Below are 80,887 nucleotides of genomic sequence, written 5' to 3'. Positions count from 1 at the left end.
GCTTACCGCTGCTCCGTTTGCGGGTGCAAATATAGATACCTTTTTCTTTACAACAATGACTTTTTTTATCTTTTTTTAAAACTATTTTTTAACCCGCTATAATCTAACTCTTTATATCTGAAAGTTTTTTCTAACCAATCAAAACAATACCTACTCTTGTGCTCTAAACACCCGCTTTAAATACTATCATTAACACAGAAGTGACTTATATATACTATATATATATGGTAGCAAATTGCGTTAGAATTCAATGAAAACAGCCTGTATTCTTCATTTTCCTTATACAAAATAGGTACCTTTCTATTAATATTCAAGCAAAGTTTTTTGACATAAACTATGATTCCTTTTCATTTGTGATACTAAGAGTCCCATTTTTGAAATCCTATTTATTTATTCAGTTAAGTATTTTCCTGAAATCATCATCAATACATATTGGGTTTCCTCAATTCCTATTGATAGCCTTTAGAGTAGTAGTATAATATCTCCTATGTATGTACGATAAATAAATATATTGTTTTTTTACTTGGCCTAAACAACATCACTAAGAAAATGGCGATACCCTTTCAACTAACTCTGTAAGCTCATTTTATAGTTTATAAGTAAAAATTATTTTTTCCTTTTGAAAAGCAGCAGCCTTCTTTCAATTTGTATTTTTAAGCTTATTTCTCTAGTTTTTATCTTTTATCATTTGCCCCATGAGATAAAAACTACTCTCAGCTTCTAAACTAGAATACTGACAAGTCTTTTTCTATATTCTCTTGAATTTAAAATAATGGAACTTATTTTAGACGGGACAGTATTTAGAATTTGGTTTCTTAACTTTTCGTCTTTAAGTTCTCTTTCTAATCACTTAATCTTTTGGGCAGGTGTTTCTTTTGATTTTGGCATGGTATGGATTGATGGTTTATTCCAGTCTAAGTTACCATGTTTTCGTAACCAAACCAAAACTGTACTCCTACCTTGAATACCATAAGATTTCTGAGCTTGTTTATACGTTAGCTCTCCTTTTTATACTTGAGATACAACTGCTAATTTAAAGCCTAAAGTGTAATCTCGCTGTGTTCGCTTTTCTCTTGATTCTTCTGATAAAGTCATAAATAAGTCTAATTTGTGTCAACTTATTTTAGGACGGGACAGTAGCATAAAAAAAGCCTTCCAATATTGGAAGGCTTTTTTTATGCTTTGTTTTTTATTTTAAGATGGTTCTTCCCCATCTAATAATGGTATATTTTGTGGTACGAAATCTTTCCCGTGCACGTATTCACCAATTTCATTTGTTTTACTGTAATCGTAAGCCCATCTGTGAACCTCCGGAATTGCTCCTGGCCAGTTTCCGTGAATGTGCTCAACTGGGGTAGTCCACTCTAGTGTATTTGCATTCCATGGGTTTTGTGAAGCTTTTTGACCTCTATACATAGAGATAAAGAAGTTTGCAATAAAGATTAACTGAGCTGCTCCTCCAATGATTGCCATGATAGTCATGAACACGTTAATATCTGCTAAGTCATCAAACATTGGGAAGTTTGTGTTGGTATAGTAACGGCGTGGTAAACCAGCTAATCCGATAAAGTGCATTGGAAAGAATACTCCGTAAGCACTGATAATTGTTAACCAGAAATGCCAGTATCCTAATGTTTTGTTCATCATTCTACCATACATTTTTGGGAACCAGTGATACACACCAGCAAACATTCCTAATAAGGCAGATACTCCCATTACTAAGTGGAAGTGTGCCACTACGAAATATGTATCGTGTACATTAATATCTAAAGCTGAATCTCCTAATACTAATCCTGTTAAACCTCCTGTTACGAACGTAGAAACTAATCCGATTGAGAACATCATTGCTGGGTTTAACTGTAAGTTACCTTTCCATAAGGTAGTTACGTAGTTAAACGCTTTTACCGCCGAAGGAATTGCAATTAATACTGTTGTAAAAGTAAATACAGAACCTAAGAATGGGTTCATTCCTGATACGAACATGTGGTGACCCCATACAATCGTAGATAAGAATGCAATTGCCATGATAGATCCAACCATTGCACGATATCCGAAAATTGGCTTACGCGCATTTGTTGAAATTACTTCTGAACTAATTCCTAATGCAGGTAATAAAATAATATATACTTCTGGGTGACCTAAGAACCAGAATAAGTGTTCAAATAATACTGGTGATCCTCCTTGGTAGTGCAATACTTCACCAGAAATAAAGATGTCTGATAAATAGAATGAAGTACCAAAGCTTCTATCGAAGATTAATAACAATGCTGCTGATAATAATACTGGGAATGAGATTACACCGATAATTGCTGTAATAAAGAATGCCCACATAGTTAAAGGCAATCTTGTCATTTTCATTCCTTTTGTACGTAAGTTTAATACAGTAACAATATAGTTTAACGACCCAATTAATGATGAAGCAATAAATATTGCCATAGACACTAACCATAAGGTCATACCTGTACCTGAACCTGGAATTGCTTGTGGTAAGGCAGATAATGGAGGATAAATTGTCCATCCTGCTGATGCTGGTCCCGCTTCTACGAATAATGAGATAATCATTATTACTGATGATAGGAAGAATAACCAGTATGATACCATGTTTAAGAATCCAGAAGCCATATCACGAGCTCCAATTTGTAACGGAATTAATAGGTTAGAGAATGTACCACTTAAACCTGCCGTTAATACAAAGAATACCATGATTGTACCGTGAATTGTAACTAAGGCTAAGTACATATCTGGGTTCATAATTCCATCTGTTTGATGGCTTCCTAAGAATGCTTCAACAATTGAAAAAGATGTATCTGGCCATGCAATTTGTAAACGAAATAACATAGACATGAAACCTCCTATGATACCCATAAATATACCTGTAACAAGGAACTGCTTTGAGATCATTTTATGATCTTGGCTAAAGATGTATTTAGTTACAAATGTTTCTTTGTGATGATGATCTGACATAATCTATATATACTTTAAAAAAATATCTTATTTAATAACTTGAGCTAATGTTTTTTGTTCTGATAACCACTTGTCGTATTCATTTTGATCAACTACAGTGATTTTCATTTGCATATTGTAGTGAGATGCTCCACAAATTTTATTACATAATAATAAGTAATCAAATTCATATGGGTCTTCTCCTTTTGCTCTTCTAATCTTGTTAATTCCTTCTACTTTTGCTTTTACTTCTTCATTGTCACGCATTTCAGCAGTCGTGTATTTTGGCGTAAATGCAAATTGAGTAACCATACCTGGAACACAGTTCATTTGAGCTCTAAAGTGTGGCATATAAGCAGAGTGCAATACATCTTGTGAACGGAATTTGAATAATACTTTCTTTCCTTTTGGTAAGTATAATTCTGTTACTTGCTTATCATCTTGTGCACTTGGGTCTGACATATCAACCCCCATAGTGTTGATACCTTTAATAAAGTTTACATTCCCTAAACCTAATTGGTTGTCTTCCCCTGCATAACGTGCATCCCAACGGAATTGTTGAGAGTATACTTCAATTACGATAGGGTTTTCATCGTCGCCAACATACATAATGTTGTTCCAAGCCCATAAACCGTATCCAATTAATAATACAATTGTTACCGCTGGAATTGTCGTCCAAATTAATTCTAATTTATGGCTATCCGCATAAAATAATGCTTTGTTGTTTTTATTTCCTCTGTACTTGTAAGTAAAGAAGAAAATTAAAAACTGCATTCCAAACTGAACGATTCCTATTAACCAAAAAGTAATGTTGAAAAGGTTATCATCATGCTCTCCTTCAAAAGAAGCAGCTTCTGGTAACATGATTACATTCATGGCAATTAAGCAGTAAATCATCATTGCATAAAGGAATGCTAAGAAACCTAAAGCGTATTTACCTTGTTTTTCGTTGTCTTTATCTGTAGCAATTACAGAACGGAAATTCATTATACGAGTAATTTGCCAAAAACTTACTCCAATTGCAACTGCTATGAAAATATAAAATAAAGCGAGCATATTATCTAAACTATTTGTTTATTAATTCTTTTTATTAATGATGATTACTATCTTCTCCTCTGTGTTCGATATTATAGTAATGATAGGTTTCACTCTCGTGTAAATACGGGTTACCTTTTGGTACTGGATTTGCTTTTGCAAACGCACTGAAAGTAGCGAAGATAAATAATCCTGTAAAGAATAATAGTCCACTAATTTCACCTACTCCGAATCCCCATTGACCACCAACTGTTCCTGGCATAACCATTACAAACAAATCGATATAGTGACCAGCTAAAATTACTACACCTCCTAAGATTACAAACCAAGGCATGCTCTTAAAGTCACTGTTTATTAACAATAACACAGGGAAGATAAAGTTCATTCCAACCATTGCTAAAAATGGCACTTTATATTCGTTAAAACGCAATAAGAAATACGTAGTTTCTTCTGGCATATCTGCATACCATATTAACATGAACTGAGCAAACCATAAATACGTCCAGAATACAGAGAAACCAAACATAAATTTCGCTAAGTCGTGAATATGACTATCATTTACCAATGGTAAAACTCCTTTTGAACGTAGGTAAATAGTTACCATTGCGATTACTGTTAGTGCTGATACTAAGAAAGTAGCTAATACGTACCACCCAAATAATGTAGAGAACCAGTGTGGATCTATCGTCATGATCCAGTCCCAAGACATCATACTTTCAGTAATCATAAAGAAGAATAAGAAAATTACAGAAATATTATAGTTCTTCTTGTGTAATTTTAAATCTCCATTATCTTGTTTAATAGAGTTTCTTCTAATAATAAAAGTATAAGCATTCCATACTACTAAATAGAAAATACTTCTGATTAACCAACCTGGAGTATTTAAATACCATTTTTTACCATCTATGATGGAATCGTAGTTTGGACTCGTTGGATCAGTTACTCCCTCTCCCATCCAAGTAAATAGGTGATTCATGTGCATTGCTGTTACTATTAAGAATACCAACATAGCAAGACTTACATAGTGTAAGTTTGTTGTGATGGCCTCCATAACTCTAAATAACACAACAGACCATCCAGACTGTGCCACTCTTTGAGAAGCATAAAATGCTAGTACTAATAAGGTGATCCCTAAAGAGAATAATAAAGCAACATATAAGGCAGACCAAGGTCTATTTTGCATTTGATGCAAAGCGTGTTCTGCATGAGCAGCTCCATGATCTTCACCGTGAGCAGCTACTTCAGCGTGCGCTTCAGTTGTAGTTTCTGTATGAGCTTTATCCGCTACGTGTACAGCTGAACTATCTTGCGCTTGTGTGTTTTCTGTAGCTTCTTTTGAGTGTTCTTGCTCAGCATTGTGTGCTACTTCTTCAGTATGTGCAGCAGTACTATCTGCAACATGCGCTTCAGTTGTTGTATCTTCTTTGTGATTTTCAACTTCAACATGCTTTTCAACTTTAGCTTCACCTGCATGCTCCTCCTCAGTATGAGTTGTTGCTGCCTCATGACCACCTCCATGGTGTGCATCTTGTTTTGCTAAAATTTCCTTTGCTTCTTCTAATGTTTTAGGTGCTGAAAAGAAACTATAACCTGTTCCTAAAAGTCCTACAGCCATTAAAACAATAGCAAGCATTTTTAATTTTCCTGAAAACTGGTACATATCTTAACTATCTATTATAGACTTATTTTAATTCGCTTCTTAATTTTTCTACGTATTGTACAACTTGCCAACGCTCGTTGTACCTTAACTGTGATGCATGAGATCCCATTAAGTTTTTACCATACATAATTACATGATAAATATTTCCTGGAGTTAACTCTCTATCTGCGTAATTTGGGATACCGTTGAATTTATCTCTTTGAGATAATACTCCGTTACCATCACCTTTTGTTCCGTGACAAGAAGCACAGTAAATTCCGTATAGCTCTTTACCTTTTTCTAAGTTTGCCTCAGTTGTTGGTAGTGGATTTTTTAATTCAGCTTTTGCTTTTTCATACCCTTCATTAGTATCGGGAATGTCATAAGCTACTACACCGTTTCTATTTACAGTACCTGCAACAGGTAACTTGTTAACCATGTTTCCGTTTAAACCATCTGCACCATTTACATCATATGGTACAGAGACATACATATCGGGCATGTATTGTACTTGTGGTTTGCGTTTATCGTTACAAGAACTTAAGCTTGTTGCTACTACAGCTAAAGCGATAATTATTTTAAAACTCTTCATATCTCTTTATTAGTGCGTTTCTACTACGTTAATTTCTACAGCTCCTGTTGTTTCTAACAATGACACTAACTCTTCTTCATTTCCTTCAACAGGAATTTCCATTAAAAAGTGATCATCTGTAGTTCTTGGATCAGGATTTTCAGCTTCTTTAAATGGCCAAATCTTACTTCTCATGTAAAAAGTAATTACCATTAAGTGTGCTGCAAAAAACACTGTTAATTCGAATAAAATCGGAACGAAAGCTGGCATATTAGTAGCCCATGAAAAGTTTGGCTTTCCTCCAATATCTTGAGGCCAATCAGCAATCATAGTATACCATGTTAACCAAACTGCTACTGATAAACCTGTAATACCGTATAAAAAAGCAGTAATTGCTAAACGTGTTGGTGCTAAGCCCATTGCTTTGTCTAACCCATGAACTGGGAAAGGACAAAATACTTCTTCAATATGATGATTTTCTGCTTTTACTTTCTTAACGGCATCCATTAAGATATCATCATCATTATATAATGCGTGAATTACTTTATTAGTGCTCATTGTTCTCTTCTCTTGATTTTTTAAAATTCTCACCTGATGATTTCAAAATAGTCTTAATCTCTGCTGTAGGGATTACTGGGAAAGTTCTTGCATATAATAAGAATAATACAAAGAAGAATCCGATAGTTCCTATAAAGATACCTACGTCTACAAACGTTGGTTCAAAACGCCACCATGTAGATGGTAACTGTCCTTTACTTAATACAATTGCAATGATATCAAAACGCTCAAACCACATACCAATATTAATTACTATCGAGATTATAAAAGACCAGATAAAACTTCTTCTAATCTTTTTGATCCATAATAACTGTGGTGTGAAAATGTTACAAATTAATAACGACCAGAATGCCCATCCATAAGCTCCTGCTTCTGCACCGAATGATAAGTATGTGTAGTTTTCGTAAGGAGAACCTGTATACCATGCGATGAAAAATTCTGTTGCATACGCTACAGCTACGATACCTCCTGTTAAGATGATTACGATGTTCATATACTCAACGTGTAAACGTGTAATATATGCTTCCATATTTGTAACCTTACGCATGATACCTAATAAGGTTTGTACCATGGCAAATCCTGAGAAAATTGCTCCTGCTACGAAATAAGGAGGGAAAATTGTTGAGTGCCATCCTGGGTTGATAGAAGTTGCGAAGTCCATCGATACAATTGTGTGTACAGAAAGTACTAATGGTGTTGCTAAACCTGCTAACACTAACGACACTTCTTCAAAACGTTGCCAGTCTTTTGCTCTACCTGACCATCCGAAAGATAATAATGCATAAATTTTCTTTTGGAAAGGTTTAACAGCTCTATCACGAATCGTTGCAAAATCAGGTAATAAACCAGTCCACCAGAAAACTAATGATACCGATAAATAGGTAGAAATTGCGAATACATCCCATAATAACGGAGAGTTAAAGTTAACCCATAATGATCCGAATTGGTTAGGAATTGGTAATACCCAGTATCCGTTCCATGGACGTCCCATGTGGATAATTGGGAATAATCCTGCTTGGAATACCGCAAAGATTGTCATCGCTTCTGCAGAACGGTTAATTGCCATTCTCCATTTTTGACGGAATAATAATAGTACAGCAGAAATAAGTGTACCAGCGTGACCGATACCTACCCACCATACGAAGTTGGTAATATCCCATGCCCAACCGATGTTTTTACTTAATCCCCAAACACCAATACCTGTTCCTACGGTGTAGAAGATACATCCAAATCCCCATAACATTGCTGCTAAAGAGATATAGAATGCTATATACCAATTTTTGTTTGCTTTCCCTTCAATAGGTCTAGCAATATCTTCAGTAATATCATGGTAACTCTTGTTACCAAGTATTAAAGGTTCTCTATAAGATGATTCGTAATGAGACGACATAAATCTATATACTTATTAATTTTACTATTAAGCTTCGTTTGTATTTCTTACTTTCACTTGATACACTACGTTTGGTTTTGTACCAATATAATCTAACACGTGGAAAGCTCTTTTATCTTCTTTTAACGCTGTAACTGTATCTTCTGAGTTGTTTATATCTCCAAATACCATAGCTCCAGTTGAACAAGCAGATGAACATGCTGTTTCAAACTCATCTTTATTAACAGCTCTACCTTCTTTCTTAGCTTTTAAGATAGTAGCTTGCGTCATTTGGATACACATAGAACATTTTTCCATAACTCCACGAGAACGAACAACTACATCTGGATTTAACACCATTTTTCCGTATTCATTGTTCATATTGAAGTCAAACTCATTGTTTTCAGCATAGTTAAACCAGTTGAAACGACGAACTCTATATGGACAGTTGTTTGCACAGTAACGAGTACCTACACAACGGTTATATGCCATTTGGTTTTGACCTTGACGACCGTGTGATGTTGCTGCTACCGGACATACTGTTTCACATGGTGCGTGATTACAGTGCTGACACATCATAGGTTGGAAAGCAACCTGTGGGTTTTCAGCAGGATTTTCTAAAGCATCAAATAAATCTCCTTTGCTTAACTCTAATACTTTTTCAGTATAACGTCTTTCAACTTCTTGGTTAGCTATGTTTGGATTTTGAGCTTTAAACTCTTCCATCGTCATTTTAGCATCGTGTTGCTTATCTTCTACAGTAGAAGAGTAGTAACGGTCAATACGTAACCAAGCCATATCTCTACCAACTCTCATTTCGTCTTTACCAACAACTGGAACGTTGTTTTCTGCGTGACATGCAATAACACATGCTCCACAACCTGTACAAGATGTTAAATCGATAGATAAGTTAAAGTGGTGTCCTAAACTTCTATCATGCTCATCCCATAAGTCGATTTTACTTCCTTCAACTTCTTGATGATCATAAGAAACCATAAATGGTTTATTCCAAGTATGCTTAGGATCTAATTTTTTATCGTTTACTTCTTTTAATGAAGCTTCTCTCAAAATATCGTGACGACCAGCTAGAGTACTTTGTACTTGCATACAAGCAAACTTGTGCCATCCTGAAGCTTTTTCTATAGAAACATTGTATTGTACATTGTTTCCGTTTTGGTAGAAAGGATAGGCATTAATACCTACTTGCATTTCTGACTTTAACCCTTGAGTTCTACCATACCCTAATGCTAAACCAACTGACCCTTTTGCTTGACCTGGTTGGATGATTACTGGAATTTTGTTTATTGTAACTCCATTAACTGTTACATTCGCATAATTACCATCAATAGCACCGTTATCTTTTACCGGGTTTTCAAAACCTAATTCTTTCGCATCTGCCATAGAAACGGTTAAGTAGTTATCCCAAGAAGCACGTGTAATTGGATCTGGTAATTCTTGTAACCATGGGTTGTTTGCTTGTTTACCGTCTCCTAAAGCTGTTGATGAATATAAGTTTAATTCGAATCCTGAAGCATTGTTAGCGTTTCTTACTAATTGTACTGCTGCTGCATTTACATCTGCTGTAGATTCAAAAGCCATTTCTTCTTCTACAGTAACATTTTCAGCTTTAAAGAATCCATCATGTAAAGCTTGATTCCATGAAGCTCCTCCTAATACATTAGTACTCCAAAACTCTTTTAAAGTGTCATAGTAGTTTACTGTACTTCCAGACCACTTTAATAACACATCTTGAACCTGACGTGTATTAAATAATGGTTGTATAGTTGGTTGCATTAAACTATAAACACCTTGTTTTGCCATAACATCTCCCCAACTTTCTAAGTTATGAGGTGCTGGCAATGTATATTGTGTAGCATTAGCTGTAGCATCATCTTGAGTAGATAAAGCAACAGATAACTTTAAGTTTTTAATTCCTTCTGCTAAATCAGCTGCATTTGACAATGAGTATAAAGGATTTACATTATAAGTAATTAAACCTTTTACTTTTCCTCCTTTAACGTCTGCTACTAATTGAGCCACTTGAGTATCGTTACCTTGGCGTTTTAAGTTCACTGCCTTCGTATCGATTACTTCACTATTTAACGCGTTGTTAATTGCTAAGGCAATTAATTGAGCATTTTTATCATTTAAACCAGTAACAACAACTCCTTTTGAACCTGCTTTTTTAAGGTCTTTAGCTAATTGCTTTACCTCTGCATCAAAAGCTGTTGCTTTTGAAGGAAGATTACTTCCTGTTACTTCGTTGTATAAGTTTATTAAAGCGAAAACCTGTTCAGAAGGCTTAGCAACTATTCTTTTATCAGCATTTGCTCCTGCTAAAGACATGTTACTTTCTATTTGAACATGGTAAGACATTTTACCAGTTTCTACTCTACGACCATCTGCATACGATTTTTCATATCCACCTTGCCAATCTCCTAAGAAATCTGCTCCAATAGATGCGATTACTGCTGCCTTGCTAAAATCGTAATCTGGTAATGCTCTTTTACCATACATAGCTTCAAAAGCATCTGCAGCTGCACTTTCAGAAATCGCATCATACACTACATGCTTAACATTTGGATAAGCTGTAATAAAATCTGCAATTACTTTTTCAGTAGAAGGACTCGCTAAAGTTCCTGTTAATAACACTACTGGTTCATTAGCATCTTTTAATTCGTTTAATTTTGCTATAATTTCTTTATCTGCATATTCCCAAGAAATTTGAGTTCCTCCTTCTCTAGGTTCTTTTAAACGTAATTTCTCATCGTATAATGATAAAACTGATGCTTGAGTACGTGCGCTAGTAACTCCTCCTGCCTCTTTATTTGGCATGATTTGAATTGGACGCCCTTCGCGTGTTTTTACTAATACGTTTGCAAAATCAAAACCATCTGCAATTGTAGTTGCGTACCAATCAGCAACACCTACTACGATATCATTAGGTTGCACTACATAAGGAATTGATTTTCTTACTGGACCTTCACAAGCTGCTAAAGAAGCTGCTGCTGTGGTAAATCCAACATATTTCAAGAAATCTCTACGTGAAGTTGATGATGTTTCTAAGGTTTCTTTGTCGCCTAAAAATTCATCTGTAGGAATATCTTGTACAAACTCATTATTACGTAGCGTTTCAACAATAGAACTACCTTTTAGTTCTTCAACACTTTGCCAGTATTTTTTGTTTGAAGCCATTTATATATGTGTTTTTCTACTTTCTAAATTGATTAATAGTGGCACTTACCACACTCTTTTCCTCCTAATTGCGCAATAGTAACTTGCTCAACACCGTACTTTTTAGCTAACTCTTCATGAATTTTAGCATAGTACTCATTACCTTTTAAGTCAACCTTAGTCGCCTTATGACAATCGATACACCAACCCATTGTTAATGGTGAGTATTGATATACTTCCTCCATTTCTTCAACAGGTCCATGACATTTTTGACAAGCTACACCTCCAACTGTTACGTGTTGTGAGTGGTTAAAATATGCAAAATCTGGTAAGTTATGAACTCTAACCCATTTAACTGGCTTAGTATTTCCTGTGTACTCTAATTTATCTGCATCCCAACCTGCTGCTTCATAAATCTTAGCGATTTCTTTATCTAAATCTGCTTTTACTAGTGTATGATCGTCCATTACCACTTTAGTATCATCCGCAACTTCTGAAATATTCTTATGACAGTTCATACAAACATTCACTGAAGGAATTCCAGATGTTTTGCTGTGCTTAGCAGACGAGTGACAGTATTGACAGTCAATCTTATTATCTCCTGCGTGAATTTTATGTGAAAAGGCAATTGGTTGAATTGGTTGATAATTTGTATCAACACCAACTTTAAACAAGGTACCAAACAAGAAATAAGCAGCTACTAAAGCTCCGAAAATTACGGTTAACACTTTTAAGAAAGTATTCTGTTTAATTCCTTGCCATAACTCAGCAGTTTGCCCCATTAAACCTGGAGTTTTTGGAGCACCTTTTAACTCACTAATAGTTTTTAATAAACTACCAATAATTAAAAACGCTACAACAATTGCCGCAGCTAATATATAAATCAACCACTTAGGTGCCTGATCTCCCTGAGGCTGACCAGCAACTTCAGCTCCTGCAGCAGCAGCTGTCTTCATTTCACCAACAGTTGTATAATAAAGAATATCATCAATGTTTTGATCTGTTAACTGCGGAAAAGCAGTCATGTTAGAACCGTTATACTCTTCAAAAATAGCAATTGCATCTTTGTCTCCAGATGCTCTAAGCTCAGCATTGTTCTTAATCCATGCCTTTAACCATTCGTTAGTTCTTTTTTCTTCTACTCCAGCTAACGCAGGACCTACAAGTTTTTTATCTAACTTGTGACAAGAAGCACAAAGAGATTTAAATAATTTCTTTCCTTCTTTTTGACGCGCTTCGTCAATATCTTGTGAAAACGCGGAAGAACTTACTAAGAAAACTAAAAAGAAAGCTAAACTCCTTACTAGAGTTTTGGTTAATCTACTGTGATGATTCACACTTTTCATACTATAAAATATAAGTTTTGTATCTATTTTGGTACAATTTTTTCTGTTACACTATTAAAAAACAGCACACAGAAAGTTGCACAAAAGTACTACTTCTGTCTAAATTGTGAAATGTTAAGAGAATCCTAATCTATAATTTATAACAATTCTAAATAAACCACATTAACAATGTATTAACTAACAAGTCGTTACTTTTGTAAAAAGATTCAACAAAATGAAAAAATACAGCATCTTAATCACCTTTTTATTCATTATTACGGGTAGTGTTTTTAACGTAAAAGCGCAGGACAAACTTACTGATAACAAAGACATTATTTCGTTGATAGAAAAAAAACGTACCTATAACAAAAATAACGGAAGTGGATATAGAATCCAACTATATAACGGACTAGAAAAACGGGCTAGAAGCTTGCGTAATAGATTTAAAATTGAGTACCCTGATGTTTTTACTAAACTAACTTACAAAGCTCCAGAGTGGAAAATACAAGTAGGTAATTATAAAACACGCTTACATGCTGACAGAGCTCTGAATGAAATCCGTGAAAAATTCTCTGGTGCCATTGTGGTTCCTATGTAAATCAATAAACAGGTGTAAAAAAAAGAGTGATGGTATACCATCACTCTTTTTTTTACAGAACTTATTAATTATTAATAAGCTCTTTTATCATTTCCTTCATAGAAATTAATAAATGCCTGATTTACTACTCTATGTCCTCCATCAGTTGGGTAATTACCTGTAAAATACCAATCTCCTAAATTATCTGGACACGCTTTGTGCAACCCACTTACTGGCTGGAAAATCACCTCTACGTCAGCTTTTATTTCGGCAGTTTTTAGCATTTGCGCAATCTTTGCAGAAACTTCTTCATCTGTAAATGGCGCATAAATTTCTTTAACGTAGTTTACCACGTCTTTATCCTCACTACCTTCTTGTTGTTTACACTTTTGATACACTTCATCAACAATATGATATTGATTGGTTTCTTGTAACAACTCTAAAGCAGCTTTAAATGCTATGAAATCGTTAATCTTAGCCATGTCAATACCATAACAATCTGGATAGCGTATTTGAGGCGCAGAAGAAACCACTACTATCTTCTTAGGGTTCAATCGATCTAAGATCTTAATAATACTTTTCTTCAAGGTAGTACCTCTTACGATACTATCATCAATAATAACCAAATTATCTGTTGGCTTTACCACCCCGTAAGTTACATCATAAACATGTGCTACTAAATCGTCGCGACTACTATCATCAGTAATAAACGTACGTAGCTTTGCATCTTTAATTGCTATTTTTTCAAAACGTGGTCTTTTAGAAAGAATTTCAATTACTCTTTCTTTTGAAAGCTTTCCTTCACCTGCTAAGATTGCCTCTGTTTTTTGTTGGTTCAATACATCTTCAGCAGCCTCCATCATTCCGAAAAACGATGTTTCCGCAGTATTAGGAATATAAGAAAACACTGAGTTTTCTATATCTTTATTAATAGATTTTAAAACCTCAGGAAACACGTACTTTCCTAGGTTTTTACGCTCTTCGTAAATTGAGGCATCGCTTCCTCTTGAAAAATAAATACGCTCAAAAGAACATGCTTTTTTGGGTCTCTCTTCTAAAACCGGAGCCATAGTTGTTTGACCATCTTTCTTAATAATCAACGCATGACCTCTATCGATTTCTTTAATTGCATCAATCGGCACATTGAATACTGTTTGAATCACTGGTCGTTCTGAAGCAACCACTACTACTTCGTCGTCTTCATAAAAGAATGCTGGACGAATTGCAGAAGGATCACGTAATACAAAAGCATCTCCATGCCCTAATAGTCCCGCCATTGCGTAACCACCATCCCAGTTTTTAGCTGAACGTTGTAAAATTCGTTGAATATCTAGATTTTCTTCGATATAAGGCGAAGCATCTTTTTTATTAAACCCTTCTTCCTTAGCTTTTAAGTACAAATCAGAAACTTCTGATTCTAAAAAATGACCAATTTTTTCCATTACAGTCACCGTATCGGTAAACTCTTTTGGGTGCTGCCCTAAGTCAATTAAATCTTTTAATAATTGCTTGGAATTTGTCATGTTAAAGTTCCCGGCAACAATTAAACTCTGGTGTTTCCAGTTACTTTGACGCAAGAAAGGATGCACACTCTCTATAGAGTTTTTACCAAAAGTTCCATAACGAACATGCCCTAAAAACAAATTACCGATGTACGGTACATTTTCCTCTTGCCATTTTACATCATCAACCTTCTCTGGATGTTCTTCAAAAACTCCGTTAATTCTTTGGTTAATTTTACCGAAGATATCTTGAATTGGCTGTGATTGATTGGAACGAATTCTACTGATATATCTTGTTCCAGGCTCTACATTAAATTTGATACTTGCTAATCCAGCACCATCTTGTCCTCTGTTGTGCTGTTTTTCCATTAGCAAATACATTTTATTCACACCATAAAACGCAGTACCATATTTGTCTTTATAGTATTGTAATGGTTTTTTTAAACGAACCATTGCAATTCCGCATTCATGTTTAATAGCGTCACTCATGTAATTTCAAGTATTTAGTTGTGTTGTGGTTTTGTGTGTTGTATAAAAAAATCCGCAGCAAAAAGCGCGGATTGATAGTTTATGATAATGCTATATCAAATTGGGTTAATTCTTTAAAGGCATTTAAACGTGCTTGTACCTCTTCGTTAGTTAACGTTTCCATACGTTGTGTTCCGAATTTCTCAACACAGAACGATGCTAAGTTAGATCCGTAAATAATTGCACTCTTCATATTTTCAAATGAAATATCTGCTGTTTTCGCTAAATATCCACAAAAACCTCCAGCGAAAGTATCTCCTGCTCCTGTAGGATCAAATACTTCTGCTAATGGCAATGCTGGCGCAAAGAACATATTCCCTTCATTGAATAATAAAGCTCCGTGCTCTCCTTTTTTAATGACCACATATTTTGGTCCCATTTCATGAATTTTCTTTGCTGCATTTACCAAAGAGTACTCTCCACTTAATTGGCGAGCTTCTTCATCGTTAATTGTAATAACATCTACACGCTTTAAAACTTCATGTAAATCATTCAGTGCTATATCCATCCAAAAGTTCATAGTATCTAATACTACTAACTTCGGTCTCTCATTCATTTGATCTAAAACCGACGCTTGGGTTAATGGATGTAAATTACCTAACATTACAATTGGCGCATCTTTAAACGATTCTGGAACCACTGGCTGAAAGTGCTCTAATACGTTTAACTCTGTTACTAAAGTATCACGAGAATTCATATCGTTATGGTATTTTCCACTCCAAAAGAATGTTTTTCCTTCTTTTACGATCTCCACTCCGTCGGTATTAATCCCTTTTTCGTTCATCATATCTAAATATGATTGTGGAAAATCTCCACCTACTACAGAAACTACTCCTGTTTCTACTCTAAATTGTGAAGCTGCCAATCCAACAAAAGTTCCTGATCCTCCTAAGATTTTATCAGTTTTTCCAAATGGTGTTTCTATAGCGTCAAATGCTACGGTTCCTACTGCTAATAATTTACTCATAACTCTACTTAATATCTCTTCAACAGAAGAAATGTATTTATTTCATTAAGCCTCTATAAACTACTAAGACTTAAAATTTTACTAATTCTACTCATTAAGGCTTAAACTCTCATGTCAACTGCCTTTTTTATCGTAATTTTGCGTCTTTAATTAAAAACGGTCTTTTTGACTTTGCAAAAATAGTTTTAAAAAATGACTATCAAAGAAATACAAGAAGAAATTATTGACGAGTTTTCGATGTTTGACGACTGGATGGAGCGTTATGAGTACATTATTGAGCTAGGTAAATCGCTACCGTTAATAGACGAAGCATACAAATTAGATGAAAACCTAATTAAAGGATGTCAATCGAAAGTATGGTTGCATTCTGAGTTAAAAGGTGACACAATTGAGTTTACTGCCGATAGTGATGCCATATTAACAAAAGGAATTGTGGCTTTATTATTGAGGGTGTTTTCTGACCAAACACCTAAGGCTATTTTAGACGCCGATACTGACTTTATTGATGAGATTGGTTTAAAAGAACATTTAAGCCCTACGCGTGCTAATGGATTAGTATCGATGGTAAAACAAATAAAAATGTATGCGATTGCGCAACAAAGCAAATTAGCAACTTAAAAGAAGTTTAGAATTATGACTGAAGATAAATTAGAAGAATTAGGAGATAAAATAGTTCGTGTATTAAAAACAATTTTCGACCCTGAAATACCTGTTGATATATATGAGCTAGGTTTAATTTATGATGTTTTTATATCAGAAGAGAATGATGCTAAAATATTAATGACATTAACTTCTCCTAACTGTCCTGTTGCTGAAACATTACCTGTTGAAGTAGAAGAAAAGGTAAAAACTTTGAAAGAAATCAATAACTGTGAGGTTGAGATTACTTTTGATCCTACTTGGACTCAAGATATGATGAGTGAAGAAGCTAAATTAGAATTAGGAATGCTATAAGGCTTTTAATGTAACTATTAAAAACACAAGGCGTACAACTTTAAACTTTTCAACTAAATATGGCAGAAGAAATTATAAATAGAGTTGCTAATAGCAAACTTACTACGATAGATTTAGAAGATTTTTACCCTAAAGGCAAGCGTGTAGTGTTTGATATTAAAAATTGGTTGTTTGAAGAATTGATTCTTCGTGAAAAAGATTTTAGAGAATCTGTAAAAAATCATGACTGGACTCAATACCAAGGCAACTATATTTCCTTAACTTGTTCTTCTGATGCGATTATTCCTTCTTGGGCCTATCTTTTATTGACTACTGAACTTACTCCTTTTGCCAAAAAAGTGGTAGTTGGCGACTTAACATTATTAGAAACTGTAATATATCAAGAGATAATTCACAAGCTAGACACTTCTGAGTATAAAGACAAACCTGTAATAATTAAAGGCTGTGCAAACAAGCCTATACCTCCATCAGCATATACTTTATTAATTGAAAAAATCAACCCTGTAGCAAAAACCATCATGTTTGGTGAAGCTTGTTCAACAGTACCGCTTTATAAGAGAAAAAGATAATTAAACTCATAGAACTCCTCAATTTAATTACCAATGAAAAAACTGTTCTTAATCTTATTTTCTTGTTGCTCTTTTTCTATAGTTTCTCAAGAAACTAAAAAAGATAGTATATCTACTCTAGGTTTAACTAATTCACCATTAGATACCGGTTTTGCTTCTTTTATAGTAAACTATCGGGTGTTTGCTGAACCTTTAGTAAAGAAAAACCCACCAAAAAAATGGACTGTTGTTGGAAAGTATACTTTTCTTTTCAATCAATCGTCTTTTTCTAATTGGGCTGCAGGGGGAAATAACACCGTTGCTGGAAACATGACACTTGGTTATGATTTTAACTACAAGAGAAAAAAATGGAACTGGGATAATAAAGTTATTTCTGCTTATGGTTTAAGCTATGTAGATGGTCAAGGAGTCAGAAAAACAGAAGATCAGTTTGAATACAACTCTTTATTAGGATTAAGGACTTCTAAACTTTGGTTTTTTTCTTTTTTTAGTAACTTTAAAACACAATACACCAAAGGTTATGACTACAAACAAGAGCCCAAAGTAGCGGTTTCAGACTTCTTTTCTCCAGCATACTGGAGTTTTGGTCCTGGTATGCTATGGAAGCGGAATGATGATGCTCGAATAAACATTGCACCTGCAACAGCTCGTTACACATTTGTTTCCAATCAATTTTCTGGTAAATACGGTGTAGATGAAGGCAAGAATACCAATTTCAGTTTAGGTTTCAATTTATCTGCTTATTTTAAAAGTAAAATAATGGAAGATGTAACTATGGAGAGTATCGTAGCGGTGTATTCAGATTATTTGAACAAACCTCAAAATATTGATATTGATTATCAGTTAAACATCTTTGTTAAAATTAATAAAAACCTATCTACTAATCTTGGTTTGCATGCCATTATAGACGACGATGCTTCTAGTAGAATCCAATTTAAAGAAGTGTTTGGTCTTGGTTTAAATTATATTTTTCATAAGACGTGACTTTTGGCGTAATGTTATTGTCTAACCCCTAGGTTAAGCGTACATTCGCGCCCTCAAAAATTAATTTAAAACTATTAAAATGAAAAAATTATTAGCTATTGCTGTTTTGTTTGGAGCACTAACAGTTAACGCTCAAGAAGAAAAAAAAGAAGAACCTAAAGAGGGATGGAAAAGAAGCGGTAACATCTCTTTTCTATTCAATCAATCCGCTTTTAATAATTGGTTAGCTGGAGGTACTAATAACATTTCTGGTACTATTGGGTTAAACTATGATTTTAACTATACTAAAGGTGATTGGACTTGGGATAATAAACTCATTGCTTCTTACGGTTTAACAAAATTAAAAGGGGAAGCAATGCAAAAAACGGATGACCGTTTAGAATTAAGCTCTTTAGCGGGTAAAAAAGCTAGTGGATATTGGTATTACTCTGCTTTTTTCAATTTTAAAACTCAGATGTCTTCTACTTATGTTTCTGGTGAGCAAACATCTCATTTCTTTTCACCAGCTTATTTCCAATTCGGACCAGGTATGTTATGGAAAAAGGATGACAATTTAAAAGTAAACATTGCTCCTGCAACTTCTAAGTTAATTTATGTACATAAGCACTTGACTGACTTGGGACCTGCTTTTGGAGTAGCTCAAAACGAAACAACCCGTTATGAACTAGGTGCTGCGGTTAACGCTTATTACAAATTAGAGGTTATGAAAAATGTATCTGTTGAAAACATCTTAAACTTATACAGTAACTACCTTGAAGATTTTCAAAATGTGGACATTGACTATACCGTTAACGTGGTAATGAAAGTTAACAAATATTTATCTGCGAATCTTTCTATGCAAGCAATTTATGACGACAATGCCTTTACAGGTTTTCAAACTAGGGAGGTATTTGGTTTAGGAGTAAATTACGGTTTCTAGAAAAAAAATTAAACATAACAGTTAAACCTCAGGAACATGTTCTTGAGGTTTTCTTTTTTACGTATTTTAGCCCCAAAAACCTAACAAATGACTTTATTAATTGTTTATGCCACTTTATCTATATTTTTCTCTTTCTTATGCTCTATATTAGAAGCTGTTCTACTAAGTGTTACCCCTACTTTTGTAAATGTTAAAAAGAAAGAAGAAAAAGCTTACGCAAATGATCTTGAAGCCTTAAAAAAAGATGTAGACAAACCTCTTATTGCCATCTTAACGGTAAATACAATTGCTCATACCGTGGGAGCTATCTTAGTTGGTGCTCAAGCAAAGAAAATATTTAGTGATGAAGGAAACGGCGTTTTTATAGTTTCTGCTATAATGACTATTTTGATTTTAGTCGCATCTGAAATTATTCCTAAAACTATTGGTGCAACTTACTGGAAATCTTTGGCTGGCTTTACAACTAAAGCCTTAAATATATTGATTTTCTTTTGTAAATACACCGGTATTATATGGGTACTACAACTATTTACAAAGCTATTTGGCAAAGGAGCTCATGGAGAAAGTGTTTTAAGTAGAGAAGACTTTTCTGCTATGACAGATATTGCTGAGCAAGAAGGTGTTTTTCATGAAAGTGAAGGTAAGGTAATTAGAAACATGCTAAACTTTAAAGAAGTTCAGGCGAAACACATTATGACCCCTCGTACGGTACTGACTACTGCTGATGAAAACCAAAGCATTGAATCTTTTTTTAATGAAAACAGGCCTTTGCGTTTTTCTAGAATACCTGTATATGCTGAAAACCCAGATAATATAACTGGATATGTTTTAAAGGATCAACTATTACTTTCTTTGGTTGATAACAAAGGAAACGAACCTTTAAAAACAATTAAACGTGAAATTATAATAGCCAGTAGAGAATTATCTATTCCTAATTTATTTGAAAAACTAATTGAACAACGAGAACACTTAGCTTTAGTTGTAGATGAATACGGAGCTGTTAGTGGTTTAGTTACTCAAGAAGATGTTATAGAAACGCTTTTAGGCTATGAAATAATGGACGAAAGTGATAATGTAGCAAATCTACAGAGCCTAGCTAGAAAAAGCTGGGAACAACGTGCAAAACGATTAGGAATCATTAACGATTCTGAAAATGAATAGCAAATCTTACGAACTTGTAAAATAAAAAAGCGAGGTGAAAATAATTCACCTCGCTTTTTTATTTTACTGTAAGCTGTGTTTCTAGTCATTAATTGTCCAAGAAACATAGTACATAGAACCAATTAATCCTGACCCAGGTGCTACCATATACTCATTCCCTGTTAGGTTAGTTCCTCCTACTTTAAATCTTGATTTAATAGCAGGTACTCTATAGTTTATTTGCGCATCTAATACCGTTCTTGCATCTACTGTATCATCTAAGAAGCTTGACTGCCAATAAAACTCATCTTGCCATCTTAAGTTCACGTTAAATCCGAAGTTTTTAAATAAGTTAGGATTTCCAAACATTACTTTTACTTGATGCTCTGGAGTATTAAATCCTGCTTTAAAAGTTGGATCTTCACTTTGGTCAAAAATTAATTTTGAATATGTGTAGTTAGCTCCTAAGTTAAACGTCTTGAATACCTTTGTATTCAATCCTACACCTACACCATACGAGTCTACATTCGCAGCTGTATTTGTATTAAGAACAAACGATGTATAATCCCCATTATTAATTGCTGCATCTGCTTGTGCATCTGGTGTTCCATCAGCTTCTAAAGCTCCATAATTCGCTACAATAGCATCTTTGAACGCTACAAAATCATTATACTGGTTGTAGTAACCATTGATGTCTAATTCTAATATATTTCTACTATTTAAGTCGATGATACTTCTATATCCAACTTCGTAAGAAGTAACCTTTTCTGGTTTTATAGGATTCACATCTAATTTTACTCTATTATCTCTTCCAACTAAAGCATTTCCAAAAGCTTGTCTACCAGTAATTACACTAGTAGAACCATCTTGATTAACTACTGTAGTAGAGAAACGATCTAAGTTTTCTTGTGAGGTTCCTAAAATATACTTGCTAGGTCCTGAACGCAACCCAAAGTATTGTTCTAAAGTACTAGGGTTTCTAAATCCTGTTTGATAAGATGCTCTTAAAATATGATTTTTTGATTCTCCTAAAGAATAGTTTAACGCTACCCTTGGTGAGAAGTTCCCTTCAAAGTTTTTAGACTTATCATAACGAACAGATCCTGTAAATTTTAATCTATCATCTAAAAACTTCTTTTGAATTTGAGAATAAACCCCTACCATGTCAAATTCAATACTGCTATTTTCATCAGTAAATAAGGTTCCGTTTGAATTGATATCAAATTTACGATAAGAACCTCCTATCTGAATCTCTCCCCAACGAATGATATCTTTAAAGTTATAATTAGCATCAAAATGATAAAAAGAAGTTTCGTCTTTTATACCTGCTCCTCCTTTGTTTATTGGAGTATTAATTACCTCTTCTAAGGCTGTTTTAAATTCAGCCGATCCTGGTGTGTATCTGTTTCTATTGGCAAATCTTCTTGCATCTGCATCGTTAAGAGGTGTGAACCCAGGAACTGTTAAGGCTCCACTATATATGCCTGCATATTCTTGATACCAATTTTGAGTTGGATTATACTTTTCATTCAATGCAATGGCTGCAAATCGTAAATCGTGACTTTTTCCAGAATCATTACCAGTATAATAACCTCTTACAAAGAAGTTTTTCCCTATAAGTTCTAGTTTATACTGCTCAATAAAGTATCCTTTTTGAGAGAATCTATTGGTTCCTTGATAGGTATTATCTCCACGAGAAAAACGAGAATTTAATACGATTTCTAATGCGTCATTGGCCCATGGTCTGATATGTATAGATCCATCAAATTTTAGGTTATATCCATTATAATCTGTTAGGTCTGATTCATTATACCCTGTTCTACTAACATCTAAAGAAGGCAGTGCTGGATTTAAATCATTTAGGTTAAAACTAAAATCATCTCCATATACATTTACACCATCATAGTCTGTATTGGTATTTCGATCTCCATCAGTTGCAGTTCCACCAATACCTGTCGTATTTCTAGTATCATCGGCATGCCATTCTTCAGCAGAGAAATAAGTAAAATTAGCTTTAGCAGCTACATAATCATTAAACTTATATGCCTATGCCATACGAACCCCTACATCATAAAAAGGATTGTTACCTGCTGCTTTTTGAGACATGCTTCCTGTTTTTATATAGGTACTAATACCGGCATCGTCAAAAGGATTTCTACTTCTCATTAACAAAATACCGTTAAAGGCATTTGCTCCATATAAGGCAGAAGAAGCTCCTGGAAGAATTTCAACATTTTTCACATCTAAATCGGAAAGCCCCATAATATTCCCTGCTGAGAAGTTTAGTGCAGGAATTGATGTTTCTACTCCATCTACTAATTGTACAAATCGAGTATTGTCGAAAGTAGAAAAACCACGAGAGTTTACAGATTTAAATCCGTAATTTGCTTCACGTGATTCGATTCCTTTTAAGTTGACTAATCCGTCATAAAACGAAACAGAAGTATTTCTTTTTATATCAACAATCCCCATTCTTTCAATAGTTACAGGAGATTCAATAACTCGTTCAGGTGATCTAGATGCTGAAATTACAACTTCGTCTAGTGCTACACTTTCTTTTAAGATCACATTCACTTCTTGGTCTTGTGAAATAAGCTCTAGTACTTCTGTCTTGTATCCAAAAGCAGAAACTTGTATTGTTATGGGGTAAGTTGACGTAACTTGTAGTGTAAATTTTCCTTCAAAGTCGGAAACTGCTCTAGCCTCACCTGAAAGAATTACTGCATTTGGAAAGGGCTCCAAGTATTCGTCGTAAATTTTTCCATTTACTGTAGTTTGCGCATACATAGCCATACTACACACTACCAAAACTAGGAATAGTAGTTTTTTAAACATAATGTTTATTTTAATTGATTTGTATTAAGTTATTTTGAATTATTTACTCATCAAGAGCAAACATAATAGGGAATCCGTATTTTACAGAGGTTTCATCTCCTGACTTTTTTGCAGGTATAAACTGAGGTAACTGAGAAACTACTCGAACGGCTTCGTTGTTTAGCAATTCTCCGTTTTTAGGACCTAAAGTTTTGATATTCTTAACTTGGCCGTTTTTGTCTATGATAAAACGCACCCAAACTTCTCCTTGAATAGATTCTTTGACAGCCTGACTTGGATATCGGAAATGCTTTTGTATATGTTTTACCATTTCTACGTTAAAACAATCTAACCGCTCGTTTTTCTTTGCTTTTTTACACGCGGCAAACAAAGGAATCTTATCAACTGTAGTAAACTTCTCAGCTTTTCTTACTTCTTCTGCTGATAATTTACTTGTGATATTTTCAAGATTGTTTTTAAAAGTTAACGACTCGTTTAATGCTGTTTGAGGAGTGGTATTTTCTATTGCCGCAGTTCCTGCTCCTGATAGACCAGCAGCACTAGAAACAGCTTTCTTTTTTGAAATTTCTCTCTTTTTTAAATACCTTCTGTTAGCCGATACTTTTACAGAGATTTGTCGTGTCCCTTTATTTTTCTTATCTTTTGGAGCAATCGTACATTTTGTTATACTATTTAAGTCTACTAAAGACGCTTCAGGGGTTTCACATACTTCACGTTGTGACACAACATTAGTAGCATAAAAACAAACTAATGTAATAGCTAAAATAATTTTTCTCATACCTAAGGGGTTTAACATTTTTCCAATCAACTAATTATCGTTTATTATTTGTGAAAAACATGGCGCACAAAGGTATTCTTTTTTTTACAGAAAATAAATTATTTTAACACTCTAATATTCAGAGCTATTCAAACTAAAGTTCATAGGAAAACTATACGTTACACTTGTATTTTTCCCTTGTTGTTTTCCTGGGCTAAAATTAGGTAATAATAATACGATTCTTTTTGCTTCCTTTTTTAAAATCTCATGTACATTTTGCCCTGCTGTTTTGATATCTGTTACTTTACCTGTTTCGTCGATTACAAAGTTCACCAACACTTCTCCTTCTATACCCTTATCTAAGGCTTCATCAGGATATACCAGTGTATTTACTATATGTTTTTGCATTTCGTAATTAAAGCAGTCTACGCTATCCTTTGACGGATTATTACATGATAAAAACATAGGAATCTCATCGACAACATCAAAAGAAATTGCTTTTTTCTTCATCCTTTTTGTCAGTGGACTAATATCATACAAACGACATGTAGCTAAGTCATTTGTTATTGTCAGCTTTTCTTTTCTTGCTTCTATTCCTGTAGCCAAACTAATAACTTTTTCAAAGTAAATTCGTTTTCTTAAATGTCTTCTAGCAGAAATTGTAGTTATTGCAGCTGGTGTTTCTTCTATAAGCTTTTTTTCTTTTTTTTCTACTAAACACTTATCTACTACGTTTACATCTACTGAATGAAGATTTTCAGATGTACACTTCTCTTGTGCTACGGCAAATTGCAAGCCACAACACAGTAGTATGAGGGGAATTATATTTTTCATCATGATCTATTCAGATTAACACATGGTAACTCAAAAAAGAGCGGACATTTCATCTGGTCTTAAATTTTACACTTAAAACTTTGTGAATACTTGGTAAGTTAGCTGGTTAAATAAGGTTACACTATCGTTGTTTGACTTAAGCTTTCTTATAAACTGACTGATCTGGATAAAATCGTTTAAATTTTGTTGGTGAAGTTTTATTATTTTTCATTTTCAGGGGGATAAAATGGTTAAAAATATTAATTTACAATGCTTTACAAAACATAGCAAAAACTATGTTAGCGATTATAAATATAACAAAAAAGAACTTAACGTTGCAATTCTTTAAGTTCTTTTTTAGTTACGATTGTGTTTTGTTAGTGTAAAAAACTAATACTCTTGATACAAGAAATCGTTGTACGGAAAACGTTGAATGTGTATTTTTTTTACTTCTTCATACACCTTGTCTTTAAAATTTTCTAGGTTGTCTTTATTCAAGGCAGAAATAAAAATGCTCTCTGTTTCTAGATCATTCATCCAGGTTCTTTTCCAATCCTCTAATGTATAATGCTCTTTCGTTTTTTCTGTTACTAAATCGTCTTCATTAATAGTTTCATGCGTATACGCATCTATTTTGTTAAACACCATAACCGTGGGTTTATCTTTACTATCTATTTCATCTAAAATTTTATTTACAGAAGCTATATGATCTTCAAAATTTGGATGTGAAATATCTACGACATGTAATAACAAATCTGCTTCACGAACTTCATCTAAAGTAGATTTAAAAGACTCTACTAATTGAGTTGGTAATTTTCTAATAAACCCAACAGTATCTGTCATTAAAAAAGGAATATTTTTTATAACTACTTTTCTAACTGTAGTATCTAGTGTTGCAAATAATTTATTTTCAGCAAATACCTCACTTTTACTAACTACATTCATTAGCGTAGATTTCCCAACATTGGTGTATCCAACTAAGGCAACACGTACCATTTTTCCACGATTTTTTCGCTGTATGGACATTTGCTTGTCAATAGTTAGCAGTTTCTTTTTTAGCAGTGAAATTTTATCTCGAATAATACGACGGTCGGTTTCTATTTCTGTTTCACCAGGACCACGCATCCCAATTCCTCCTTTTTGCTTATCGAGGTGGGTCCACATTCTGGTTAATCGAGGTAATAAATATTGGTATTGTGCTAGTTCAACTTGTGCTTTTGCTGAGCTTGTTTGCGCTCTACTTGCAAAAATATCAAGTATTAAATTGGTTCTATCTAAAATTTTACACTCTAAAAAACGTTCAACATTTCTAAGTTGCGCTGGCGATAGCTCGTCATCAAAAATGGCTGTTCCTATATCATTGGAATCTATATAGGCTTTTACATCTTCCAATTTACCTGTTCCAATAAACGTTTTTGGATGTGGTTTATCCAACTTTTGAACAAATCGTTTAACAGCAACTCCTCCTGCTGTAAGCGTTAAAAACTCTAATTCATCAAGGTATTCTTCTGATTTCTTTTCGTCTTGATTTTGGGTTATAATACCTATTAAAACCGCTTTTTCTGATATGGCTTCTCTTGTTTCAATCATACATTACAAAAGTACAAATTTATCGATGTAAACTAGTTAACTTATTTAATTGAGAATCTATTATTTTAAGGGATTAAATATCGTTTAATATTCATTGTTATCGATGCTATTTTACCTACCGAAAAACAGCACCCAAACAGGCAACAAGTTACCTTAAGACTTATAATAGTTTTTTTACAGTCATTTTTAATTGTGGCAACACCTCTTTTTCAAACCACGGATTTTTCGTTAACCAAAATCGATTTCTTGGTGATGGGTGTGGTAATACAAAATACTTAGGCAAATACACTTCAAAAGCATTTACAGTTTCGGTAAGTGTTCGTTTTGCTTTCTTTTTTAAATAATAGTTTTGAGCGTACATTCCTATTAAAATAATCAGTTTAACTTCTGAAATTTCTTTTAACAAAGGTTGATGCCATTCTGGAGCACACTCTTTTCTTGGTGGCAAATCTCCTGTTTTTCCTTTTCCTGGATAACAAAACCCCATAGGAATTATTCCAAAATTGTTTGTGTTGTAAAATTGCTCATCGGTAACACCCAACCATTTCCTAAGTTGTTTTCCACTAGCATCATTCCATGGAATTCCAGACTGGTGGACTTTGGTTCCGGGGGCTTGACCTACAATAATAATTTTTGACTTGCTATTAGCTAAAACTACGGGGTTAGGCTCTATATGTTTCTCACATATTTTACATTCTTTTATTTTCCTTAGAAGACTCTCCACCCTGTAAAGTTAATATTTATGTATAAAAAAACACTCGATTACATTGTAAAACGAGTGTTTGTTAGTCTTAATTATATAGCTCTTAATTGTTAATTGCATAGCTAGCGCCATTGCCTAAGTCAGATAAGATTGCCATAATTGTTTTCATTAGTTTTTTCACTTTTTTGGTTAGTAGTTGTCTTTTCATTTTTTTAGATATTTTATTAATTTCCCTGTGGTAAAATTAACATGCAACTACTTGATATTTAATAGGGTTTTTGCCCTTTTCAATCTATTAAAACCCTCTTTTTCAATGAGTGAAAAAGGGTAATTATCTAAAAATTAGTGTTTTGATTTTTATGAGATTCTTACAAAATCATCAAAAGCAACATAATAGGGTTCGTTTTTAAAAACAGGTAAATCTACACTTTCTGCATTTGCTATTCCTATACCTGCATACCAAACTTTGGCATTTTGTTTTTCTGCGTGTCTTTTAAAAGTTTCCATCCACAATACATCATACTCTTGGGGCGATTGGAGATTGTTCGTGGTTTTTACCAATACAAAAATTGTTGGTTCTCCTTTTTTATACAATACGAACTGAGGGTGTCTTTTTAATTCACTATTTACAGCAATAAATTCATAGCCCATTTCTTGTAGTTTTTTTCCTACAATATTCATTCCTAAATTATGAAGTTCTTGTTCTGTAAGTGCTTGCATTACTTTCGTTTCTTATTGCGTTTGTTATAGTTTTTATCTCCTCTTGTTTTTGGTTTTTTATATTTCTTAGCAATTTCTCTTCGATAAGAACCTCCTTGATTTGTTTTCTTATTTTTCTCTTTTTTCTCGTGAAAGGCAGATCCAGGAATGTATTCTTGAGAAGTTCTGTTCTTATTTATTTCTCGTTCTTCTTTTGGGCGCTCTTCTTCTGTTAGCTCTTTTGAGATTTCAACTTGTGCTGGAATTTCTAACTCTGGAATCTTATAATCCATCAACTCCTCAATTCTTTCTTTAGCTTCCTGTTCCTTTTCTGTAGCAAATAAAATTGCTTTTCCTTCATGCTCTGCACGACCTGTACGACCTATTCTGTGCATGTAATTTTCAGGGAAATGTGGTGTGTTAAAATTAATTACATGTGTAATCTCTTCTAAGTCCAATCCACGTGCAATTACATCCGTAGCAATTAAAATTCGTTTTTCTCCTTTATTGAATTGTTCTATGGAGCGCAAACGATAGTTCTGGGTTTTATTTGAATGAATTACACAGGCTTGCGACGGGTATTCTTCTGCAACACAATCGAACAATCGGTCTGCATTTCGTTTATTAGGGGCAAATACCAACACTTTACTAAATTCTGATTTATCAAATAACAAATGGTTTAGTAAATTGACTTTGGTATAAAAATTTGGAACCTTATAGCTTGTTTGCTGAATGTTGTCTAACGGCGTTCCACTAACTGCAATTGCTATTTTATGTGGAGCAATGAAAAAATCGTCAATTAAAGCTTCTACGTCTTCTGTCATCGTTGCAGAAAACATAATATTTTGACGTCGCTGTGGTAGCAAATCAAAAATGTTTAACAACTGAAAACGGAAGCCTAGGTCAAGCATTACATCTACTTCATCAATGACTAGTTTCTGAATAGATTTTAACTTCAGTACATTACTTAAAGCTAAATCGTACAAACGTCCGGGAGTAGCAACTATAATATCAGCCCCTTGCATTACTGCTTCTTTATGACGGTTTAAATTAACCCCACCATATACTCCTACAGTTCGTATTGTAATGTATTTGGTTAGTTTTTCTATTTCTTCTACCACCTGGACTACTAATTCTCTTGTAGGCACTAATATCATTACTCTTGGGTGCTGTTGCTTTGAGAATTTTAAATCGCGGAGTATTGGCAATAAATACCCAAAGGTTTTCCCTGTACCGGTTTGTGCAATTCCCACTACATCTTTTCCTGAGCGAATTACAGGAAAGGCTTGTTCTTGAATGGGTGTTGGGTTTACAAAACCTAATTCTTCAATAGAATTTCTTAGTGGGTTTGATAAGTCTAAATCTTGAAAAGTAGTCATTAACAATAATTTGCTGCAAAGGTACAACCAATATTTTGTATATTTAAGGGGAGTAAATCCTTTTTGATTATGGAAATACCGAAACGATTAGAACAAGCACTTATAAAGCTTTACAATGCTTTTCACAACGATGAATTGAATCCTGAATGTTGTTCAGCATGTGCCGTTGGAAACATCTTAGACAATCAGGATAGCTGGAAATATCTAACAAACGGTCACGGTTCATTGCAACTTAGCTATATAGGTAGGGTTCATCAAAATTTAGGCAGAAAATTTAACGGTTATAGTCCGCTTGAGTTATTACAAATAGAAAACGTATTTTTAAAAGCGTGTGGCTTTACAGTTCCTTTATGTCATTACAATCCAAAACCTCACCACCCTAATGATAAAGAAAATTTGTTTAATGGTTTGTATGCAGTAGTTGCGCATTTATGTAAACTAGAAAGTATAGCCAACGTTATGGATTATGCTAAAGTTTTTGAATACGAAAAAGACACCCCTGTTTATAAGTTTGATGTAATTTATGAATAAAGCTATTTAGCCAAAAACACTGTTTTACATTCATAACACTTAAACTTTCTCTTATTAAAGAATACTACCTTTTGAAATAAGCTTCTTCTTTTTCTTTTAACAAAGTTAGATTTACAATTTGGACAGTTCATAGGTTAGTTTGGTTTTATACTATGTTGTAAATAGTAGCATTACAAAGTAAGCCTATTAAGTTTAACTAAAAGTTAAAAGTTTATAAACAGCTAAAAATTAATTATGGATGGTGATATTTTAAGTATAAAAAAAACCGATACAAGTTTGTATCGGTTTTTATATATGTAAAAAATACAATATGTCTATCCTCCAAAGTCATCAAAACGAATGTTTTCATCTGGAATACCAAAGTCTTCACCCATTTTTTGTACTGCCTTGTTCATTAGTGGTGGTCCACAGAAGTATAACTCAATATCTTCAGGTGCATCGTGCTTACTTAAGTAATTATCGATAACACAATTGTGAACAAACCCTACGAAACCATCTCCTTCAGCATCAATACTATCTTTCACTTTCCAGTTATCTTCTGGTAAAGGCTCAGATAAAGCAATATGGAACTTAAAGTTAGGAAACTCTTTTTCTAATGCCCAGAAATGCTCTAAGTAGAACAACTCACGTTTAGAACGACCTCCGTACCAGTAAGAAACTTTTCTTCCTGTTTTTAAGGTTTTAAATAAATGGTATAAATGAGAACGCATTGGTGCCATTCCTGCTCCACCTCCTACATATAACATTTCTGCATCAGACTCATTGATAAAGAATTCACCATAAGGTCCAGAAATCGTTACTTTATCTCCTACTTTTCTTGAGAATACGTATGAAGATGCAATACCTGGATTTACATCCATCCACCCACCTTTAGCTCTATCAAATGGTGGAGTAGCAATACGAACGTTTAGCATAACTTCACGTCCTTCTGCAGGGTAAGAAGCCATAGAGTATGCTCTTTCTACAGTTTCTTCATTCTTCATTACTAATGGCCATAACTTAAACTTATCCCATTCCATTTGGAACTTGTCTGGAGTTTCGTGCTCCTCTGGGTGTGCGGTAATGTCCATATCAGAAAACTTAACTTCACATGGTGGTATTTCAATTTGAATATATCCTCCTGCTTTATAGTTCATATCTTCTGGAATCTCAACTACAAATTCTTTAATAAAAGATGCTACGTTGTAGTTACGTACAACTACTGCTTCCCATTTCTTTATTCCGAAGATTTCTTCTGGAATAGAAATGTCCATGTCTTGTTTTACTTTTACCTGACATGCTAAACGAATACCATGTTGTAGTTCTTTACGTGTAAAGTGAGGTGTTTCTGTTGGCAAAGCTTCCCCCCCACCAGAGTTAACGTGACACTCACATTGTACACAAGAACCACCACCACCACAAGCTGATGGTAAGAAGATTTTTTCATTACCTAAGGTAGATAACAACGTTCCTCCTGATGGTACTTCTATTGTTTTTTCACCATTGATTGTAATTTTTACAGGTCCAGATGGTGCTAATTTTTGTTTTACAAATAATAATAAGGCTACTAAAACTAAGATTACCGCTAAAAACGCTAATACTGTAATAGCAACTGTTCCTCCTGTGCTTACTTCTAAAAATACCATTATTCTGTAATTTCTTTAGTGTTATTAGCTAATTCTTCTGCTTTTTCTTCAGTCTTTTCTACTACCTTTTCTTCAACTTCTTTCTTTTCAACCTTAACTTCAGCAGTTTCTTCCTTTTTACCTGCATCATCACCTCCAGTTAACATTCCACCGAAACTCATAAATCCGATAGCCATTAATCCGGTAATAATGAATGTAATTCCTAATCCTCTTAATGCTGGTGGCACAGAAGAGTATCTGATTTTTTCACGAATAGCAGCAATTGCTAAAATTGCTAAAAACCATCCGATTCCTGAACCAATACCGTAGGTAAATGACAAGCCTAATGTTGGGATTTCACGAGATTGCATGAATAACGACCCTCCTAAAATTGCGCAGTTTACGGCAATTAATGGTAAGAAAATACCTAAAGAGTTATAGAGGGCTGGTGCAAATTTTTCAACAATAATTTCTACCAATTGTACCATGGTTGCAATGGTTGCAATAAACATGATAAACGATAAGAAACTTAAGTCATAATCTACATACTCTTCTCCTAACCATTTTAAAGCTCCAGGCTGTAATAAGTATTGATCTAACAACCAGTTTACTGGTACTGTTACCGCTAATACAAAGATTACGGCAGCTCCTAAACCTACGGCTGTTGATACTTTTTTAGATACTGCTAAGTATGAACACATTCCTAAGAAGGTAGCAAATACCATGTTATCTATAAATATCGATTTGAAAAATAATTCTATATGTTCCATATTTTTATAGTATTTAGTATTGAGTAGTTAGTATTGAGTTTATTGATAGCATCTCAATTCTCATATCTAACGTCTCATTACTATTTTAATCTTCTACTAATGCTTTATTTCTTGTACGTTGTACCCAAATAATAATACCTACAACAATTAATGCCATTGGTGATAATAACATAAATCCGTTGTTTTCGTATCCTAAAGCATACAATCCTGTTTTCTCGATAGGATCCCCTAATACTTTAAATCCTAATAAAGTACCTGAACCAAATAACTCTCTAAAGAAACCTACAATAATTAAGATTACTGCATATCCTAAAGCATTTCCTATTCCATCTAAAAACGACCTCCATGGTCCGTTACCTAACGCAAATGCTTCAAAACGTCCCATGATAATACAGTTGGTAATAATTAACCCAATAAATACCGATAGGGTTTTACTTAAATCGTACGCAAATGCTTTTAATACTTGGTCTACAATAATTACCAATGTAGCTACGACGATTAACTGTACAATAATTCTAATTTTTGATGGAATAATATTTCTCATTAACGAGATTACTACGTTCCCTACTCCTAATACAAATAATACTGATATAGACATTACAATAGAAGCTTTTAACTCTGCTGTAATTGCTAATGCAGAACAAATACCTAATACCTGAATTGTAATTGGGTTATTATCTGCTAATGGATCAGTAATTAATGCTGCGTCTTTTTTTGATAAAAGTCCCATAATTATTTTAATGTTTTAAAGTAAGGCACGTATAATGCTAATTCTGATTTAAGCATTGCAGCTACCCCGTCGCCAGTAATAGTTGCTCCTGCAATTGCATCTACCTCGTTATCATTTTTATCTTCATTTTTTGGATCATTGTTAGATTTAGAAACTGCAATTCCTTTAAAAGAACCGTTGTTCATTAAATCTTCTCCAATAAAATCGTCCATAAAGTAACGTTGCTTAATGTTAGCTCCTAAACCTGGTGTTTCTCCTTTGTGATCGAAGAAAACTCCTTGAACTACCATATTTTTATCCATTGCAACATACCCCCAAATAGCATCCCAAAGACCTTTACCTCTAATAGGGGCGATATAGAACGTTTTGCCATCCTTTTCACCTACAAATAAGGGTAACTTTCTTGTTTTACCTTCTTTAGCTGCTGTTTGTTGTTTTTTTACATCAATTAAATACGCTTTAGCATCTTCAGAAACGTTATCTCCTTCAATTACTAATTGTTTTTTAATGTATTTAGCAAACTCTTCTGCTACTTTATCTTTTGAAACAAACGCTACACTTGTTTCATCATTTTCGTTAACACCCATGGCATACAAAATGTTTTGCTGCTTCTCGATACGTTTATTAGCATCGATTGTTGGGCGAAGTGATGACGCTGTAAAAGCTAACAACGCACCTACTACTAACACCATTCCTATGGCGAAAAGTACCGTATATAAATTACTATCTGTCTTCTTACTCATAATTAGGCAGTTTTAGCTTTTAAACGTTTTAATCTTCTCTTAACATTACCTTGAACTACGTAATGGTCAATTGTTGGAGCAAACACGTTCATTAATAAAATTGCTAACATTACTCCTTCTGGATATGCTGGGTTGAATACACGAATCATAATTGAAATAAACCCAATTAAGAATCCATAAATCCATTTTCCTTTGTTTGTTTGCGATGCTGTTACTGGGTCAGTTGCCATATATACCGCACCAAATGCAAAACCTCCAATTAGTAAATGCTTCCAGAAATCTAAGCTCATTAATCCGTAAAACTTGCTTGTTTCACCAATCCATCCCATATCAACTACTTGGTTGAAGATGAATCCCATTGCTAAAGCTCCGATAACTGCAGATAACATAATTCTCCAGCTTCCAATCTTTGTAAAGATTAAAAACAACGCTCCTACTAAAATTAACAATGTTGACGTTTCTCCTACCGAACCAGGGATAAACCCGAAGAACATATCAGAAACTGAATAGTTTAATGGTTGTGACTGTGCTAAACTTCCTAAGATTGTTTCTCCTGAAATAGCATCAGCTGTTCCTGCAGCTTCTACAGCTCCTTGAACCCATACTTTATCTCCAGACATCCATGTTGGATATGCGAAGAATAAGAATGCACGAATGGTTAAAGCTGGGTTTAAGATATTCATCCCAGTTCCTCCAAACACTTCTTTACCAATTACAACACCAAATGCTACCGCTACTGCTAACATCCATAATGGTAAATCTACAGGTACGATTAACGGAACTAACATTCCTGTTACTAAGTACCCTTCTTCTATCTCATGTCCTTTGATGATGCAAAAAATAAATTCTATTGCCAAACCAACAACATACGATACAATTACTAATGGTAATATTTTAACTAAACCGATTAGTAAGTTATCCATATTCCAAAATTCTCCAGAAAAGAAACCAGTTGCGTTTGAAACGGCTTCTATTTGAAGATTATGCTGATATCCTGCATTAAACATACCGAATATTAAACATGGAACTAATGCCATGATTACGGTATTCATCGTACGTTTAAGATCATCTGCCGACTTAATGTGAGTTCCTCCATGAGTCGTCTCATTCGGCATATATAAGAATGTATGAAAACCATTAAATAGCGGAGCTATTTTAGTTCCTTCATACTTCTTTTTTAAATTATGTAAGTTTTGTTTTAAGCCCATATCTTATCCTAATTCTTCTCTCATTAAATCTAATCCTTCACGAATTATTTTTTGGTGAGGTTGTTTCGACACACAAATAAATTCTGTTAACGCAAAATCTTCTGGTGCAATTTCGTAAGCTCCTAATCCTTCCATTTCGTCAAGATCTTTATACATACAAGCTTTTAATAATTGCATCGGATAGATATCTAACGGGAAAATTTCTTCATAAGAACCTGTTACTACAAATGCTCTATGTTCTCCGTTAGTATTCGTATCTAAATCATATTTTTTCTTTGGATTTAACCAAGAAAAAGTTAATGCTCTAGAAGTAGATATTTTATTAAAAACTGGCTTATTCCACCCAAATAACTCATAGTCATCTCCTTCTGGGATAGCGGTAATTAAGTTATCGTAGTAGCCTAGGAAACCATCTTCTTTAACTTCCAAACCACTTAAAACATTACCACTAATTACACGAGCATTATTGGCATCTAAATTTCCTTTAACAACATCAGCTATTTGCGCTCCTGCCTTCGCAGTTACGTACTGTGGTTTGTTAAATTTAGAACCTGCTAATGCAACCGTACGAGTTATATTAAACTTTCCAGTTAATAATAATTCTCCTATTACTACTAAATCTTGAGGAGTAACTACCCACACTACTTCTCCTTTGTTAATAGGGTCAATTTGTGCTATTTGAGTACTTACATTACCTACTGGGTGCGGTCCTGAAACTTTATGTAGCTCAACTCCTTTCACCTCTTTAAACGGTGATAGTGTTGAGTTTTTAGCAATAGAAACATGTACTTTACCAGCTGTTAATTTTGTTAACGCTGTTAACGCTGCTTGTAATGCTGCTTCCTTACCTTTTAACGCATAATCATAATCAGCTGCCAAAGGTGCACTTGCGTAGGCTGATACAAAAATTGCTTTTGGTGCTTGATTAGGGTTTGCAACCACGTCGTATGGACGTTGTTTTACAAACGGCCAACAACCTGAAGCAAACAAGTGGTTTTTCACCTCTTCTCCAGACATTGCGTCTACATCTTTTTTACCAAAATCTTTGTATTCCTGCTGTGCATCAGCAGTGATTTTAATTGCTAAAACTTTTCTTCGTGCTCCACGAACGATTTCTGTAACTTTACCACTAACAGGGCTAGGAAATAAAATACGCTCATCACTTTTTGAATAAAAAAGTGCTTCACCTGCTTTTACTTCTGTACCTTCTTTTGCTAAAATTTTAGGAATAACGCCGTGAAAATCATCTGGCTTTACTGCAAACACACTACCTAATTGAAGTTCGGTAGTTACCTGTTCTGCCTCGCCAACTAGCTTGATATCCAAGCCTTTCTTAATACGGATGTCTTTTGACATAGGAACTGATTAATTTGATTTTCTTAAAAAACACGCAAATTTAAAAATTTTGAATCCCTTTGCAGAACAAAACCATTTTTATCTTTACGAAACCTTATTATTTATACTTATTCTAAATAAAAACCTTGTCTTTGGCTTATATTTTGATACTTTTGTTACATCATGATGAAAAAAGAACTATCCTTAATTGCCTTTTTACTAGTTGTTTCGAGCTTTGCTCAAAACATAAAAACTGTACAGTTACGACCTAAAAACAACCCTAATTTTTACGCTCCTATTGTTCGTTTAGGAGCTGTTTTAAAGTTGTCTTTTGACGATTTGGATGCTGATAGCAAACAGTACCAATATAAAATTGAACACATGACCCATGATTGGAAACCTAGCTCCATGACAAGCAATCAGTATATAGAAGGTTTCGAACAAAACGAAATTATCAATTTCACCAATTCTTTTAACACACTTCAACCTTATACACATTATACTGTAGAAATTCCCAATCAAAATACAATCATCACCAAAAGCGGTAATTATTTAATTTCTGTTATCGACGAAAACTACGAAGTTGTTTTTACCAGACGCTGTGTGTTTTACGAAGATATTACTACTGTTGGCGTTGCCGCTTTTAGAAGTAGAAACACAGCAACAACCAACCAACAACAAACCGTTCAATTTTCAGTTAATCATCCGGGTTTACAAATCAATACGCCATCACAAGAAATTAATGTTGTATTATTTCAAAATCACAATTGGAATACCGCAATTACCAATCTCCAACCCATATTTATCAAACCTCAGCAATTATTATACAATCACACTATAAAAACTAATTTTTGGGGAGGAAACGAGTTTTTAAACTTTGACACAAAATTCATACGAAACTCTAGTTTGAATGTTGCTAGAGTAGAACGTAAAAACCTATATCACAGCTATCTTTACACAGACGAGCCACGTACTGATAAAATATACACTTACAACCCCGATATCAATGGACAGTTTGTGGTTAGAACCACAGAACGAGATGTTGTTGATGATAGAGATAATACCGAAGCTGATTATTCTGTAGTTCATTTTTCTTTAGAAGCTTTTGAACCTTACGAAAACAAAGATGTTTATGTTTATGGCGCATTTAACAATTACGAATTATCTGAAGAAAACAAAATGATTTACGATTCCTCTCAGAGAATTTACAAAGCTACACTTCCTTTTAAGCAAGGCTTTTACAACTACAGCTATGTTACATTGAGCAACAACAAAAATATTGATTTACATGAAGTTGACGGTTCTTTTTACCAAACCGAAAATGAGTATACTGTGATTGTTTACTACAAACCTTTTGGTGAAATTTACGACAGTGTAATTGGTGTTGGATACGGATTTTTCAACCAAAATAGGTAAGGTATGCATAGAAACATTGACTAAAGACTGAAAAAGAACTATCTTTATCATATGTTTCAACAAATAACTAAAGGCATCAAGATCTCTGTAAAAACATCTTTTAGGGGCTCTGTTTACAGAGGGCATCGACAGTACTATGCGTTTAGTTATTACATCTCTATAGAAAACAAGTCAAAAGATACGGTAAAACTACTAGAACGCTTTTGGGTTATTTTTGACGCTCTTAACAACACTGAATATGTGGAAGGCGAAGGGGTTGTTGGAGAAACTCCAACCTTAAAACCTAACGAGATTTACAATTACAGGTCTAATTCTTTTTTACTTTCTACTACAGGTGCTATGGGAGGCAATTACAAAATGATAAACGTAGAAACTCTTGAAGAATTTTTAGTAATCATTCCAACTTTTCAACTAACCACTACTACTATTTTAAACTAATGATTAAAAAAAATAAAGTTCCAGTTATAAGAGATGCTAACTGCTTAAACTGTGGACACCCTTTTACTAATAATGAAAAATTTTGTCCAGAATGCGGACAAAAAAACAGAGGTAAAAAAATTACATTAAGTATTTTTCTCCGTGAACTTTTTGCGGGTTTTTTCTCTTTAGACACCAAGTTTTGGCGAACACTTATTCCATTATTAATAAGCCCTGGTAAAGTTTCAAAAGATTATATTGAAGGAAAAAGAACCACGTACACCAATCCGTTTCGGTTTTATCTTGCCACTTCAATAATCTTTTTTTTAATTATAAGCTTAACGGATAGCTATAAAAAATTTGAAGAATTAAGAATTGGTAAATCCTCAGGCAACAATTCTCAGGTTAAATTAAACAACAACACTAGTGAGACGATAGAAGTAGATTTAGATTCCATACAAGAGGTGGTTTTCAAACAACTTGAACAACAAGATTCTACGGAAGCAAAGAAAACACAACCTAAATCTGACTCCACATCAGTTTCATATAATTCTGAACTAAAACTAGCCAAAGCTGACCCTAATGACTCTTTCAGAATCATTAAATTCATGAAATTTCAAAAAACCAACCCTAAAGTACCAATAGAGGTTGCTTTGGACAGCTTGAAAGTAGAAAAAAACTTTAGCAATCGTTTTTGGTATTCACGTGCAAAAGTTTTTAACTCCGTATTTTTAGATAAAGATGAAGCTAAGAAGTTTTTCCGTCAAATACTATCGTATGCTTCTATCGCATTATTTATACTCCTGCCTATATTCACTTTATTTTTAAAGTTTATTTACCTTAGAAGAAGGTATACATATGTAGAACATCTTGTTTTTGTATTTCATGTACAAACCGTACTCTTTCTGCTGTTTTCTATTTTTTATATAATAGATTTTTTCAAGCATTCAGACAGTTTTTTACTTGTTTTCTTACTACTCTTCATGATTTATTTATTTATAGCCATGAAAAGATTTTACAATCAAGGGTATTTTAAAACATTTATGAAATACATACTAGCCAATACTATGTTTTTTGTATTAGCTATGTTTGGCTCTATCGCTATATCGTTTGCTGCTTTTGCCTTTTATTAATCTAGCATTTGCAAGAAGACGTTTTTAGAAGTGTTTTGTAACTCTACAGTTGCATCTAATTGATTATTATTAGTTACTGACAACTGTATTGTTTTCACCTTATCTAGGTATTTATTTTTAAAAGAGTAAATACCTCTGTCTTTTTCTTGATAATTGACGACATTAAACAAGAAGTAAAACTTCTTGTTGCCGTCGATATCTTTAGTTAGCTTTTGATTTTTTTTTGCTGTAAACTTTAAGCCATCTTCTTTACAAAAACTATAAGTAGTGAACAAAGGCATCAATGTTAATAGCTCTTCATTCTTAACGCTCTTAATCACTTCTTTTTCTTTCAAGTAATCACAAAGCTGACTTCCTTGCAACTCTAAAGTTATTTCAGGAGTTATTGTATTTTGAATTTCTTTCTTTTCAATCTTATTAAAATCATCATCATATCCATAAGTTACGATGGTATCTGATTTTTCTATAAAAGAAGTAAGGTTCCCCTCTATGACTCCATTCCACTTATTAGTAACGGAGTCCAATGACAATGTTGTAAGTTTTTTAAACTTTTTCTTTAGGTTTTCACTTAATCCATCAGCTATTAGTTCAGTATTTAACTTTCCTGACACACTCAATATTGAACCAGCTACTGATGTTGCTTTAAATGGTTTAAACAAGTTGTTTTCTTCTCTCAACTCACCTTGGATTCTTAAACTACCTTTATCTACAACAAACTCGAAAAAGTCTCCTTTCAAAGTACTTATAACCACTGGCTGTTTACTGTTTTTTATTTGTTTGAAAATTAAATCGTTTTCAGAAAAGTAGTTTTCTTGATTTAATTTAGATAATAACTCGGGTGATATTTGTGCCTTCTTATGTTTTTTGAATAACACTTGTAACAAGTTATCTTTTACTACGCAACTTATCATTCCTTTACTATACACTGTAGTTTTACTAACATTATGCGCAATAAACTTCTCTTCTTTTAAAGCGTTTATAAAATTTTTCTTTACGAATATTGGGCTGCTGACAAAAAAGTCTTTAAACACTCGTGTGTTGGTATATAAAAACAAATTAGTAGGCACTTCTACCTCATCTAACAACGTTATTTTCTTTTTCTCTTTTGTGTTTGAAGATTTTTTAAAGTCTAACTGAGAAAACGGGTGCTTTAAAAAACTAAGGAGTATGTTGTACTCTATTTCTCGAAGATTGACATAGACTACCGTTTCAGCTGAAGCTGGAACTTTTTTTGCATAAATTACGGTTGGATTGTATCTAAAAAATCCAACCGTAACTATAATACAGCATACTATTATAAGTATATATGCTATTCTTTTTATCATTTAGTTTACTTGGCTACTGCATTGATAAACTCTAACAATAATTTTAAGGTGTTCTCTTCTGTTCCTTGTGTGGAGATTTTTAATTCAGAAGAAATGGTGCTTCCTTTTACTCTCGATACTCTAAACACTCCGTCATTTAAGTGATTTGTTGAAAAACGCATGGCTTCTTTTTCAGTTTTACTCATCCACTTATTAGGAATCTTATTTAAAACCGCATTAACATTAACAAAAAACACTGTTGAATTATCTCTAACTAATTTACTATGCTTTTTAGTATTGAAGTTGTTATTCCCTCTAGCAATACGTAACGCATTAGCTTCAGACGTTGTTAAGTACAATACATCGTTTTTAACTACTGAATATAGGTTAAATGGGATATCAGACTTTTTAGTTTTAAACTTTACTACGTTATTTTCAATTTCTACGGCTTTGTGCTTTTCTCCTAACTTGAAAAATTTATTTAATAAATCTTCTTCTTTTGAACCAATCATTAGCGTAAAATCGGGAACAAATTCTTCTTTCGTTTTTGTTACTTCTTTACGTTTGTAGTCTTTGTCGTACTCATATGTAGTGTATTCAACTTCTTCTTTAGAAAAATCGTTTAACACCAAAAGAGCATCTCCGGTAACCAATCTTCCAACAGCCTCTTCGTCTATAATTAAAGAAAATAAATCTCCTACAATGTCCATTTCCTCTTTAAATTTAGGTAAAATACCTCCGTACATCTTATGCACTAATTCTGGATATTGCTTTAATGTTTCTTCTGTGTTTATAGAAATACTCCAAAAAGCTAATGCTTTATCATGATCAAAGCTGTTTACTAGATCGCGACTCATTCTTTTATTATAAATCTTTTTAAAAGATTTCTTCATATCAGGACTAACCGACATATCTAATAAAATTCTCGCATCGCTTTTTTCAAAAAATAAATTAGCTGTTACTTCTTCTACTCCGTAAATGTTTTGATCTCCACCTTCAGCATACATGGGATAAAGATATCCACCAAAAGACTTAAACAAATCTGTCATTAACATTCCATAGTTACGAACCCATAATGTTGCTGAAGCGTTTTTCTTTTTACTTTTTTGAAATTTTTTATTGGAAGCAATAGAGTTGACAACATTCTTATTAAATAAATCTAACACATACTTTTTTGTCCAACCTTTGCCTATCCTTTTTTTGAAATTGTAATTAAACTCTCCTTTTTCTTTAAGTTTATCTAAACGTTCTTTATGAGTTGAAAAATATCCTCTAGATGCATCTCCATTTACCAACAAAAGATAGTCATCATTCCAAATTCTAATATCGCTACGTCCTTCAATAATACTGTAACCTTCCATTCTTCTTATCTTCTTTTTATTTCGTTTACTTAGCATCGACTCAAACAACGCTCTATCTTTCAACTCCACATAAAAGTTATGATATGAAATACTATCGGTTTTACTAAAGAAATAATAAGCATTTGATTTAATATCTATACCTGCATTCGCAACAGAAGACACTTTTTTTCTTTCTTCTATTTCTTTTGAGTCTTCTTTCTTTTCATCTGACTCTGACTCAACTACAGATTCTACTCTGTAAGTTTTATTACTTCTATTTAAGTCTTTTAAAATCTCTTTTCCAATAGCACTTTTATCTATATCTGATACTTTTATCAACTTAAATAAATTTTCCGCATTTGCAGAAACTAATACATCTACATTGTTAGGTATTTTAGACTCTAATCGTTGAGCCTGTGTAGCTGTATATGCATTTAATAACAGTAGTGTAGCAATAATTTTTTTCATCCTAAATTTAATTCTCTAATTGTATTTTATTTTTAATTGTTTGCTTGTTTGCTATGATGTCTTGTGCTTGTAAATGCAACATAATAGCTTTTTTACTTTGTGATATTCTCGCTTGATTATTCTCACTTGATTTTATCGGTGCTTCAAACCTATAAACACTTGTATAAGTTGCTGTTTCAAATACTTTACGATCTTGATTTTTTGTTTTCTTAAATTCTTTTCCCAAATCAAAATGATGGCTACGTGTGAATGTCTTACTCTTTTCGTTAAAGGTAAAATGCTTGTTCTTTTTAATAGCTTCTATGTGTTTTTTTGAACTAAAATTAGCTATGACCTCGTTTAACGCTTCCACATTATCAAAATTACAAGAAACCGTCACGATAAACTCATTAAAATCTAAGGTGTTTTTTACATTGTGAACTCCTTTTGTCGCTTTAATTTTAGCAACTATTTCTTCTACTTTCTTTCTAATAGTTGTTTTTGAAGGTACTTTGTAGCCATTTATACTATCGAGTAACATTATAGAGGCTAACTTTGTTTTACTTTTACTAAGATTAATTGTAAGCTCAGCACTTCCAGAGCCATCTTTATTAAAAGTTACCTCTTCTACAAACTCGAAACAACTCGTGAATAAAAAAATAGTAATTGTAGAGAATATTAATAGCAGTCTTTTATTCATATTTTTTTTTGCAAAGATATTAAATAGGTTTTACTGCAAGCGAATGATTTGTTCCTCTATTTTGTTAATATTTGAATATAAATCACAGTAGCTCATCCTAAGTTCTTTTTCGTTTTTTATAACAGATGTTACACTAACTGTTTCTACATTATGACGTTTCATCTTTAGAGATGTTTCTTTAGTTCCTCTTGTTTCATCAAGATGAAAGTTAACAATACCCGATTGATGAAATTCTTTATTGTTTGACAACCAGTCAGCAAACCACTCTTTTCTTAGCTGTTTCATTTCATCAGTATACAGTGTAGATGATGACCAAATTTTAGGAGTACCATCTAGCTTTTGAAAATGTTTTTCAGCTCCATCCCAAACCAATTCATACGCTTGCAGTTCATTATTCCAATCAACCAACACAATTGTAAAAGGCTCAATTCCTTCAAAATCAAAATGATTAATTATTTCAACAGGGTCTTCAACTTTTAATAGTTGTTTTACAATCACTCCTCTACTCATTCGGTATGATTCTGCTCTTTGATGCTTTGTAAAGCCTCCATTTAACAAGCAAATTAATCTGTTTTTTTCACTTAACCCAATCCATGTACCTCCGGCCAATTCATCTTTCGGATAGGTTAACTTTACTCCATCTTCTACATATGTTTTTGGTGCAATCGTTTTTCGTTTTGGGTCTTCATCTCTATTTGAAGTTAATATAAAATTTTTATTCCCTAAGGGTAAATAAGTTACCGTACACATGTTGTTTTCCTTTTATATAATTCCAGCCTTATGTCCATTTAAATATTCCTAAAATAACCGTAACTTTGTCATTTAAGAAAGTTCATTATCGGGCTTTTTCAATAACAAAGAAAGAAATTTAATTCAACAAACAACATACAAATGGGAAAAGGATTTTTTCACGTACCAACTGCCATTAACGAACCGGTAAAAGGATACGCTCCTGGATCTTCAGAGCGTGAAGCCGTTTCAAAACAATACAAAGAATACTTTAACGGATCTGTAGATGTACCAATGTACATCGGTAACGAAGAAGTTAGAACTGGAAATACTCGTAATATGACTCCTCCGCACGATCATCAACACGTGGTAGGACACTATCATATTGGAGATAGGTCTCATGCGGAAAAAGCGATTGCTAATGCTTTAGAAGCTCGTACTGAGTGGGCACAAATGCCATGGGAACAAAGAGCTGCTATCTTTTTACGTGCTGCTGAGTTAATTGCGGGTCCTTACCGTGCAAAGATTAACGCTGCAACTATGATTGCGCAATCTAAAACCGTTCACCAAGCTGAGATTGATGCTGCTTGTGAGTTAATTGACTTTTTACGTTTTAACGTAGAATACATGTCTGAAATTTACAACGAGCAACCAAACTCTGACGACGGAATTTGGAACCGTGTTGAGTACCGTCCGTTAGAAGGATTTGTATACGCAATTACTCCTTTTAACTTTACGGCTATTGCTGCAAACTTACCTGCATCGGCTGCAATGATGGGGAACGTTGTAGTATGGAAACCATCTGACAGCCAAATTTTCTCTGCAAAAGTAATTGTAGATGTATTTAAAGAAGCTGGTGTACCAGACGGTGTTATCAACGTAATTTATGGTGATCCTGTTGAAATTACTGATGTAGTTTTATCTTCTCCTGATTTTGCTGGAATCCACTTTACAGGTTCTACTTATGTATTTAAGGAACTATGGAAAAAGATTGGTGAAAACATTCACACATACAAAACATACCCAAGAATTGTAGGAGAAACTGGTGGTAAAGATTTTATCATTGCACACCCTTCTGCTAATCCAAAACAAGTAGCAACAGGTATTTCTCGTGGTGCTTTTGAATTCCAAGGTCAAAAATGTTCTGCGGCTTCAAGAGTATATTTACCAAAATCGTTAGCTGAAGAAACCTTAAACTATGTAAAAGAAGATATCGCTTCTTTTAAAATGGGGTCTCCAGAAGATATGAGTAACTTTATTACTGCGGTAATTCACGAAGGTTCATTTGATAAATTAGCTAAATATATTGACCAAGCGAAAGCAGATGCGGATGCTGAAATTATTGCTGGTGGTAACTACGACAAATCGAAAGGATACTTTATTGAACCAACTGTTATCTTAACTACCAACCCTAAATATACGACTATGGAAACTGAATTATTCGGTCCTGTAGTTACTATTTATGTGTATGAAGATGCTGATTGGGCTGATACATTACAATTAGTTGACGGAACTTCTGAATACGCTTTAACTGGTGCTGTATTCTCTACAGATCGTTATGCGGTTGCTGAAGCTACGAAAGCGTTAGAAAACTGTGCTGGTAACTTCTATGTAAACGATAAGCCAACAGGAGCTGTTGTAGGGCAACAACCATTTGGTGGAGCTAGAGCTTCAGGAACAAACGATAAAGCAGGATCTGCTCAAAACTTATTACGTTGGGTATCTCCTCGTTTAATCAAAGAAACTTTTGTTTCTCCTGTAGATTACCGTTACCCTTTCTTAGGATAAGAAAAGAAAATCCGAACAAGGAATCTTTATATAAATTAAAAGCAACCCCTTTGGTTACTGAGCGTAGCCGAAGTAAGGTTGCTTTTTTTATTATCCTTCAAGAAGAAAAGTTTTTACTCGGCTTTTTTAGCCCACAACTCTCCTTCTCCTTGATATCCATCTTGAAGCCACATTTTATCAAAGGCATGGCTAAGTGTTTTTCCTGTTTCTTTTCCTAAACAATCAAAAGATACATTTCCTTTTCCATGATCTTTCATTATCCATTCTTCTCCTTCTCCTTGAATTCCATCTTGCAACCATAATTTACCAAAGGCATGACTAAGGTACTTTCCTTTTTCAGCTCCTTTACACGCTAAGGCTACACGATTATCTTTTAATTTTTTAAGTTCAAAAACTTCTCCTTTTCCTTGCACTCCGTTTTGAAGCCACACCTCATCATTGGCATGACTAAGGTATTTACCTACTTCTGCTCCAAGAGCTTCTAATGCTATACTTGACATAATATAAAAATTTGGTTAGTTAATTTCCTACTCTATTTATAATAGGCTTTTCGGATTCCACCTTTAAAATTCATAGTGCCACTAAACCTTTTTCATTTTATATCTCTATAATCACTATATAGATTTCTTGCTTTAATAGCACTTCATTTCGACAATGCTAAGTTCAAAAATAAATACACTCAATTTTTAAAAAACACCATAAAACACTGATAATCAATCATGAATACATTTTAAAACAGTATAAATGAAGTAGTTACTTTCTTTTTTGTTTTCAAACAGAATTCAACTAATTTCGTTTAACACATATTTAGTGTTTAAAAACAATGAATTACAAAGAAATACTTGAAACGGTATATCAGAAAATAGCTCCTATTGAAAATGTTGGGGAGTTAGCTACCTATATTCCTGAATTAGCTACCATTGATGCTGATAAATTTGGCGTACATATTTCAACAGTTGCTAACACCAATTTTGGTTTAGGAAATTTTCAAGAAAAGTTCTCCATACAAAGTATTGCTAAAGTATTATCTCTTTGTTTGGCGTATAAGCATCTTGGTGAATCTATTTGGGACAGATTAGGTGTAGAACCTTCAGGCAATAGTTTTAACTCATTGATACAACTGGAAACGGATAATGGTATCCCTAGAAATCCATTTATCAACGCAGGTGCTATTGTTATTGCTGATATTTTAATTAGCAGCTTGGTAAACCCTAAGAAAGATTTATTGAATTTCATCAAGAGCCTTTCTACAAATAAAGACATTGACTACTCTGCAAAAATTGCGGCTTCTGAAAAATCGGTAGGCTACAGAAATGTTGCCTTGTGTAATTTTATCAAGTCCTACGGAAACATTTATAATGATCCTGAAGTGGTGCTAGATTTCTATTTCGACTTATGTTCGTTGGAATTGACTTGCGAACAACTTTCGAAATTATTTTTCTTCTTAGCCAATAACGGACAAACACGACAAGGAGAACAAATATTTACCAAAAGTCAATCGAAAAGAATTAATGCCTTGATGCAAACCTGTGGTTTTTACGACGAATCTGGTGAATTTGCTTTTAAAGTTGGGCTAGCTGGCAAAAGTGGTGTTGGTGGTGGTATTATTGCCATACACCCAAATCAATATGCGATTGCTGTATGGAGTCCTAAATTGAACAAAAAAGGAAATTCCTACAGAGGAATGCGCTTTTTAGAAGAGTTTACTACGCTTTCTGAACAGTCTATTTTTTAGGTTTGATTTTTTATCTGATTTAAACTAAATTGACTTCTATTAAGTATCTATTTATTAAAATGGATGTAACTCTAAACACCTAATCTAACAATAACACAAAAAGATAATCAACATATATTTAACATTTTAAAGCACACCTTTGGCACATTTTTAGTATATTTGTAGGCTAGATATGATACTTTCAATTAATATAGAACAAATGGCAAAGCCTGTTGTAAACAAAACAGGTAGAGTTTTTTTTGTTTCAAAGTTTTTACATTTTTTAATAGAAAAATTAGAATTCGTTCTCAAAAGAATGATAAAAAGAATGATTGATGACTTTGATACTTTTACCCTTTCTATTGAAGGATCTTACAATCATATTGAAAAATTATCACCTTCTGAAGCATCTAAATTACTGATTGAAACAAAAAAAGTAATAATCAAACTTGACAATATTGAAGAAAATTTACAAAAACTTAATTTTTTTGACAATGATCCTTTGAAGTCAAAGTTTATTTACATGCAAAAATCTTTATATAAAGCTGAAAGTAAACTCCATAGAGTTTCATTCAGAAATAAAGAAAAAATTTCTACAGAAAACACTCTTAAAGAAGGCGTAATCAGAATAAATTCAAAATACACTCAAAATTTATTAGCTAAATAGATTAATGAATTTCAACCGAGGAGATATTATCGAAGTTTTTTTTGATTTACCTTATAGTAAACAAACTAAGACACATCCTGCAATAATTATCTCGAATGAAGATGTATACAATACAGATGAAATCTACATTTGTGTTATGATGACATCAAGTGAAAAAACTGATTTATTTACTTTTGAGGTTACGCAAGATATGCTTCAAATGAAAAATAATAAAAAGTTTAGTCAAGCCAGATGCCATCTGGTTACTTACATAATGGAAAAGCACGTCGTTAAAAATTCACTCTTAAATACTCTTAAACAGAGTGCTGTTGAAAGACTAATCGAAAGAATTAATGAGGTTACATTCAAGGATTCTTATTAGCTTTTTATAGTTAACACACCATCTACCCCAACTCAATCTTCATATTTAAATACAACCATTTAGTTGATACATCAGAAGATTGTCCGTTTACCAGCTTATCATAGTCAATACCCCAGTCTAATAAATTTACCTGACCTTGCAATACCAGTTCGCTAGACATGCTTTCGTATGCATTTCTAATTCCAGTTGCAAAAAACTTTACTTCTCTTTCTACCCCTTTAATAGATAGCATACCGTTAATTTGATACCAATCTACTCCCATCACATACACATTGGTGGTTTTAAACCTTATTTTTTCGTTGTTATCGCTAATAAATACTCCTTTGGTTTTAACTCTTTTAGTTAAATCAGCCACATCACCTCTACATGCTTTAAATGAATTAGGATCTACTTCAAAAGAAATACGCATATTTTCTAACGGATTTCCAGCATCCATTCGTACAGGAATTTCCACTTTTAAATCGTCTACAATACCTCCAAACGGCGTACTGCAATGTCCGTGTGTTACAAACATATTGATTGTTTGATTTTTTACAGTTTCTGTTACCTTCTTTTTTTCCTTTGGTGTAACTGTTGAAGTACTTTTAGCAAATCCGCTTACCAAAACTATGGTTAGCAATGCCCCAACTAACAAAATTCTATTTTTAATGGTTTTCATACTATTCGTTTTTTAAAGTTTTCATCAAAACTATCGCAAGCTTCCGTTAAAAGTGTAAATCAATTGTCAAAAAAGTGTAAAAAGTACCTTTAACAAGGCTTTTATACTTAGTTAGCCCTCTGAAATACTATAAAATAAATTTTTCATTCTCTGTTTTGACCTACCTTTGCAAAAAAATATTTGAATGCAGTTTACAGACTTACAACTCAATACATCTATCTTAAAAGCGCTTACGGAAGAAAGGCATCACAAACCAACTTTAGTACAACAAAAAGTAATTCCGTTAGTACTCAATAAAAAAGATGTGATTGTAGCTGCTCAAACAGGTACTGGTAAAACTGCTGCTTTTGCCTTACCTATTATTCAAGAGCTTTCTAAGGAAGCTGATGTTGAGAAAGGAGCAAAAAAAATCAAAGCATTGGTTATAAGCCCTACTCGAGAACTAGCTATTCAAATTGAAGAAAATTTTAAAGCATATAGTAAGTACACCAACTTAAGAAGTACTGTTATATATGGGGGTATGTCTACACAACCTCAAAAAGAGGTACTGGCAAAAGGTGTCGATATTTTAATCGCTACCCCGGGTCGTTTTATCGACTTGCATAAACAAGGCAGTATTGATGTTCGTCAACTAAAAACTTTGGTATTAGATGAAGCTGATTTAATGTTAGATATGGGCTTTATCGACGATGTAAGAAAGATTGAAGAATTATGTCCGCGTAAAAAGCAAACCTTACTGTTTTCGGCTACGATGCCTGAAAAGGTAAACGATTTAGCAAAATCGATGCTATATAAGCCAGAGAAGGTAGATATTTCTCCTGCGGAAACTACTTCTAAAAACATTGGTCAATTACTGTATTACACGCCTAAAAAGCATAAGGTTGATTTGTGTTTGCACCTATTACGCAACACCATAAAAGGGCGCATTATTATATTTCGTCGTACCAAATTTGGGGTTGACAAATTGGAAAAAACACTTCAAAAAAACGGATACAAAGCAACTAGCGTCCATGGTGACAAGTCGCAAAACTTACGAAACCAAGCCATTGAAGATTTCAAAAACAATAAAGCCAATATTTTAATTGCTACCGATGTTGCTGCTCGTGGAATTGACGTTAGCAAAGTAGATGCGGTTATTAATGTTGACTTACCTAACATTCCTGAAACCTACGTACACCGAATTGGTAGAACTGGTAGAGCAGGTAAATCCGGAATCGCCTTTTCGTTATGTAGTGCCGATGAAACTTCGTACATCAAAGCTATTCAAGAGTTTATGGATAGAACTATAAAAATTGTAGAAGACCATCCATTCCCTTTAGCTAAACCAAAGAAGAAAAAACAACCCAACACTGTTAGTAAACACAAAAAAGGTAGAAAATCAGAAGCTTCTAAAAAGAAGAAAAAACGCTGGTATTAAACTTTTTATAAAAAATAACACTAAAAATAATTGGTGTTTTATTTATTAATCGCAATATTGCAATATAAAAATAAAATACCTCAGGAAAAGCCAAGAGGTATTTAAAGAAAGCTAAACTTAACATTTTGGAGCGAGCCTTCGGGAGTTTTAACCCAGGCTATTGCCCAGCAATTAATTAATGGGATTAACCAAATCAGAAATATTTACTGAAGAGCAAAATCAATTGGCTACCATCGCAAAAGTGTTGGGACATCCTGCCCGTATTGCTATTATACAACACTTATTCAAATTGAATTCTTGTGTGTGTGGTGATTTGGTAAATGAAATCGGTTTGGCGCAACCCACAATATCACAGCATTTAAAAGAATTAAAGAAGATTGGTATTATTAAAGGAACGATTGAAGGAACTAGTGTTTGTTATTGCATCAATCCATCAACATGGAAAGAGACTAAAACCTTACTTTCTTCTTTTTTAAACCTTGATATGAATAACCAAAACTGTTGCTAAAAAAATTTGAACATATTAATCGTAATATTACAATAAATACTATAACCATGAAACTCTCAGAAATCAAACAACATTTAAGCGCATTAAAAACAATTGCTTTTCAATTACCTGACGGAAGCTTAGTACCCAATCATTTTCACGTAACAGAGGTAGGAAAAATTACCAAAAACTTTATCGATTGTGGTGGAGTAGTTAGAAATGAAGAAGTTGTAAACTTTCAATTATGGAATGCGAATGACTACGATCACAGATTACATCCAGAAAAGTTAATTCACATTATTGAGTTATCAGAAAAAGTATTAAATATTCCTGATTTAGAAATTGAAGTGGAATACCAAGGAAGCACTATTGGTAAATACGGATTGGATTTTGACGGAACCAATTTCTTACTTACTACAAAACAAACGGATTGTTTAGCGAAAGATAACTGCGGAATTCCACAAGAAAAACCAAGAGTAAAATTAGCTGATTTACAAAAACAAACTGCATGTGAACCTAACTCAGGATGCTGCTAATATGAATACACAAACTTCATCACTATTTACTGAAATACAACAAACTCTTTTAAGTTTACCAACTGTTTCAGAAGAGCGAAAACAAGTTTTACAACCGCTTATAAATTACATTCAGGAAAAACTGGATAATAAAGAAGTTATAAACCTAAATTTTATTTGTACTCATAATTCAAGAAGAAGTCATTTGTCGCAAGTATGGGCACAAACAATGGCTTTTTATTATCAAATTCCGAATGTCCTTTCTTATTCAGGAGGAACAGAAGCTACTGCTATGAATGCAACAGTGGTAGATACTTTAGTAGGTAACGGATTTCAAATTCAGCAATTATCTGATGGAACAAATCCAATTTACGCAGTAAAGTATGCTGATAACACACCACCTATTATAGGTTTTTCTAAAAAGTATGACGATGCCTTTAATCCTACTTCAGCATTTGGTGCTATCATGACCTGTTCACAAGCTGATGAAGGTTGTCCGTTCATTGCTGGCGCTGATAAAAGAGTACCTGTTACTTATGAAGACCCTAAATTATACGACGGTACATCTTCTGAAAAAGAGAAATACTTGGAACGTAGTTTACAAATTGCAGCTGAAATGCACTATGTGTTTTCTACTGTAAAAGCTTAGCCTTTGAATTTCATAGGTAAATGCACTACTCTTTTGGTTTCGAAGAAATCTTCTTCAAAAAAGTCGGGCAAATCATAAATGGTGGCTTTAGGGAAGTTCGCCAATTCTTCCGTAAGGTCACCACCTTTTAAATATAAAATTCCATTTTTAAGTGTGTGATTTTGTTTTTTATGCACTTTATTTTTCACCCAACGGTGAAACGTTTCCATTTGTGCTACTGCTCTACTTACAATAAAATCGTAGGTATCGTTTACTTCTTCAACACGTCCATGTGTCGTTTTCACATTCTGTAAACCTAACCCTTCTGTAACTTCATTCACTACTTTTATCTTTTTCCCGATAGAATCTACCAAATGAAATTGAGTTTCTGGGAATAAAATAGCTAACGGAATTCCTGGAAAACCGCCACCAGTACCTACATCCATTACTTTGGCTCCTGCTTTAAACTCCATTACCTTCGCAATTCCTAACGAATGCAATACGTGACGTAAATACAATTCATCAATATCTTTACGAGAAACTACATTAATTTTTAAGTTCCAGTCTTGATACAATTCTTGCAACTTAGAAAATTGCTCTAATTGTGTTTCCGATAAATTGTCAAAATATTTTTTTACAAGTTTCAAACCAATGTGTATTTAAATTAAGCACTTACTTTTTTAGGTAACCTATTAAGACATATTAATCTGTACAAAATACTACCTACTGTAAAATTTCTTCTCTTTGGGTATTACAACAGACTCTGTCTATTTAATAATTCCTCTATAGAGGATTCCATGAAGTGATTTTTTCCGTTGCAAAAATAAAAAACTAATTGGTATTGTTAATTTTTCTGCAAAAGATATTAATCTAGTTAAAAAGTTAAGTTTTAGCAATAACCGTGAACCAAAAACGTTTATTTTTGCGGTACAAACAAACAACAAATGAAGACAGTAAACTTCTCAAGAATAGACAATGCTAAATTTTTTAGAACTCTAAATAAAAGAGTAAACATCTACTTTAAAGAGAACAATATTAAACGTACAGGAAACTGGAAACTATATGCAAAAGCAATCATTATGTTATCCATGTTTATTGTTCCTTTTATCTTGATTTTAACTATTGACATGTCGCAATGGATAAAATTAGCCCTAGCTATTGTAATGGGTATTGGAATGGCAGGAGTGGGAATGAATGTAATGCACGATGCCAACCACGAATCATTTTCTAGTAAAAAATGGGTAAATAAACTTTTTGGTAGCAGTATTTATATTTTAGCAGGTAATGTATACAACTGGAAAGTACAGCACAATGTATTACACCATACCTATACAAATATTCAAGACCATGATGAAGATATGGATGCAGGTAGAATTATTCGCTTTTCTGAACACTCACAATGGTTATGGATTCATAAGTTCCAAAAATATTACTCAATCTTTTTATACGGATTGTTAACGATTAACTGGGCTATTACTACCGATTTTAAACAAATGCACAGTTATTTAAAACGTAAATTATCGTATGGTGAGTTTCCAAATCCAGCTAAAGAATGGACCAAATTAGTCGTTTCTAAAGTTATTTATTATTCCCTTTGGATTGTATTACCAATTGCAGTAATGAATGTTGCTTGGTGGAAAGTATTAATCGGATTTTTTGTGATGCACTATACCGCAGGAATCATTTTAAGTGTGGTTTTCCAATTAGCACACATTGTTCCTAAAACAGAAACTCCATTACCGGATGAAGATGGAAACATGAAAAACACTTGGGCCATCCACCAATTGTATACTACCGCAAATTTTGCGCCTAAAAATTGGTTTATCAACTTTTACACAGGTGGATTAAATCACCAAGTAGAGCACCACATTTTCCCAAATATTTCTCATATTCACTATAATAAGTTAGCTCAAATTGTAAAAGAAACTGCTAAGGAATTTAACCTTCCTTATAATGAGTATAAAACTACACGTAAAGCAGTTATTGAGCATTTTAGACACTTAGCTGAATTAGGAAAAAAACCGCAATTAGCATAAATCAACATACAACATAACAACACAATGTCAAACGCATTATCAAACAGAATTCAAAGTTTACCAGTATCGCAAACTTTAGCAATGGCTGCTAAAGCAAGAGAATTAAAAGCTGAAGGTAAAGACATCATTAGTTTAAGTTTAGGGGAACCAGATTTTAATACTCCTGATTTTATTAAAGATGCTGCTATTGAAGCTATTAATCAAGATTATAACTCATATACTCCAGTTGATGGATATGTAGAGTTAAAAGAAGCTATTTGCGAGAAGTTTAAGCGTGATAATAACTTAACATATGCTCCAAACCAAGTAGTGGTTTCTACAGGAGCAAAACAATCTATTGCCAACGTAGCTCAGGTATTATTAAACCCTGGTGACGAAGTATTATTACCAGCTCCTTATTGGGTAAGTTATTCTGCAATTGCAACTTTGTGTGAGGCAACCTATACAGAAATTCCTTCTTCTATTGATACTGATTTTAAAATTACTCCAGAGCAATTAGAAGCAGCTATTTCGCCAAAAACAAAGATGATTTTCTTTAACTCACCAACAAACCCTAGTGGTTCTATTTATAGTGAAGAAGAATACAGAGCGTTGGCTAAAGTACTAGAAAAATACCCAGATATTTATATTTTATCTGACGAAATATATGAGCATATTAACTACGGAACAAAACCGTTTAGTTTTGCCGCGATTGAAAGCATGTACAATCGTACCATTACTGTGAATGGTTTAGCGAAAGCTTTTGCTATGACAGGATGGAGAATTGGTTATATCGGAGCTCCTGAGTGGATTGCTAAGGCTTGTACTAAAATGCAAGGTCAAATTACTTCAGGAACTAACTGTATTGCTCAACGTGCTGCAATTACAGCTGTAAAAGCATCGCCAGAAAAAGTACAATACATGGTAGATGAGTTTAAAAACCGTAGAGATTTAGTTTTACAGTTATTAGGAGAAATTGACGGGTTTAAACTAAACGTACCAGAAGGTGCTTTTTATGTATTCCCAGACATTTCTGATTTCTTTGGAAAAACAATCCAAGGAAAAGAAATTAAAGATGCGAATGATTTTTCTATGTTATTATTAGAAGAAGCAAATGTAGCTACAGTAACTGGTGAAGCTTTTGGTGCTCCAAACTGTGTTCGTTTATCATATGCTGCTTCTGAATTACAATTAAGAGAAGCTATCAAGAGAATTAAAGAAGTTTTAAGTTAATTAACTTAAACAATTAAGCATAAAAAAAATCCGTAAGATGTTTCTTACGGATTTTTTATGTTCTAAAATGGAACTTTCAATTTTCTAACTTTTTTCTTTTTAAGCTTCTTTAAATACAAAGCCTTCTTGTTATAATCAATAAAGGCTTTTCCCAACTCTAAAATATCTGCGCCTATAATTCCGTCCACCTCATCAGCATCGTGTTGTTTTAAAGCTGTATTTACATGCGTTAAGTCAAACAGAACCAAATCACATGAATCATTTTTCCACTTCCCTATTTTAAGAGAATTATTTTCTGACTTATGTGTTTCCATATCCGTCGCTCCTGCTCCAGCAGCTTTTACTTCACTTTCTTCAGAAACAAGTTTGAAACGCTCTATTAAATCTAACCCAACACACGAATTGGAAGCGCCTGTATCTAAAATAAACCTTCCTTTAACACCATTTATCTCCGCATCTAACTCTAAATGATTTGTGATCATTTTTTTGAGTTTTATTTTAATGTATTTCTTTTTTCGTAATACTTTTTTCAAACTTGCCATTTCTTGTACTTTTGTCTCGTAAAGATACGGCAATAAATGATTACAGATACACACACCCACTTATATTCAAGTCAGTTTAACGAAGACAGAAACGAAATGATACAACGTGCTAAAGAAGCTGGTGTTTCTCGTTTCTTTATTCCTGCGATTGATAGTTCATACACAGAACGTATGTTTGATTTAGAAAAAAACTATCCAAACGACGTGTTTTTAATGATGGGATTGCACCCTACTTCGGTAAAAGAAAACTATCAAGATGAATTAGCACATGTAAAAGAGTGGTTAGACAAGCGTGATTTTTATGCGATTGGTGAAATTGGTATCGATTTGTATTGGGACAAAACTTTTTTACCACAACAGCAAGAAGCTTTTCGTACTCAAATTCAGTGGGCAAAAGAGAAAAAACTACCGATTGTTATTCATTGTCGTGATGCCTTTGATGAAATTTTTGAAGTTTTAGAAACTGAAAAAGGAGACGATTTATTCGGAATTTTTCACTGCTTTACAGGAACACTTGAACAAGCTGAAAAAGCAATTTCTTATAACATGAAATTAGGAATTGGTGGTGTTGCAACCTTTAAAAACGGAAAAATTGACAAATTCCTACATCAAATTGACATCAAACATATTGTCTTAGAAACCGATTCTCCTTACCTAGCTCCTACTCCGTACCGAGGAAAACGTAATGAGAGTAGTTACATTACTAATGTAGTAGATAAATTGGTTGATATTTATGGATTGACTTTCGATGAAATTTCGGAAATTACAACACAGAACTCTAAAGACGTTTTTGGTGTCTAACCTACAAACCACATATTATAAAACCCCAATCGGTATTGCCAAAATTGATGGTGATAAAAATGGAATCCAATCGATTTCTGTATTGGATGAAGATGCTTTGCCTACAATTAGCTTTCCGAAAGAGACTCCGTCTTGTTTACAAAATTGTGTTACGCAACTGGATGAATATTTTGCTGGAAAAAGAACAGATTTTGATCTACAATTGAATCCACAAGGAACAAGCTTTCAACAATCGGTTTGGGATGAGCTACTAAACATTCCTTTTGGTAGCACCAGAACCTATTTAGAACAAACCAAACAATTGGGGGATGTAAAAGCAATTCGTGCTGTAGCTTCTGCCAATGGTAAAAATCCTATTTGGATAGTGATTCCCTGTCACAGAGTTGTAGGTTCTGATGGCTCGTTAACAGGATATGCTGGTGGTGTATGGCGTAAAAAATGGCTATTGGAGCACGAAAGCGGAACCAAGCAACAAACATTGTTTTAATTTTCGTCAAGCTGAACTCGTTTCAGTTTATCATCCTAAAAAGATTCCTGCCTACGCAGGAATGACAACTTAATTCAAATTGCGTTTTTCAATAAAAAACTTCTTTAACAAAAAGCCGCATTCTTCTTCTAAAACCCCTGGTATTACTTTTGTTTTTGGATGTAATTTTGTTTTCAATACACTAAAGCCAAGTTTAGGTTCACTTGCTCCGTATACTATTTTACCTATTTGCGTCCAGTAACTCGCTCCTGCACACATTTGGCAAGGTTCTAACGTAACATACAAGGTACAGTCTTTTAAGTATTTTCCTCCTAAAAAATCTGACGCTGCCGTAAACGCTTGCATTTCAGCATGTGCTGTAACATCGTTTAACAACTCCGTTAAATTATGCGCTCTCGCAATAATTTGATTGTTAAAAACAATTACTGCTCCTACTGGAACCTCTCCTTTATCAAAAGCAATTTCAGCTTCCTGTAAGGCTTTTTTCATAAAGTAGGCATCATCAAACGGATTCATATACGTAGATTCATATAAGTTCTTAAACAAATGTAGCCAAAATTTGTTAGTGCTAACTCTGAGTAAAATACTTATTTTTACCAAAATTTACGATTTGATTTCAATCAACACTTCTGAAAATAAAAAAGTTTATTTTGCTTCCGATCAACATTTAGGAGCTCCAACTTCTGAGGCTAGTTTTCCTCGTGAACAAAAGTTTGTTGCCTGGTTAAACGAAGTTAAAAAAGATGCTGAGGCTATTTTTATTTTAGGTGATTTATTTGATTTTTGGTTCGAGTATAAAACTGTAGTTCCTAAAGGCTTTGTGCGCGTTTTAGGAAAGCTTGCAGAAATAAAGGACAGTGGTATTCCTATTTACTTTTTTGTTGGAAATCACGATTTATGGATGCGTGATTATTTTGAAAAGGAATTAAATATTCCTGTATATCATTCTCCGCAAGAGTTTACAATTAATAATAAATTGTTTTTAATTGGACATGGTGATGGATTGGGACCTGATGACAAAGGATATAAACGCATGAAAAAAGTGTTTACATTCCCGCTATTTCAATGGATGTTTCGTTGGTTACATCCAGATTTAGGAGTTCGGTTAGGACAATATATGTCTGTAAAAAACAAATTGATTTCGGGTGATGAGGATGCTAAATTTTTAGGTGAAGATAATGAGTGGTTAGTACAGTATTGTAAGCGCAAACTAGAAACCAAACACTACGATTATTTTATATTTGGACACAGACACCTGCCTTTAGAAATTCAGCTTAAAGAAAATAGCGTTTACCTTAACACTGGTGATTGGATCCAGTATTACACCTATGCTGTTTTTGAAAATGATACATTAGTTTTAAAAGAATATAATTCATAAAAAAAGCACCTTTTTGAGGTGCTTTTTTTATGAATTATTCCAATGTTAATCTAATACAAAACGTAATCTAGCAAATAAATGCCTACCATTAGTTCCGAACTGTACAGAACGTCTTGAATAGATAAAACGTCCACTAGATCTAAAAGCGGGATCGTTCTCATCTGGATAAACATCCAATAAATTATTTGCTCCTAATGTTAAACTTAGGCTCTTATTAAAGTTATACCCAAAAGAAAGATCTGTAATTACTTTTCCTCCAAAAGTAGTATCTATAGCAGGATCGTTACTGTTAGTTGCTTCTTCAACTTCTCCAAAATAACTGTTTCTTAAAAAGAAACTCCATTTGTCATTAACACTTAAATTGTGTGATAAATTCCCTTTTGTTGTAGGAACCGAAGACTCTAAATAAATTCTACTTGTTGGGTCAAAATAAGTATCAGACAATCCTGCGTTTTCTATAGCAGTTGGAATATTCACACCTTTTACATCCGTTTTCGAAAATGTAAACGCTAAAGTGTTAGTTAACCTCATCTTATCAGAAAGATCTGCTTTGTGATCTACAACAATATCTACTCCTTTTGTTTGCGTATCTACAGCATTTGCAAAAAATGCTGCTTGTGTAGCATTTGCTTGCTGGAACAATCTTTCCAACTCAGCATCTCCATTATCATCAAAACTCCCTGTTAATATTACCCTATCATCAATATCTATTATATATCCATCAACTGTAAACTTTAAGTTTGCACTTGGCACTTTTGCTGTAAATCCTGCAGAAAACCCAAAAGAAGTTTCTTCTTTTAATTTACCTATTCCTAAAATCCTTGCAACTCTCGAAGTGTTTGAAAACACCCCAACTTCATTTGGTATACCATCTACAAACAAGGTACTGGTTGAACTGTAAGATATTTGATGCAATGATGGTGCTCTAAACCCTGTTTGTAAACTAGCTCTTAAATTAAAGTTCTTAGAAGCTTTTACCCTAGATGCTACTTTTACATTTAAAGTACCTCCAAAATCTGAGAAATTCTCATAACGTACAGCTCCACTTAATAAAAAAGACTCTGTAATATCTGCTTCTACATCTATGTAACCAGCTATAGAATTTCTGAATGAGTTTACTTCATTTTCTGGTTTAAACCCAGGAAACACTTGAATACCTCCTGGTCTTGAGTTACCAAAAAAATCTTCAGGAACCATTGAGTTAGGGTCTGTTGGATCGTGTACATTACCCAATGTATTGTATTGTGCATACGATGCTTCCTCCCCTGCTACAATACCATAATTTTCTAAACGGTATTCAGCACCAAAAGCAATATTTAAACCAGACATTACGTCTTCGTAAAACTTACTAAGGTCAATATTTGTTGTGTTTTCGCTTGAATAAAACCCTCCTGAATTCGCTTCAAAAGGCGTTGAATTACCTAAAGATGCATTGCTTGAATTGCTTATCAAATAAGTAAATTCATTTCTACCGAATGTATTTGAAAAATCTACATTCCAATCTCCTAACTTTCCTTTTATTCCAACCGCGTATGATTTGTCTTGAATATTAGAATTTATCTCTGGTAAGAATCCATTCATATATGCTGGAGTGTATGCTCTAGATTGATTTGGTAATCTATAGAAACCTGCTGCATTACCATTCTTATAACTTAAACCAGCATTCCCATAAATGAAGGTTTCATTTCCTAACGGAATTTCCATGTTTGCAAAAAATTGTGCTCCTCTTACCCTAGATTGTCCTACTCTCATGTTAAAATCACTCCTTTTCAAGCCACGGGCTAACAATTCTGCTTCGGTAACATCAGCTCCTAAGATTGTTCGCAATTCTTCTTTTGTTTCGGTACCATTTAGTGTAATACCAGCATCACCTGCGTAATTAAAAATATCATCTAAATCATCATCTAATAGATTTGAAATATTATACCCATCTGCCGCTGCAACTCTTTCTATAGAATTATATGCATTAAATATTGAACCTTCCCATTCTTGCATTCTATTAGTCCATCCTCTAAAATCAAAATTTCCAGTAAAATTTATAAATCCGCCATCTTTACCTATTGGCAACCCATAATTTAACCCTAAGTTTAATTTTTCTCCATCTATATCTCTCTCTGGGCTACTTTCACTTGTAAAATTAGCACCTGTTGTTAAGTTAACCTCTAACTTGTTTGTAGATTTCTTTAAGACGATATTTATGATTCCTGCAATAGCATCAGAACCATATTGAGCCGCTGCACCATCTCTAAGAATTTCAATTCTTTCAATAGCAATTGATGGAATTGTTGTCATATCTGTACCCACTGAGCCTCTACCAAAAGTACCATTTACATTTACTAAAGCTGTTTTATGACGTCTTTTCCCATTAATTAATACCAATACTTGATCTGGACCTAATCCTCTTAATGCTGCTGGCGCAATATGATCCGTACCATCAGAAATTGATTGAGGATTAGAATTAAAAGACGGTGCTGCATAATTTAGAATTTCCGTCACTGTAACTTGTGGTGCCGACTCAGTAAGCTTGGAAACATCTAACACATCAATAGCTACAGGAGAATCTATTGCGACTCTCCCTTTATTACGAGACCCTACAATTACCACCTCTTCTAAGGCTTCACTCGATTCTTCAATTACTATTGTAAGATAAGAACTGTCAGTAACTTTTACTTCTTTCGTTCTAAATCCTACTGAAGAGACTATGACTGTAACAGGTAACTGGCTTACTTTTAAAGAATATTCTCCATTATCATCAGTAGTTATACCATTAGTAGTTCCTTTCTCTATTACATTTACAAAAGGCAAAGCCACTCCATTCGTATCTGTAATTTTTCCTTTTATTGTCTGGCCAATCATTGATGTAAACGACATCAATAAAACACAAACAACTAATCTCATTTTTTGTTTCATAATCATATTTATTTTTTATTTTTTTTGTTAAAAAAGTTAATTTACTATAAACATACTAATATTTAAACCTCACAACAAACATATCCATAATTAAATCACATCCAGCATATTAACACAAAAACTACTATTTATCAATACTTGCAAAACAATCTTATGTACTTCATAAAAATATCCTATAACACTTTATCTTCTTTCCTTTTAAAAACTCTTATTTACCTATAACCATCTTATCGTATATTCTTTTAATATGCTTATTTATAAAAGCTTTATTATTACATATGAACTCTTAATATAATTTTTAGTGATTGGGTTGGTATTTTTACTTACTGATTTTTTATTTAACGTCTTATCCAAATCAAGAAAAAAGCAATAAAAAAAGCACCTCAAAAAGGTGCTTTTTCATTATCAAATATCACAATTAAAAACAAACTTTGTTATTAATTAGCATTTTCACTAAACGGTGTTGGGAATGCATCAATAATATTATCTCCTGCTCTATCTAACGGAACATAAGTAGAATTTAACCTACCTAAACGCCTTAAGTCGATCCAACGATGCCCTTCTCCTAATAAAGAATATCTTCTTTGATTTAAAACTTCCTCTACTAACTCATTATCTAAAGTTCCTCCAGAATAATCAAGTAAACCTGCTTCGTTTCTTATAATGTTTATAGCGTTTACTGCCTCTGCGTTATTTGTTCCTATGTTTGCTTCTGCATACATTAAAATAAGCTCTTCATTTCTAATCAAATACACAGGTGCTGTATTGCTCTTATAAATTGCTATTTGATGCGTTGCTGACAATCCATCAAACGTTGCTGGGGCTGTTAGTAAGAATGATTTATCTGCTACCCTACTATCTCCTGCCTCTGCATCATTAATCCAAGAATTATGAATTACAAATTCTTGCCCTGATTGCCCTAATACATGAAACTGGTTATTTAAAATATCATTTCCTGTAGCTCCGAATACATGAGCTGGTCCAGTCATCAAGTTACCATTTAAGTTAAAAAAAGAATCATTTAAGAAACTAAGTACTCCTGCTTTATCTCCTTCATACAATGCTACTCTTGCCACTAGCGCTCTATTAAACTCTGAAAACGAGCTCGGTGTATCAAAATTCATAAACCCTGAACTTAAAGGAAAATCGAACGTTGTTGGAGAGTTAGCTAGATTAGTATTTGCTTCATTCAATAAATTTTTAACCTCTGTCAAAGCTTGAGCATAATCAACAAAAGGCCCTAAATTATCAGCATCTTCAACATCTATTCTAATTCCATTTGTATACTGCCTGTTTGCGACCATTAAAAGTGCATATGCTTTGAGTGTTTTAGCGTATCCATAATACGAATTTTTGACATCATCGGAGAAACCTGCTGAGGAGTTTTCTACCGCAGTAATTAAAACATTTGCTGATTTTACAACTCTATACCAAGCAGCATATGACCTTGTTGTTAAGAAACCATTATTATCTAACGGGCCTTTTAAAATTTCTCCTGTATAACGAGGATCCGTACCTGACAAATCATAGTACTCTCTTGCTAAAAGGCTTACAGTATTGTAATGAAATTCTAAATCGTTTCTCATAACAGCTTCAAGACCGACAGCTAATAACTGAACATCGGCTTGACTCGCTCCATCAGAAAAGCTCTCCTCGGTAGGTGCATTAGGGTTCGGTATATCTTCTAATTCACAATTAGAGAATAAAATAACAGAACATAATAAAATAGTTTTTAAAATTATATTTTTCATAATATCCTATGTTTTAAAAGTTAATATTTAAGTGGAAGTTTATAAATTTTGAAGCTGGATAGGGGGTTACTTCCACGTTATTAGCTAAAACATTATTTCCAAAATTTGAAGCTTCTGGATCATAACTATTATAGTCAAATATATTTATAAGGTTTCTACCCGAAACACCTACTTTAACTTTTTCAAACCCTTTAAAAACACCTTCATTAAAGGTATAATACAACCCTACCTCACGTAATCTTAAATATCCTGCATCCTCAATAAGAGGCTCTGGATTAACAAATGCTTGACTTGCCCTATAATCTCCATTAGATAATGTTCCAGAAGGATCTAAACCAGTATCGTCATAATCCCAAGTTGTTCCTGCTAAATCATACAATAAGGTTGTTAGGTTTATTCCATCTCCTCCTTTTTTCCAGTGCCACAAAAAAGACAAATCAAAATTCTTATATCTGAATTGATTTTGCCAAGACAATTGAAAATCGGGTTCTGCGTTACCATATACAAAAAAGCCATCTCCTTCAGGATCTCTTCTAGCAATTTCTTCAGCTGTAAAGTCAGCAGGGTTATAAGTTCCTACAATTTGTGTTGCACTAAAACCTTCCTGAATATAGAAAGTTCCTAATGAAGAAGCAAACCCTCCTTCTGTAAATGCAGGAACATTTAATTTCGTTATTTCCGATTTATTTTTCCACCACTTTAAATTGGTACTCCAAGAAAAGTCTTCCTGTTCAATAATACTTGCATTCAATCCTATTTCAATTCCTTTATTTTCAAGCTCTCCTGCGTTTTGAACTTCAGTTACATATCCTGAAGAAGTTGGTTTATTAGTTTCAATTAGTAAATCTTCAACCTTTTTATTATAAAAGGTAACTTCAAAGTTAATTCTGCTATCTAACAACCCAAAATCAACTCCATATTCTAACTCCTTTTGACGCTCCGGTCCTACATTTGGGTTCCCTTTAAAGTTCCCAGGTGCTAAACCTGAGTTACCATCAATTAACTGTCCTGTCATAGTAGTAAACCTATCTCTAAAATTCGAAAACCTTCCTGCTTCACCATAGGCTATTCTAGGTTTAAAGGAACTAATCTCTTTAATCTTCCAGAAATCAAACTTATGTAAGTTAATTGCTAAATTACCTTTAGGATAGTAATACATTTTATCAGCATCACCATTATTTGTTGACTTATCTCCACGAATACCTACTGTTCCTATAATTTTATCATCATAATTAATTTCTTCTTGAACAAAGAACCCTTTATCTTTTTGTAACCTTATATTTTGTTGTGTAGATACACTTTCAGATTGCCCCAAATTTGTTTGAGATCCATTTAAACCAGTAGCAATAGTTATCACCGTATTTCTGTCAAAATTTTGAAAAAAGCTTCCTGCTTGAGTTGTGAAATTCAATCCGTTTTCTAAGTTCAAATTATGAACTAAAAAGGCAGATAAATTGTAGTTAGTATTTACTGTTGTTCCTGAAATGGAAGCTCCTCTTAGTGACGAAGGATCTCTAAAATAAGATAGTGATCTTGGAAAAATACTTGTTGTTCTTAAAGTATACTGATCAAAACCTCCTTGCAATACCAATTTCAACCTATTTCTTTCATTGTCTAAAATTTTAACATTAGAAGTAACACTTCCTATAAAACGATTAACATTCTCTCGATTGGTAGTTAAATCTACTGTTTCTAAAACATTAGAGCCAGCCCCTCCTGATGGATACACTCCATCAACCGCTGATAAATTTTCCCATGGATACGTAAAAGCCAATGCATAACCTACTGTTCTATTAGCATTCCCGTTATTAAAGAAACCTCTGTCTGCTTGTGAATTGATATAGTTTGAGGTTATATACATATCAATCCAATCTGTAAACTTTTGACCAATATTCAGACGTACAGCTGTTTTTTCATACCCCGTATTCTCAACCAAACCTGGTTCTTCTTTATAAGTTACTCCAAAAAAGTAATCACTTCTTTCTGAACCTCCAGAAGTTGTAAAACGTGTAGTGGTAGAAATTCTAGTATGGTCGAATAATTCAGCTTCGTAATCTCTTAACTTAGCATTAGCAGGACCACCAAAGGCTACAATTTCTGCCTCATCCCAATCTCTTAACCCTAAGAGTCTAGTAGGACTTCTTAAACCTACTGTTTGAGAAAAAGAAATTCTCGGTTTCCCTTCTTTTCCTCTTTTCGTTGTAATAATCACAACTCCTCCTGCTGCCCTTGACCCATACAGTGCTGCTGCAGAAGCCCCTTTTAATATTTCTACGGTTTCTATATCTTCAGGATCAATGTCTGCAATTCTGTTAGAAGCATCATCTTGATTTGTAGAAGGATTCCCCCCTCCTGCTGCTTCACTTACAACATTGTTTCCAGAAGAAATAGATGAATTATCAACATATACTCCATCTACCACAAATAAAGGTTGTTGATCTCCAAAAATAGAAGTAACCCCTCTAAGCCTCATTGAGATTCCCCCTCCTGGCGCTCCTGAATTTGCTTTGATCTCAGCTCCCGTAAATTTCCCTGACAGAGCACTATCAAATCCTGATTGTGATGTAACTTGTGTTAATTCAGCCGCTGAAATTGTAGACACAGTATTCGCTAAATTAGACCTTTTTGTTGTGGTAGCTAAACCTGAAATTACCACCTCTTCTAAAACATCTGAATCTTCTCGTAATGTTACTTGTAAGAAAGTATCTGTATTGACTACATTTTTTTCTACAGTAACAAAACCTAAAGAAGATATGGTAACTACCGTCGGAATTTTTTTTACATTTAAACTAAATTCACCATTCTCATTAGAAGTGGTGCCATTTGTCGTGCCTTTTTCTATTATGTTAGCAAAAGGAATACTTTCTCCATTTACATCCACTATTTTCCCTTTTATTGTTTGTCCGTAAACAAAACTAGAAAACAGGAAAATAAGTGCGTTAATTAGCAGCGTTTTGCTAAAATACATTTTCTTCATAAAATTTAAGTTTAAGGTTAGTAGAAGCTAAATTTCATTTTTTTTATTTACAAAAACAAATTATAAATAACTTATTTTCAACCAAATAAACACCTACACCCAAAACTAAACTTTAAAAAGAACCACCTTCCCACTTGTTAATACAAGGTTTAACCAACTTTTAACAACTAAAAAAACACTATTATTGTAGCTTTGTTTCATAAAATTTCTAATTTATTTCAATTACTATGGATATAGATGTAAGAGCTATCAATGAAAAGATAGAAAGAGAAAGTGCTTTTGTAGACTTATTAACTACAGAAATGAACAAAGTAATTGTAGGTCAAAAACACATGATTGAGCGATTACTCATTGGGCTTTTAGGAAACGGACATATTTTATTAGAGGGCGTACCTGGGCTAGCAAAAACCTTAGCTATTAATACCCTTTCAAAAGCTGTTGACGGAAGCTTTAGTCGTATTCAATTTACTCCAGACTTATTACCTGCTGATGTTGTGGGTACTATGATATACAATGTAAAGGAAAATGATTTCTCTATAAAAAAGGGACCTATTTTTGCCAATTTTGTATTAGCTGATGAGATTAACCGTGCTCCTGCTAAAGTGCAGTCTGCTTTACTAGAAGCTATGCAAGAACGTCAAATTACTATTGGTGACGAAACCTTTAAATTAGATGAGCCTTTCTTGGTAATGGCAACTCAAAACCCAGTTGAACAAGAAGGAACCTATCCTCTTCCTGAAGCACAGGTAGATCGTTTTATGTTAAAAACTGTGATTGACTACCCAAAATTACAAGACGAGCAACTGATTATGCGTCAAAACTTAAACGGAAGTTTTCAAAAGATAAATTCAGTTATTTCAATAGATCAAATTATCAAAGCTCGTAACGTCGTTAACGAAGTTTACATGGATGAAAAAATTGAAAAATATATTTTAGACATTGTTTTCGCAACTCGTTATCCTGAGAAATACAATTTAGAAAAATTACAACCACTTATTAGTTTTGGATCTTCTCCTCGTGGAAGCATTGCCTTGGCTAAAGCAGCTAAATGTTATGCTTTTATTAAACGTAGAGGATATGTAATTCCTGAAGATGTTAGAGCTGTGGTTAACGATGTATTACGTCATAGAATTGGTATTACCTATGAAGCCGAGGCTGAAAACATTACATCGATAGACATAATTAACTCGATAATAAATGAAGTACAAGTACCTTAAAAATAAAGAAAGTACACCTACTCATTTATAGCTTCCACCTTATTAATATGAATCCCCTTAAATTAGCTATTAATGACTTTTAAATTAACAACGTACAAAACATTAAAAGGAACTAAAAAAATTTTAGAATTAAAAAAGAAAAAAAATACTGAGGCTATTATTTATAAAGACAACAAGCCCAGTTATTATGTAAACTGTTTTGATTTACAAACTGAGTCGAACATAATTATGAATAGTTTTGTTTTAGGCCAACAAAAGAGTATACAAGAAATAGTAAAAGAGATTAGTAAAAAAAACAATGTGAATTTATCAATACAAGAAGCGCCTTTTTTAGCTTTTGAAAAAAGCGTAGAATACACAGAAGTGGAACTACCTCCACTACCTGAATCTTGGTTAAATTAATGGATACAAAAGAGTTACTAAAAAAAGTTCGAAAAATAGAAATAAAGACACGTAGGTTGTCTAATCATATTTTTGGAGGAGAATACCACTCAACCTTTAAGGGTAGAGGTATGACTTTTTCTGAAGTACGTCAATATCAGTACGGAGATGATATTAGAGCAATTGATTGGAACGTTACAGCTCGCTACAACGAACCCTATATAAAAGTTTTTGAAGAAGAACGTGAACTTACCATGATGTTGGTAGTTGATATTTCTGGCTCTGAATTTTTTGGTACTTCTGAACAATTTAAAAAAGATACTGTAACAGAAATCGCCGCAACATTGGCTTTTTCAGCCATTCAAAATAACGACAAAGTTGGTTTGATGTTGTTTTCTGATCAGGTTGAACTATACATTCCTCCTAAAAAAGGTAAAAGTCACGTATTACGAATTATTCGTGAGCTTATTGAGTTTCAACCAAAAAGTAGACAAACCAATATTAGTGAAGCCCTCAAGTTTTTATCCAACATCATGAAAAAGAAAGCTATAGTTTTTATGCTTTCTGATTTTATGGATGAAGGTTATGAACGTACGCTAAAAATTGTTGGAAACAAACACGATGTAACTGGTATTCGTGTATATGACAAGCACGATGAGGAAATTCCTAATTTAGGAATGGTTCCTATACTAGATGCTGAAACGGGAAAAACTCAATTAGTTAATACCAGTTCCAAATCTGTTAGAACCCATTACAAGGCTAACGCCCTACGCTTAACTGATTATTTTGAAAATGCATTTACCAAAAGTGGCGCAGGTACTATTAGCACTAGAGTTGATGAAAGTTATGTACGAAAATTGTTAGGCTATTTTAAACGAAAAGGATAAGAACAAACAATGAAATACAAATTACTTTACATATGCTTGTTTTTAACTTCTTTTGCCTTTGCACAGCAACCTCAGGTAAAAGCAGAAATTGACACAACAAACATTAGAATTGGTGAACAGTTTCAATATAAAATAACTGTTGATGAAACTGAAAACGTTATCATTCCTAAACTAAATAACCTTAAAGGCTTAGAGGTTATTGACACCCTTAAAATAGACACTATTGAAAACAAACTCATCCGAAAATACATTTTAACAGGGTTTGATAGTGGTGCTTTTTACATTCCTCAACAACAAATTTTTATTAGAAACCAAGCTTATTTAACCGATAGCTTACTAGTTAATGTAGCCACAGTTCCTATAGACACTACCAAGATTAAAAAATTTCCAATTAAAGGGATTAAAGGAGAACCCTATCAATTTGACGATTTCAAACAATACATTTGGTGGGTTGTAATAGCCATTATTGTTATCGCATTACTCCTCTATTTCTTTGTTTTCAAGAAGAAAAAAGAACAAGAGGAAACTATCGTTGTTCCTTTATTGGCTCCTTATGAAGAAGCTATGCAAAAACTTGAAGAACTGGACAAAAAACTATTATGGCAAAATAATCAAGTTAAAAAATATTACAGCGAATTAACAGATATAATTAGAGGATATATTGAACGAGAGTTGCACGTTCCTGCCTTAGAAAGCACTACTGATGAATTAATTGATGTTTTAAGAGATTTTAACGATACTAATTCAATAGAAACTTCTAGGGAAATTATTGATAAATTAAAGGACTTATTACAAGAATCTGACTTAGTAAAATTTGCAAAATCGAAACCTTTGTCTCATGAGATAGAAGAAGACCGAAAAGAAGCAAAGCTTATTATAGATAATTTAAAACCTAAAAAACAAGAAGAAGATGATGAAGTGGAATAATTTCGAGTTTCATAGTCCAGAGTTTTTATGGTTGCTACTATTAATTCCTTTGTTAGCTTTTTGGAGTTTTTATACTCGAAAAAAAGACAGTGCTCAACTAAGAATGCCAAACATCAAAGGTTTTAAAGTACAAGGTTCTATTTTACCCAAACTAAAGCCCATACTGCCGCTCTTAAGACTACTGGCCTTAACCTGCTTAATAGTTGCTTTAGCACGTCCCAGAAATGTTGCCGTTAGTAAAAAAACGAAAACAAACCGAGGAATTGACATTGTAATGGCTGTTGATGTTTCTGCTAGTATGTTAGCAAAAGACCTTAAACCTAACCGACTAGAAGCCTTAAAAAGAGTAGCTACCGATTTTATAAACCGACGTCCAAATGACCGTATTGGTATTGTAGTATACGCAGGAGAAAGTTTTACACAAACTCCAATTACCAGTGATAAATCTATCGTAAAAAGAACCATTTCAGAAATTAAATGGGGACAACTAGAAGGAGGAACAGCAATTGGAATGGGCTTAGGTTCTGCGGTAAACAGACTCAAGGATAGCAAAGCCAAAAGTAAAGTGATTATCTTATTGACAGACGGTGTAAATAATGCTGGTTTTGTTGATCCTAAGACTGCTACCGATTTAGCAAAAGGAAACGGAATTAAGGTTTATACTATTGGTATTGGCACTAATGGAATGGCTCCTTTTCCTTGGGCCAAGGATCCAAGAACTGGTAAAATTTCTTTTAAAAACCAACCTGTTGAAATTGATGAGAATTTACTAAAACATATTGCTAGCGAAACCAGCGGTAAATATTTTAGAGCCACTAATAACACTAAGTTAAAAGAAATTTACGACGAGATTGACAAGTTAGAAAAAACTAAAATAGAGGAATTTAAATATTATAATTACTCTGAAAAATATCGCTTGTTAGTTTTCCTAGCAGGAATCTTTTTACTCTTAGAGTTCACGTTAAAAAACACGTTATTTAAAAGTTTTATATAAAATTGTGTAATTGTTAAACTGTTTAAAAGTTAAAAAATGTATATTTTCTCTTTTGAAAAAATTAGAAGTTTGGAAAGAAGCTGTTAAGCTTTCTAAAAAAAAATACTCTGTTACAGAAAATTTTGGTTTAACAATAGAAATTCTAAGTCAATTAATTGTTTCAAGAGATTTAAACTTTTTAAATGAAGAAGACTATTTAAAATTAAGAAATACCATATACAAAATTTCTAACATGTTGAATTCTTTACGAAAATTACAGTTAAACGATTAAACGCATCAATAATTAAACTATCCGAAGGATGTACAAACTAGAAGAACCAATATATTTTTATCTTTTTGCAATTATTCCTGTAATAATTGTGGTTTTCCTATTCGTTTTATGGTGGAAAAAACGAACTCAAAAAAAGTTTGCTAATCCGTTGCTTTTATCTAAAATAGCACCAAACACATCAACCTTTAAATCTGTACTAAAACTTGTTTTCTTTTTAGTAGGATTATCATTTTTAATTCTGTCATTAGTTAACCCTAAAATGGGAACAAAACTAAAAACCGTTAAAAGAGAAGGTGTTGATGTAGTATTTGCCTTAGACGTTTCTAAAAGTATGTTAGCAGAAGATATTGCTCCTAACAGATTAGAAAAAGCGAAACAAATAATTTCTAAAACTATTGATAAATTAGGAAGTGATAGAGTTGGTATTATCATCTATGCGGGGAATGCTTATCCTTTACTACCTATTACCACCGATCACGCTGCTGCAAAAATGTTTTTGCAAAACGCAAATCCAGACATGGTTTCGAGTCAAGGTACAGCCATTAATGAAGCGTTGAATTTAGCGAACACTTATTACGATAACGATGAGCAAACTAATCGTTTTTTAATCATTATTTCAGATGGTGAAGATCATCAAGAAGAAACTAAACAAGTTGCTCAAAACATCGCCAACGAAGGTGTTAAAGTATATACCGTAGGTGTAGGAACCGAAAAAGGAGGTCCAATTCCTATCAAATTAAATGGCGCGCTTATTGGTTATAAAAAAGATAGAATGGGAGAAACCGTCATTACTCAAAGAAAACCGGATGTTTTACAGGGAGTGGCAGATGCTTCTGACGGACAATATTTTGATGGTAATAAAACTGAAAATCCAGTAGAAGCTATAGAGAAGATTATTGGAAATGCCCAAAAAAATGAGTTTGAAACAAAACAATTTTCTGATTATAAAGACCAATTTCAATGGTTTGTAGGTATTGGACTGTTATTTTTAATTTTAGATATGTTTTTGTTTGATAAGAAAACCAAATGGTTGAAGAAAGTAGATTTGTTTAACGAAGAATCTTAACATGTAGTATGAAAAGTTTACAAAATTTAATATTTATTATAGTCCTTGCTGTTTCTGCGACAACCAATGCACAGCAAGATACACTTAAACTACAACGTGAAGCTCGTGCTTTGTTACGAGAAGGAAACAAGCTATACAATAAACAAAAGTTTAGTGATGCTGCTATTGCTTATCGAAAAGCTTTAGGTAAAAATAGTAAGTATGAAAAAGCAAGCTATAATTTTGGCAATACTTTATACCAAGAAAAGAAGTACAAAGAAGCAGTAGAACAGTTCAAAGTAACTACTGAGACTTCAAAAGACAAAATGGCTCAGGCTGAAGCTTATCACAACATAGGTAATGCTATGATGGAACAAAAGCAATATGAACAAGCTGTTGAAGCTTTTAAAAATTCCTTACGTAGAAATCCGAATGACGATGAAACTCGTTATAATTTAGCCGTTGCTCAAAAAGAAGCTAAAAAACAACAACAAAATCAGAAGGATAACAAGGATAAAAATAAAGACCAAAAAAACAAAGATCAGAAAGATCAACAGAAAAAAGACGACAAAGACAAACAAAACGATAAAAACAAGGATCAGAAAGGAGACGATAAGGATAAAAAAGATGATAAACAAGATCAGAAAAATGACGATCAAAAAAATCAACAAAAACCTAATCAAGACCAAAAAGACAAGCAAAATCAAAAACCGAAACCTCAACAAGGTAAAATGACTCCTGAACAAATGAAACAACTATTAGAGAGTTTAAATAATGAGGAAAACAAGACGCAGAAAAAAATGAATGCGAAAAAATCAAAAGGAAGAAAAGTGAAACAAGAAAAAGACTGGTAATTTTTCAGTTTTTAAAATCTTAGTTATTTTTAGACATTTTTGAAATTTAACATGAAGTTTAAAGTATACATATCGTTATTCGTTAGTTTTATAACATTTGCCATTCATGCACAAGACGCTGCGTTAACGGCTTCGGTTAGTAAAAACAAATTGGGTGTAAACCAACGATTACGTATTGAGTTTTCAATCAACAAACAAGGAGCCGATAATTTTAAAGCGCCAAGTTTTACTAATTTTAAAATAGTTGGAGGCCCTAGCCAGTCGGTAAGTCAATCTTGGATTAATGGTAAAATTTCTTTTAATCAATCCTATACCTTTATACTACAACCTAAAAGAAAAGGAGAATTTAATATTCCTCCAGCCAGTATTGAAATTGAAGGTAAAACACTCACTTCAAATCCTGTAAAAGTTATTGTTTTAGATGCTGTTGACATTCCTAAAAACCCAAATGACCCTAGTTATATTGCTGAGCAAAATATTCATTTAGTTGCCGAAATTTCTAAATCTAAACCTTATGTTGGCGAGGGAATTTATGTAGAATATCGCTTATATTTTAGCGATAATGTTGGTATTTATGATAATGCCATAACAGAAGCTCCACAATACAATGGTTTCTGGAATCAAGAAATTAAACGTAACGGAATGCCTGTTAAAACAGGTACTTACAACGGTGAAACTTATCGTTATGCTGTTTTACATAAAGCCCTGTTAATTCCAACAACCTCTGGTAAACTGACAATCGATCCTATGAAAATGGATATAATTGTGGCAGTTCCTACCGGACGAGCTGACTTTTTTGGAAACGTAATTACACGTCAAGTTCGTAAAGAATTTTCTTCTGCTAAGAAAATTGTTAACGCTCAGGCCTTACCTCTTAAAAACAAACCGGAAGACTTTACTGGTGCCGTTGGTGAATTTTCATTCGATGTTTCTTTAAGTAAAAATACCTTAAAAGCTAATGAATCATCACAAATTAAAGTTTCCGTAAATGGTAAAGGAAATTTAAAACTTTTTGAGCTACCAAAAGTTGAAACTCCTAAAGAACTAGAAGTTTATCAACCTGAAAGAAAAGAAAATGTTCGTATTACTGGAACTGGATTATCTGGATCTGTTACTGATAACTACACTGTTGTTCCTGAGTTTAAAGGAAAATATAGAATTCCAAAAACTAGCTTTTCTTACTTTAACCCAAAAGAAAAAGTATACCAAACCATCACTACTGATGATTTATACGTTGATGTTTTAGAAGGAAAAGAAATTCCAACAAACTCTGATGCTAATACAGTAGCCAAACAAGAGGTAAAAGTTACAGGTAGTGATTTTAGATATATTCAAACAACTACCAATTTACAGCCTATTAAAACTGATGATTTCTTTAAGTCAACCCTGTTTTATATTCTTTTGTTACTTCCTATTTTAGCAATTCCCGTTGGAATTGTTATTCAAAAAAAGAAGGAAGAACGTGATAGTGATGTATTGGGTAATAAGTTGCGAAAAGCAGACAAACTTGCCAAGAAATACTTATCAGAGGCTCAAAAACGATTAGGCAATAAAGAAGCCTTTTATGAAGCTTTAGAAAGAGCTTTACACAATTACTTAAAAGCAAAACTAGGTGTAGAAACCTCTGATATAAGTCGTGAAAAAATTACAGATTTACTAGCTGATAAAAACGTTCGTAAAGAAACTATTAACAGCTTTATTGAAGTATTTAACAATTGTGATTTTGCTAGATACACTCCAATTACCAATGTACAGATGAAAGAGGAGTATGAAAAAGCAAAACAAGTAATAATGCAATTAGATAGACAGTTATAATGAGAAAGTTAGTTATATATTTATTCTTATTGGTGTCAATTAGTACGTTTGCACAAAATGCCAATGATGTTTTTTTAAGTGCTAATTCTCTATACAAAGAAGGAAAGTACGAAGAAGCTATTAAGTTATATGAGCAAATAGAAGATGAAAACCTAGCTTCATCCGAAGTGTATTACAACTTGGCAAACTGTTACTATAAGCTTCATAAGATAGCTCCTACTATTTACAATTACGAAAAAGCATTGCAGTTAAACCCTTTAAATGAAGATGCTAAAAACAACTTAATTATCGCAAAACGTTTAACTCTTGATAGAATTGAAGCGTTGCCCAAATCAGTAGTTCAAAAATTCAATGAAAATTATTTACAAAAGTTTACTTATAATACCTGGGCTGTAATTACCATTGTATTTTCTTTTATAGCTTCTATTTTATTTTTACTATTTTATTTTGCCTATACCCCAAGTAAAAAAAGAACTTACTTTACAACCAGTATTATCTCATTTTTACTTTTACTAACTTGTTTGATTATAACGTACACACAATACAACCAATCTAAAAACAATATTGAGGCCATTATTTACACTGAAGAAGTTCCTGTTACTAATGAACCTACCGAAAACTCTAATGAAATTTTCATATTACACGAAGGAACCAAGGTTAAAATACTAGATTCTGTAGATAATTGGAAAAAAATAAAACTCGTTGATGGAAAAGTTGGATGGATAAAAACCAAAACTTTACAAGAACTATAACATTTTAGCTATAAAAAATTAGTTACTTTTACCTCTAAATAAATAAAAATCATCTTGAAATCTAAAATCGCCATTTTTTTTATTGTTCTATTCACAGGCATTATTGTTACGCCTTCGATTATTACATTGGTTGATAAAGATCAAGACATTACTATTTTCTTAAATCTTAGTGAAGAAGAAGAAAACACAAAACACGTTAAATTTGCTGAGTTAAAAGCGCACCCTAACGAAAACGATACTTCTTTTTTATACAAGAAAATCCAAAAGAGAAAAAACGTTCGTTTTCAATCTAAAGACTACGTTTCACAATACCCTAAAATTCTCACTCCTCCTCCCGAGTTCTTCACTACTTAAGCATCTAAGTAAGTTATCTCCTAACGAGGTCTTAAACAGAAAATCTAAAAAATATTTCAACGCATAGCAAAAACGGTATTGCTTCTTTGAAACATTTTAAGTTTCTCTTAGTCAAAAAATCAATCATTTAAATTAAATATACGCTCTGAATTTTTTATTTGGAGTCTAAATAAACGCATCTATTATGTTTAAAACTATTAAAAGCGACTTACCCGCAAGTATTGTCGTATTCTTTGTTGCTTTACCTTTGTGTTTAGGTATTGCTTTAGCGAGTGGAGCTCCTCTTTTTTCAGGTGTAATTGCAGGAATTGTAGGAGGTATTGTTGTTGGAGCCATTAGTGGCTCAAAAATTGGAGTTAGTGGTCCGGCAGCTGGTTTAGCTGCTATAGTATTAACCGCTATTGGTTCTTTAGGTGGTTATGAAAACTTTTTAGTAGCTGTTGTCTTAGGAGGAATTATTCAAATACTTTTTGGTGTTCTTAAAGCAGGAGTTATTGGTTATTATTTTCCATCATCTGTAATTAAAGGAATGCTTACTGGTATTGGTATCATAATTATTTTAAAGCAAATTCCTCATTTCTTTGGATATGATGCAGAACCAGAAGGAGCTGATAGTTTTATTGAACCTTCTGGAGAAAACACTTTTTCTGCTCTTTTAAGTATTACTGATAATATTACTATGGGGTCAATGGTTATTGGTTTTATTGGATTAGCTATTCTAATTCTTTGGGACAGAGTTTTAAGTAAAAAAGGAAAAATATTCCAATTAATTCAAGGACCATTAGTAGCCGTGGTAATGGGAATAGTCTTTTTTACCTTAACACAAGGAAATGAAACATTTGCAATACAAGCATCTCATTTGGTAAGTGTTCCTATTCCTGAAAGTTTTGATTCTTTCTTAGGTCAATTTACCTTCCCTAACTTTAGTGCTATTACCAACTACGAAGTTTGGGTAACTGCTTTTACAATTGCATTAGTAGCTAGTTTAGAAACCTTACTTTGTGTTGAAGCTACAGATAAATTAGATCCAGATAAAAACGTAACTCCAACAAATAGAGAATTATTAGCTCAAGGAACTGGAAATATCTTATCTGGTTTAATTGGAGGGTTACCAATTACTCAAGTAATTGTAAGAAGTTCTGCCAACATTCAGTCTGGAGGTAAATCTAAAATGTCAGCAATTATTCACGGGTTATTTTTACTATTATCTGTTATTTTAATTCCTACTCTGTTAAATAAAATACCGTTATCTGTTTTAGCTGCAATTTTATTAGTTGTTGGTTATAAACTAGCTAAACCAAGCTTATTTAAACAAATGTTTGCCTTAGGATGGAAACAATTTGTTCCTTTTATCGTAACCGTATTAGGTATTGTTTTTACCGATTTACTTACCGGAATTTCATTAGGATTAGCTGTTGGAGTTTGTGTTATTTTGATAAAAAGTTATCAAAATTCTCACTTCTTACACATCGAAGATAAAAGCAACGGAATACACAAAATAAAAATGACGCTTGCAGAAGAAGTAACTTTCTTTAACAAAGGAGCCATTTTAAAAGAATTAGATAGCTTACCTGAAGACACTCATTTAGAGTTAGACGTAAGAAAAACTAGGTACTTAGATAACGATATTATTGAAATTCTAGAAGATTTTGCTTTAAAAGCAAAAGAAAGAAATATCAATATTAAACTTATTTCAGAACGCGGTGTTGTAGAAAACCCAGAAAGCTTTATTAAGTTTTTTAAACTTAGACCAAAAGCTGCCTAAACGTTTTAAATTCGTAAATAAAAAAACGACATCAATAATTTTATAAAAATACATAATGAAAGCACATACTAAAGAAACGCAAGCTACAATGACTCCTGAAAAGTCATTACAATACTTAAAAGAAGGAAACTTAAGATTTCAAAACAACCTAAAAGCAAATCGTAACTTATTAGAACAAGTTAACGATACGAGAGAAGGACAATTTCCTTTTGCTACTATTTTAAGCTGTATCGATTCAAGAGTTTCTGCCGAATTAGTTTTCGACCAAGGCTTAGGAGATATTTTTAGTGCCAGAATTGCTGGTAACTTTGTAAACGAAGATATTTTAGGTAGTATGGAGTTTGCTTGTAAATTAGCGGGTACTAAATTAATCATTGTTTTAGGACACACTAGTTGTGGAGCTATTAAGGGGGCTTGTGACAATGCTGAGTTGGGTAATTTAACCAATATGTTAGGTAAAATAAAACCTGCTGTACAAGCCGTAACTGAACCTAAGGACGAAAGTTTGAGAAACTCGTCTAATTTAGAGTTTGTAAATAAAGTTGCCGAAAAAAATGTACATTTAACTATCGACCGAATTTTAAACGAAAGTGAAGTACTTGCCGAAATGCATAACAACGGTGAAATCATGATTGTTGGAGCGATGTATGATATTACTGACGGAGCGGTTACTTTTTTTGAATAAACAATACTTCCATAATTAATATAATAATATAAAGAGAATTTAAACGTGGTTTTAGATTCTCTTTTTTATTAACTTCGACAACTGGTGTGCTTCACTTATAAAACAAGCATCAAAGATTTTTCTAATAAACTTTTTTACTAATGAATCTATCTAAAATTTTTGAAAACAATAAAGAGTGGGTAAAAAACAAATTGTCTACCAATAACGATTATTTTAAAAAATTAAACGAAGGGCAAAGTCCTGAGTTATTGTACATCGGTTGTTCTGATAGTAGAGTTTCTGCCGAAGATTTAATGGGACTAAGTCCTGGTGATGTTTTTGTACACAGAAACATTGCCAATATGGTTCCTGCAATTGACTTAAATTCTGCTTCCGTTATTGAATATGCTGTTGAGCATTTAAAAGTAAACCATATTGTGGTTTGTGGCCACTATTCATGTGGTGGGGTTAAAGCAGCTATGCAATCTTCCGATCTAGGGTTGTTAAATCCATGGCTACGCTATATTAGAGATGTATACCGCCTACACAAAGAGGAACTGAATACTATAGAAGATGAAGATGCTCGCTACGATCGTTTGGTTGATTTAAACGTACAAGAGCAATGTGTTAACCTTATTAAAACTGCTGCCGTTCAAAAAGCATACAGGGATAGAGGTTTAAAAGTGCACGGTTGGATTTTTGATATCAAAACAGGAAACCTTATCGATTTAAATATCGATTTTGAACACATCTTAGAAGGTATTATGGAAATTTATCATTTAGATTAAATACAAAAGCGGATACTATTTTTATCCGTTTTTATATTGTTATTTCTAGTTCTTTATTATTCTCATTTTCTTCTCCTTCCTCATCTTTTATGATTGACGGAAAAATTGTTGGAGCAATCTTTTTTACTGGTTTAAATAAAATAGATTCTTCTAAACTCTCCTCCTTTACAAACGGAATAGTATCATTCATTTTTCCGAAGAAAATAAAAATTACGCTTAAAATTAATCCAATTTTTAAAGCTCCGAAAACACCTCCTAGAATTTTATTTAAAATTCCTAAGGCTGCAAAATCAGCTATTTTGGTTAAAATTTTCCCTAATAGTGCTATCGCTACAATTATTACCACAAAAGTTCCTGCAAAAGCCGCCAAAGAAATGTACTTTTCATCCCAAGTAACACTGTCTTTTAACCAATCTCCAATAAAGTATGAAAAGTGGATAGCTCCATACACTCCTGCAACCAAAGCAACCAAAGAAGCAACCTCTACAAACAATCCTTTCATTAAACCTCTTACAAAGCCAAAAAGTAGTAATGCAGCAATAATAATATCAAAAGTATTCATAAATATAAAAGCGTTCTACTGTAAAAATCTATGCTCAAATATACATAACTCATTTGTATCTTTGCTTTCTCAAAAAACACAAATGACAAAAGAAGCCAACTTAAAAGAAAAATGGGATTTTGTAATAACTCAATTATCACAACAATTTGCTGATGGAGATGATCTCAATATTGATGGAGTTATTTATTTAATTGGTGTTCAAGAATTAGGACAAGGACATCGTAAGTTTAAAAAAGATGAAAAAGTAAACCTTATGCATATCGCTATTTGTAAGTTATTAGAACCTTACGGATACTATGAATTCGATTTTTTTGATAACGATGGATGGCCTCACTATAAAACTGTAACCGAATTGCCCAACTTAAAACCAGGTGAACAATCGGTTTTAATGAAAGAAGCCATTATTAATTATTTTGAGTTGATTCATTTTTTTGATTAAGTAACGCTTAACTTCCGAATCATTTTTGATAATAACTTAGGAAAAAAACGCTTTGCATATACCCCTAACTTTTCCTTCGCACCTGCTATATATACTTCTTCCTTTTTAATTTTTATAGCTTTTATCATCATCTCAGCAAACCTCGTTGGTTGTATACCATTTGCTGTAGCTGAGTCCATCGTATTTTGTGGAGTTCCGTTTCCTGTTAATGCATTTTTCGACACATTGGTAGCTACAAACCCCGGACAAACTAACGTAACAGCTATATTATCTTTATAATGTTCTGCTCTCAAACTATCAAAAAAACCATGCAATGCGTGTTTAGTAGCTGCATACGTAGAACGCAGTGGAGTTCCTATTTTCCCAACAATACTTGTAGTTACAACAAAATGCCCTGATTTATTGTTTATAAAATGAGGCAATAAGCCTTTTGTCAATGCCACAGTTCCTAAGTAGTTAATGGCCATTAAGCGTTTATCAACTTTTATTGAAGTATCTTTTACGAGCGATCGTTGACTTATGCCTCCGTTATTTACTAAGACATCTACTCTTCCAAAAAAAGAAATGGCTTTGGTAACCTTCTCAGGAAGGTTTTCATAATCTTCTAAATCTAAAGGTAAAATCTTAACCTTTTCAGGAAATTTACAACGTTTTTGCACTTCTCTTAAAAGACTTTCATTTCTTGAAGATATAATTAACTTTGCTCCGTAATTAGATAACTCAACTACTAGAGATTTACCAATTCCAGAAGAAGCACCAGTTACCCAAAATATTTGTTCTTTAAAGTTCATGTTTTCAAATAATTAAAAAAACGTTTCTAAAATACATAAGAAAAAATAAAAGTGGTACACTTCTTGGATAGAAGTTCGTAAATGACTAGTTTTAAAACCTTATTAATAACCCTTT

General features: G+C 33.2%; 77 protein-coding genes and 1 pseudogene. 39 read left to right on the top strand and 39 right to left on the bottom strand.

What is annotated here, in order from left to right; translation table 11 throughout:
* Nucleotides 1-849: 849 nt before the first annotated feature.
* The 9 genes and pseudogenes from V1T75_RS07920 to V1T75_RS07880 all read right to left on the bottom strand — a co-directional run.
* Nucleotides 850-1,095 (bottom strand): annotated as a pseudogene (locus V1T75_RS07920) (IS3 family transposase); the annotation flags it as partial.
* A 99-nt stretch (nt 1,096-1,194) separates the two neighbouring features.
* Nucleotides 1,195-2,964, bottom strand: coding sequence for a cytochrome c oxidase subunit I (locus V1T75_RS07915; protein WP_330488002.1), 1,770 nt, complete (start codon nt 2,962-2,964; stop codon nt 1,195-1,197).
* Nucleotides 2,965-2,991: 27 nt separating this feature from the next.
* A complete protein-coding gene (locus V1T75_RS07910) occupies nt 2,992-3,999 on the bottom strand; it encodes a cytochrome c oxidase subunit II (RefSeq protein ID WP_330488001.1) in 1,008 nt (335 codons plus the stop codon).
* A 34-nt stretch (nt 4,000-4,033) separates the two neighbouring features.
* Nucleotides 4,034-5,638 carry a quinol:cytochrome C oxidoreductase gene (locus tag V1T75_RS07905; protein WP_330488000.1) on the bottom strand — a complete coding sequence of 535 codons (1,605 nt, stop codon included), beginning with the start codon at nt 5,636-5,638 and terminating at the stop codon, nt 4,034-4,036.
* Between the two features lie 22 nt (nt 5,639-5,660).
* Nucleotides 5,661-6,209: a c-type cytochrome gene (locus V1T75_RS07900; RefSeq protein ID WP_330487999.1), complete on the bottom strand. Its 549-nt coding sequence runs from the start codon at nt 6,207-6,209 to the stop codon at nt 5,661-5,663.
* 9 nt (nt 6,210-6,218) lie between these two features.
* Nucleotides 6,219-6,746 carry a DUF3341 domain-containing protein gene (locus V1T75_RS07895; RefSeq protein WP_330487998.1) on the bottom strand — a complete coding sequence of 176 codons (528 nt, stop codon included), beginning with the start codon at nt 6,744-6,746 and terminating at the stop codon, nt 6,219-6,221.
* Nucleotides 6,736-8,136, bottom strand: a complete 1,401-nt coding sequence (nrfD, locus tag V1T75_RS07890; protein ID WP_330487997.1) for an NrfD/PsrC family molybdoenzyme membrane anchor subunit — start codon at nt 8,134-8,136, stop codon at nt 6,736-6,738. Before nrfD ends, V1T75_RS07895 begins: the two co-directional genes overlap by 11 nt.
* A gap of 27 nt (nt 8,137-8,163) precedes the next feature.
* The gene (locus V1T75_RS07885) at nt 8,164-11,310 is read right to left on the bottom strand and encodes a TAT-variant-translocated molybdopterin oxidoreductase (protein WP_330487996.1); all 3,147 of its coding nucleotides are present in this window, start codon (nt 11,308-11,310) and stop codon (nt 8,164-8,166) included.
* A gap of 32 nt (nt 11,311-11,342) precedes the next feature.
* A complete protein-coding gene (locus V1T75_RS07880; protein WP_330487995.1) occupies nt 11,343-12,635 on the bottom strand; it encodes a c-type cytochrome in 1,293 nt (430 codons plus the stop codon).
* Between the two features lie 214 nt (nt 12,636-12,849).
* On the opposite strand from V1T75_RS07880, the gene V1T75_RS07875 reads away from it, so the two are divergent.
* Nucleotides 12,850-13,212, top strand: coding sequence for an SPOR domain-containing protein (locus V1T75_RS07875; RefSeq protein WP_330487994.1), 363 nt, complete (start codon nt 12,850-12,852; stop codon nt 13,210-13,212).
* A 71-nt stretch (nt 13,213-13,283) separates the two neighbouring features.
* Here V1T75_RS07875 and V1T75_RS07870 read toward each other — a convergent pair whose 3' ends face one another.
* Nucleotides 13,284-15,182, bottom strand: a complete 1,899-nt coding sequence (locus V1T75_RS07870) for an amidophosphoribosyltransferase (RefSeq protein ID WP_330487993.1) — start codon at nt 15,180-15,182, stop codon at nt 13,284-13,286.
* Between the two features lie 79 nt (nt 15,183-15,261).
* Entirely contained in the window at nt 15,262-16,188 is a 927-nt protein-coding gene (locus V1T75_RS07865) for a PfkB family carbohydrate kinase (RefSeq protein ID WP_330487992.1), read from the bottom strand.
* A gap of 192 nt (nt 16,189-16,380) precedes the next feature.
* On the opposite strand from V1T75_RS07865, the gene V1T75_RS07860 reads away from it, so the two are divergent.
* The 6 genes from V1T75_RS07860 to V1T75_RS07835 all read left to right on the top strand — a co-directional run bounded on the left by V1T75_RS07860 (nt 16,381) and on the right by V1T75_RS07835 (nt 20,775).
* Nucleotides 16,381-16,806, top strand: coding sequence for a SufE family protein (locus V1T75_RS07860; protein WP_330487991.1), 426 nt, complete (start codon nt 16,381-16,383; stop codon nt 16,804-16,806).
* Between the two features lie 15 nt (nt 16,807-16,821).
* Nucleotides 16,822-17,142 carry a DUF59 domain-containing protein gene (locus V1T75_RS07855; protein WP_115899355.1) on the top strand — a complete coding sequence of 107 codons (321 nt, stop codon included), beginning with the start codon at nt 16,822-16,824 and terminating at the stop codon, nt 17,140-17,142.
* Nucleotides 17,143-17,201: 59 nt separating this feature from the next.
* Nucleotides 17,202-17,711 carry a DUF2480 family protein gene (locus V1T75_RS07850; RefSeq protein ID WP_330487990.1) on the top strand — a complete coding sequence of 170 codons (510 nt, stop codon included), beginning with the start codon at nt 17,202-17,204 and terminating at the stop codon, nt 17,709-17,711.
* A 33-nt stretch (nt 17,712-17,744) separates the two neighbouring features.
* Nucleotides 17,745-18,695, top strand: a complete 951-nt coding sequence (locus tag V1T75_RS07845; protein WP_330487989.1) for a DUF3078 domain-containing protein — start codon at nt 17,745-17,747, stop codon at nt 18,693-18,695.
* Between the two features lie 79 nt (nt 18,696-18,774).
* On the top strand, nt 18,775-19,614 hold the full coding sequence (locus V1T75_RS07840) for a DUF3078 domain-containing protein (protein WP_330487988.1): 840 nt from the start codon (nt 18,775-18,777) through the stop codon (nt 19,612-19,614).
* An 87-nt stretch (nt 19,615-19,701) separates the two neighbouring features.
* On the top strand, nt 19,702-20,775 hold the full coding sequence (locus V1T75_RS07835) for a CNNM domain-containing protein (protein ID WP_330487987.1): 1,074 nt from the start codon (nt 19,702-19,704) through the stop codon (nt 20,773-20,775).
* Nucleotides 20,776-20,856: 81 nt separating this feature from the next.
* Here V1T75_RS07835 and V1T75_RS07830 read toward each other — a convergent pair whose 3' ends face one another.
* The 8 genes from V1T75_RS07830 to V1T75_RS07795 all read right to left on the bottom strand — a co-directional run bounded on the left by V1T75_RS07830 (nt 20,857) and on the right by V1T75_RS07795 (nt 29,530).
* The gene (locus tag V1T75_RS07830; RefSeq protein ID WP_330488012.1) at nt 20,857-22,473 is read right to left on the bottom strand and encodes a TonB-dependent receptor plug domain-containing protein; all 1,617 of its coding nucleotides are present in this window, start codon (nt 22,471-22,473) and stop codon (nt 20,857-20,859) included.
* Nucleotides 22,474-22,800: 327 nt separating this feature from the next.
* The gene (locus tag V1T75_RS07825) at nt 22,801-23,589 is read right to left on the bottom strand and encodes a TonB-dependent receptor plug domain-containing protein (RefSeq protein ID WP_330487986.1); all 789 of its coding nucleotides are present in this window, start codon (nt 23,587-23,589) and stop codon (nt 22,801-22,803) included.
* A gap of 43 nt (nt 23,590-23,632) precedes the next feature.
* The gene (locus V1T75_RS07820) at nt 23,633-24,367 is read right to left on the bottom strand and encodes an energy transducer TonB (RefSeq protein WP_330487985.1); all 735 of its coding nucleotides are present in this window, start codon (nt 24,365-24,367) and stop codon (nt 23,633-23,635) included.
* Between the two features lie 111 nt (nt 24,368-24,478).
* Nucleotides 24,479-25,183, bottom strand: a complete 705-nt coding sequence (locus tag V1T75_RS07815; protein WP_330487984.1) for an energy transducer TonB — start codon at nt 25,181-25,183, stop codon at nt 24,479-24,481.
* 366 nt (nt 25,184-25,549) lie between these two features.
* Nucleotides 25,550-26,749: a GTPase HflX gene (gene hflX, locus V1T75_RS07810; RefSeq protein ID WP_330487983.1), complete on the bottom strand. Its 1,200-nt coding sequence runs from the start codon at nt 26,747-26,749 to the stop codon at nt 25,550-25,552.
* A gap of 160 nt (nt 26,750-26,909) precedes the next feature.
* Nucleotides 26,910-27,473, bottom strand: coding sequence for a uracil-DNA glycosylase family protein (locus tag V1T75_RS07805; RefSeq protein WP_330487982.1), 564 nt, complete (start codon nt 27,471-27,473; stop codon nt 26,910-26,912).
* Nucleotides 27,474-27,809: 336 nt separating this feature from the next.
* A complete protein-coding gene (locus V1T75_RS07800) occupies nt 27,810-28,172 on the bottom strand; it encodes a Na(+)-translocating NADH-quinone reductase subunit F (RefSeq protein ID WP_330487981.1) in 363 nt (120 codons plus the stop codon).
* A complete protein-coding gene (locus V1T75_RS07795; RefSeq protein ID WP_330487980.1) occupies nt 28,172-29,530 on the bottom strand; it encodes a DEAD/DEAH box helicase in 1,359 nt (452 codons plus the stop codon). The genes V1T75_RS07800 and V1T75_RS07795 overlap by 1 nt, the downstream gene beginning before the upstream one ends.
* A 69-nt stretch (nt 29,531-29,599) precedes the next feature.
* Between V1T75_RS07795 and V1T75_RS07790 the strand changes: the two genes are divergently transcribed.
* Nucleotides 29,600-30,061 carry a Na(+)-translocating NADH-quinone reductase subunit F gene (locus V1T75_RS07790; RefSeq protein ID WP_330487979.1) on the top strand — a complete coding sequence of 154 codons (462 nt, stop codon included), beginning with the start codon at nt 29,600-29,602 and terminating at the stop codon, nt 30,059-30,061.
* Between the two features lie 314 nt (nt 30,062-30,375).
* Here the strand turns inward: V1T75_RS07790 and nqrF are convergent, their stop codons facing one another.
* The 6 genes from nqrF to V1T75_RS07760 all read right to left on the bottom strand — a co-directional run bounded on the left by nqrF (nt 30,376) and on the right by V1T75_RS07760 (nt 36,472).
* The gene (nqrF, locus tag V1T75_RS07785; protein ID WP_330487978.1) at nt 30,376-31,686 is read right to left on the bottom strand and encodes an NADH:ubiquinone reductase (Na(+)-transporting) subunit F; all 1,311 of its coding nucleotides are present in this window, start codon (nt 31,684-31,686) and stop codon (nt 30,376-30,378) included.
* A complete protein-coding gene (gene nqrE, locus V1T75_RS07780) occupies nt 31,686-32,435 on the bottom strand; it encodes an NADH:ubiquinone reductase (Na(+)-transporting) subunit E (protein ID WP_330487977.1) in 750 nt (249 codons plus the stop codon). The genes nqrF and nqrE overlap by 1 nt, the downstream gene beginning before the upstream one ends.
* An 85-nt stretch (nt 32,436-32,520) precedes the next feature.
* The gene (locus V1T75_RS07775) at nt 32,521-33,165 is read right to left on the bottom strand and encodes an NADH:ubiquinone reductase (Na(+)-transporting) subunit D (RefSeq protein WP_099215191.1); all 645 of its coding nucleotides are present in this window, start codon (nt 33,163-33,165) and stop codon (nt 32,521-32,523) included.
* Between the two features lie 2 nt (nt 33,166-33,167).
* A complete protein-coding gene (locus V1T75_RS07770) occupies nt 33,168-33,908 on the bottom strand; it encodes a Na(+)-translocating NADH-quinone reductase subunit C (RefSeq protein ID WP_330487976.1) in 741 nt (246 codons plus the stop codon).
* Nucleotides 33,909-33,910: 2 nt separating this feature from the next.
* On the bottom strand, nt 33,911-35,116 hold the full coding sequence (locus tag V1T75_RS07765; RefSeq protein WP_330487975.1) for an NADH:ubiquinone reductase (Na(+)-transporting) subunit B: 1,206 nt from the start codon (nt 35,114-35,116) through the stop codon (nt 33,911-33,913).
* Between the two features lie 3 nt (nt 35,117-35,119).
* Nucleotides 35,120-36,472 carry a Na(+)-translocating NADH-quinone reductase subunit A gene (locus V1T75_RS07760; RefSeq protein WP_330487974.1) on the bottom strand — a complete coding sequence of 451 codons (1,353 nt, stop codon included), beginning with the start codon at nt 36,470-36,472 and terminating at the stop codon, nt 35,120-35,122.
* Nucleotides 36,473-36,634: 162 nt separating this feature from the next.
* Here V1T75_RS07760 and V1T75_RS07755 point away from each other — a divergent pair, with 162 nt between their 5' ends.
* From V1T75_RS07755 to V1T75_RS07745, 3 genes are read left to right on the top strand one after another with little or no spacing between them, the layout of a single operon-like run.
* Nucleotides 36,635-37,867, top strand: coding sequence for a type IX secretion system plug protein (locus V1T75_RS07755; RefSeq protein ID WP_330487973.1), 1,233 nt, complete (start codon nt 36,635-36,637; stop codon nt 37,865-37,867).
* A 51-nt stretch (nt 37,868-37,918) separates the two neighbouring features.
* Nucleotides 37,919-38,305, top strand: coding sequence for a Co2+/Mg2+ efflux protein ApaG (gene apaG, locus V1T75_RS07750; protein ID WP_330487972.1), 387 nt, complete (start codon nt 37,919-37,921; stop codon nt 38,303-38,305).
* Nucleotides 38,305-39,417, top strand: coding sequence for a DUF3667 domain-containing protein (locus tag V1T75_RS07745; protein WP_330487971.1), 1,113 nt, complete (start codon nt 38,305-38,307; stop codon nt 39,415-39,417). The genes apaG and V1T75_RS07745 overlap by 1 nt, the downstream gene beginning before the upstream one ends.
* Here the strand turns inward: V1T75_RS07745 and V1T75_RS07740 are convergent.
* From V1T75_RS07740 to V1T75_RS07725, 4 genes are read right to left on the bottom strand one after another with little or no spacing between them, the layout of a single operon-like run.
* On the bottom strand, nt 39,414-40,742 hold the full coding sequence (locus V1T75_RS07740; RefSeq protein ID WP_330487970.1) for a hypothetical protein: 1,329 nt from the start codon (nt 40,740-40,742) through the stop codon (nt 39,414-39,416). The genes V1T75_RS07745 and V1T75_RS07740 overlap by 4 nt on opposite strands.
* Before the next feature lie 5 nt (nt 40,743-40,747).
* A complete protein-coding gene (locus tag V1T75_RS07735; RefSeq protein WP_330487969.1) occupies nt 40,748-42,529 on the bottom strand; it encodes a hypothetical protein in 1,782 nt (593 codons plus the stop codon).
* A gap of 7 nt (nt 42,530-42,536) precedes the next feature.
* Nucleotides 42,537-43,208 (bottom strand): hypothetical protein, encoded by a 672-nt coding sequence (locus tag V1T75_RS07730; protein WP_330487968.1) that lies wholly within the window; start codon nt 43,206-43,208, stop codon nt 42,537-42,539.
* A 30-nt stretch (nt 43,209-43,238) separates the two neighbouring features.
* Nucleotides 43,239-43,958, bottom strand: a complete 720-nt coding sequence (locus V1T75_RS07725) for an NRDE family protein (protein ID WP_330487967.1) — start codon at nt 43,956-43,958, stop codon at nt 43,239-43,241.
* A gap of 141 nt (nt 43,959-44,099) precedes the next feature.
* Here V1T75_RS07725 and pruA point away from each other — a divergent pair, with 141 nt between their 5' ends.
* Nucleotides 44,100-45,725: an L-glutamate gamma-semialdehyde dehydrogenase gene (gene pruA, locus V1T75_RS07720; RefSeq protein WP_330487966.1), complete on the top strand. Its 1,626-nt coding sequence runs from the start codon at nt 44,100-44,102 to the stop codon at nt 45,723-45,725.
* Between the two features lie 113 nt (nt 45,726-45,838).
* Here the strand turns inward: pruA and V1T75_RS07715 are convergent, their stop codons facing one another.
* Nucleotides 45,839-46,225: a hypothetical protein gene (locus V1T75_RS07715; RefSeq protein WP_330487965.1), complete on the bottom strand. Its 387-nt coding sequence runs from the start codon at nt 46,223-46,225 to the stop codon at nt 45,839-45,841.
* A 323-nt stretch (nt 46,226-46,548) separates the two neighbouring features.
* Here V1T75_RS07715 and V1T75_RS07710 point away from each other — a divergent pair, with 323 nt between their 5' ends.
* The 3 genes from V1T75_RS07710 to V1T75_RS16395 all read left to right on the top strand — a co-directional run bounded on the left by V1T75_RS07710 (nt 46,549) and on the right by V1T75_RS16395 (nt 48,467).
* The gene (locus V1T75_RS07710; RefSeq protein ID WP_330487964.1) at nt 46,549-47,460 is read left to right on the top strand and encodes a glutaminase; all 912 of its coding nucleotides are present in this window, start codon (nt 46,549-46,551) and stop codon (nt 47,458-47,460) included.
* A gap of 295 nt (nt 47,461-47,755) precedes the next feature.
* Nucleotides 47,756-48,106, top strand: a complete 351-nt coding sequence (locus V1T75_RS07705) for a hypothetical protein (RefSeq protein WP_330487963.1) — start codon at nt 47,756-47,758, stop codon at nt 48,104-48,106.
* A 4-nt stretch (nt 48,107-48,110) separates the two neighbouring features.
* Complete coding sequence (locus V1T75_RS16395) at nt 48,111-48,467, top strand: type II toxin-antitoxin system PemK/MazF family toxin (RefSeq protein ID WP_443082043.1); 357 nt, start codon at nt 48,111-48,113, stop codon at nt 48,465-48,467.
* Nucleotides 48,468-48,489: 22 nt separating this feature from the next.
* On the opposite strand, the gene V1T75_RS07700 is transcribed toward V1T75_RS16395, so the two are convergent.
* Nucleotides 48,490-49,125 carry a YceI family protein gene (locus V1T75_RS07700; RefSeq protein ID WP_330487962.1) on the bottom strand — a complete coding sequence of 212 codons (636 nt, stop codon included), beginning with the start codon at nt 49,123-49,125 and terminating at the stop codon, nt 48,490-48,492.
* Between the two features lie 184 nt (nt 49,126-49,309).
* On the opposite strand from V1T75_RS07700, the gene V1T75_RS07695 reads away from it, so the two are divergent.
* The 4 genes from V1T75_RS07695 (at nt 49,310) to V1T75_RS07680 (ending at nt 52,193) form a co-directional block, all read left to right on the top strand.
* Nucleotides 49,310-50,542 (top strand): DEAD/DEAH box helicase, encoded by a 1,233-nt coding sequence (locus tag V1T75_RS07695; protein ID WP_330487961.1) that lies wholly within the window; start codon nt 49,310-49,312, stop codon nt 50,540-50,542.
* A gap of 178 nt (nt 50,543-50,720) precedes the next feature.
* The gene (locus V1T75_RS07690; protein ID WP_330487960.1) at nt 50,721-51,050 is read left to right on the top strand and encodes an ArsR/SmtB family transcription factor; all 330 of its coding nucleotides are present in this window, start codon (nt 50,721-50,723) and stop codon (nt 51,048-51,050) included.
* Between the two features lie 47 nt (nt 51,051-51,097).
* Nucleotides 51,098-51,565 carry a DUF6428 family protein gene (locus V1T75_RS07685; protein ID WP_330487959.1) on the top strand — a complete coding sequence of 156 codons (468 nt, stop codon included), beginning with the start codon at nt 51,098-51,100 and terminating at the stop codon, nt 51,563-51,565.
* A gap of 1 nt (nt 51,566) precedes the next feature.
* A complete protein-coding gene (locus V1T75_RS07680) occupies nt 51,567-52,193 on the top strand; it encodes an arsenate-mycothiol transferase ArsC (RefSeq protein WP_330488011.1) in 627 nt (208 codons plus the stop codon).
* Here V1T75_RS07680 and rsmG read toward each other — a convergent pair.
* Nucleotides 52,190-52,819 (bottom strand): 16S rRNA (guanine(527)-N(7))-methyltransferase RsmG, encoded by a 630-nt coding sequence (gene rsmG, locus V1T75_RS07675; RefSeq protein ID WP_330487958.1) that lies wholly within the window; start codon nt 52,817-52,819, stop codon nt 52,190-52,192. The two genes, V1T75_RS07680 and rsmG, sit on opposite strands and share 4 nt — an antisense overlap.
* 297 nt (nt 52,820-53,116) lie before the next feature.
* Here rsmG and V1T75_RS07670 point away from each other — a divergent pair, with 297 nt between their 5' ends.
* Complete coding sequence (locus V1T75_RS07670) at nt 53,117-54,208, top strand: fatty acid desaturase family protein (protein WP_330487957.1); 1,092 nt, start codon at nt 53,117-53,119, stop codon at nt 54,206-54,208.
* 24 nt (nt 54,209-54,232) lie between these two features.
* Entirely contained in the window at nt 54,233-55,420 is a 1,188-nt protein-coding gene (locus V1T75_RS07665; protein ID WP_330487956.1) for a pyridoxal phosphate-dependent aminotransferase, read from the top strand.
* 62 nt (nt 55,421-55,482) lie between these two features.
* Here V1T75_RS07665 and V1T75_RS07660 read toward each other — a convergent pair whose 3' ends face one another.
* A complete protein-coding gene (locus V1T75_RS07660; protein ID WP_330487955.1) occupies nt 55,483-55,962 on the bottom strand; it encodes a retropepsin-like aspartic protease in 480 nt (159 codons plus the stop codon).
* A 36-nt stretch (nt 55,963-55,998) separates the two neighbouring features.
* Between V1T75_RS07660 and V1T75_RS07655 the strand changes: the two genes are divergently transcribed.
* Nucleotides 55,999-56,763 (top strand): TatD family hydrolase, encoded by a 765-nt coding sequence (locus V1T75_RS07655; protein ID WP_330487954.1) that lies wholly within the window; start codon nt 55,999-56,001, stop codon nt 56,761-56,763.
* The gene (locus tag V1T75_RS07650) at nt 56,756-57,250 is read left to right on the top strand and encodes a methylated-DNA--[protein]-cysteine S-methyltransferase (protein WP_330487953.1); all 495 of its coding nucleotides are present in this window, start codon (nt 56,756-56,758) and stop codon (nt 57,248-57,250) included. Before V1T75_RS07655 ends, V1T75_RS07650 begins: the two co-directional genes overlap by 8 nt.
* 69 nt (nt 57,251-57,319) lie before the next feature.
* On the opposite strand, the gene V1T75_RS07645 is transcribed toward V1T75_RS07650, so the two are convergent.
* Nucleotides 57,320-57,766 carry a nucleoside deaminase gene (locus V1T75_RS07645; protein ID WP_330488010.1) on the bottom strand — a complete coding sequence of 149 codons (447 nt, stop codon included), beginning with the start codon at nt 57,764-57,766 and terminating at the stop codon, nt 57,320-57,322.
* A gap of 103 nt (nt 57,767-57,869) precedes the next feature.
* Here V1T75_RS07645 and V1T75_RS07640 point away from each other — a divergent pair, with 103 nt between their 5' ends.
* Nucleotides 57,870-58,628, top strand: a complete 759-nt coding sequence (locus V1T75_RS07640) for a UDP-2,3-diacylglucosamine diphosphatase (protein WP_443082044.1) — start codon at nt 57,870-57,872, stop codon at nt 58,626-58,628.
* Between the two features lie 45 nt (nt 58,629-58,673).
* Here V1T75_RS07640 and V1T75_RS07635 read toward each other — a convergent pair whose 3' ends face one another.
* The 3 genes from V1T75_RS07635 to V1T75_RS07625 all read right to left on the bottom strand — a co-directional run bounded on the left by V1T75_RS07635 (nt 58,674) and on the right by V1T75_RS07625 (nt 66,266).
* Entirely contained in the window at nt 58,674-61,538 is a 2,865-nt protein-coding gene (locus V1T75_RS07635) for a TonB-dependent receptor (protein WP_330487951.1), read from the bottom strand.
* Nucleotides 61,539-61,975: 437 nt separating this feature from the next.
* Nucleotides 61,976-63,289 (bottom strand): RagB/SusD family nutrient uptake outer membrane protein, encoded by a 1,314-nt coding sequence (locus V1T75_RS07630; protein WP_330487950.1) that lies wholly within the window; start codon nt 63,287-63,289, stop codon nt 61,976-61,978.
* A 13-nt stretch (nt 63,290-63,302) separates the two neighbouring features.
* The gene (locus tag V1T75_RS07625; protein ID WP_330487949.1) at nt 63,303-66,266 is read right to left on the bottom strand and encodes a SusC/RagA family TonB-linked outer membrane protein; all 2,964 of its coding nucleotides are present in this window, start codon (nt 66,264-66,266) and stop codon (nt 63,303-63,305) included.
* Nucleotides 66,267-66,493: 227 nt separating this feature from the next.
* Between V1T75_RS07625 and V1T75_RS07620 the strand changes: the two genes are divergently transcribed.
* From V1T75_RS07620 to V1T75_RS07555, 14 genes are all read left to right on the top strand, one after another.
* Nucleotides 66,494-67,483, top strand: a complete 990-nt coding sequence (locus V1T75_RS07620) for an AAA family ATPase (RefSeq protein ID WP_330487948.1) — start codon at nt 66,494-66,496, stop codon at nt 67,481-67,483.
* 72 nt (nt 67,484-67,555) lie between these two features.
* A complete protein-coding gene (locus tag V1T75_RS07615; protein WP_330487947.1) occupies nt 67,556-67,885 on the top strand; it encodes a hypothetical protein in 330 nt (109 codons plus the stop codon).
* The gene (locus V1T75_RS07610; RefSeq protein WP_330487946.1) at nt 67,885-68,751 is read left to right on the top strand and encodes a DUF58 domain-containing protein; all 867 of its coding nucleotides are present in this window, start codon (nt 67,885-67,887) and stop codon (nt 68,749-68,751) included. Before V1T75_RS07615 ends, V1T75_RS07610 begins: the two co-directional genes overlap by 1 nt.
* Nucleotides 68,752-68,760: 9 nt before the next feature.
* Nucleotides 68,761-69,678 carry a hypothetical protein gene (locus V1T75_RS07605; RefSeq protein WP_330487945.1) on the top strand — a complete coding sequence of 306 codons (918 nt, stop codon included), beginning with the start codon at nt 68,761-68,763 and terminating at the stop codon, nt 69,676-69,678.
* Complete coding sequence (locus V1T75_RS07600; protein WP_330488009.1) at nt 69,665-70,672, top strand: vWA domain-containing protein; 1,008 nt, start codon at nt 69,665-69,667, stop codon at nt 70,670-70,672. Before V1T75_RS07605 ends, V1T75_RS07600 begins: the two co-directional genes overlap by 14 nt.
* Nucleotides 70,673-70,724: 52 nt before the next feature.
* Complete coding sequence (locus V1T75_RS07595; protein WP_330487944.1) at nt 70,725-70,943, top strand: four helix bundle protein; 219 nt, start codon at nt 70,725-70,727, stop codon at nt 70,941-70,943.
* A gap of 28 nt (nt 70,944-70,971) precedes the next feature.
* A complete protein-coding gene (locus tag V1T75_RS07590; protein WP_330487943.1) occupies nt 70,972-72,009 on the top strand; it encodes a VWA domain-containing protein in 1,038 nt (345 codons plus the stop codon).
* An 8-nt stretch (nt 72,010-72,017) separates the two neighbouring features.
* Entirely contained in the window at nt 72,018-72,842 is an 825-nt protein-coding gene (locus V1T75_RS07585) for a tetratricopeptide repeat protein (RefSeq protein ID WP_330487942.1), read from the top strand.
* A 51-nt stretch (nt 72,843-72,893) separates the two neighbouring features.
* Nucleotides 72,894-74,657: a BatD family protein gene (locus V1T75_RS07580; RefSeq protein ID WP_330487941.1), complete on the top strand. Its 1,764-nt coding sequence runs from the start codon at nt 72,894-72,896 to the stop codon at nt 74,655-74,657.
* Nucleotides 74,657-75,409, top strand: coding sequence for a CDC27 family protein (locus tag V1T75_RS07575; RefSeq protein WP_330487940.1), 753 nt, complete (start codon nt 74,657-74,659; stop codon nt 75,407-75,409). Before V1T75_RS07580 ends, V1T75_RS07575 begins: the two co-directional genes overlap by 1 nt.
* 54 nt (nt 75,410-75,463) lie before the next feature.
* Nucleotides 75,464-75,763, top strand: a complete 300-nt coding sequence (locus V1T75_RS07570) for a hypothetical protein (protein WP_330487939.1) — start codon at nt 75,464-75,466, stop codon at nt 75,761-75,763.
* Nucleotides 75,764-75,947: 184 nt separating this feature from the next.
* Nucleotides 75,948-77,528, top strand: coding sequence for a SulP family inorganic anion transporter (locus V1T75_RS07565; RefSeq protein ID WP_330487938.1), 1,581 nt, complete (start codon nt 75,948-75,950; stop codon nt 77,526-77,528).
* Between the two features lie 55 nt (nt 77,529-77,583).
* On the top strand, nt 77,584-78,213 hold the full coding sequence (locus V1T75_RS07560) for a carbonic anhydrase family protein (RefSeq protein WP_330487937.1): 630 nt from the start codon (nt 77,584-77,586) through the stop codon (nt 78,211-78,213).
* 140 nt (nt 78,214-78,353) lie between these two features.
* Entirely contained in the window at nt 78,354-78,980 is a 627-nt protein-coding gene (locus V1T75_RS07555; RefSeq protein ID WP_330487936.1) for a carbonic anhydrase, read from the top strand.
* A gap of 31 nt (nt 78,981-79,011) precedes the next feature.
* Here the strand turns inward: V1T75_RS07555 and V1T75_RS07550 are convergent, their stop codons facing one another.
* A complete protein-coding gene (locus V1T75_RS07550) occupies nt 79,012-79,542 on the bottom strand; it encodes a CvpA family protein (RefSeq protein WP_330487935.1) in 531 nt (176 codons plus the stop codon).
* A gap of 82 nt (nt 79,543-79,624) precedes the next feature.
* On the opposite strand from V1T75_RS07550, the gene V1T75_RS07545 reads away from it, so the two are divergent.
* The gene (locus V1T75_RS07545) at nt 79,625-79,981 is read left to right on the top strand and encodes a hypothetical protein (protein ID WP_330487934.1); all 357 of its coding nucleotides are present in this window, start codon (nt 79,625-79,627) and stop codon (nt 79,979-79,981) included.
* Here V1T75_RS07545 and V1T75_RS07540 read toward each other — a convergent pair.
* Nucleotides 79,978-80,772, bottom strand: coding sequence for an SDR family oxidoreductase (locus tag V1T75_RS07540; protein WP_330487933.1), 795 nt, complete (start codon nt 80,770-80,772; stop codon nt 79,978-79,980). The genes V1T75_RS07545 and V1T75_RS07540 overlap by 4 nt on opposite strands.
* Between the last annotated feature and the right edge of the window lie 115 nt (nt 80,773-80,887).

Source organism: Tenacibaculum sp. FZY0031 (genome assembly GCF_036350695.1).
Classification (GTDB): domain Bacteria; phylum Bacteroidota; class Bacteroidia; order Flavobacteriales; family Flavobacteriaceae; genus Polaribacter.
This window is presented reverse-complemented; position numbering and strand designations above follow the sequence as displayed.

Coding starts and splice junctions, on each gene's coding strand:
- V1T75_RS07915 (WP_330488002.1), bottom strand. CDS start 2,964: ATGTCAGATCATCATCACAAAGAAACATTTGTAACTAAATACATCTTT.
- V1T75_RS07910 (WP_330488001.1), bottom strand. CDS start 3,999: ATGCTCGCTTTATTTTATATTTTCATAGCAGTTGCAATTGGAGTAAGT.
- V1T75_RS07905 (WP_330488000.1), bottom strand. CDS start 5,638: ATGTACCAGTTTTCAGGAAAATTAAAAATGCTTGCTATTGTTTTAATG.
- V1T75_RS07900 (WP_330487999.1), bottom strand. CDS start 6,209: ATGAAGAGTTTTAAAATAATTATCGCTTTAGCTGTAGTAGCAACAAGC.
- V1T75_RS07895 (WP_330487998.1), bottom strand. CDS start 6,746: ATGAGCACTAATAAAGTAATTCACGCATTATATAATGATGATGATATC.
- nrfD (WP_330487997.1), bottom strand. CDS start 8,136: ATGTCGTCTCATTACGAATCATCTTATAGAGAACCTTTAATACTTGGT.
- V1T75_RS07885 (WP_330487996.1), bottom strand. CDS start 11,310: ATGGCTTCAAACAAAAAATACTGGCAAAGTGTTGAAGAACTAAAAGGT.
- V1T75_RS07880 (WP_330487995.1), bottom strand. CDS start 12,635: ATGAAAAGTGTGAATCATCACAGTAGATTAACCAAAACTCTAGTAAGG.
- V1T75_RS07875 (WP_330487994.1), top strand. CDS start 12,850: ATGAAAAAATACAGCATCTTAATCACCTTTTTATTCATTATTACGGGT.
- V1T75_RS07870 (WP_330487993.1), bottom strand. CDS start 15,182: ATGAGTGACGCTATTAAACATGAATGCGGAATTGCAATGGTTCGTTTA.
- V1T75_RS07865 (WP_330487992.1), bottom strand. CDS start 16,188: ATGAGTAAATTATTAGCAGTAGGAACCGTAGCATTTGACGCTATAGAA.
- V1T75_RS07860 (WP_330487991.1), top strand. CDS start 16,381: ATGACTATCAAAGAAATACAAGAAGAAATTATTGACGAGTTTTCGATG.
- V1T75_RS07855 (WP_115899355.1), top strand. CDS start 16,822: ATGACTGAAGATAAATTAGAAGAATTAGGAGATAAAATAGTTCGTGTA.
- V1T75_RS07850 (WP_330487990.1), top strand. CDS start 17,202: ATGGCAGAAGAAATTATAAATAGAGTTGCTAATAGCAAACTTACTACG.
- V1T75_RS07845 (WP_330487989.1), top strand. CDS start 17,745: ATGAAAAAACTGTTCTTAATCTTATTTTCTTGTTGCTCTTTTTCTATA.
- V1T75_RS07840 (WP_330487988.1), top strand. CDS start 18,775: ATGAAAAAATTATTAGCTATTGCTGTTTTGTTTGGAGCACTAACAGTT.
- V1T75_RS07835 (WP_330487987.1), top strand. CDS start 19,702: ATGACTTTATTAATTGTTTATGCCACTTTATCTATATTTTTCTCTTTC.
- V1T75_RS07825 (WP_330487986.1), bottom strand. CDS start 23,589: ATGTTTAAAAAACTACTATTCCTAGTTTTGGTAGTGTGTAGTATGGCT.
- V1T75_RS07820 (WP_330487985.1), bottom strand. CDS start 24,367: ATGAGAAAAATTATTTTAGCTATTACATTAGTTTGTTTTTATGCTACT.
- V1T75_RS07815 (WP_330487984.1), bottom strand. CDS start 25,183: ATGATGAAAAATATAATTCCCCTCATACTACTGTGTTGTGGCTTGCAA.
- hflX (WP_330487983.1), bottom strand. CDS start 26,749: ATGATTGAAACAAGAGAAGCCATATCAGAAAAAGCGGTTTTAATAGGT.
- V1T75_RS07800 (WP_330487981.1), bottom strand. CDS start 28,172: ATGCAAGCACTTACAGAACAAGAACTTCATAATTTAGGAATGAATATT.
- V1T75_RS07795 (WP_330487980.1), bottom strand. CDS start 29,530: ATGACTACTTTTCAAGATTTAGACTTATCAAACCCACTAAGAAATTCT.
- V1T75_RS07790 (WP_330487979.1), top strand. CDS start 29,600: ATGGAAATACCGAAACGATTAGAACAAGCACTTATAAAGCTTTACAAT.
- nqrF (WP_330487978.1), bottom strand. CDS start 31,686: ATGGTATTTTTAGAAGTAAGCACAGGAGGAACAGTTGCTATTACAGTA.
- nqrE (WP_330487977.1), bottom strand. CDS start 32,435: ATGGAACATATAGAATTATTTTTCAAATCGATATTTATAGATAACATG.
- V1T75_RS07775 (WP_099215191.1), bottom strand. CDS start 33,165: ATGGGACTTTTATCAAAAAAAGACGCAGCATTAATTACTGATCCATTA.
- V1T75_RS07770 (WP_330487976.1), bottom strand. CDS start 33,908: ATGAGTAAGAAGACAGATAGTAATTTATATACGGTACTTTTCGCCATA.
- V1T75_RS07765 (WP_330487975.1), bottom strand. CDS start 35,116: ATGGGCTTAAAACAAAACTTACATAATTTAAAAAAGAAGTATGAAGGA.
- V1T75_RS07760 (WP_330487974.1), bottom strand. CDS start 36,472: ATGTCAAAAGACATCCGTATTAAGAAAGGCTTGGATATCAAGCTAGTT.
- V1T75_RS07755 (WP_330487973.1), top strand. CDS start 36,635: ATGATGAAAAAAGAACTATCCTTAATTGCCTTTTTACTAGTTGTTTCG.
- apaG (WP_330487972.1), top strand. CDS start 37,919: ATGTTTCAACAAATAACTAAAGGCATCAAGATCTCTGTAAAAACATCT.
- V1T75_RS07745 (WP_330487971.1), top strand. CDS start 38,305: ATGATTAAAAAAAATAAAGTTCCAGTTATAAGAGATGCTAACTGCTTA.
- V1T75_RS07740 (WP_330487970.1), bottom strand. CDS start 40,742: ATGATAAAAAGAATAGCATATATACTTATAATAGTATGCTGTATTATA.
- V1T75_RS07735 (WP_330487969.1), bottom strand. CDS start 42,529: ATGAAAAAAATTATTGCTACACTACTGTTATTAAATGCATATACAGCT.
- V1T75_RS07730 (WP_330487968.1), bottom strand. CDS start 43,208: ATGAATAAAAGACTGCTATTAATATTCTCTACAATTACTATTTTTTTA.
- V1T75_RS07725 (WP_330487967.1), bottom strand. CDS start 43,958: ATGTGTACGGTAACTTATTTACCCTTAGGGAATAAAAATTTTATATTA.
- pruA (WP_330487966.1), top strand. CDS start 44,100: ATGGGAAAAGGATTTTTTCACGTACCAACTGCCATTAACGAACCGGTA.
- V1T75_RS07715 (WP_330487965.1), bottom strand. CDS start 46,225: ATGTCAAGTATAGCATTAGAAGCTCTTGGAGCAGAAGTAGGTAAATAC.
- V1T75_RS07710 (WP_330487964.1), top strand. CDS start 46,549: ATGAATTACAAAGAAATACTTGAAACGGTATATCAGAAAATAGCTCCT.
- V1T75_RS07705 (WP_330487963.1), top strand. CDS start 47,756: ATGATAAAAAGAATGATTGATGACTTTGATACTTTTACCCTTTCTATT.
- V1T75_RS16395 (WP_443082043.1), top strand. CDS start 48,111: ATGAATTTCAACCGAGGAGATATTATCGAAGTTTTTTTTGATTTACCT.
- V1T75_RS07700 (WP_330487962.1), bottom strand. CDS start 49,125: ATGAAAACCATTAAAAATAGAATTTTGTTAGTTGGGGCATTGCTAACC.
- V1T75_RS07695 (WP_330487961.1), top strand. CDS start 49,310: ATGCAGTTTACAGACTTACAACTCAATACATCTATCTTAAAAGCGCTT.
- V1T75_RS07690 (WP_330487960.1), top strand. CDS start 50,721: ATGGGATTAACCAAATCAGAAATATTTACTGAAGAGCAAAATCAATTG.
- V1T75_RS07685 (WP_330487959.1), top strand. CDS start 51,098: ATGAAACTCTCAGAAATCAAACAACATTTAAGCGCATTAAAAACAATT.
- V1T75_RS07680 (WP_330488011.1), top strand. CDS start 51,567: ATGAATACACAAACTTCATCACTATTTACTGAAATACAACAAACTCTT.
- V1T75_RS07670 (WP_330487957.1), top strand. CDS start 53,117: ATGAAGACAGTAAACTTCTCAAGAATAGACAATGCTAAATTTTTTAGA.
- V1T75_RS07665 (WP_330487956.1), top strand. CDS start 54,233: ATGTCAAACGCATTATCAAACAGAATTCAAAGTTTACCAGTATCGCAA.
- V1T75_RS07660 (WP_330487955.1), bottom strand. CDS start 55,962: ATGGCAAGTTTGAAAAAAGTATTACGAAAAAAGAAATACATTAAAATA.
- V1T75_RS07655 (WP_330487954.1), top strand. CDS start 55,999: ATGATTACAGATACACACACCCACTTATATTCAAGTCAGTTTAACGAA.
- V1T75_RS07645 (WP_330488010.1), bottom strand. CDS start 57,766: ATGAATCCGTTTGATGATGCCTACTTTATGAAAAAAGCCTTACAGGAA.
- V1T75_RS07635 (WP_330487951.1), bottom strand. CDS start 61,538: ATGAAACAAAAAATGAGATTAGTTGTTTGTGTTTTATTGATGTCGTTT.
- V1T75_RS07630 (WP_330487950.1), bottom strand. CDS start 63,289: ATGAAAAATATAATTTTAAAAACTATTTTATTATGTTCTGTTATTTTA.
- V1T75_RS07625 (WP_330487949.1), bottom strand. CDS start 66,266: ATGAAGAAAATGTATTTTAGCAAAACGCTGCTAATTAACGCACTTATT.
- V1T75_RS07620 (WP_330487948.1), top strand. CDS start 66,494: ATGGATATAGATGTAAGAGCTATCAATGAAAAGATAGAAAGAGAAAGT.
- V1T75_RS07615 (WP_330487947.1), top strand. CDS start 67,556: ATGACTTTTAAATTAACAACGTACAAAACATTAAAAGGAACTAAAAAA.
- V1T75_RS07610 (WP_330487946.1), top strand. CDS start 67,885: ATGGATACAAAAGAGTTACTAAAAAAAGTTCGAAAAATAGAAATAAAG.
- V1T75_RS07605 (WP_330487945.1), top strand. CDS start 68,761: ATGAAATACAAATTACTTTACATATGCTTGTTTTTAACTTCTTTTGCC.
- V1T75_RS07600 (WP_330488009.1), top strand. CDS start 69,665: ATGAAGTGGAATAATTTCGAGTTTCATAGTCCAGAGTTTTTATGGTTG.
- V1T75_RS07590 (WP_330487943.1), top strand. CDS start 70,972: ATGTACAAACTAGAAGAACCAATATATTTTTATCTTTTTGCAATTATT.
- V1T75_RS07585 (WP_330487942.1), top strand. CDS start 72,018: ATGAAAAGTTTACAAAATTTAATATTTATTATAGTCCTTGCTGTTTCT.
- V1T75_RS07580 (WP_330487941.1), top strand. CDS start 72,894: ATGAAGTTTAAAGTATACATATCGTTATTCGTTAGTTTTATAACATTT.
- V1T75_RS07575 (WP_330487940.1), top strand. CDS start 74,657: ATGAGAAAGTTAGTTATATATTTATTCTTATTGGTGTCAATTAGTACG.
- V1T75_RS07565 (WP_330487938.1), top strand. CDS start 75,948: ATGTTTAAAACTATTAAAAGCGACTTACCCGCAAGTATTGTCGTATTC.
- V1T75_RS07560 (WP_330487937.1), top strand. CDS start 77,584: ATGAAAGCACATACTAAAGAAACGCAAGCTACAATGACTCCTGAAAAG.
- V1T75_RS07555 (WP_330487936.1), top strand. CDS start 78,354: ATGAATCTATCTAAAATTTTTGAAAACAATAAAGAGTGGGTAAAAAAC.
- V1T75_RS07550 (WP_330487935.1), bottom strand. CDS start 79,542: ATGAATACTTTTGATATTATTATTGCTGCATTACTACTTTTTGGCTTT.
- V1T75_RS07545 (WP_330487934.1), top strand. CDS start 79,625: ATGACAAAAGAAGCCAACTTAAAAGAAAAATGGGATTTTGTAATAACT.
- V1T75_RS07540 (WP_330487933.1), bottom strand. CDS start 80,772: ATGAACTTTAAAGAACAAATATTTTGGGTAACTGGTGCTTCTTCTGGA.